93 protein-coding genes, 1 tRNA gene and 1 other annotated feature (2 of these 95 running past the window's edge) are annotated in these 115343 nt (G+C 73.0%); of the genes, 62 read left to right on the top strand and 32 right to left on the bottom strand.

Features of this window, described 5'->3' with window-relative positions:
• Together LPC08_RS02635 and LPC08_RS02630 are read left to right on the top strand one after the other, a co-directional pair.
• On the top strand, window positions 1–628 hold the 3' portion of the coding sequence (locus LPC08_RS02635) for an MlaA family lipoprotein (RefSeq protein ID WP_230451180.1). Its footprint begins 161 nt before the window's first position; the window shows 628 of its 789 coding nt (coding positions 162–789); the start codon falls outside the window, past its left edge; the stop codon is at window positions 626–628.
• 22 nt (window positions 629–650) lie between these two features.
• Window positions 651–1289, top strand: coding sequence for an MlaC/ttg2D family ABC transporter substrate-binding protein (locus LPC08_RS02630; protein WP_230451179.1), 639 nt, complete (start codon window positions 651–653; stop codon window positions 1287–1289).
• 31 nt (window positions 1290–1320) lie between these two features.
• On the opposite strand, the gene LPC08_RS02625 is transcribed toward LPC08_RS02630, so the two are convergent.
• The 4 genes from LPC08_RS02625 to LPC08_RS02610 form a co-directional block, all read right to left on the bottom strand.
• Window positions 1321–1866: a GNAT family N-acetyltransferase gene (locus LPC08_RS02625; protein ID WP_230451178.1), complete on the bottom strand. Its 546-nt coding sequence runs from the start codon at window positions 1864–1866 to the stop codon at window positions 1321–1323.
• Between the two features lie 7 nt (window positions 1867–1873).
• Complete coding sequence (ettA, locus tag LPC08_RS02620) at window positions 1874–3553, bottom strand: energy-dependent translational throttle protein EttA (protein ID WP_230451177.1); 1680 nt, start codon at window positions 3551–3553, stop codon at window positions 1874–1876.
• A gap of 432 nt (window positions 3554–3985) precedes the next feature.
• Window positions 3986–4058, bottom strand: a tRNA-Ile gene (locus LPC08_RS02615).
• Between the two features lie 27 nt (window positions 4059–4085).
• A complete protein-coding gene (locus LPC08_RS02610; protein ID WP_230451176.1) occupies window positions 4086–5303 on the bottom strand; it encodes an E22 family MetX-like putative esterase in 1218 nt (405 codons plus the stop codon).
• A 286-nt stretch (window positions 5304–5589) separates the two neighbouring features.
• On the opposite strand from LPC08_RS02610, the gene ppa reads away from it, so the two are divergent.
• The 7 genes from ppa (at window position 5590) to LPC08_RS02575 (ending at window position 11885) form a co-directional block, all read left to right on the top strand.
• Window positions 5590–6135 carry an inorganic diphosphatase gene (gene ppa / locus LPC08_RS02605; protein WP_230451175.1) on the top strand — a complete coding sequence of 182 codons (546 nt, stop codon included), beginning with the start codon at window positions 5590–5592 and terminating at the stop codon, window positions 6133–6135.
• 178 nt (window positions 6136–6313) lie between these two features.
• Entirely contained in the window at window positions 6314–8443 is a 2130-nt protein-coding gene (locus tag LPC08_RS02600) for a sodium-translocating pyrophosphatase (protein WP_441295825.1), read from the top strand.
• 99 nt (window positions 8444–8542) lie between these two features.
• Window positions 8543–8842, top strand: a complete 300-nt coding sequence (locus tag LPC08_RS02595) for a ribbon-helix-helix domain-containing protein (protein WP_230451174.1) — start codon at window positions 8543–8545, stop codon at window positions 8840–8842.
• A 42-nt stretch (window positions 8843–8884) separates the two neighbouring features.
• Window positions 8885–9298: a c-type cytochrome gene (locus LPC08_RS02590; RefSeq protein ID WP_230451173.1), complete on the top strand. Its 414-nt coding sequence runs from the start codon at window positions 8885–8887 to the stop codon at window positions 9296–9298.
• Entirely contained in the window at window positions 9298–9693 is a 396-nt protein-coding gene (locus tag LPC08_RS02585) for a VOC family protein (RefSeq protein WP_230451172.1), read from the top strand. Before LPC08_RS02590 ends, LPC08_RS02585 begins: the two co-directional genes overlap by 1 nt.
• 58 nt (window positions 9694–9751) lie before the next feature.
• A complete protein-coding gene (locus LPC08_RS02580) occupies window positions 9752–10300 on the top strand; it encodes a gluconate 2-dehydrogenase subunit 3 family protein (RefSeq protein WP_230451171.1) in 549 nt (182 codons plus the stop codon).
• 16 nt (window positions 10301–10316) lie between these two features.
• Window positions 10317–11885: a GMC family oxidoreductase gene (locus LPC08_RS02575; RefSeq protein WP_230451170.1), complete on the top strand. Its 1569-nt coding sequence runs from the start codon at window positions 10317–10319 to the stop codon at window positions 11883–11885.
• A gap of 76 nt (window positions 11886–11961) precedes the next feature.
• On the opposite strand, the gene LPC08_RS02570 is transcribed toward LPC08_RS02575, so the two are convergent.
• From LPC08_RS02570 to dnaG, 3 genes are all read right to left on the bottom strand, one after another.
• Window positions 11962–12474, bottom strand: coding sequence for a GNAT family N-acetyltransferase (locus LPC08_RS02570; RefSeq protein WP_230452961.1), 513 nt, complete (start codon window positions 12472–12474; stop codon window positions 11962–11964).
• 64 nt (window positions 12475–12538) lie between these two features.
• Window positions 12539–14467, bottom strand: a complete 1929-nt coding sequence (gene rpoD, locus LPC08_RS02565; RefSeq protein WP_230451169.1) for an RNA polymerase sigma factor RpoD — start codon at window positions 14465–14467, stop codon at window positions 12539–12541.
• A 115-nt stretch (window positions 14468–14582) separates the two neighbouring features.
• Entirely contained in the window at window positions 14583–16445 is a 1863-nt protein-coding gene (gene dnaG, locus LPC08_RS02560) for a DNA primase (protein ID WP_230451168.1), read from the bottom strand.
• A 201-nt stretch (window positions 16446–16646) separates the two neighbouring features.
• Between dnaG and LPC08_RS02555 the strand changes: the two genes are divergently transcribed.
• The gene (locus LPC08_RS02555; RefSeq protein WP_230451167.1) at window positions 16647–17042 is read left to right on the top strand and encodes a host attachment family protein; all 396 of its coding nucleotides are present in this window, start codon (window positions 16647–16649) and stop codon (window positions 17040–17042) included.
• A gap of 83 nt (window positions 17043–17125) precedes the next feature.
• Here the strand turns inward: LPC08_RS02555 and LPC08_RS02550 are convergent, their stop codons facing one another.
• Entirely contained in the window at window positions 17126–17584 is a 459-nt protein-coding gene (locus tag LPC08_RS02550; protein ID WP_230451166.1) for a GatB/YqeY domain-containing protein, read from the bottom strand.
• Between the two features lie 95 nt (window positions 17585–17679).
• Here LPC08_RS02550 and carA point away from each other — a divergent pair, with 95 nt between their 5' ends.
• From carA to LPC08_RS02510, 8 genes are all read left to right on the top strand, one after another.
• Complete coding sequence (gene carA / locus LPC08_RS02545; protein ID WP_230452960.1) at window positions 17680–19122, top strand: glutamine-hydrolyzing carbamoyl-phosphate synthase small subunit; 1443 nt, start codon at window positions 17680–17682, stop codon at window positions 19120–19122.
• Window positions 19119–19877 carry an SDR family NAD(P)-dependent oxidoreductase gene (locus tag LPC08_RS02540; protein ID WP_230451165.1) on the top strand — a complete coding sequence of 253 codons (759 nt, stop codon included), beginning with the start codon at window positions 19119–19121 and terminating at the stop codon, window positions 19875–19877. Before carA ends, LPC08_RS02540 begins: the two co-directional genes overlap by 4 nt.
• A gap of 104 nt (window positions 19878–19981) precedes the next feature.
• Window positions 19982–20353, top strand: a complete 372-nt coding sequence (locus LPC08_RS02535) for a hypothetical protein (protein WP_230451164.1) — start codon at window positions 19982–19984, stop codon at window positions 20351–20353.
• Window positions 20353–20982: a LysE family translocator gene (locus LPC08_RS02530; protein WP_230451163.1), complete on the top strand. Its 630-nt coding sequence runs from the start codon at window positions 20353–20355 to the stop codon at window positions 20980–20982. The genes LPC08_RS02535 and LPC08_RS02530 overlap by 1 nt, the downstream gene beginning before the upstream one ends.
• Entirely contained in the window at window positions 20979–21221 is a 243-nt protein-coding gene (locus tag LPC08_RS02525; RefSeq protein WP_230451162.1) for a hypothetical protein, read from the top strand. The genes LPC08_RS02530 and LPC08_RS02525 overlap by 4 nt, the downstream gene beginning before the upstream one ends.
• A gap of 3 nt (window positions 21222–21224) precedes the next feature.
• Window positions 21225–24470, top strand: coding sequence for a carbamoyl-phosphate synthase large subunit (gene carB, locus LPC08_RS02520; RefSeq protein ID WP_230451161.1), 3246 nt, complete (start codon window positions 21225–21227; stop codon window positions 24468–24470).
• A gap of 168 nt (window positions 24471–24638) precedes the next feature.
• A complete protein-coding gene (greA, locus tag LPC08_RS02515) occupies window positions 24639–25112 on the top strand; it encodes a transcription elongation factor GreA (RefSeq protein WP_230451160.1) in 474 nt (157 codons plus the stop codon).
• An 8-nt stretch (window positions 25113–25120) separates the two neighbouring features.
• The gene (locus tag LPC08_RS02510) at window positions 25121–26347 is read left to right on the top strand and encodes a threonine ammonia-lyase (protein WP_230451159.1); all 1227 of its coding nucleotides are present in this window, start codon (window positions 25121–25123) and stop codon (window positions 26345–26347) included.
• A 343-nt stretch (window positions 26348–26690) separates the two neighbouring features.
• On the opposite strand, the gene LPC08_RS02505 is transcribed toward LPC08_RS02510, so the two are convergent.
• Window positions 26691–27674, bottom strand: a complete 984-nt coding sequence (locus tag LPC08_RS02505) for a Bug family tripartite tricarboxylate transporter substrate binding protein (RefSeq protein WP_230451158.1) — start codon at window positions 27672–27674, stop codon at window positions 26691–26693.
• Between the two features lie 84 nt (window positions 27675–27758).
• On the bottom strand, window positions 27759–28250 hold the full coding sequence (locus tag LPC08_RS02500; protein ID WP_230451157.1) for an Lrp/AsnC family transcriptional regulator: 492 nt from the start codon (window positions 28248–28250) through the stop codon (window positions 27759–27761).
• A 145-nt stretch (window positions 28251–28395) separates the two neighbouring features.
• On the opposite strand from LPC08_RS02500, the gene trxB reads away from it, so the two are divergent.
• On the top strand, window positions 28396–29400 hold the full coding sequence (trxB, locus tag LPC08_RS02495) for a thioredoxin-disulfide reductase (RefSeq protein WP_230451156.1): 1005 nt from the start codon (window positions 28396–28398) through the stop codon (window positions 29398–29400).
• Window positions 29401–29416: 16 nt separating this feature from the next.
• On the top strand, window positions 29417–30310 hold the full coding sequence (locus LPC08_RS02490; RefSeq protein WP_230451155.1) for a LysR family transcriptional regulator: 894 nt from the start codon (window positions 29417–29419) through the stop codon (window positions 30308–30310).
• 234 nt (window positions 30311–30544) lie between these two features.
• On the opposite strand, the gene LPC08_RS02485 is transcribed toward LPC08_RS02490, so the two are convergent.
• Complete coding sequence (locus tag LPC08_RS02485) at window positions 30545–31474, bottom strand: LysR family transcriptional regulator (RefSeq protein ID WP_230451154.1); 930 nt, start codon at window positions 31472–31474, stop codon at window positions 30545–30547.
• A gap of 136 nt (window positions 31475–31610) precedes the next feature.
• On the opposite strand from LPC08_RS02485, the gene LPC08_RS02480 reads away from it, so the two are divergent.
• From LPC08_RS02480 to LPC08_RS02460, 5 genes are all read left to right on the top strand, one after another.
• Entirely contained in the window at window positions 31611–33056 is a 1446-nt protein-coding gene (locus LPC08_RS02480; protein WP_230451153.1) for an FAD-binding oxidoreductase, read from the top strand.
• The gene (locus LPC08_RS02475) at window positions 33056–34048 is read left to right on the top strand and encodes an ABC transporter substrate-binding protein (protein ID WP_230451152.1); all 993 of its coding nucleotides are present in this window, start codon (window positions 33056–33058) and stop codon (window positions 34046–34048) included. The genes LPC08_RS02480 and LPC08_RS02475 overlap by 1 nt, the downstream gene beginning before the upstream one ends.
• Entirely contained in the window at window positions 34045–35370 is a 1326-nt protein-coding gene (locus LPC08_RS02470; protein WP_230451151.1) for a cytosine deaminase, read from the top strand. Before LPC08_RS02475 ends, LPC08_RS02470 begins: the two co-directional genes overlap by 4 nt.
• A 508-nt stretch (window positions 35371–35878) precedes the next feature.
• Complete coding sequence (locus tag LPC08_RS02465; RefSeq protein ID WP_230451150.1) at window positions 35879–36781, top strand: alpha/beta fold hydrolase; 903 nt, start codon at window positions 35879–35881, stop codon at window positions 36779–36781.
• Complete coding sequence (locus LPC08_RS02460; RefSeq protein ID WP_230451149.1) at window positions 36778–37818, top strand: Lnb N-terminal periplasmic domain-containing protein; 1041 nt, start codon at window positions 36778–36780, stop codon at window positions 37816–37818. Before LPC08_RS02465 ends, LPC08_RS02460 begins: the two co-directional genes overlap by 4 nt.
• A gap of 11 nt (window positions 37819–37829) precedes the next feature.
• Here LPC08_RS02460 and LPC08_RS02455 read toward each other — a convergent pair whose 3' ends face one another.
• From LPC08_RS02455 to LPC08_RS02445, 3 genes are all read right to left on the bottom strand, one after another.
• A complete protein-coding gene (locus LPC08_RS02455) occupies window positions 37830–38345 on the bottom strand; it encodes a DinB family protein (protein WP_230451148.1) in 516 nt (171 codons plus the stop codon).
• A 148-nt stretch (window positions 38346–38493) separates the two neighbouring features.
• A complete protein-coding gene (locus LPC08_RS02450) occupies window positions 38494–39528 on the bottom strand; it encodes a GNAT family N-acetyltransferase (RefSeq protein ID WP_230451147.1) in 1035 nt (344 codons plus the stop codon).
• Entirely contained in the window at window positions 39525–40727 is a 1203-nt protein-coding gene (locus LPC08_RS02445) for a pyridoxal phosphate-dependent aminotransferase (protein ID WP_230451146.1), read from the bottom strand. The genes LPC08_RS02450 and LPC08_RS02445 overlap by 4 nt, the downstream gene beginning before the upstream one ends.
• A gap of 273 nt (window positions 40728–41000) precedes the next feature.
• Here LPC08_RS02445 and LPC08_RS02440 point away from each other — a divergent pair, with 273 nt between their 5' ends.
• Both LPC08_RS02440 and LPC08_RS02435 read left to right on the top strand, forming a co-directional pair.
• Window positions 41001–41825, top strand: a complete 825-nt coding sequence (locus tag LPC08_RS02440) for an alpha/beta fold hydrolase (RefSeq protein ID WP_230451145.1) — start codon at window positions 41001–41003, stop codon at window positions 41823–41825.
• 93 nt (window positions 41826–41918) lie between these two features.
• The gene (locus LPC08_RS02435) at window positions 41919–43235 is read left to right on the top strand and encodes an alpha/beta hydrolase family protein (RefSeq protein ID WP_230451144.1); all 1317 of its coding nucleotides are present in this window, start codon (window positions 41919–41921) and stop codon (window positions 43233–43235) included.
• A gap of 199 nt (window positions 43236–43434) precedes the next feature.
• Here the strand turns inward: LPC08_RS02435 and LPC08_RS02430 are convergent, their stop codons facing one another.
• Window positions 43435–44637 carry a pyridoxal phosphate-dependent aminotransferase gene (locus tag LPC08_RS02430; protein WP_230451143.1) on the bottom strand — a complete coding sequence of 401 codons (1203 nt, stop codon included), beginning with the start codon at window positions 44635–44637 and terminating at the stop codon, window positions 43435–43437.
• 260 nt (window positions 44638–44897) lie between these two features.
• Here LPC08_RS02430 and LPC08_RS02425 point away from each other — a divergent pair, with 260 nt between their 5' ends.
• Both LPC08_RS02425 and LPC08_RS02420 read left to right on the top strand, forming a co-directional pair.
• Complete coding sequence (locus LPC08_RS02425; protein WP_230451142.1) at window positions 44898–46424, top strand: ATPase domain-containing protein; 1527 nt, start codon at window positions 44898–44900, stop codon at window positions 46422–46424.
• Entirely contained in the window at window positions 46417–48129 is a 1713-nt protein-coding gene (locus tag LPC08_RS02420; protein ID WP_230451141.1) for an ATP-binding protein, read from the top strand. The genes LPC08_RS02425 and LPC08_RS02420 overlap by 8 nt, the downstream gene beginning before the upstream one ends.
• A 60-nt stretch (window positions 48130–48189) precedes the next feature.
• Here the strand turns inward: LPC08_RS02420 and LPC08_RS02415 are convergent, their stop codons facing one another.
• The 4 genes from LPC08_RS02415 to LPC08_RS02400 are packed head-to-tail and all read right to left on the bottom strand — an operon-like array spanning window position 48190 to window position 51951.
• Window positions 48190–48990, bottom strand: a complete 801-nt coding sequence (locus tag LPC08_RS02415) for an ABC transporter permease subunit (RefSeq protein ID WP_230451140.1) — start codon at window positions 48988–48990, stop codon at window positions 48190–48192.
• On the bottom strand, window positions 48987–49820 hold the full coding sequence (locus LPC08_RS02410) for an ABC transporter permease (RefSeq protein WP_230451139.1): 834 nt from the start codon (window positions 49818–49820) through the stop codon (window positions 48987–48989). Before LPC08_RS02410 ends, LPC08_RS02415 begins: the two co-directional genes overlap by 4 nt.
• Entirely contained in the window at window positions 49820–50857 is a 1038-nt protein-coding gene (locus LPC08_RS02405) for an ABC transporter ATP-binding protein (RefSeq protein WP_230451138.1), read from the bottom strand. The genes LPC08_RS02410 and LPC08_RS02405 overlap by 1 nt, the downstream gene beginning before the upstream one ends.
• Complete coding sequence (locus tag LPC08_RS02400; protein ID WP_230451137.1) at window positions 50854–51951, bottom strand: extracellular solute-binding protein; 1098 nt, start codon at window positions 51949–51951, stop codon at window positions 50854–50856. The genes LPC08_RS02405 and LPC08_RS02400 overlap by 4 nt, the downstream gene beginning before the upstream one ends.
• Before the next feature lie 247 nt (window positions 51952–52198).
• Between LPC08_RS02400 and LPC08_RS02395 the strand changes: the two genes are divergently transcribed.
• The 6 genes from LPC08_RS02395 to LPC08_RS02370 all read left to right on the top strand — a co-directional run bounded on the left by LPC08_RS02395 (window position 52199) and on the right by LPC08_RS02370 (window position 61809).
• On the top strand, window positions 52199–52573 hold the full coding sequence (locus LPC08_RS02395) for a hypothetical protein (protein ID WP_230451136.1): 375 nt from the start codon (window positions 52199–52201) through the stop codon (window positions 52571–52573).
• Window positions 52574–52650: 77 nt separating this feature from the next.
• Window positions 52651–55092 (top strand): glycosyl hydrolase family 28-related protein, encoded by a 2442-nt coding sequence (locus LPC08_RS02390; protein WP_230451135.1) that lies wholly within the window; start codon window positions 52651–52653, stop codon window positions 55090–55092.
• A complete protein-coding gene (locus tag LPC08_RS02385) occupies window positions 55092–56465 on the top strand; it encodes an SGNH/GDSL hydrolase family protein (RefSeq protein WP_230451134.1) in 1374 nt (457 codons plus the stop codon). Before LPC08_RS02390 ends, LPC08_RS02385 begins: the two co-directional genes overlap by 1 nt.
• A 46-nt stretch (window positions 56466–56511) precedes the next feature.
• Entirely contained in the window at window positions 56512–56883 is a 372-nt protein-coding gene (locus LPC08_RS02380; RefSeq protein ID WP_230451133.1) for a phage tail fiber protein, read from the top strand.
• 88 nt (window positions 56884–56971) lie between these two features.
• Complete coding sequence (locus LPC08_RS02375; protein WP_230451132.1) at window positions 56972–58717, top strand: ShlB/FhaC/HecB family hemolysin secretion/activation protein; 1746 nt, start codon at window positions 56972–56974, stop codon at window positions 58715–58717.
• 62 nt (window positions 58718–58779) lie between these two features.
• Window positions 58780–61809, top strand: coding sequence for a CHAT domain-containing protein (locus LPC08_RS02370; RefSeq protein WP_230451131.1), 3030 nt, complete (start codon window positions 58780–58782; stop codon window positions 61807–61809).
• Window positions 61810–62209: 400 nt separating this feature from the next.
• Here LPC08_RS02370 and LPC08_RS02365 read toward each other — a convergent pair whose 3' ends face one another.
• Window positions 62210–62971, bottom strand: coding sequence for a hypothetical protein (locus tag LPC08_RS02365; protein WP_230451130.1), 762 nt, complete (start codon window positions 62969–62971; stop codon window positions 62210–62212).
• A 122-nt stretch (window positions 62972–63093) separates the two neighbouring features.
• On the opposite strand from LPC08_RS02365, the gene LPC08_RS02360 reads away from it, so the two are divergent.
• A protein-coding gene (locus LPC08_RS02360) for an IS3 family transposase (protein ID WP_230449651.1) occupies window positions 63094–64328 on the top strand; the annotation gives its coding sequence in 2 pieces (ribosomal slippage) (window positions 63094–63388 and window positions 63388–64328; 1236 coding nt in all).
• Window positions 63381–63497, top strand: a sequence feature (AL1L pseudoknot). Its footprint overlaps the gene before it by 117 nt.
• Before the next feature lie 47 nt (window positions 64329–64375).
• On the opposite strand, the gene LPC08_RS02355 is transcribed toward LPC08_RS02360, so the two are convergent.
• Together LPC08_RS02355 and LPC08_RS02350 are read right to left on the bottom strand one after the other, a co-directional pair.
• Window positions 64376–65821: a mannose-1-phosphate guanylyltransferase/mannose-6-phosphate isomerase gene (locus LPC08_RS02355; RefSeq protein ID WP_230451129.1), complete on the bottom strand. Its 1446-nt coding sequence runs from the start codon at window positions 65819–65821 to the stop codon at window positions 64376–64378.
• A gap of 87 nt (window positions 65822–65908) precedes the next feature.
• Window positions 65909–67225 (bottom strand): glycosyltransferase, encoded by a 1317-nt coding sequence (locus LPC08_RS02350; protein WP_230451128.1) that lies wholly within the window; start codon window positions 67223–67225, stop codon window positions 65909–65911.
• A 373-nt stretch (window positions 67226–67598) separates the two neighbouring features.
• Between LPC08_RS02350 and LPC08_RS02345 the strand changes: the two genes are divergently transcribed.
• The gene (locus LPC08_RS02345) at window positions 67599–69818 is read left to right on the top strand and encodes a serine/threonine-protein kinase (protein ID WP_230451127.1); all 2220 of its coding nucleotides are present in this window, start codon (window positions 67599–67601) and stop codon (window positions 69816–69818) included.
• Between the two features lie 158 nt (window positions 69819–69976).
• Here the strand turns inward: LPC08_RS02345 and LPC08_RS02340 are convergent, their stop codons facing one another.
• From LPC08_RS02340 to gnd, 3 genes are all read right to left on the bottom strand, one after another.
• Window positions 69977–70201, bottom strand: coding sequence for a hypothetical protein (locus LPC08_RS02340; protein WP_230451126.1), 225 nt, complete (start codon window positions 70199–70201; stop codon window positions 69977–69979).
• 495 nt (window positions 70202–70696) lie between these two features.
• Window positions 70697–71206: a gluconokinase gene (locus tag LPC08_RS02335; protein ID WP_230451125.1), complete on the bottom strand. Its 510-nt coding sequence runs from the start codon at window positions 71204–71206 to the stop codon at window positions 70697–70699.
• An 8-nt stretch (window positions 71207–71214) separates the two neighbouring features.
• Window positions 71215–72243, bottom strand: a complete 1029-nt coding sequence (gene gnd / locus LPC08_RS02330; RefSeq protein WP_230451124.1) for a phosphogluconate dehydrogenase (NAD(+)-dependent, decarboxylating) — start codon at window positions 72241–72243, stop codon at window positions 71215–71217.
• A 343-nt stretch (window positions 72244–72586) separates the two neighbouring features.
• On the opposite strand from gnd, the gene LPC08_RS02325 reads away from it, so the two are divergent.
• The 12 genes from LPC08_RS02325 (at window position 72587) to LPC08_RS02270 (ending at window position 89427) form a co-directional block, all read left to right on the top strand.
• Window positions 72587–74113 (top strand): circularly permuted type 2 ATP-grasp protein, encoded by a 1527-nt coding sequence (locus tag LPC08_RS02325; protein ID WP_230451123.1) that lies wholly within the window; start codon window positions 72587–72589, stop codon window positions 74111–74113.
• Window positions 74113–75045 carry an alpha-E domain-containing protein gene (locus tag LPC08_RS02320; RefSeq protein ID WP_230451122.1) on the top strand — a complete coding sequence of 311 codons (933 nt, stop codon included), beginning with the start codon at window positions 74113–74115 and terminating at the stop codon, window positions 75043–75045. Before LPC08_RS02325 ends, LPC08_RS02320 begins: the two co-directional genes overlap by 1 nt.
• A 656-nt stretch (window positions 75046–75701) precedes the next feature.
• Complete coding sequence (locus LPC08_RS02315) at window positions 75702–76229, top strand: transglycosylase SLT domain-containing protein (RefSeq protein WP_230451121.1); 528 nt, start codon at window positions 75702–75704, stop codon at window positions 76227–76229.
• Between the two features lie 127 nt (window positions 76230–76356).
• Window positions 76357–77472, top strand: coding sequence for a ligase-associated DNA damage response exonuclease (locus LPC08_RS02310; RefSeq protein WP_230451120.1), 1116 nt, complete (start codon window positions 76357–76359; stop codon window positions 77470–77472).
• A 259-nt stretch (window positions 77473–77731) separates the two neighbouring features.
• Window positions 77732–79354, top strand: coding sequence for a cisplatin damage response ATP-dependent DNA ligase (locus LPC08_RS02305; RefSeq protein WP_230451119.1), 1623 nt, complete (start codon window positions 77732–77734; stop codon window positions 79352–79354).
• Between the two features lie 120 nt (window positions 79355–79474).
• The gene (locus LPC08_RS02300) at window positions 79475–80449 is read left to right on the top strand and encodes a ketopantoate reductase family protein (RefSeq protein WP_230451118.1); all 975 of its coding nucleotides are present in this window, start codon (window positions 79475–79477) and stop codon (window positions 80447–80449) included.
• On the top strand, window positions 80446–81315 hold the full coding sequence (locus LPC08_RS02295) for an aldose 1-epimerase family protein (protein ID WP_230451117.1): 870 nt from the start codon (window positions 80446–80448) through the stop codon (window positions 81313–81315). The genes LPC08_RS02300 and LPC08_RS02295 overlap by 4 nt, the downstream gene beginning before the upstream one ends.
• Before the next feature lie 241 nt (window positions 81316–81556).
• Complete coding sequence (gene ltnD / locus LPC08_RS02290; protein WP_230451116.1) at window positions 81557–82456, top strand: L-threonate dehydrogenase; 900 nt, start codon at window positions 81557–81559, stop codon at window positions 82454–82456.
• 82 nt (window positions 82457–82538) lie between these two features.
• Window positions 82539–83717 (top strand): DUF2252 family protein, encoded by a 1179-nt coding sequence (locus LPC08_RS02285; RefSeq protein ID WP_230451115.1) that lies wholly within the window; start codon window positions 82539–82541, stop codon window positions 83715–83717.
• A gap of 208 nt (window positions 83718–83925) precedes the next feature.
• Complete coding sequence (locus LPC08_RS02280; RefSeq protein ID WP_230451114.1) at window positions 83926–84966, top strand: alpha/beta fold hydrolase; 1041 nt, start codon at window positions 83926–83928, stop codon at window positions 84964–84966.
• A gap of 686 nt (window positions 84967–85652) precedes the next feature.
• On the top strand, window positions 85653–87929 hold the full coding sequence (pnp, locus tag LPC08_RS02275) for a polyribonucleotide nucleotidyltransferase (protein ID WP_230451113.1): 2277 nt from the start codon (window positions 85653–85655) through the stop codon (window positions 87927–87929).
• A 97-nt stretch (window positions 87930–88026) separates the two neighbouring features.
• A complete protein-coding gene (locus tag LPC08_RS02270; RefSeq protein ID WP_230451112.1) occupies window positions 88027–89427 on the top strand; it encodes an NAD(P)H-dependent flavin oxidoreductase in 1401 nt (466 codons plus the stop codon).
• A gap of 505 nt (window positions 89428–89932) precedes the next feature.
• On the opposite strand, the gene LPC08_RS02265 is transcribed toward LPC08_RS02270, so the two are convergent.
• Window positions 89933–90139, bottom strand: coding sequence for a hypothetical protein (locus LPC08_RS02265; RefSeq protein WP_230451111.1), 207 nt, complete (start codon window positions 90137–90139; stop codon window positions 89933–89935).
• A gap of 138 nt (window positions 90140–90277) precedes the next feature.
• The gene (locus LPC08_RS02260; protein WP_230451110.1) at window positions 90278–93034 is read right to left on the bottom strand and encodes a hybrid sensor histidine kinase/response regulator; all 2757 of its coding nucleotides are present in this window, start codon (window positions 93032–93034) and stop codon (window positions 90278–90280) included.
• A gap of 240 nt (window positions 93035–93274) precedes the next feature.
• Between LPC08_RS02260 and LPC08_RS02255 the strand changes: the two genes are divergently transcribed.
• Window positions 93275–94483 carry a CaiB/BaiF CoA transferase family protein gene (locus tag LPC08_RS02255; protein ID WP_230451109.1) on the top strand — a complete coding sequence of 403 codons (1209 nt, stop codon included), beginning with the start codon at window positions 93275–93277 and terminating at the stop codon, window positions 94481–94483.
• A 659-nt stretch (window positions 94484–95142) separates the two neighbouring features.
• Window positions 95143–96315, top strand: a complete 1173-nt coding sequence (locus LPC08_RS02250) for a helix-turn-helix transcriptional regulator (RefSeq protein ID WP_230451108.1) — start codon at window positions 95143–95145, stop codon at window positions 96313–96315.
• 33 nt (window positions 96316–96348) lie between these two features.
• Here the strand turns inward: LPC08_RS02250 and LPC08_RS02245 are convergent, their stop codons facing one another.
• Window positions 96349–97374: a zinc-binding alcohol dehydrogenase family protein gene (locus LPC08_RS02245; protein ID WP_230451107.1), complete on the bottom strand. Its 1026-nt coding sequence runs from the start codon at window positions 97372–97374 to the stop codon at window positions 96349–96351.
• Between the two features lie 182 nt (window positions 97375–97556).
• Between LPC08_RS02245 and LPC08_RS02240 the strand changes: the two genes are divergently transcribed.
• Entirely contained in the window at window positions 97557–98408 is an 852-nt protein-coding gene (locus tag LPC08_RS02240) for a potassium channel family protein (RefSeq protein WP_304622055.1), read from the top strand.
• Between the two features lie 41 nt (window positions 98409–98449).
• Here the strand turns inward: LPC08_RS02240 and LPC08_RS02235 are convergent, their stop codons facing one another.
• Window positions 98450–99322, bottom strand: a complete 873-nt coding sequence (locus LPC08_RS02235; RefSeq protein ID WP_304622054.1) for an HpcH/HpaI aldolase/citrate lyase family protein — start codon at window positions 99320–99322, stop codon at window positions 98450–98452.
• 412 nt (window positions 99323–99734) lie between these two features.
• Between LPC08_RS02235 and LPC08_RS02230 the strand changes: the two genes are divergently transcribed.
• The 7 genes from LPC08_RS02230 (at window position 99735) to LPC08_RS02200 (ending at window position 109011) form a co-directional block, all read left to right on the top strand.
• The gene (locus LPC08_RS02230) at window positions 99735–100895 is read left to right on the top strand and encodes an acyl-CoA dehydrogenase family protein (protein WP_230451106.1); all 1161 of its coding nucleotides are present in this window, start codon (window positions 99735–99737) and stop codon (window positions 100893–100895) included.
• A complete protein-coding gene (locus LPC08_RS02225) occupies window positions 100895–102061 on the top strand; it encodes a CaiB/BaiF CoA transferase family protein (protein WP_230451105.1) in 1167 nt (388 codons plus the stop codon). The genes LPC08_RS02230 and LPC08_RS02225 overlap by 1 nt, the downstream gene beginning before the upstream one ends.
• Window positions 102051–102938 (top strand): HTD2 family dehydratase, encoded by an 888-nt coding sequence (locus LPC08_RS02220; RefSeq protein ID WP_230451104.1) that lies wholly within the window; start codon window positions 102051–102053, stop codon window positions 102936–102938. The genes LPC08_RS02225 and LPC08_RS02220 overlap by 11 nt, the downstream gene beginning before the upstream one ends.
• A gap of 301 nt (window positions 102939–103239) precedes the next feature.
• Window positions 103240–104067 (top strand): enoyl-ACP reductase FabI, encoded by an 828-nt coding sequence (fabI, locus tag LPC08_RS02215; RefSeq protein ID WP_441295824.1) that lies wholly within the window; start codon window positions 103240–103242, stop codon window positions 104065–104067.
• 283 nt (window positions 104068–104350) lie between these two features.
• Window positions 104351–105766, top strand: coding sequence for a bifunctional enoyl-CoA hydratase/phosphate acetyltransferase (locus LPC08_RS02210; protein WP_230451103.1), 1416 nt, complete (start codon window positions 104351–104353; stop codon window positions 105764–105766).
• Window positions 105763–106989, top strand: coding sequence for an acetate/propionate family kinase (locus tag LPC08_RS02205; RefSeq protein WP_230451102.1), 1227 nt, complete (start codon window positions 105763–105765; stop codon window positions 106987–106989). The genes LPC08_RS02210 and LPC08_RS02205 overlap by 4 nt, the downstream gene beginning before the upstream one ends.
• A 246-nt stretch (window positions 106990–107235) precedes the next feature.
• The gene (locus LPC08_RS02200) at window positions 107236–109011 is read left to right on the top strand and encodes an acyl-CoA dehydrogenase family protein (RefSeq protein ID WP_230451101.1); all 1776 of its coding nucleotides are present in this window, start codon (window positions 107236–107238) and stop codon (window positions 109009–109011) included.
• Between the two features lie 506 nt (window positions 109012–109517).
• On the opposite strand, the gene LPC08_RS02195 is transcribed toward LPC08_RS02200, so the two are convergent.
• Window positions 109518–110513 (bottom strand): Bug family tripartite tricarboxylate transporter substrate binding protein, encoded by a 996-nt coding sequence (locus tag LPC08_RS02195; RefSeq protein ID WP_230451100.1) that lies wholly within the window; start codon window positions 110511–110513, stop codon window positions 109518–109520.
• Window positions 110514–110702: 189 nt separating this feature from the next.
• On the opposite strand from LPC08_RS02195, the gene LPC08_RS02190 reads away from it, so the two are divergent.
• Together LPC08_RS02190 and LPC08_RS02185 are read left to right on the top strand one after the other, a co-directional pair.
• Window positions 110703–111932 carry a CaiB/BaiF CoA transferase family protein gene (locus tag LPC08_RS02190; protein WP_230451099.1) on the top strand — a complete coding sequence of 410 codons (1230 nt, stop codon included), beginning with the start codon at window positions 110703–110705 and terminating at the stop codon, window positions 111930–111932.
• Between the two features lie 2 nt (window positions 111933–111934).
• The gene (locus LPC08_RS02185) at window positions 111935–113083 is read left to right on the top strand and encodes an acyl-CoA dehydrogenase family protein (protein WP_230451098.1); all 1149 of its coding nucleotides are present in this window, start codon (window positions 111935–111937) and stop codon (window positions 113081–113083) included.
• 7 nt (window positions 113084–113090) lie between these two features.
• Here LPC08_RS02185 and LPC08_RS02180 read toward each other — a convergent pair whose 3' ends face one another.
• Window positions 113091–113528, bottom strand: coding sequence for a MarR family winged helix-turn-helix transcriptional regulator (locus LPC08_RS02180; RefSeq protein WP_230451097.1), 438 nt, complete (start codon window positions 113526–113528; stop codon window positions 113091–113093).
• A gap of 140 nt (window positions 113529–113668) precedes the next feature.
• Here LPC08_RS02180 and LPC08_RS02175 point away from each other — a divergent pair, with 140 nt between their 5' ends.
• Window positions 113669–114511, top strand: a complete 843-nt coding sequence (locus tag LPC08_RS02175; protein WP_230451096.1) for a p-hydroxycinnamoyl CoA hydratase/lyase — start codon at window positions 113669–113671, stop codon at window positions 114509–114511.
• Window positions 114512–114977: 466 nt separating this feature from the next.
• Here LPC08_RS02175 and LPC08_RS02170 read toward each other — a convergent pair whose 3' ends face one another.
• A protein-coding gene (locus LPC08_RS02170; RefSeq protein ID WP_230451095.1) for an Lrp/AsnC ligand binding domain-containing protein crosses the window boundary here: on the bottom strand, window positions 114978–115343 show its 3' portion. Its footprint extends 87 nt past the window's final position; the window shows 366 of its 453 coding nt (coding positions 88–453); the start codon falls outside the window, past its right edge — the gene reads right to left on this strand; the stop codon is at window positions 114978–114980.

Here is a 115343-nt window from a genome sequence, read left to right as displayed (position 1 = left end):
CGACCAGGTGGTGCTGCGCCCGGCCGCCCAGGCCTACCGGGCGGTCGTGCCGCCACCGGTGCGGCGGGGCGTGAGCAACGTCCTGGGCAACCTGCGCAGTCCGGTGATCGCGCTGAACGACGCCCTGCAGGGGGAGACGCAGCGCTTCGGCACGACCATGGGCCGCTTCCTGCTCAACTCGACCATCGGCCTCGGCGGGATCTTCGACGTGGCGAGCGATCTGGGCCTGCCGCCGCACAACTCCGATTTCGGCCAGACCCTGGGCAAGGCCGGCCTCGGCGAAGGCCCCTTCCTGTTCATCCCCATCCTGGGCCCCTCCAACCCGCGCGACCTGCTCGGACAGGGCGTGGACACCGCCGCCAACCCCTTCACCTACCTCAACTGGGGCGACAGCAGCTGGACGGACGTCTACCGCTACGGCCGCACCGGGCTGACGGTGCTCGACACGCGCGAAAGCCTGCTCGACGCGGTCGATGCGGTGAACGAAACCAGCCTGGACCCCTATGCCACCTTCCGTTCCGCCTACCGCCAGCAGCGCCAGCGGGCGATCCAGAGCACCGGCCAGTCCGACCCCGCGGGGATCGGCACCGGGCTGGGAGTGGGAACCGGGGTCTATCCGGAACGTTGAGGCCCGGGCACACGGAACCGAGATGATGATGCGAACCAGCCGCCGCCACCTGCTTGCCGCAAGCCTCGCCACGCCCGCCCTGCTCGCCCTGGGGCGGCCAGCCCTGGCCCAGATGGATCTGAGCCGGGCCTCCGCCTTCATCCAGGCGACCGGGCAGGAGTTGGTGGCGGCGATCAACAGCCAGGCCGCGGTGGCCCAGCGGCGCCAGCAGGTCGCGGCCGTGCTGCGCCGCGCCGTGGACGTGGAGGGGGTGGGGCGCTTCGTGCTCGGCCGCTGGTGGCGCCAGGCCAGCCCGGCCGAGCAGCAGGAGTACATGCGCCTCTTCGAGGAGACCCTGATCCGCAACCTCTCCGCCCGCTTCGGCGAGTACCAGGGCGTGCGCTTCTCCCTGGGCCGCTCTCAGCAGCGCACCGAGGACGACGCGCTGGTCAACACCGTGGTGGAGCGGCCGAACAGCCCCGCCTTCAGCCTGGACTGGCGCGTGGGCGAGGTGAACGGCCAGCCGCGGGTGGTGGATGTCTATGCCGAGGGCACCTCGCTCCGCCTGACCCAGCGCAGCGAGTACTCGGCCGTGATCAGCCGCAACGGCGGGCAGGTCTCGGCGCTGCTGGACGCCATGCGCGGGCAGATCGCCCAGCTCGCGGCCCGCGAGGGGCGGTAGCCGCCCCTCCCCGCCGGGCGGGCGCCCGCCCCTACGGGCCGGCGCCCTCCGCCGGGCGCAGGCTCTCATAGACCAGCATGCGATGCCCCTTGTTCAGGAAGGTGTCGCAGTGCCGCAGGCCCAGATCCTCCAGCACCCCGCGGGAGGCCGCATTGGTCTCCCGCGCGACGGCGATGATCCGCGCCAGCCCGGCGGCATGGCCGAATTCCAGCGCCGCCCGCGCCGCCTCCCGGGCATAGCCCTTGCCGCGGCATTCCGGCCAGAGGGCGTAGCGCAGCGCCACGCCGCGCCCGTCGGGCCGTTCCATCAGGCCCGCGATGCCGAGGAAGTCGCCCGTCTCCCGCTCGAAGACGCTCCAGGTGCCGTAGCCGCGCACGAGCCAGAATTCGAGGTCGTCCTCCAGCTCCTCCCGTGACCGCTCCGGCGTGCGGACGCCGTGCAGCATCACCTCGAACACCCGCGGATCGGCCTTGAGCCGGACGATGTCGTCCAGGTGCTCCGGGCCAGGCGGGCGCAAGGAGAGCCGCGCGGTGGTGATGCCGCGCGGCGCCGAGACGAGGTTCCCCTGCCCGACCATCCAGCGCCTATCGGGTGAGCGGGCGGTACTTGATCCGGTGCGGCTGGTCCGCCGCCGCGCCCATTCGACGTCGCTTGTCCGCTTCGTAGGCCTGGTAGTTGCCCTCGAACCACTCGACGTGGCTGTCGCCCTCGAAGGCGAGGATGTGGGTGGCGAGGCGGTCGAGGAACCAGCGGTCGTGCGAGATGATGACCGCGCAGCCGGCGAAGTCCTGCAACGCCTCCTCCAGCGCGCGGAGCGTGTCCACGTCGAGGTCGTTGGTCGGCTCGTCGAGCAGCAGCACGTTGTGCGGGTTCTTGAGCATCTTGGCGAGGTGGACGCGGTTGCGCTCGCCGCCCGAGAGCACGCCGACCGGCTTCTGCTGGTCGCCACCCTTGAAGTTGAAGGCGGCGGCATAGGCGCGGCTGGGCACCTGCCGCTTGCCCATGGTGATCAGCTCCTGCCCGTCGCTGATCTCCTGCCAGACGGTCTTCTTGTCGTCGAGGCTGTCGCGGCTCTGGTCGACGTAGCCGAGCTGGACGGAATCGCCCACGCGCATCTCGCCGGAATCGGGCTTGTCCACGCCGGTGATCATCTTGAACAGCGTCGTCTTGCCCGCGCCGTTCGGGCCGATCACGCCGACGATGCCGCCCGGCGGCAGCTTGAAGGACAGGTCGTCGATCAGCAGCCGGTTGCCGAAGCCCTTGCGGATGTTCTCCGCCACGATGACCGTGTTGCCCAGGCGCGGCGCGGGCGGGATCTGGATGGAGGTCGGGTCGGGGGCCTTCTCCTGGCTCTTGGCCAGCAGCTCCTCATAGGCCTGGATGCGCGCCTTGCTCTTGGCCTGCCGCGCGGCGGGGCTGCGCCCGATCCACTCCTGCTCCTCGGCCAGCTGGCGCTGGCGCGTGCTCTCCTCCTTCTCCTCCTGGGCGAGACGCTTGCGCTTGGCCTGGAGGTAGTCGGAGTAGTTGCCCTGGTAGGGGATGCCCCGGCCGCGATCGACCTCAAGGATCCAGTTGGTCACGTTGTCGAGGAAGTAGCGATCGTGGGTGACGACCAGCACCGCGCCCTCGTACTCGCGCAGCGTCTTCTCCAGCCAGGACACGCTCTCCGCGTCCAGGTGGTTGGTCGGCTCGTCGAGCAGCAGCAGCTCCGGCTTCTCCAGCAGCAGCTTGCACAGCGCCACGCGGCGCCGCTCGCCGCCCGAGAGGTGCTTCACCTGGCTGTCCGCCGGCGGGCAGCGCAGCGCGTCGAGCGCGATCTCGACGGTGCGGTCCACCTCCCAGCCATTGGCGGCGTCGATGCGCTCCTGCAGTTCCGCCTGCTCGGCGAGGAGGGTGTTCATCTCCTCCTCGGTCATCTCCTCGGCGAACTTCGCGCTGATCGCGTTGAAGCGGTCGAGGTCGGCCTGCACCTGGGCGAAGGCCTCCATCACGTTCTCGCCCACCGTCTTGGTCGGGTCGAGCTGCGGCTCCTGGCTCAGATAGCCGACGCGCGCGCCCTCCGCCGCCCAGGCCTCGCCGCCGAACTCCTTGTCCTGCCCCGCCATGATCCGCATCAGCGTGGACTTGCCGGCGCCGTTCGGACCCAGCACGCCGATCTTGGCATCGGGCAGGAAGGAGAGGGTGATGCCTTTGAACACCTCGCGTCCGCCCGGGTAGGACTTGGTGAGGTCCTTCATCACATAGACGTACTGATAGGCGGCCATGGGCAATCTCTTCAGCGAAGCGGGGGCGTGGCGGGGGTTGTAACGGCGCGGTCCGGCCGCGCCAAGGATGGCCATGCCGCCGGGGGATGGGGAGGGATTATGCACCGCATATGGCCCCGGGGCCGGACGGTTTCCATCGGGCGCCGCGCTGCCCCCTGCCGGCGTGCCGTGGCCCGGGGGGAAGGCTCCACCTGTCCCCGCGCGATACCCCCCCATCCGCCAGGAGCAGAGCGCCTGGAGCCCGTGGGCGCTGCCGCGGGACGAACCCCGGCAGGGTCGGTCGCCGGAACCGGACTCCCGCCGGGGTCCGGGGGCCGGCTCACCCCCGGTGGAGGAGGGACCGGGGGAGGCCAGGCCCCCAACGGGCAACGGGACCCGCCTCACCGGCCAGGCGACCAGCCGGGCGGACAGGGAGAGGAGCGGGCGGCGGGATGGGCCGGGCAGGAATCGAACCCGCAACCAAGCCGTTATGAGCGGCCAGCTCTAACCGTTGAGCTACCGGCCCCACCCTGTCCTGCCGTGTAGCGCGGCCTCAGGTGCCGAGGAAGTCGCGGATCGCCGCCTCGGCCTGCATGACGTTGGCCACCCCTTCCAGATGGCCGAGCGTGCCGCGCAGCTCCACCATCCGCACCGGGCGGCCCAGCTTCTTCAGCGTCTCCGTCAGCTCCACGTTGTACTCCAGCGGGAAGACCCGGTCGCCGACGCTGGGCAGGACGAGCCAGCGCGCCTGGCTGCGCGACAGCGCCGCCTCCGTGCCCGGGTACTCGTTCAAGAAGAGCTGGTTCGCCCGGGTGAGGTAGAGGAAGGCATTGGCGTCGGAGGTCTTGGCGCGGGCCATGGCGGCCTCGTCCAGGAACTTCTCCACCGCGAAGCTGTCGCCGATGCGCTTCGCCGGGTCCTGCCCGGCCGGGACGGCGCGGTCGAACTGGGCGAGGCTGCCGCGGTCGCGGGCCTGGAGGGTGACGATCTTCAGTGCCTCGGCCAGACCGCGCAGCGGCGGCTCCCGCCCCTGGGCGTAGTAGTCGCCGTTGCGCCAGTTGGGGTCGAGGCGGATCGGCGCCTCCCAGACCTCCATCCAGGCCTGGAGGAAGGCGTCGAAACTGCCGGTGGCGACGGCGGGCATCACCCGCTCCACCATCTCGGGATAGGCGGCCGCCCATTCGATGGATTGCAGCGCGCCCATGGAGGGCCCGGCGACCAGGGCCAGCCGCTTCACGCCCAGGCTGTCGAGCAGGCGCTTCTGCACCTCGACGAAGTCGCGCATGGACAGGACGGGGAATTCGAGCGCCCAGGGCCGGCCGGTGGCGGGGTTCACGCTGGCCGGGCCGGTGGTGACGGTGCGCGGGTCACGGGCGTTGAGGTTCACCGGCGTGTCGTTGGCCACGACGAAGAAGCGGTTCGTGTCGATCGGCTTGCCCGGCCCCACCACCGCATCCCACCAGCCGGGGGCGCCGCCAGCCTCGTACTGGCCGAAGGCATGGCCGTTGCCGCTGAAGAAATGCGAGATCAGCACGGCATTGTCGCCGGCCGCGTTGAGGGCTCCGGCGGTTTCGTAGCCCACCCGCATGTTGGCGATCACGCCGCCGCCGCGGCTGCGGTACTCGCCCGCCTCGAAGGTCCGCTTCTCCACGACCAGCGGCGCCGCCGGCGCGGGCCCGCTCCCCTGCGCGCCGGCTGGCCCGGCACCGAGGATGGGCACCCCGCCCGCCAGGGCGAGGAGCAGGCCGGGAAGCTGGCGGCGCTGTGTCATGCGTTTCGAGGTCCTCTGCGGGGGTCGTTGCCCGGCCGCGCCCGGATGCTGCCGCCGCGCCCTGTGGCTGGCAATGCCGCGGAACCGGCAGGCTGGGTGGGCCGATGGGCGGCGCCGGGGCGATGCCGTGGCCATCCGGGGGCAACGCCGGGGCGACCGGTTGCGGCGATACACGCATAAGTTGATCGGCCGGGGTGAGCCGACGGGGCTTGCGTTGCCCGAAAGCCCCGTTCTCTGCTACATCCTTTATATTGCTGCGGTGCAGCACCCTTTCGGGCAGGAACGCATGACCCCCACCCTGATCCCCACCGGCAAGGCGCCGCCCCACGACATCAACGTGGTCATCGAGATCCCCCAGGGGAGCCAGGTGAAGTACGAGCTGGACAAGGACAGCGGCGCCGTGGTGGTGGACCGCTTCCTTTTCGTCGCCATGGCCTATCCGGCGGCCTATGGCTTCATCCCCGGCACGCTGGCGGCCGATGGCGACCCGACGGACGCGCTGGTGCTGACGCCGGCGCCGGTGGTGCCGGGCTGCGTGATCCGCTGCCGCCCGATCGGCGTGCTGAAGATGGAGGACGAGGCGGGCGAGGATTCCAAGCTGGTCTGCGTCCCGCACGAGAAGGTCCATCCCTTCTACGCCGAATACAAGTCCTGCGACGACCTGCCGGTGATCACCCGCAAGGCGATCGAGCACTTCTTCTCCACCTATAAGGACCTGGAGCCCGGCAAGTGGGTGAAGGTCACCGGCTGGGGCGGGCCGGAGGAGGCGGCCGCGATCATCGTCAACGACATCGCCGTCGCCGCCAAGAAGACGGCCGTCGCCGCCGCCTGACCTGTTCGGGGACCCGCCGCCCGGCGGGTCCTCCGCCTGCCCCTCCCCCGCCGGAAAAACCCGCCGCCGAACGGTCCGGGAACGTCACGGGCTCCATTTACAGCGCCCGCGTCGCCCTGCCACCCTTCCCGCACGATGACGGGCCACCAATGGCCCGCGCGGAGGGGGAGTCCAGCGTTTGATCACCGTATCCCTGTTGCTCGTCATCCTGCTGGGGGCGGCCTCCATCGCCTATGGGGTCGTCACCGCTAAGGACATCATGAGCCGCGACGCCGGCTCGGCCCGGATGCAGGAGATCGCCCAGGCGATCCAGGAAGGCGCCCAGGCCTACCTCCGGCGCCAGTACACCACCATCGGCGCCGTCGGCGTGCTGCTGTTCCTGCTGGTCGCCTGGCGGCTGGGGATCGCGGTGGCCATCGGCTTCCTGATCGGCGCGGTGCTGTCGGGCGTGGCCGGCTTCATCGGCATGAACGTCTCCGTGCGCGCCAACGTCCGCACCGCCCAGGCGGCGACCGTCTCGCTGGCGGGGGGCCTCGACGTGGCGTTCAAGTCGGGCGCCATCACCGGGCTGCTGGTGGCGGGCCTCGCCCTGCTCGGCGTCGCGGTCTACTTCTTCGTCCTCACCGTGCTCGGCGGCCTCGCCCCCAATTCCCGCACGGTGATCGACGCGCTGGTGGCGCTGGGCTTCGGCGCCTCGCTGATCTCCATCTTCGCCCGCCTCGGTGGCGGCATCTTCACCAAGGGCGCCGACGTGGGCGGCGACATGGTGGGCAAGGTCGAGGCCGGCATCCCCGAGGACGACCCCCGCAACCCCGCCACCATCGCCGACAATGTGGGCGACAATGTCGGCGACTGCGCCGGCATGGCGGCGGACCTGTTCGAGACCTACGCCGTGACCATGGTCGCGACCATGGTGCTGGCGGCCATCGCCTTCGCCGATCCGGCGCTGCGGCTCGCGGCGATGATCTATCCGCTGAGCATCGGCGCGGTCTGCGTCATCACCTCCATCGCCGGCACCTATTTCGTGAAGCTGCCGGCCAGCCAGTCGATCATGGGCGCGCTGTACCGCGGGCTGATCGCGACGGGGGTGCTGAGCCTGATCGTGCTGCTGCCGCTGACCGCCCTGGTCTTCGGCGGGCTGAACACCCCGATCACCGCCCAGGGCATCACCTTCACCCCCTGGTCGCTGTTCCTATGCGGCGTGGTGGGGCTGGTGGTGACGGGCGCCATCGTGGTGGTGACGGAATACTACACCGGCACCAACTTCCGCCCCGTCCAGGCCATCGCGGAGAGCAGCGTCACCGGCCACGGCACCAACGTGATCCGCGGCCTTGCCGTCTCGATGGAGAGCACCGCCATCCCGGCGCTGATCATCATCTTCGGCGTGCTGGCCTCCTACTCGCTCGCCGGCCTCTACGGCATCGCCATCGCGGTGACGGCGATGCTGGGCGTGGCGGGGATGATCGTGGCGCTCGACGCCTTCGGCCCGGTCACGGACAATGCCGGCGGCATCGCGGAGATGGCGGGCCTGCCCAAGGAGGTCCGCAAGTCCACCGACGCGCTGGACGCCGTGGGCAACACCACCAAGGCCGTCACCAAGGGCTATGCCATCGGCTCGGCCGGGCTGGGCGCCATCGTGCTCTTCGCCGCCTATACCCAGGACCTCGGCTACTTCACCGCCAATGCCGCCACCTACCCCTACTTCAACGGGATCGGGGCGCTGACCTTCAGCCTCTCCGACCCCTATGTCGTGGTCGGGCTGCTCTTCGGCGGGCTGCTGCCCTTCCTCTTCGGCGGCATGGCGATGACGGCGGTGGGCCGCGCCGCCATGGCCGTGGTGGAGGAGGTCCGCCGCCAGTTCCGCGAGAAGCCCGGCATCATGGCCGGCACCGACCGGCCGGACTACGCCCGCGCCGTGGACCTGCTGACGAAGGCGGCGATCCGGGAGATGATCCTGCCCTCGCTGCTGCCGGTGCTCTCCCCGCTGGTGGTCTATTTCGGCATCCTGGCCATCGCCGGGAAGGCGGCCGCCTTCTCCGCGCTGGGGGCCATGCTGCTGGGCGTGATCGTCACCGGCTTCTTCGTCGCCGTCTCCATGACCACGGGCGGCGGCGCCTGGGACAACGCCAAGAAGTACATCGAGGACGGCCACCATGGCGGCAAGGGGTCGGAGGCGCACAAGGCCTCCGTCACCGGCGACACGGTGGGCGACCCCTACAAGGACACCGCGGGTCCCGCGGTGAACCCGATGATCAAGATCACCAACATCGTCGCCCTGCTGCTGCTGGCGATGCTGGCGCATTCGTAACGTCCCGAAGGCCCCGCCCCCGGTTGCACCCGGCCGGGGGCGGGCCACATGCGTCCTGCCAAGGGCCCGAAGCGGCCCGTGCCCTCGGAGCGACCGTCCATGTGCAAGCTCTACGCCTCCCAGGCGCCCGACACCTATGCCTGCGAGACCCGGGCCGTCCGCCTCAACGGCCACTGCACCAGCATCCGGCTGGAGGCCGCCTTCTGGGACATCCTGGAGGACATCGCGGCGGCCGAGGGCAGCACCGTCGCCCGCTTCGCCTCCACCCTCTATGACGAGGTGCTGGAGCGGCGCGGCGAGGTCGGCAACTTCGCCTCCCTGCTGCGGGTGACCTGCCTGCTCTGGCTGCGGCAGGGCCGGACCGAGGGTGCCGCGATCCGGGCCCATGCTATAGCCTGATACTACCCGCCCGCCCCGGTACCTCCGTACCGTGGGCGGCCGATGAGATCCCCGCCCCCTCTCCTCCCGCTGCTGGCTAGCCTGGCTGTCGCCCTGGCCGCCCCTCCGGCCGCCGTGCGGCCCGCCCGGGCGCAGGTGCCGCCCGCCGCCGCCCCGACCGACGGCGCGACCCTGTTCCGCCGGCAATGCGCCGTCTGCCACACCGTCAAGCCGGGCGAGCCGAACCGGCAGGGGCCGAACCTGAACGGCGTCTTCGGCCGCCCCGCCGGGAAGCTGGAGGGCTTCCGCTACTCCGCGGCCCTCGCCGGCGCGAGCCTCGTCTGGGACGAGCAGACCCTCGACCGCTGGCTGGCCGACAGCGCCGGGCTCGTCCCCGGCTCCGTCATGCCCTACCGCCAGCCCAGCGCCGCCATGCGCGGCGCCATCATCCAATGGCTCAAGGACGGGGCGAACTGATGGCCAAGGCGATCCACAGCATGGTCCGCGTGCTCGACGAGGCACGCTCGGTCGATTTCTACCGCCGCGCCTTCGGGCTGGAGGTCGCGGACCGCTTCCCCTTCGACGGCTTCACCCTGGTCTACCTGCGCAACGGCGAGGCGGATTTCGAGGTGGAGCTGACGATCAACCACGGCCGCACGGAGCCCTACGCGCTCGGCGACGGCTACGGCCACCTGGCGGTCGCGGTGGCGGATCTGGACGCGGAGCATGCCCGCTTCGAGCGGGAAGGGCTCTCGCCGCTGCCGATCAAGGAATTCATGCGGGACGGCGCGCTGATGGCGCGGTTCTTCTTCGTGCAGGACCCGGACGGCTACCGGATCGAGCTCCTGCAGCGCCACGGCCGCTACCGCTGAACGGGGTTCGCGGGGACCCCTGAACAAAGGGGCTCCGATGGGTGAGGAGGAGCGTTCGATGAGGGTGGTGGACAAGCGCCTGCGCGCGTCGCGACGGGGATTCCTGCGCGGCGCGGCACTCGGGCTGCCGGCGGCGGCGCTGACCGGCGCCCTGCTGGAGGCGGATGCGGCCTGGGCGGCGGAGGCGGTGAACCTGCCGTCCCGCAGCATGGTGATGCTGGCCAAGCTCGCCCGCGACATCTTCCCGCACGACCGCGTGCCGGACCGCTTCTACGTCGCGGCCGTCTGGCCCTACGACGCCAAGGCGGGCCAGGATGCCGACCTGCGCACCCTGTTCCAGGACGGGCTCGCGCGGCTCGATGCGGCCGCGAAGGCGAAGTACGGCGGCAACGACTACCTCTCGCTGAACTGGGAGCGCGACCGCCTGCCGCTGCTGAACGAGATCAGCGACACGCCCTTCTTCCGGAAGCTGCGCGGAGACCTGGTCGTCTCGCTCTACAACCAGGAGGAGCTGTGGCCGAAATTCGGCTACGAGGGGTCCAGCGCCGAGTACGGCGGCTACCTCCATCGCGGCTTCGACGACATCGACTGGCTGCCGGCGAGCTGAGCGGGGAGGACGGAACATGGCCCAGTTCGACCTGAACGACGACAGCCTGGTCGTCATCATCGGCTCCGGCGCCGGCGGCGGCACGCTCGGCAACGAGCTGGCGCAGAAGGGCGTCAAGGTGGTGATCCTGGAGGCGGGAGGCCGCTACGAGATCCAGGACTTCATCAACAACGAATGGGAGAGCTTCGCCCAGCTCGCCTGGACGGACATGCGCACCACCTCCGGCGCCTGGCGGGTGTCGCGCGACTTCCCCAACCTGCCGGCCTGGATCGTCAAGGCGGTGGGCGGCACCACCACCCACTGGGCGGGCGCGTCGCTGCGCTTCCACGAGCACGAGTTCAAGGGGCGCACCACCTACGGCGACATCCCCGGGGCGCAGATGGCCGACTGGCCGATCACGCTGGCGGAGATGGAGCCCTTCTACGAGCGCGCCGAGGACAAGATGGGCGTCACCGGCACGCACGGCATCCCGCGCCTGCCCGGCAACAACAACTACAAGGTGCTGGCGGCCGGGGCGCGCAAGCTCGGCTATCAGGAGTTCCACACGGGGAACATGGCGATCAACAGCCAGCCCCGGGCCGGGCGCGGCTCCTGCCAGCAGATCGGCTTCTGCTTCCAGGGCTGCAAGTCCGGCGCCAAGTGGTCCACCCTCTACACGGAGATCCCGGCCGGCGAGCGCACGGGCAACCTGGAGGTCCGCCAGGACGCCATGGCGCTGCGCATCGAGCACGACGCGCGCGGCAAGGCGACGGGCGTGGTCTATGCCGACAGCCAGGGCAACCGCCACCTGCAGAAGGCGCGCGTGGTCTGCGTGGCGGGCAATTCCCTGGAAAGCCCGCGCCTGCTGCTCAACAGCGCCTCGTCCATGTTCCCGGACGGGCTGGCCAACTCCTCCGGCCAGGTCGGGCGCAACTACATGCGGCACCTGACCGCGAGCGTCTACGGCATCTTCGAGAAGCCGGTGCACATGTACCGCGGCACCACCATGGCCGGCATCATCCGCGACGAGGCGAAGTTCGACCCCTCGCGCGGCTTCGTCGGCGGCTACGAGATGGAGACGCTCTCCCTCGGCCTGCCCTTCATGGCCGCCTTCCTCGATCCCGGGGCCTGGGGCCGCAGCTTCACCTCCGCGCTCGACAGCTACGACCACATGGCGGGGATGTGGATCGTGGGCGAGGACATGCCGCAGGCGACGAACCGCATCACCCTCGACCCCCAGGCCAAGGACAGGAACGGCATGCCGGTGGCCAGCGTCCATTTCGACGACCATGCCAACGACATCGCCATGCGCGAGCACGGCTATCGCCAGGGCAGCGCCGTCTACGACGCGGTGGGGGCGACCCGGGTGATGCACACCACCGCCTACCCCTCCACCCACAACCTCGGCACCAACCGGATGAGCGCGAACGCGCGCGACGGGGTGGTGGACCGCAACGGCAAGGCGCACGACCTGCCGAACCTCTACGTCTCCGACGGCAGCCAGTTCACCACCGGCGCCGCCTGCAACCCGACCCTGACCATCGTCGCGCTGGCGATCCGCCAGGCGGAGCACCTGCGCGACCGCATGGCGCGCGGGGAGGTATAGGCGCCGCGATGGCCCGTTCCGTGGCGTTGCGCCAGCTCCCCGGGGGAGGGCTTGCCTCCCCCGGGGGCGCGATGGTTCAGCCTCGCAGCCGCTCCGGGATGCGCAGGCCCAGCCTGGTCGGCACGGGCCATTCCTCCCGCACCCGGCGCAGGATGCCGAAGCCGGCGGCCAGGTAGTTCGGCAGGGCGCGGGGGTGGTCGGCGGTGCAGGTGTTGACCGTGACCGACACCGCGCCGTCCGCCCAGCAGTCGTCGACGGCACGGCGCAGGAAGGCTGCGCCGATGCCGCGCCCGACCGCGTGCGGCAGCAGGCCGAAATAGGAGAGGTTGACCACGCGCCCCGGCCGCCGCTCCAGCTCGTAGAAGCCGGCCGGCTCGCCGCCGTCGTAGAGGACGTGGATGGAGACCTCCGGGCTGGCCAGGATCGCCGCCAGCCGATCGTCCGGCACGGTGCGGCGGAACCACCAGAGGTACTCCCCGCCCACGGCGGCGTAGAGGTAGCGGTAGAAGGGCACGGTGCAGCGGCGCAGCCGCACCACCGCCGCGCCCGGCGGCAGGGCCGGGGCGGCGGCGGCGGGCGGCCGGTCCATGCGCAGGAAGGTGACCTCCACCTGGACGGGGGTCACCTCCTGCCCGCCATGCGCGACGAACACCTCAGTTGTCGAGGAAGGAGCGCAGCTTCCGGCTGCGGCTGGGGTGCTTCAGCTTGCGCAGCGCCTTGGCCTCGATCTGCCGGATGCGCTCGCGGGTCACGTTGAACTGCTGCCCCACCTCCTCCAGCGTGTGGTCGGTGTGCATGCCGATGCCGAAGCGCATCCGCAGCACCCGCTCCTCGCGCGGGGTCAGGCTGGACAGCACCCGCGTCGTCGCATCCCGCAGGCCGGTCTGGATCGCCGCGTCCAGCGGGATGATGGCCGCCTTGTCCTCGATGAAGTCGCCGAGGTGGCTGTCCTCCTCGTCGCCGATCGGCGTCTCGAGGCTGATCGGCTCCTTGGCGATCTTGAGGACCTTGCGGACCTTCTCCAGCGGCATGCCGAGCTTCTCGGCCAGCTCCTCCGGCTGCGGCTCCCGCCCGATCTCGTGCAGCATCTGGCGCGAGGTCCGCACCAGCTTGTTGATCGTCTCGATCATGTGGACGGGGATGCGGATGGTCCGCGCCTGGTCGGCGATGGAGCGCGTGATCGCCTGCCGGATCCACCAGGTGGCATAGGTGCTGAACTTGTAGCCGCGGCGGTACTCGAACTTGTCCACCGCCTTCATCAGCCCGATGTTGCCCTCCTGGATCAGGTCCAGGAACTGCAACCCGCGGTTCGTGTACTTCTTGGCGATGGAGATCACGAGGCGCAGGTTGGCCTCGATCATCTCCTTCTTCGCCTGGGTCATGTCGCGCTCGCCGCGGCTGACCGTGGCGTAGACGCGCTTGAACTCAGCGACCGGCAGGCCGGTATCCCCGGCGGTGCGAGCGATCTGCTGACGCACCGCCTCCACGTCGTCGCGGCTCTTGGCGACGAAGGCCTTCCACGCCTTGCCCGGCAGGCGCTCCACCCGGTCGAACCAGGCGGGGTCCAGCTCCGACCCGCGCCAGTGCTGAATGAACTCGTCGCGCTTGACCTTGCTGCCCTCGGCCATGCGCAGGATCTGGCCTTCCAGGTTGGTCATGCGCCGGTTGAGGCCCTTGAGCTGGTCCACCAGCTCCTCGATGCGGTTGTTGTGCAGCCGCACCTTCTCGACCAGCGCCACCAGTTCCTGGCGCTGCTTCTCGTAGGTCTTCTCGGACTTGCCGGCCAGCTCGCCGCCGGCCGTATAGGCCTCCATGCGCTTGGCGGAGAGCTTGTCCAGCTTGCCCATCAGCCCCTCGATGGCCTCGAAATTGGCCAGGACCTCGGGCTTCAGCTTCTCCTCCAGGGCGGAGAGGGACAGGCCCATGCCCTCGCCTTCCTCGCCCTCCTCGACCTCCTCCACCTCGGCCGGCTGGCCGGGCACGCCCTCGGGCGTGTCGCCGGCGGCGGTGGCCTCCAGGTCGATCACGTCGCGCAGCAGCATGCGGCCCTCGCGGACCGCCTCGTGCCACTTCTGGATGGCCTTGAAGGTCAGCGGGCTCTCGCAGAGCCCGCCGATCATCATGTCCCGCCCCGCCTCGATGCGCTTGGCGATGGCGATCTCGCCCTCGCGGGAGAGCAGCTCCACGCTGCCCATCTCGCGCAGGTACATGCGGACGGGGTCGTCGGTGCGGCCGAGGGTTTCCTCGTTGACGTTGCCGCCCGCCTCCTCGTCCTCGGCCTTCTCCTCCTCGTCCTCGGAGCGGGCGGGCTTCTTCTCGCCCTCCTCGTCGGCGGATTCCTCGGCCTCGACCACGTTGATGCCGCCCTCGGACAGCATCGCCATCGTGTCCTCGATCAGCTCGGAGGAGACCTGGTCGGACGGGAGGGCATGGTTGAACTCGTCGATGGTGACGTAGCCCCGCTCCTTGCCGCGGGCGACCAGCTTCTTGACCATGGCCGTCATGGTGTCGAGCAGCGCGCCCTCCACCGCCTCGTCCCGGGTCTCGGTCGTCTCCGCACCGTTCGCCGTCTTGGTCGCCATCCACGCCTCCGGTCCGCGCGGGGCGCCGCCGCCGGAAGGCGCGCCGCCGCGAAAAAACTCTCTCTACCCTATGGGGCCCCCGGGGCTGCCCCGGCGGGTCCCCGTCCCGGCGGGGTCATTCCCCCAGGCCGGTCTCGCCGCGCCGCACGGCCATCAGGGCTTCGGTGATCCGGGTCAGGCGCTGCTGGGCCGCGGGATCGTTGGTCTCGGTCCAGGCCCGCACCGCGGCGCGCTGGTCCTCGACCAGGGATGCCTCGCCCCGCAGCAGCGCGAAGAAATGCCACCAGCCCTCCAGCACCTCGGCCGGCTGGGCATCGGGGCGTGCGGCCCCCGGCAGGCCGGTGGCACGCGTCGCCCAGGCGAGAAGCTCGCCCAGCCCGGTCGCGTGCAGGTGGGCGGGCAGCGGAGCCGATTCAAGCGGATCGGCCTGAGGATCAACCCCCGCGGGGCGGGGGGTGCCATGCCAGGCGAGCAGGGCGGCGCGCAGCCGGTCGCAATCCCCGGGCGGCAGGTCCAGCAGGGCGCAGCTCTCCTCCACCTCGTCCAGCACCCAGGGATGGGCGAGGGTGATGGCCAGCAGGCAGCGCGCCTGCTCCAGCCGGGTGGCGTCGGCGTCGATCGGGCGGCGCTCGATGCGGGGGGCAAGCGGGCGGCCGGGGAAGCGGCGCCCCCCCTCCCCCGGGGCGGGGCGGCGCCCCGGAAAGGGCGCGCGCCCGGCCGAGCGGGCGGCGTAGAAGCGGTCCAGCAGCACGCGGCGGACCTCGGCGGCCAGGGCCTTGTCGGGGATGCGGCCCGCCGCCTCCTCCAGCCGGTGGCGCAGGGCGGCCCATTGCTCCGCCGTGGCCGGCGCCGGGCCGGCGGCGAGCAGGTCGTAGAGCGCCTCGCTCAGCGGCTTCGCCGCCTCCAGCGCCTGGGCGAAGGGCGCGGGGCCGTGCTTCGCCAGGAACTCGTCCGGGTCCTTGGCCTCCCCGGGCAGGTGGAGCAGCCGCAGGGAGCGCTCCGTCCCCAGCAGCGGCAGGGCCAGCTCCACCGTCCGCAGCGCCGCCCGGGCGCCGGCGGCGTCGCGGTCGAAGGACAGCACCGGCTCCGGCGAGATGCGCCACAGCTCGGCCAGGTGCTCCTCGGTCAGCGCCGTGCCCAGCGGGGCGACCGCGCCGGTGAACCCCGCCTGGTGCAGGGCGATCACGTCCATGTATCCCTCGACCACCACCAGCCGGGCGCCGTCCCGGAAGACCGCCTCCCTCGCAAGGTCCAGGCCATAGAGGGTGCGCCGCTTGCTGAAGACCTCCGTCTCGGGGCCGTTCAGGTATTTCGGCTGTCCGTCGCCCAGGATGCGGCCGCCGAAGGAGACCAGCCGGCCGCGCCGGTCGCGGATCGGGAACATCACCCGGTGGAAGAAGAAGTCCGACCAGCCGCCGCGCCCGTCCTCCTTCACCAGCCCCGCCTCGGCCAGCCGCGCCGGCGGGATGTCCAGCGGCGCGAGGTCGCCGATCAGCGCCCCCCGCCCGCCCCCGGACCAGCCCAGGCCGAAGCGGGCGATGGTCTCCTCCGACAGGCCGCGGCGGCGGAGATAGGCCAGCCCCTCCGCCCCCTCCGGCGCCCGCAGGCGGCGGCGCATCGCCTCCGCGGCGGCCTCCAGCACGTCGTGCAGGTCCCTCGCCCGGGCCTCGCGCGCGGCCTGCTGCGGGGTCTCCTTCGGGACCTCCATGCCTGCCTCGGCGGCGAGTCGCTCCACGGCATCGCGGAATCCCGCCCCCTCCGTCTGCATGACGAAGCGGAAGGCGTCGCCATGCGCGCCGCAGCCGAAGCAGTGGTAGTGGTCGTCATAGACATAGAAGGACGGCGTCTTCTCGTTGTGGAACGGGCAGCACCCCTTCCACTGCCGCCCGTTCCGGGTCAGGCGGACACGGCGCCCGACCAGCGCCGGCAGCGGCGTGCGGGCGCGCAGCTCGTCCAGGAAGTTGGGCGGGAGGGCCATTCAGCCTCCTAAAAGCACGACCGGCCGCTGCCCGTCATCCGGCGCGCGGCGGCCCTGGTCCGCCCCGCCCCCCGGACCGGCCGGCGCCCGGTTCCGGCGGCGGGAAAAATCGCCCCTCCGGCGGCGCCTTTCCGCCTGCCGCGGCGTTCCTTGCCGACGACCGGGCAGAACCCGGACGCACACGGATACGGAGGCGCCGACATGGCCGAGCTCATTCCCCACAATGCCCTCATCGTCGTAGCCGATGGCGGCAAAGCCCTGTTGCTGCGCAATGCCGGCCGGGGCCTGGAGGTCACGCTGCGGGAGGAGGAGCGCCTGTCGCCCAACCCTGACGGGCAGGGCCCGTCCGGCTCCCGCCCCGACGAGCAGAGCCCGAAGGAGACGGGGGAGGCCACCTTCGCCAAGGAGATCGCCCAGTCGCTTTACGCGCTGAAGACCAGGAACGCCTTCGAGGCGCTGGTCCTGGTCGCCGACCCGCAGACGCTCGGCCAGATCCGCGACGCCCTGCACAAGACGGTCGAGGCGAGCGTGGTGCAGTCGATCCCGAAGAACCTGACCAACCACACCCTGCCTGAGATCGCCGCTGCGTTGGGCTGACCCCCGGCGGCAGCGGGCCGGGGGCCGATCGTCCCCCGGCCCTGGGCTCCCGGCCTATGGGCCTTTACCCCCGGGGCGCGCGGTCAGCCCCCCAGCTTCGCCTTCACGATCGGGCCGACCTTGGCCATGTCCAGCGTGGCCGCGTGCTTCGCCTTCAGCGCGGCCATGACCTTGCCCATCTCCTTGATCGAGGCGGCGCCCGTCTCGGCGATGGCGGCCTCCACGGCGGCGGTGGTCGCGGCCTCGTCCATCTGCTGCGGCAGGAAGGACTCGATCACCGCGATCTCCGCCTCCTCCTTCTCGGCCAGCTCGGGGCGGTTGCCTTGGCGGTACATCTCCACGCTCTCGCGCCGGCTCTTGGCCATGCCGCGCAGCATGGCGACGATCTGCTCCTCCGGCACCTTGTCCACGCCGGAGGGACGGGCGGCGATGTCCGTGTCCTTCAGCTTCGCCAGGATCATCCGCAGGGTGGAGGTGCGGGCGGCGGTGCCGGCCTTCATGGAGGTCTTGAGCTCGTCGGTGAAGCGGGTGCGCAGGTCCATGGCGGCCTCCTGGGGCGGCGGGGCGGTTGGGAAAAAATTTCCGGGGGCCCGGCCGGGTTTCGGTTGCTTTGGGAAATCACTTCCCAGATAAGGCCATCATGCGATCCGTGGAAGAGATCATCGGCCTCGCCGGCGGGGCGGAGGCGGTCGCGACCCGCTGCGGGGTCGGGCTGGAGGCGGTGCGCAAGTGGCGCCAGGCCCGGGCCGTCCCCGCCAAGCACTGGCCGGCGCTGATCGCCGCGACCGGGCTCGGCCTGTCCGACATGCCGGGCGTTGCCCTCTCCGGCGCGCCCGCCCAGCCTGCGGCATCCCGCGCCGCTCCCGCCCCGGAAACGCCCCCCGTGGAGACCTCCCCCGTGGACCAAGCCAAGCCCGACACCACCCCCGACGCGGTTCCCCCCGGCGCCACCGGCTGCATCGTCCTGGCCGACGGGTCCGTCTTCTGGGGCCGCGGCTTCGGGGCCGCCGCCACCCAGGTCGGCGAGATCTGCTTCAACACGGGGCTGACCGGCTACCAGGAGACGCTGACCGACCCCTCCTACGCCGCGCAGATCATCACCTTCACCTTCCCCCATATCGGCAATGTCGGCGCCAATGCCGAGGACATGGAGACGGTCACCCCCGCCGCGCGCGGGCTGATCGTGAAGGAGGACCCGACCGCCCCCTCCAACTACCGCGCCGCGCGCGACCTGGAGGACTGGCTGAAGTCCTACGGCATCCCCGGGGTCGCGGGGGTGGACACCCGCGCCCTGACCATCCGCATCCGCGACGGCGGGGCGCCGAACGGGGTCATCTGCCACGCCCCGGACGGCGTCTTCGACCTGCCCGCGCTGCGCGCCCGGGCGGCCGGCTGGCCGGGGCTGGAGGGGATGGACCTGGCGAAGGAGGTCTCCACCCGGCAGAGCTACCGCTGGGAGGAGGGGCTGTGGTCCTGGGGCCAGGGCTACGACAAGGCCCCCGCGAAGCGGCACAAGGTCGTGGCGGTGGATTACGGCGCCAAGCGCAACATCCTGCGCTGCCTCGCCGATGCGGGCTGCGACGTGACGGTGGTGCCGGCGACCGCGACCGCCGAGGACATCCTGCGCCACGCGCCGGACGGGGTGTTCCTGTCCAACGGCCCGGGCGACCCGGCGGCGACGGGCGAATACGCCGTGCCCGCGATCCGCGGCGTGCTGGAGAAGCGGGTGCCCGTCTTCGGCATCTGCCTCGGCCACCAGCTCCTGGCCCTCGCCCTGGGGGCGAAGACCTACAAGCTTGACCGCGGCCATCGCGGGGCGAACCAGCCGGTGAAGGACCTCGCCACCGGCAAGGTGGAGATCACCTCGCAGAACCACGGCTTCGCGGTGGACGAGAAGAGCCTGCCGGAGGGGGTGACGGTGACGCACGTCTCCCTCTTCGACGGCTCCAACGAGGGCATCGCCGCCGAGGGGAAGCTGGCCTTCTCGGTGCAGTACCATCCGGAAGCCTCGCCCGGCCCCTCCGACAGCCACCACCTGTTCCACCGCTTCACCGACCTGATCGAGAGGAACCGGGCATGAGCGCGCTGTCCGACCTGACCGGCCGCGTCGCCCTGGTGGTGGGCGGCAATGGCGGCATCGGCCTCGGACTCGCGCGCGGCCTCGCCGCGAACGGCGCCCGGGTGATCGTGGCCGGGCGCAACACGGCGAAGAACGAGGCCGCCGTGGCGGCGCTGGGCCAGGGTGCGGCCGCGCTGGTCGTGGACATGACCGACCCCGCCGGCCCGGCACGGCTGGTGGACGAGGCGGTGGCGCTGGGCGGGCGGCTCGACATCCTGGTCAACAATGCCGGCGGCAACATCCGCAAGCGGCCGGAGGAGATCACGGACGAGGAGTGGGCGACCGTCCTCGACACCAACCTCACCGGGCTGATGCGCACCTGCCGCGCCGCCCATCCGGCGCTGAAGGCCTCCGGGCACGGGCGGGTGATCAACACCGGCTCCATGCTCTCGCTGTTCGGGCTGCCCTTCTCCCCCGCCTACGGCGCCGCCAAGGGCGCGGTGGTGCAGTACACGAAGTCCCTCGCCTCCGCCTGGAGCAAGGACGGCATCACCTGCAACGCCATCCTGCCCGGCTGGATCGACACGGACCTGACGCGCGGCGCCCGTCAGCACGTCCCCACCCTGGAGGCGAGCGTCACCGCCCGCACCCCGGCCGGGCGCTGGGGCACGCCGGATGACTTCCTGGGCATCGGCGCCTTCCTGGCGAGCGATGCCGCCGCCTTCATCACCGGCACGGCCATCCCGGTGGATGGCGGCTTCTCGGCCCAGGGCTGAGGAGACCGGCCCTGCTGTTCCGTCCCGCGCGACCGCGTCCCGTCCTGGGACTGCCCCGCTGGCAGCGCTGGCTGCGCAACCTGTTCGCGCTGGGCTTCGTCGTGGTGCTGCTCTGGCCCCCGGCACGTCTGGACTGCGCGGCGCCGGCCGCGGTGGAGCAGGCCCCGGATGGCGACGGCATGCTGGTCGCCTGCCCGCGCCCGCCCCGCTTCGGCAAGGAGCCGGAGGGCAGCCTCATGCCGGGCTGGCTCTCCCTGCGCGACGGGCAGGGCTTCGTCGCCGGGGTGGTGGAGCTCGCCCGGATCGAGGCGCTGACCGGCACGCCGCGCTGGGACGCCGATCGGGTGATCTGGCCCGGCTTCGCCGAGTTCGCCCGGCCGGCCGAAGCGTCCTGGCCCATGGCCTGGCTGCGCGACCGGCTGTGGAAGTGGCGCGCCATCCTGGGCTTCATCGCCCCCGACGCGGCCTTCCGCTGATGCCGTCGCTGACCGCCATCCTCGCCGTCGCCGCGCTGTCCGTGGGCCTTGCGCTCACGCCGGGGCCGAACCTGCTCTACCTCGTCTCGCGCTCGCTGGCGCAGGGCACGCGGGCGGGGATGGTCTCGCTGGCGGGCTGCGTCGCGGGGACCGTCGCGATCATGCTCGCGGCCGCGCTGGGCGTGGCGGCGGCGCTGCTGGCCCTGCCCTACGGCTTCGACGTGCTGCGCCTGGGGGGCGCCGCCTACCTCGGCTGGATGGCGTGGCAATGCCTGAAGCCGGGCGCCGCGCCGATCTTCGCCCCCCGCCCCCTGCCCCGGGAATCGGATGCGAAGCTGTTCTCGGTCGGCCTCGCCACCGCCGCGCTGAACCCGAAGGTGGCACTGTTCTACGTGGCCGTGCTGCCCGCCTTCCTCGACCCGTCGCGCGGGGGCGCCCTGTCGCAGATCGCCGTGCTGGGCCTCGTGCAGATCGGCATCAACGCGGCGTTCGACGCGCTCTTCGTCCTGGGCGCCGCGCGCGTCTCCGCCTTCCTCGGCTCCCGCCCCGCCTGGGTGGCGGCGCAGCGCTGGGTGCTGGGCGGGGCGCTGGGCCTGCTCGCCGTGAAGCTCGCGACCACCGAGCGATGATGCGCTGGCTCCTCATCGCCCTGCTGGGCGTGGTCTATGCCTGGGGCATCGGCACCATCCTGCGCCGCCGGCTGCGCCCGGGGCCCGTGGACCTGCTGGGCCTGATGGCCGTGTCCGCCACCGCCCATACCCTCGTCACCATCGCCGCCGATGCGGGGGAGCCCGCCTCCCTCGCCCTCTTCTGGTTCCTCACCCACCTTGCCGCGCTGCCCCTCGTGCGGCGCTCCGCCGGAGCCTGACCCATGCCGAAGCGCACCGACCTCCACTCCATCATGATCATCGGCGCCGGTCCCATCGTGATCGGCCAGGCCTGCGAGTTCGACTATTCCGGCGCCCAGGCCTGCAAGGCGCTGCGCGCCGAGGGCTACCGGGTGATCCTGGTGAACTCCAACCCCGCCACGATCATGACCGATCCCGGGCTGGCGGACGCCACCTACATCGAGCCGATCACCGTCGAGGTGGTGGAGAAGATCATCGCCAAGGAGCGGCCGGACGCGATCCTGCCGACCATGGGCGGGCAGACCGCGCTGAACACGGCGCTGAAGCTGGCCGAGGCGGGGGTGCTGGCGAAGTACGGCTGCGAGCTGATCGGCGCCAAGGCGGAGGTGATCGACAAGGCGGAGGACCGGCTGAAGTTCCGCGACGCCATGACCAAGATCGGCATCGAGAGCCCGCGCTCGGCCATCGCGCACACGATGGAGGAGGCGCGCGCCGGGCTGGAGCTGGTCAAGCTGCCCTGCGTCATCCGGCCGAGCTTCACGCTCGGCGGCACGGGCGGCGGCATCGCCTACAATCGCGAGGAGTTCGAGCAGATCGTCTCCGCCGGCCTCGCCGCCTCGATGACGACGGAGGTGCTGATCGAGGAGAGCGTGCTCGGCTGGAAGGAGTACGAGATGGAGGTGGTCCGCGATTCCGCGGACAACTGCATCATCGTCTGCTCCATCGAGAACCTCGACCCGATGGGCGTGCACACCGGCGATTCCGTGACCGTCGCGCCCGCGCTGACGCTGACGGACAAGGAGTACCAGCGCATGCGCGATGCCTCCATCGCCTGCCTGCGCGAGATCGGCGTCGACACCGGCGGCTCCAACGTGCAGTTCGGCGTGAACCCGGCCGACGGGCGCATGGTGGTGATCGAGATGAACCCGCGCGTCAGCCGCTCCTCGGCGCTGGCCTCCAAGGCCACCGGCTTCCCGATCGCCAAGATCGCCGCCAAGCTTGCCGTCGGCTACACGCTGGACGAGCTGACCAACGACATCACCCGCACGACGCCGGCCGCCTTCGAGCCGACCATCGACTACGTGGTGGTGAAGATCCCCCGCTTCACCTTCGAGAAGTTCCCCGGCACCCCGGCGACGCTGACCACGTCCATGAAGTCGGTGGGCGAGGCCATGGCGATCGGCCGCTCCTTCGCCGAAGCCCTGCAGAAGGGGCTGCGCAGCCTGGAGACGGGGCTGAGCGGGCTGGACGAGATCGCCCCCCCCGGTGACGGCTCGCGCGAGGCCTACATCGCGGCCCTCGCCACGCCCACGCCGGATCGCAGCCTGACGGTGGCGCAGGCGCTGCGCGCGGGCCTGTCGGTGGAGGAGATCCACGCGGCCTGCAAGTTCGACCCGTGGTTCATCCGCCAGATCGAGGGCATCGTCCGCGCCGAGGCGGAGGTGACGGCGAAGGGCCTGCCCGCCGACGCCACGGGGCTGCGCCGCCTGAAGGCCATGGGCTTCTCGGACAAGCGCCTGGCGCAGCTCGCCGGGGTGGACGAGCCCGCCGTGGCCGCGGCGCGCGAGGCGCTGGCGGTGAAGCCCGTCTACAAGCGCATCGACACCTGCGCCGCCGAGTTCGCCTCCGGCACGGCCTACATGTACTCGACCTACGAGGGCGGCTTCGGCACGCCGCATTGCGAGGCGGACGTCTCCGACCGCAGGAAGGTCCTCATCCTCGGCGGCGGGCCCAACCGCATCGGCCAGGGCATCGAGTTCGACTACTGCTGCGTCCATGCCGCCTATGCGCTGCGCGAGGCGGGGTTCGAGACCATCATGGTCAACTGCAACCCCGAGACCGTCTCCACCGACTACGACACCTCCGACCGCCTCTACTTCGAGCCGCTGACGGCGGAGGACGTGATCGCCCTGGTCCGCAAGGAGCAGGAGAGGGGCGAGGTGCTGGGCTGCATCGTGCAGTATGGCGGCCAGACCCCGCTGAAGCTCTCCCAGGCGCTGAGCAAGGCGGGCATCCCCATCCTGGGCACCAGCGCCGAGGCGATCGACATCGCCGAGGACCGCGAGCGCTTCCAGCAGCTCCTGCACGGGCTCGGCCTCAAGCAGCCGAAGAACGGCACGGTGCGCGGCATCGAGGAGGCGGTGGCCGAGGCCGCCCGCATCGGCTACCCGGTGGTGGTGCGCCCCTCCTACGTGCTGGGCGGCCGCGCCATGGAGATCGCCCATGACGAGGCGCAGCTCCGCCGCTTCGGCGCGGAGGCGGTCAAGGTCTCGGGCGAGAACCCGATCCTGATCGACCAGTACCTCTCCGACGCCATCGAGGTGGACGTGGACTGCATCGCCGATGCGGACGGCGCCGTCTACGTCGCGGGGGTGATGGAGCACATCGAGGAGGCGGGCATCCATTCCGGGGATTCCGCCTGCTCCCTGCCGCCCTATTCCCTGCCGCCCGCCATCGTGACGGAGCTGAAGGCGGAGACGGAGGCGATGGCGCGCGCCCTGAAGGTCAAGGGCCTGATGAACGTGCAGTATGCGGTCAAGGGCAGCGAGATCTACGTGCTGGAGGTGAACCCCCGCGCCTCGCGCACCGTGCCCTTCGTTGCCAAGGCGACGGGCGTGCCGGTGGCCAAGATCGGCGCGCGCGTCATGGCGGGCGCGAAGCTCTCCGAGTTCCGCCTGGACGACGATGCGGTGGCGCCGCACGTCGCGGTGAAGGAGGCGGTCTTCCCCTTCAACCGCTTCCCCGGCGTGGACGTGCTGCTGGGCCCGGAGATGAAGTCCACGGGCGAGGTGATGGGCCTCGACCATTCCTTCGAGCGCGCCTTCCTCAAGTCCCAGATGGGCGCCGGGGTGAAGCTGCCGGAGGCGGGCGCCGCGTTCCTCTCCGTGCGCGACAGCGACAAGGCCGCCGCCGTCTCCCTGGCCCGGCGCCTCTCCGAGATGGGCTTCTCCCTGCTGGCCACCGGCGGCACCGCCGCCCGGCTGCGCGAGGCGGGGCTGGAGGTCCGCGAGGTCAAGAAGGTGCTGGAGGGCCGGCCGAACTGCGTGGACGCCATCAAGTCCGGCGAGATCCAGCTGGTGATCAACACCGCCCGGGGCGGGCAGTCCGTCTCGGACAGCTTCGACATCCGCCGGACCGCCCTGACCAACGGCATCCCGCACTACACCACCATCGCGGGCGCCCGGGCGGCCGTGCACGCCATCGCGGCGCTGCGGGCCGGAACGCTTGATGTGGCGCCGTTGCAGTCCTACTTTGCCCCCTCATTCTGATCGTTTCCCGGGAGAGCCACTGTCGGGGATCGTGAATTCGTGACGTTGGGGCGGGTCCGGCCGATGCCGGCACCCGCCCCCTCCGTCTCGGCCTGCGTGCCGCGGCGGCCCCCGCCAGACCGTGCCGGGGCGGCCGCGGTCGCGATGCGTTGAGGGAAGGTTGACGCCGTGCAGAAGTTCCCGATGACCGCCGAGGGACTGTCCCGGCTTGAGGACGAGCTGCGAGTGCTCCGCGCCGAGGAACGGCCCGCGGTGATCCGCGCCATCGCGGAGGCCCGCGCCCATGGCGACCTGTCCGAGAACGCCGAGTACCACGCGGCGCGCGAGAAGCAGTCCTTCATCGAGGGGCGCATCGCCGAGCTGGAATCGATCATCCCCTCGGTCGAGGTGATCGACGTCTCCAAGCTGTCCGGGGACCAGGTGCGCTTCGGCGCCAGGGTCACGATCATCGACGAGGAGACGGAGGACGAGAAGACCTACCGCATCGTCGGTGCCTACGAGGCGGACATGAAGAACGGGTCGATCTCCATCTCCTCCCCGCTCGCCAAGGCGCTGCTGGGCAAGAAGACCGGCGACAGCGTGGAGGTGCCCGCCCCCGGCGGCGCCCGCTCCGTCGAGATCACCGCCGTCGCCTTCGCCTGAGGCCCGCCATGCCGGATGGGGTGACCCCGCCGCGCCATGTGGCGCTGTCCGACGTGCGGGCGGCGGCCGGGCGCATCGCCGGCTCCGTGCTGCGCACGCCGCTGGTGGCGCCTCTGGCGGTGTCGCGCGCGGCCGGCGCCACGGTGCTGCTGAAGCTGGAGAACCTCCAGGCCACCGGCGCCTTCAAGGAGCGCGGCGCCGCCAACCGCCTCGCCCTGCTCTCCCCGCGCGAGCGGGAGGCCGGGGTGATCGCGATGAGCGCGGGCAACCATGCCCAGGCCGTGGCGCGGCACGCCCACCTTCTGGGCATCCGCGCCACCATCGTGATGCCGCGCTTCACCCCCTCCACCAAGGTGGTGCGGACGGAGAGCTGGGGCGCCCGCGTCGTGCTGCATGGCGACACCCTGGCCGAGGCGGCGGCGCATGCCCATGCGCTGCGGCAGGCCGAGGGGCTCGTCTTCGTCCACCCCTACGACGATCCCGGCGTGATCGCCGGCCAGGGCACCATGGCGCTGGAGATCCTGGAGGACGTGCCGGGAATCGACGCGCTGGTGATCCCGGTGGGCGGTGGCGGGCTGGTCGCCGGCTGTGCCGCCGTGGCCGCCGAGCTGCGCCCGGGGATGCCCGTCTACGGCGTGGAGGTGGAGGGCTACCCGGCCATGGCCCAGCGCCTGGCCGGCCGTCCCGTCGCGGTCGGCGGCCCGACCATCGCCGAGGGCATCGCCGTGCGCGACGTGGGCGAGTTGCCGACCGCCATGCTGCGCCACCTGGCCACGGAGGTGCTGGTGGTGCCGGAGCGCGCGGTGGAGACCGCCATCGCCCTGCTGGCCGAGGGCGCCAAGGTGGTGGCGGAAGGGGCGGGCGCCGCCGGCCTCGCCGCCATCCTGACCTTCCCGGAGCGCTTCGCCGGCCGCACCGTCGCCACCACCGTCTGCGGCGGCAACATCGACCCGCGCATCCTGGCCAACGTCCTGCTGCGCGAGATGCTGCGCGACGGCCGCATCCTGCGCCTGCACCTCGACATCCCCGACCGGCCGGGCGTGCTGGCCGACATCGCCACCCGCGTCGCCGGGGCGGGGGGAAACGTGATCGAGGTCAGCCACCAGCGCCTCTTCGCCGCGCCATCAGTGCAGTCGGCGGAGCTGGAGCTGATGATCGAGGTGCGGGACGCCGCCCAGGGCGAGGCCATCGTCGCCGCCCTGGAGGCGGGGGACTACGTCGTCCGGCGGGCCTGACGCCGGCGCCTGCCCCCGGGTGGAGGCTCCGCCTCCCCCCGTAGCCCCCTCCGCCGGAGGCGAGCCGGCCCCCGGACCCCGGCGTGAGCCTGGCTCCGCGTGGCAGGGCTTTGGCCTGCGGGCTGAACCCGGGGAACGGGCAGTCCGGCAAGGCTCGTAAGAAGCAGACATCCGTCAGCGAGCGCGGCGGCCTATCCCGCCGGAGGTCATGGACCTCCGGCGACGCGACCCTATCGCAGCCTGTCCCGCGGCAGCCCCAAGGGGGTCCAGGGGCTCTGCTTCTGGCGGATGGGGGGTACGGGGGGCAAGGCGGAGCCTTCCCCCCGAGGGCACCGGCGCTGCCCTACTCCGCCGTGATCTTCCCGCGCTGGATCACCGCGGTCCAGCGCGCGATCTCCTCGCGGATGAAGGCTTCGAACTGCTCCGGCGTGTCGCCGACCGGCTCCGCGCCCTGCTCGGCGAGCTTCGCGCGCAGCTCCGGCTCGCGCAGCGCCGCCTGCAACTCGGTCGCTACCCGCTCGATCGCCGGGCGCGGCATCCGTGCCGGGGCCTGCAACCCGAACCAGGCGGAGGCCGTCACCGAGGGGAAGCCCGCCTCCGCCACGGTGGGGACATCCGGCAGGGCGGCGACGCGCTGCGTGCCCGTCACGGCCAGCCCGCGCACCCGCCCGTCCCGCGCATGCGGCAGGGAGGAGGGCAGGTTGTCCACGGCGATGTCCACCCGCCCCGCGATCACCTCCGCCAGCATCGGCCCGGCGCCGCGGAAGGGAACGTGGATCAGCTCCACCCCGGCCGCCTCCTTCAGCAGCTCGCCGACCAGGTGGTTGCTGGTGCCGCTGCCGGGGCTGCCGATGGTCAGCCCGCCCTTGCCCTTCGCCAGGGCCATCGCCTCGGCCAGGGTCTTCGCCGGCAGGGACGGCGCGGCGATGATGATGTTGGGCACCCGCGCCACCTGGGTGACGGCGACCAGGTCCTCCGGCTTGAAGGTGATGCTGCCCTTGTAGAGGGCATAGTTCATCGAGGCGGTGCCGATCGCCGCCATCAGCAGGGTGTGGTTGTCGGTCGCCTTGACCACCGCATCCGCGCCGATGGTGCCGCCGGCCCCGCCGCGGTTCTCCACCACCACCGGCTGGCCCAGCCGCGCGCCGAGCGGGCCGCTGACGAGCCGCGCCAGGATGTCGGTGGAGCCGCCGGCGGCGAAGGGGACGACCAGGCGCACGGGCCGGTTGGGCCAGGCCTCCTGCGCGCGGGCCCGGCCCGCCAGCGGCGCGGCGGCGAGGGTCAGGGCGGCACCCAGCAGCGGGCGGCGCGGGACGGGGTGGGGCATGGCAATTCTCCTTGTCAGAACGTGATTCGCGTCCCTGTCAGGCGGGCGGAAGGTGGATGTCCGGGCAGGGCGGGGCCAGGGCCTTCAACGCCCACCTGCGGGCAGGGCGGCCGGCACGCCGGGCTCCTCCTTGGCGGTGCGGATGACCTGGAGGGTCTGCACCCGCAGGACGTGGCTCGCCCCGGTCAGCCGCGCCGTCAGCGCGTTCTCGTGCGCCGTGTCGCGGGCCACCAGGCGGAGCAGGAAGTCCCCCCCGCCCCGGATCATGTGGCACTCGCGCACCTCCGGCCATTCCGTCACCATCGCCTCGAAGGCCTCCAGGATGGAGAGCTTCTGGGTCTCCAGCCCGACCAGGGCGAAGACGGTGATCTCCCAGCCCAGCGCGACGGGCTCCACCTCGGCGTGGTAGCCGCGCACCACGCCGGCCTGCTCCAGCCGCCGCACGCGGCGCAGACAGGGCGGCGCGGAGAGTCCCACCCGGCGGGCCAGCTCCACATTGGTGATCCGCCCGTCCCGCTGCAATTCCGAAATGATCAGCAGATCGGTGGGATCGAGATCGACAGACTCGAATGACATTTGTTTCGTTGCCCGTGACGGCGATGCTACGCAATATCCTTGCATGTCCCGTGCCGTCCAGACCTGCCCCCTCAAGCGGCGGGTTGCAGCGGACGCAGGGCTGCCCGATATGCTGTGCAAGCCCCGCGACTCGCAGGAAGGTTTCGTGTCAGACTCCCCCTCCCATTCCAGCCGCCCGATACGGCGAACCCGGCTTCTGGTCCTGGGCGCCGGACCCGCGGGCTACACCGCGGCGATCTATGCCGCCCGGGCCGGGCTGGAGCCGATGGTCGTCGCCGGGCTGCAGCCGGGCGGGCAACTCACCATCACCACCGATGTCGAGAACTACCCGGGCTTCGCCAGCACCATCCAGGGCCCCTGGCTGATGGACCAGATGGCGGCCCAGGCGGAGCATGTCGGCGCCCGGATCGTCCACGACACCATCACGCGCGTGGATCTCTCGCGCCGGCCCTTCCTCTGCGAGGGCGACTCCGGTGACCACTACCTCGCGGATTCCCTCGTCATCGCCACCGGCGCCCAGGCGAAGTGGCTGGGCATCCCGGGCGAGCGGGAGCTGTCCGGCTTCGGCGTCTCGGCCTGCGCCACCTGCGACGGCTTCTTCTTCCGTGGCAAGGAGGTCGCGGTGGTCGGCGGCGGCAATACCGCGGTGGAGGAGGCGCTCTACCTCTCCGGCCTCGCGGCCAAGGTCACGCTGATCCACCGCCGCGACAGCCTGCGTGCGGAGAAGATCCTGCAGGACCGGCTGATGGCGAAGCCCAATATCCACCCCCTCTGGGACACGGCGGTCGAGGCCGTGCTGGCCGATGCGACCGGCCGCGTCCCCGTGGCCCGCGCCCTCGCCCTGCGCCACGTCCGCACGGGGGAGCGGAGCGAGCTGCCGGTGCAGGGCGTCTTCGTCGCCATCGGCCACGCCCCCGCGACCGCGCTGTTCCACGGGCAACTGCACATGGACGAGGCGGGCTACATCCTGACCAGCCCGGGCAGCACGAAGACCTCGGTGGAGGGCGTCTTCGCCGCCGGCGACGTGCAGGACCGGATCTATCGCCAGGCGATCACCGCCGCGGGCAGCGGCTGCATGGCCGCGCTGGACGCGGAGAAGTGGCTGGCCGGCCTGCCGGAGGCCGCCCCGGCCCCGGCCGCCTACACCTGACCAGAGAGGGACACGAATGCCGCTCGACTGGGACAAGCTGCGGGTCTTCCACGCGGTGGCCGAGGCGGGGTCCTTCACCCATGCCGGCGAATCCCTGAACCTCAGCCAGTCCGCCGTCTCGCGCCAGATCCAGGCGCTGGAGGAGGCGCTGGCGGTGCCGCTGTTCCACCGCCATGCGCGCGGCCTGATCCTGACGGAGCAGGGCGAGACGCTGAACAAGACGGTGCGCGAGGTCTTCGCCAAGCTGGCGATGACGGAGACGCTGCTGACCGAGAGCAGGGAGCGCGCCGCCGGCCGCCTCAAGGTGACGACCACCACGGGCTTCGGCGCGCTGTGGCTGGCGCCCCGGCTGAACCGCTTCATCGACAAGCACCCGGACGTCACCGTCACCCTGCTGCTGGACGACACGGAGCTGGACCTGGCCATGCGCGAGGCGGATGTGGCCGTGCGCCTGCACCCGCCGCACCAGCCGGACCTGATCCAGCGCCACGTCGCGACCTTCGGCTGGAAGGTCGTCGGCTCCCGCGAGTACCTGGAGCAGGCGGGCACGCCGCAGCGGCCGGAGGATCTGGATGACCACCGGCTGATCATCTACGGCGAGTACCGGCCGCCGGTGGAGGACATCAACTGGCTGACCGAGGCCGGCCGCCGCCCCGGCAGCCCGCGCCGCGCCGCCGTGGAGGTGAACAGCCTGCCCGCCATGCTCCAGGCGGTGCGTTCGGGCCTCGGCCTCGCCGCCCTGCCCGATTACATGGAGGACGACATGGGCGACCTCGTCACCGTGCTCCCCGACCTGCGGGCGCCGCGGATCGAGGCATTCTTCGTCTATCCGCAGGAGATGCGGCACTCCAAGCGCGTGGCGGTGTTCCGCGACTTCCTGGTGAGCGAGCTGGCCCGGATGCAACACTGAGCCGGGCGCCTCGCCCGGCGACATCATGCGCCCCCGCATACCATGCAACCAGCGCATGGCGGATCGCCGCAATCGGCATCCGTGCGGTGCGGCGCAAAAGGTCTAGCCTTGCGGGTATCCGGTGCCCGTCACCGGGTGGGGCCCGGGTCCGGGTCCCGCGTCTCCCGACGTGAAGCCTCCCAAACCCACTTGCCCGCTGGCCCCGGTCGGCGGGTTTTCTTTTACCCGCCCGCGTCACGACGGCTCCAGCGCCTGGGCGGACAGGGCCGCCTCCAGCGTGCCCTGCAAGGTCTCGGCGAAGAGCGAGGCCAGAACGGAGGGCACGCCGCGGTCGGCGCGGAACAGGCGCAGGTTCGGCACCCGCAGCGAGCGGTCGAGGATCGGCAGGAAGACCAGCTCGCCCTGGCGCCGCTCCAGCTCGATGTTCAGCCGGTTCAGCAGCGCCACCCCCTGCCCCAGCACCACCAGGCGCTTGATCACCTCTACCTCGTTCGCCTCCACCACCGGCTGCGGCGCCAACCCGTCCCGCTTTAGCGCGCTCTCCAGCAGCTCGCGCAGCGACATGCTGGCCGCGGGCAGGATCAGGCGGTGCGGCACCAGATCGGCCAGCCGCACGGCGCTGCGCTCCGCCAGGGGATGGCGCGGCGCGACCACCGCGCCGAGCGGGCAAGGCAGCGAGAAGACGGTGCGCAACCCGCGCTCCTCCTCCGTGCCGAAGGACAGGCCGAGATCGGTCTCCCCCTCGCGCACGGAGGAGAGGATCGCCGGCAGCGCCAGGCGGTGGAAGATCAGCTTCACCCGCGGCCGGCGCTCGGCGAAGGCGATGGCGGCCTCGGCCAGCAGCTCGGCGCCCAGCCCACCCATCATGGCGACCGAGACCTCGCCGCGTCGCAGACCGCGCAGATCCTCGATCTGCGCCTGGGTGCGGTCGAAGTCGTGCAGGGTGCGGCGGACATGGGCGATCAACGCCTCCCCTGCCGCGGTCAGGCGCATCGTGCGCGGCAGTCGCTCGAAGAGCGGCGTGCCCGCCTCCTCCTCCAGCGCCAGGATCTGCCGGTTGATGGAGGAGGCGGCGACGTTCAGCCGCTCCGCCGCCTTCCGGATGGAGCCGGCGCGCGCCACCTCGTCCAGGTAGCGCAGCATCCGCCCATGCAGCGACCGCATGCCATGCCCTCCGCCATGATCGTTTCCGCCACCGCTGCCTGAAAGGCAACGGAGCGCGCGCAAACATGTGCTTCCGGGATAGCAGGCCGGGCGCTGCAATGCAGCACCGCCTTGGTCCCTTTCCGGAGCCCCGCCCGTGCCCGAGCCCGCCCAGCCCGACATCCCCGGCTTCCTGAACGCCGTCGGCGACGTCCCCGCGGAGACCGACCCGGTCCTGGTCCGGCAGAGGTCGCGCGACATGAGCGCCGCCTTCAGCCCCGTGCTGAAGCGCGAGGCCAAGGACCGCAGCGTGGACGTGATCCTGCGGCCGCGCTCGCGCGACGACGTGCTGCGCATCGCCGCCAGTGCCGCGCGCCACCGCATGCCGCTGATCGCGCGCGGCGGCGGGACGGCGAATTTCGGCCAGGGCATCCCGCTGCGCGGCGGCGCGCTGATCGACATGACGGCGCTGGACAAGGTGCTCTGGGTGCGTGGCCCGGTGGTGCGGGCGGAAGCCGGCGTGCGGATGGTGGATGTGGACGCCGCCACCCGCCCGACCGGCTGGGAGCTGCGCATGCACCCCTCGACCAAGCGCGCGGGCACGCTGGGCGGCTATCTCGGCGGCGGGCATGCGGGGGTGGGGAGCTGCGCCTACGGCATCCTGCGCGACCGCGGCAACATCCTCGGCCTGCAGGTCGTCAGCGTGGAGGAGGAGCCGCGCGTGGTGGAGCTGCGCGGCACGGAGGTGAACCTCGTCCACCACGCCTATGGCGCGAACGGGCTGATCCTGGAGGCGGAGATGCCGCTGGCCCCGGCCTGGGAATGGATGGAGGCGGTGGTCTGCTTCAAGGACTTCATGACCGCCACGCGCTTCAGCCACGCCGTCAGCGTCTCCGACGGCATCGTGAAGAAGCTCGTCTCGCTGCACCAGTGGCCGCTGCCGAAGCTGATGACGCCGCTCTCCGGCGTGCTGCGGGAGGGCGAGGACATGGTCCTGTGCATGATCGCGGCCCCCTTCTTCGAGAGCTTCGAGACCCTGGTCGAGGATTTCGGCGGCACCATCACGGCCCGCGCGAAGGAGGGCGAGGGTCCCTACGGCATCCCGATCTACGAGTTCGCCTGGGGCCACACGCGCTTCCACGTCAACAAGGTGGACCGCTCGCTGGTGGGCTGCGTCGGCCTCTACCGCGATCCGGACCTGGTGGAGAAGATCGAGCGCTCCTACCGCCGCTTCGCGAAGCTGGGGCCGATGCACTTCGAGGCGAAGCGCTTCGACGGCGGGCTTTCCTTCCAGGGCTCGCCGCTCTTTCCCTATGTGGACGACGCCCAGCTCGCCGCCGTGACCGCGGCGATGCAGGAGGACGGCGCGATCGCCGCCAACAACCACACCTTCCTCGTGCGCGAGAACGGCATGAAGCCGGTGGACGACATCGAGATCGCCTTCAAGCGCGGCATGGACCCCTACGACCTGCTCAACCCGGGCAAGCTGGCGATCGACGCCGCCTCGGTCGCCGCCAGCGCGGGCGCGAAGTTCGGGGCCAAGGGCTGGACCTATGCCGGCACGCCGCGCAGCACGGCCGCCATCGCCGGGGAGGCCGCGTGATGGCCGCCCCCCTGCTGTCCCGACGCGCCGCGCTCGGCGCGCTCGCCATCGGCGTGATGGGCTCCACCCGCGCCGCCCGCGGGCAGGTGCTGGACAAGGTCACCCTGCAGACCGCCTGGCGCGCCCAGGCGGAGCATGGCGGCTACTACCAGGGCGTGGCCGAGGGGATCTACCGCAAGGCGGGCATCGACATGGAGGTCCGCATGGGCGGGCCGCAGATCGACAGCAACGCCCTGCTCTTCGCCGGACGGGTGGACATCGCAACCGGGTCCGGGATGATCGGCCTGCGCTACGTACAGGAGAAGCTGCCCTTCGTGGTCATCGCGACCACCTTCCAGAAGGACACGCGCGTCCTGCTCTCCCACCCCGGCGTCGGCAACGACACGCTGCCGGCGCTGAAGGGCAAGCCGATCCTCGTCGCCGCCTCCAGCCGCGCTGGCTACTGGCCCTGGCTGGTCAAGCGCTTCGGCTTCGAGGACGAGCAGATCCGGCCCTATACCTTCAACATCGGCCCCTTCCTGCAGAACAAGCAGCTCTCCATGCAGGGCCTCGCCACCAGCGAGCCGATGGACGCCCGGCGCCAGGGGATCGACCCGGTGGTGCACCTGCTGGCCGATTACGGCTGGGCCGATTATTCCCAGACGCTGAACACCTCGCAGAAGCTGCTGGCGGAGAAGCCGGACCTGCTGCAGCGCGTGGTGAAGGCCACCGCCGAGGGCTGGCAGAGCTATCTGCACGGCGATCCGGCGCCGGGCAACCGGCTGATCCAGAAAGATAACCCGGACATGGACGCCGAAAAGATCGCCTTCGCGATCAAGACCATGAACGAGTCCGGCCTGATCGAATCCGGCGATGCCGGCAAGCTGGGAATCGGCGCCATGACCGATGCGCGCTGGGAGGCCTTCTACACCTCCATGGTCGAGGCGGGCGTGCTGCCCGCGGGGCTGGACTACAGGCAGGCCTACACGCTGCGCTTCTTCGGCGGGGCATGAGCGGCTTCCCGCCGCTGCCCGCGGACGGCACGGTGCTCCTGCACCGCGCCGCCGTGCCCGCCTGCCTGCTGGCCGATGTGGCCCTTGCCCGCGGTGCGGATGCCGAGGGGCTGGTCCTGCTCGACATCGGCATCGCCGGCGGGCGGATCGAATCCCTCGCCCCCGCCGCGGCCACCGCGCCGGAGGGCGCCGCGGACCTCGATGCCGGGCAGGTCTGGCCCTGCTTCGTCGAGGCGCACGCGCATCTGGACAAGGGCCACATCACCCCGCGCGCCATCAATGCCGACGGCACGGGGCTGAGCGCCGCCGCCGCCGTCCGCGCCGACCGTGAGGCGAACTGGTCCGCCGCCGACGTGCGCGCCCGCTTCGCCTTCGGCCTGCGCTGCGCCTATGCCCAGGGCACGGCGGCGATCCGCACGCACCTGGACAGCCAGGGCCCGCAGGCCGGCATCTCCTGGCCCGTCTTCGCCGAGCTGCGCGCGGAATGGGCCGGGCGGATCGATCTCCAGGCGGTGGGGATGGTGCCGGTGGACACCTATGCCACACCGGAGGGCGAGGCGCTGGCGCGCCGCATCGCCTCCGCCGGCGGGCTGCTGGGCGGCGCCACCCGCCTGCCCGGCGCCACGCCCGCGCAGCTCGACGCGGCGCTGGACGCGCTGTTCGACCTCGCCACCCAGCACGGGCTGGAGATCGACCTGCATGTGGACGAGAGCGGCGATCCCGGTGCCGCCACGCTCGGCCCGGTGGCGCGGGCGGCGCTCCGCCACCGTTTCCCCTATCGCGTCACCTGCGGCCACTGCTGCAGCCTGGCGGTACAGGAGCCCGCCTTCGCGTCGGAGGTGATGGACCTCGTCGCCCAGGCGGGGATCACCATCGTCTCCCTTCCCCCCGTGAACCTCCACCTCCAGGGCCGCAGCCCCGGCGGCACCCCGCGCTGGCGCGGCGTGACCCTGCTGCACGAGTTGAAGGCGCGCGGCGTCAACCTGCTGATCGGCGGCGACAACTGCCGCGACCCCTTCTACCGCTGGGGCGACCACGACATGCTGGAGACCTTCACCGACGCGGTGCGGATCGGCCACCTGGACCTGCCGGTGGGCGACTGGCCGGCGGCGGTGACGGCGCGCCCGGCGGACTGGCTGCGCCTGCCGGAACACGGGCGGATCGCGGTGGGCGGCGTCGCGGATCTGGTGCTGTTCCGCGGCCGGCGGATGGACGAGCTGCTCTCCCGCCGGCGCGGCGAGCGGGTGGTGCTGCGCGCCGGCAGGCCGATCGACACCACCCTGCCGGATCACCGGGAGCTGGACCGCCTCTTCGCCGCCTGACGCCACCGCGCCGGAACCCCGGGACGGCGTGGCGCCCGTGGCCCGGGGGCAAGGCTCCGCCTCGCCCCCGATACCCCCACTCTGCCAGGACCCTGCGGGCCCTGGACCCGATCAGCGCTGCCGCGGGACAGCCTGATACGGGGTCACGGCGCCGAGGAGCATAGCTCCTCGGCAGGTACGGCCTCAGCACTCGCTGACGCCTTCAAAGCTATTCTGGAGTCCCGCCGATCCGCGCTGTCAGGGATCAGCCCGCAGGCTGACGGCAACCGCACAGCACCAGACTCCCAGCGGGGACCGGGGCCCGCTTGTGGCCCCGGCAGGGGAGGGTCCGGGACGGGGATCAACGCACGGCGTCGATGCCGCAGGCCGGCGTCCCCTCCCAGTGCTGCCGCGGGGTCACACGGCACGACGGCTCCGAAGAAACCCGCGCTCCACATCGCACAGCAGCGGCGGTTCCCTCCCCGGCCCGGCGGGCGCAGCATGCGCGTCGACCGGAACGGGAGGGCGCATGTTCTTCGAGGGCTTCACGCTGGAGCACCGCGCGGCCAACGGCCAGACGCTGCGCCTGCGCCGGGGCGGCGAGGGGCCGCCGCTGCTCCTTCTGCACGGCAACCCGCAGACCCATGCCATGTGGCACCGGGTCGCCCCCGTGCTGGCGCGGCGCTTCACCGTGGTCTGCCCCGACCTGCGTGGCTACGGCTTCAGCAGCAAGCCGCCGGCCGCGCCGGGCAGCGCCGCCTATGCCAAGCGCGAAATGGCCGCCGACCTGGTGGCGCTGATGCGCGGCTTCGGCTTCGCGCGCTTCGGCGTCGTCTCGCACGACCGCGGCGCGCGGGTGGCGCACCGGCTGGCGCTCGATCATCCGGACGCGGTGCAACGGCTCTGCACCATGGACATCATCCCGACGCTTTCGCATTTCGAGCGCACGGACATGTCCTTCGCCCTCGGCTACTATCACTGGTTCTTCCTGGCGCAGCCGCACGACAAGCCGGAGCGCATGATCCTGCGCGACACGGACGACTGGTTCAGCCTGCACACCTCGCGCGAGCCGAAGGAGCCCGGCTTCTTCCACCCAGAGGCGGAGGCGGACTACCGCGCCGCACTGCGCGAGCCCGGCACGGTCACCGCCATCTGCGAGGACTACCGCGCCGCCACCGGCATCGACCTGGAGCACGACCGCGCCTCGCGCGCGGCCGGCGAGCGGCTGACGATGCCGCTGCTGGCGCTGTGGGGGGCCAAGGGGATGGTCGGCCGCTGGTACGACCCCCTCGCCACCTGGCGCGGCTACAGCCGCGCGGAGGTGACGGGCGGCCCCGTGGATGCGGGCCACTACCTGGCCGAGGAGGCGCCGGAGGAGGTGCTGGCCGCGCTGGAGCCTTTCCTCGCGCCGCTCGAATCCGGCGCGGCGTGACGGTCCCGGCGGAGCGGCCGGCGCCGGGCGGACGCCGCCGGCTCTGGCGTGCCCTGGGCTGGCTCGCGCTGCTGCTGGCCACGCTCTGGTGCGCCCTGGCCATCCGCTATGCCGGGCCGGGCACGGAGGCGATGCGGATCGGCTTCGCCCTTGCCTTTCCCGCCGGCATCCTGCTGCCGCGTCTCCTGCTGCCCCGGCCCGCCGCGCTGGCGGTGCCGGCCGCCCTGTTCTTCGGCGTCGGCCTGTGGTGGGGCGGGATGGAGCCCTCCGACACCCGCGACTGGGAGCCCGAATACGCGCGCCGCGTCAGCGGGTCGCTGGCGGGCGACCAGCTCACGTTGCACGACGTGCGCAACTTCCGCTGGACCAGCGAGACGGAGGCGGAGCCGCGCTGGGAGGAGCGCAGCATCGACATCGCGTCGGTGACCTCGGTCGACCTCGTCGCCTCCTACTGGGCGGGCGACGCCATCGCGCACATCTTCCTGACCTTCGGCTTCGGCGACGGGCAGCATCTCGCCATCTCCGTCGAAACCCGGCGGGAGCGGGGCGAGCCCTATGGCGTCCTGGCCGGCTTCTTCCGGCGCTACGAGCTGATCTTCGTCGTCGCGGACGAGCGCGACCTGATCGGCGTGCGGACGGACATGCGGCGCGAGCGCGTCCATCTCTACCGGCTGCAACTGCCGCCGGAGCAGCGCCGCGCCCTGTTCCTCGCCTATCTCCGCCGCATCCTGGCGCTGTCGCAGCAGCCGGAATTCTACAACACGCTGACCAACAACTGCACGACCAACGTGGTGGCGGCGGGCAACGCGGCCGCACCCGGAATCGCCCCGCGCATCGCGCGCGACTGGCGCATCCTCGCCAGCGGCCACCTGCCGGAGCTGGCCTATCGCCTCGGCCTGCTCGACACGAGCCTGCCGTTCGAGGAACTGCGGCCGCGGAGCCTGGTCCGGCGCGCGCCGGACGCGACGATCGGCCCGGACTTCTCCCGTACCATCCGGGAGGGGCTGCCGGGGATGGGCCCGGCCGCGGGGCCCTGAGCCGGCCGGGGTCAGCCCGGCTCCATCCCCTCCACCACCAGGAACAGGTCCGTGTCGCCGCTGGCGGTGCCGGCGGCCGTCAGCATGGCATGGACCTGTCCGCGGTGATGGGTCTGGTGGTTGAACATATGCGCCACCACCATCGCCACCGGCCGGGTCAGGTTCCGCTCGATCGCCCCGCTGTACCAGGACAGGTCGCCCTCCAGCACCTCCTGTCCCACGCGCCCGGCCCATTCGGTCAGGCGCAGGTCGGCCGTCCTGCGCGCCTCGCGCAGAAGGGCGAAGTCCTCGATCAGCCCGCCCGAGCCGCGCAGGTTGACCGGCGGCCTGTCCCAGCCATCCAGCCGGCTCATCCACATGGTGTCCGCCCAGAGCAGGTGGTTGAGCGTGCCGTGGATCGAGCCCCAGAAGGCGCCCCGGTCCAGGCGCCGCGCCTGATCCTCCAGCCCCGCCGCGGCGGCGTAGAAGCGGCGGTTCATCTCGGCGTTGTAGGCCGCCATCATGCGGCACCAGGCGGGGGTGATCACGGCGGCGATGCCCTCCGGCGGCCGGCCCGGGGCGGTGGCGCCCCGTCGCGCGGACGGCGCGCCGGGCCACCGCGCGGGCGGCACGCCAGGGTGGCGCGCCGACCCGGATCGTGGCGCGAAACGGGTCGCCGCCGCAACGCCCGCCGGATCAGCCGCGCGGCGTGGGCGGCGGGTCCAGCCGGCGGTAGAAGAACACCGTCTCCTGCGGCACGCCCTGCGCGTCGAGCGCGTAGCCGGGGATGCGCCCGGCCTCCTGCCAGCCCAGCTCGCGGTATAGCGCCTCCCCCGCATCGCCCGCGCGGGTGTCGAGGGTGAGGAGGCGCCGCCCGAGCCCATGCGCCGCCTGCTCCGCCTTGCGCAGCAGGGCGCGGCCGATGCCCCGGCGGCGGTGGGCGGGATCGACCAGCAGCTTGGCGAGCTCCGCCCGGTGCGGCTGGTTCGGGGGCGTGGCGAGGTCGAGCTGCACGGTGCCGGCGAGCCGACCCTCGTCCCAGGCGGCCAGGAGGAGCTTCCGGCCCATCGCGACGTCCGAGGAGACGCCGCGCCAGAAGCCCCGCGCGACCTCCGGCGCCAGGGGCGGCCGGTAGGAGACGGAGGCGCCCGCATCCACGCAGGCGGTCAGGATGGCGGAGAGGCGGCGCTCGGCGCTGGCGGCCGCGGCGGCGTCCAGCGCCTCCACGACGAGGCCCCGCGCCGGCTTGGCATAGCGGAACTCCAGCGACTTCGAGACGTCGTCGAGGATGCGGATCGAGCCGGCGCGGACATAGCCCCGCTTCTCGTAGAAGGCATGCGCCGCGTCGAAGCGCGTGTCCGTCCACAGCACGAAGCGCTGCGCCCCGGCCTCCCGCGCGCGCCGCTCGCCCAGGTCCAGCAGCCGGTGGGCGAGGCCGGTGCCGCGCTGGTCGCGACGGACGTAGACGCGGCAGATCTCCCAGGCCTCGTCCGAGCCGAGCGGGCGGACGGCGACCATGCCGACCACCTCTCCCCCTGCCTCCGCCGTCCAGACCGCGCCGCCGACCTTGTCGAAATGGGTGACGAGGGCCCGCAGCTCCGGGTTCTCCCCGTCCACGTCGAGGATGCAGTTGGGGTACTCGGCCCAGGCGTCGCCGATCAGGCGGATGAAGCCCTCGGCATCGCCATCCGCGCCCGGGCGGATCGCCACGGGCGCGGCGGCGGCGCTCACGCAAGCCCCCGGCAGAAGCGCTCGATGCGGTCGCAGGCCTCGACCAGCTTCTCCATGCCCGTGGCGTAGGAGAGGCGCAGGTAGGGGCTCATCATGTAGGCCGCGCCGGTGACGGTCGCGACATGCGCCTCCTCCAGCAGGGCCAGGGCGAAGTCCGTGTCCGTGTCGATCCGCCGCCCGCCGGCCGTCGTCCGGCCCAGGCAGCCGGCGATGTTGGGGAAGAGGTAGAAGGCGCCCTCCGGCTTATGACAGACGATGCCGGGGATGGCGTTCAGCCGCTCCACCAGGTAGTCGCGGCGGCGGCGGTAGTCGGCCGCACGCTCCGCCACCAGCTCCTGCGGCCCGTCCAGCGCGGCGGCGGCGGCCGCCTGGCCCACGGTGGAGACGCCGGCGGTCAGGTTGCCCTGCATCGTCACCATCGCCTTGATCAGCGGCGCGGGGCCGGCGCCGTAGCCGACGCGCCAGCCGGTCATCGCATAGGTCTTGGAGACGCCGTTGAGCGTCAGCACCCGGTCCTTCAGCCGCGGCTCGACCTCGGCGATGGTGCAGAACTCGAAGCCGTCATAGACGAGGTGCTCGTACATGTCGTCGGACATGATCCAGACCTGCGGGTGGCGCAGCAGCACCTCCGCCAGCGCCTGCATCTCCGCGCGGGAGCAGGCGGCGCCGGTCGGGTTGTTCGGGAAGTTCAGCACCAGCCACTTGGTCCGGGGCGTGATCGCCGCCTCCAGATCCTCCGGGCGCAGCTTGAAGCCGTTGTTCTGCGGGCAGTTCACGAAGGTGGCGGTGGCGCCGGCCAGCCGCGCCTGGATGGCGTAGCTGATCCAGCAGGGCGCGGGGATCAGCACCTCGTCCCCCGCGTCGCAGGTGGCGAGGAAGGCGTCGGTGATGACCTGCTTGCCGCCATTGCCGACCACGATCTCGTTCAGCGCGTAGTCCAGGCCGTTCTCGCGCTTCAGCTTGCGCTGGATCGCCTCCTTCAGCGCCTTCGTGCCGTCCTGCGGCGGGTACTTGGTCTGGCCCTCCAGCGCGGCGCGGTGCGCGGCCTCGATGGCATGCGGCGGGGTGGCGAAGTCGGGCTCGCCGACGGTCAGGCTGATGACCCGATGGCCCTGCGCCGCCATCTCCCGCGCCTTGATCGACATGGCGACGGACGGGGCGAGGGGGACGTCCTTCAGGCGAGAGGCGAGGGCGGGCATGGTCACTCCGGTCGGGTCGAAGGGTTGATAACGCCGGGAGGCGCCGCGGCCTAGAGAGGGCGGCAACCCCGCCCGGCGGCGAAAGCCGGGCCAGGCGACGCGCCTGGCGGGAACCAGCCGCCCTTCGCGGGCCGCCCCGGAGGCGGCGTCGCCGGGAGTGGCGGGCGGTCCCACCGGGCGCTTGCCGGAGGCCGGCGGACGCTGATCCTATGTCGCCTGCCGCGAGCCGGGGATTCGATCATGCTTGTCCGAGTCAATGGCGTCAGGCTCTTCGTGGATGTCGCGAATGCCGGGCTCGTTCCCGATGGCAACCAGATGCGGGAAAAGCCCACGCTCCTCATGCTGCATGGTGGGCCGGGCTTCGACCACACCGCCTTCAAGGAGGCGTTCTCGTCGCTGAGCGACGTGGCGCAGGTCGTCTTCTACGATCATCGGGGCAACGGCCGCAGCGAGGGTGACGACCCGGCCGCCTGGAACCTCGCGCAATGGGCCGACGACACCAAGGGGCTCTGCGATGCGCTCGGCATTGTCCGCCCCATCGTCTGCGGCCTGTCCTTCGGCGGCTTCGTGGCTCAGGCCTACGCCACGCGCCACCCTGACCATCCGGGCAAGCTTATCCTGCTCAGCACGGCGGGGCGCATCGACTTCCCCGCCATCTTCGCTGCCTTCGCTCGCATCGGCGGGCCGGAGGCCAGCGCCATCGCGGAGAGCTACTGGATGAATCCGACCGCGGCGGGGCGAGCGCGCTACTTCAAGCGGTGCGTGCCCTTCTACCGACACAGGCGGAGCCGGCCGCCCGCGGACTTCTCCCGGGTCGTCATGCGGACGGAGGTGGCCCTGCACTTCAATGGCCCCCGCAACGAGCACGGGCGGTTCAACCTCCTGCCGGATCTCGCACGGCTGCGGTGCCCCGTGCTGATGATGGCAGGCGAGCACGACCCGATCGTACCGCTCGAACTGGCGGAAGCGACGGCCAGAGCGATTCCGGCCGGCCTCCTGCACTTCGAACGGCTGGACGGGTGCGGCCACGACATCCACGGGGACGATCCGGAGCGCGTCTTCGGCACGATCCGCTCCTTCCTTTCCGTATCCGCATAGGAGCGGCCGAGGATCGGGGAGGGCGCCAAGTCCCCTTGGAGGCCGGGCCGAGCGGAGCCAAGCTGACCGCCGGACACAACCGGGAGGACCGCCATGGCCGCCTCACGCCGCCGGCCAGGGAACCATACCCTGGGCATGCTCGCCCTGCTCCTCCCCCTGGCCGGGCCCGCGCTGGCCGAGGGGCCCGCCCCCGCGCCCTGCCCCTCCGGCCTGCCGGAGGGCACCTCCTGCCACAAGGGACAGGACGCCAACGGTTCCTTCTACTGGATCGCCATCCCGCGGAGCTGGAACGGCACGCTGGTGGTCCATGCCCATGGCGGGCCGCGGCTGGAGGCGCCGGAGGCCGATGCCAGCGTCGAGGACCTGCAACGCTTCGCCGTCACCGTCGCGGAGGGCTATGCCTGGGCCGGCACCAGCTATCGCCGCGGCGGCTACGGCGTGCGGATGGCGGCCGAGGACAGCGAGACGACGCGGCAGGTCTTCGTCGACCGCTTCGGCCCGCCCCGGCGCACCTTCCTGCACGGCCAGTCCTGGGGCGGGAACGTCGCGGCCAAGGCGATCGAGCTGTATCCCGGCCGCTACGACGCAGCCCTGCTGACCAGCGGCGTGCTGGCCGGCGGGACGCGGGGCTACGACTACCGGACCGATCTGCGCGCCGTGTACCAGGCGACCTGCCACAACCATCCGCGCCCGGAGGAGCCGGACTACCCCCTGTGGATGGGCCTGCCGGCGGACTCGCGGATGACGTCGCGGGAGCTGGCCGCGCGGGTGAACGAATGCACCGGCGCCGGCCGCCCGCCAGGGGAGCGCAGCGCGGAGCAGCAGCGCCGGCTGGACGACATCACGCGCGTGACCACCATCCCCGCGAGCGCGCTGATCGGGCACCTGTCCTGGGCGACCTTCCTCTACCGCGACCTGGTGCAGAAGCGGCTGGACGGGCGGAACCCCTTCGGCAATGCCCGCGTGCGCTATGCCGGCGCCTCGGACGACGCGGCGCTGAACGCCGCCGTGCCGCGCTACGTCCCCGATCCGGAGGCGGTGGCCGCCCTGGCGGAGGACAGCGACATGACGGGGCGGACGACGCTGCCGACGCTGACGGTGCATGCCATCGACGACCCCACCGCCTTCGTCGAGCATGAGAGCCACTACCGCGCGGTGCGCGAGGCCGCCGGCACGGCCAGGACGCTGGTGCAGACCTTCACGCGCGAGAACGTCCACAGCAAGCTGGCCACGCCGCAATACGCCGCCCTGCTGGCGGCCCTGTCGGACTGGGTGGAGACGGGGGCGAAGCCGACGCCGGAGGCGATCGCGGCGCGTTGCGAAGGGTTCCGGGCGGCCTATCCGGAGCCCTGCCGCTTCGACCCTGCCTACCGGCCGCGCGGCTATGACGAGCGGGTGCCGCCGCGATAGGCGCCGCGTCTCGGGGGTTCGAGGCGCTGCCTCGAAGCGAGCCCGAATCCCCCTCCTTCTTTCACGAGTCCACGCCTTGCGGGACTTGCGCCCTACCCGCGGGCGGAGCCTGCGTGGCAAAGGCGCGCACCTTCGTCCCTGGCGGACTCCTGGAAAAGGGAGGGGGTCCGGGGGAGGTCACTCCCCCGGGCCTGCCTTTCTACTTCAGCCCCTCGCAGAACCGCTTGATGCGCGCGCAGGCCTCCTCCAGCACCGCGTCGGAGGTCGCGTAGGAGACGCGGAAGTGGCCCGGGAACATGAAGGCCGAGCCGTGCACGGCGGCGACGCCCTCGTCTTCCAGCAGGGCGGTCACGAAATCCTCGTCGGTGTTGATGAGCTTGCCCGAGGCGGTGGTCTTGCCGATGCAGCCGGCGAGGCTGGGGAAGACGTAGAAGGCGCCGTCCGGCGTGGCGCAGCGCAGGCCGGGGGCCTCGTTCAGCAGCCGCACGACGAGGTCGCGGCGGCGCTCGAAGGCCTGGCGCATGGTCTCCACGCTCTCCTGCGGGCCGTTCAGCGCCTCGACGGCGGCGGCCTGGGAGATGGAGGAGGTGTTGGAGGTGCTCTGCCCCTGGAGCTTGTCCATCGCCTTGATCAGCGCGAGCGGGGCGCCGGCGAAGCCGATGCGCCAGCCGGTCATGGCATAGCCCTTGGAGCAGCCGTTCATGGTGACGGTGCGGTCCTTCAGGCGCGGCTCCACCTGGGCGATGGTGGTGAAGCGGAAGTCGCCGTAGACCAGCTTCTCGTAGATGTCGTCGTTGAAGACCCAGACCTGCGGGTGGCGCAGCAGCACCTCGGCCAGACCCTTCAGCTCCGCCTCCGTATAGGCGGCGCCGGTCGGGTTGGAGGGGTTGTTCAGGATCAGCCACTTGGTCTTCGGCGTGATCGCGGCTTCCAGCTGCTCCGGCGTGATCTTGAAGCCCTGGTTCTGCCCGGCCGGGACGATCACCGGCTTGCCGCCCGCGAGCGCGATGATGTCGGGATAGCTGACCCAGCAGGGGGCGGGGACGATGGCCTCGTCGCCCTCGTCGATGGTGGCCAGGATGGCGTTGAAGATCACCTGCTTGCCGCCGGTGGAGACGACGATCTCCTCGGGCTTGTAGGTCAGGCCGTTGTCCCGCTCGAACTTCGCCGCCACGGCCTTGCGCAGGGCCATGGTGCCGGAGACGTCGGTGTAGCGGGTGTCGCCCTCCTGGATCGCCTTGATCGCGGCGTCCTTGATGTTCTGCGGGGTCTCGAAATCCGGCTCGCCGACGCTGAGGCTGATCACGTCACGCCCGGCCGCCTTCAGCGCGCGGGCCTTCTGCGTGATGACGATCGTCTGGGAGGGGGAGATGCGGTCGAGCCGCTCGGCGGTGAGGGTCATCGGACGTCCGGACGTTGGGTCGGAAAGAGCGGGCCGGACCCTAGGCGCGAGGGGGGAGGCGGGCAAGCCGTCGCCAGCCAACGCTCGCCGGACCGCCGATCGGGCAGGGGGGTGGGGGTCGATCCGGGCCCCCCGACGCACCGCACCGGGCCCATTGCCGCCACCGGCGGGCCCTGCCGGATGTCCGGGCACCCCGTAACGATGCCTTGCGCCGGGCGTTGGGATGCCGATCTCCTGCCAGCCCATCCACGGATACCGGCATGCCCGCTGACCGCTCCCCGCCCGGCCCGCCGGCCCGGATTTCCACAGGCGTCGCCGGCCTGGACGACGTGCTCCGGGGCGGGCTGGCCCCGGACCGGCTGTACCTGGTGGAGGGGATGCCCGGCTCCGGCAAGACGACCCTGGCGCTCCAGTTCCTCGGCGAAGGCGCCAGGATCGGGGACCGTTGCCTCTACATCACCCTCTCGGAGACCGAGGACGAGCTGAAGGGCGTCGTCGCCTCGCACGGGCTGAGCCTGGAGGGCATCGAGGTCTTCGAGCTGAACTCGGTCGAGACGGCCTTCAGCGCCGGCCACGAGATGACGCTGCTCCATCCGTGGGAGCTGGAGCTGGGCGAGACGCTGAAGGTCATCACCGACGAGATCGAGCGCCTCGATCCCCAGCGCGTCGTCTTCGACAGCCTGTCCGAGATGCGGCTGCTCGCCCAGGACGCGCTGCGCTACCGGCGGCAGATCCTCAGCCTCAAGCAGTTCTTCGCCTCGCGCCGGACCACCGTGCTGCTGCTGGACGACCTGACCGGGGGCGGGGGGCAGCAGGACCTGCAACTGCACAGCATCTGCCACGGGGTGGTCACGCTGGAGCGCCTGACGCTGGAGTTCGGCGCCTCCCGTCGGCGGCTCCAGGTCCAGAAGCTGGGCGGCTCCGACTTCCGTGCCGGCTACCACGACCTGGCCATCCGGCGCGGCGGGCTGGAGGTCTTCCCCCGCCTCGTCGCCGCCGAGCACCATGCCGACTTCGTGGGCGAGCCGGTGGAGAGCGGGGTGCCGGAGCTGGACGCGCTCCTGGGCGGCGGCCCGCTGCGCGGCACCTGCACCCTGATCACCGGCCCGGCGGGCTCCGGCAAGACGACGCTGGCGCTGCAGTACCTCGTCGCCGCCTGCGCCCGGGGAGAGCGCAGCGTCCTCTACCAGTTCGACGAGCGGGTCGGCACGCTGGTGGTGCGCGCGGCCAAGCAGGGGCTGGATCTCCAGGGCTTCATGGACAGCGGCCTGCTCCTGGTGCGCCAGATCGACCCGGCGGAGATCTCGCCCGGCGAGTTCTCGGCGATGATCCGGCGCGAGGTGGAGCGGGAGCAGGTCCGCCTCGTCGTCATCGACTCGCTGAGCGGCTACGAGGCGGCCATGCCGCAGGAGAAGCAGCTCGTCCTGCAGATGCACGAGCTGCTGTCCTACCTGAACCAGCAGGGCGTCGCGACGTTGCTGCTCAACGTCCAGCAGGGGCTGGTGGGCAACATGATCTCGCACCTGAACATCAGCTACATCTCCGATGTCGTGCTGCTGCTGCGCTTCTTCGAGACGGAGGGGCGGGTGCGCAAGGCCATCGCCGTGCTGAAGAACCGGGGCGGCGAGCACGAGGACACCATCCGCGAGCTGCGCATCGACCATGGCGGCGTCCGCATCGGCATGCCGCTGACCGCCTTCCACGGCGTGCTGACGGGCACGCCCTCCTATACGGGCCGGGTCGGCACGGACGGCCCGCTGCTCCAGGGACGCGAACCGGGTGCCTGACCGGCTGCGGGCGCCTCCCGCCGGGCCGGTCCTGATCCTGGCGCCGACCGGCCGGGACGCGGAGGGCGCGTCCCGGCTGCTGGAGCAGGACGGCATCGGGACCGTCATCCACCGCAGCCTCGCCGCCCTGCAGGAGGCGGTGTCGGAGGAGGCGGGCGCGGTCCTGCTCGCCGACGAGGCCCTGTTCCGCGCCGACCTGTCGCCCCTGGCGGAGCGGCTCGCCGCCCAGCCGCCCTGGTCCGACCTGCCCTTCGTGGTGCTGACCCAGGCCGGCATCGCCGCGCGCCGGATGATGGCGGAGATGAACCTGCCGGCCCGGCTGGGCAACGTGCTGTTCCTGGAGCGGCCGCTGAATGCCCTCGCGCTGCGCAGCGCGGTCCGCTCCTCCCTGCGCGCGCGCCAGCGGCAGCGGCAGGTCCGCGACCACCTGCTCGGTCAGGCCGAGGCCGCGGCGCGCGCCAATGCCGAGCTGGAGCTGCGCGTGCGGGAGCGGACCGAGGCCCTGGAGGCGGCGGAGGCGGAGCGCCGCCGCATCGCCGCCGCCCTGGCCCAGTCGCAGAAGATGGAGGCGGTGGGCCAGCTGACCGGCGGGCTGGCGCACGACTTCAACAACATGCTGACCGGCATTACCGGCAGCCTGGACCTGCTCCAGCGCCGCCTCTCGCAGGGCCGGATCGAGGAGATGGGCCGCTACATCGGCATGGCGCAGCTCGGTGCGCAGCGCGCGGCGGCGCTGACCCATCGCCTCCTCGCCTTCTCCCGACGGCAGACGCTGGATGCGCGCCCGTCGCGGATGGACGCGATGGTGGAGGGCATGCAGGAGCTGATCCGCAGCACGATCGGCCCGGCGATCCCGATCACGGTCGAGCGCCCGGGCGCCCTGTGGCTGACGCTGTGCGACCCGCACCAGATCGAGAACGCGCTGCTCAACCTGTGCATCAACGCGCGCGACGCCATGCCCGACGGTGGCCGCCTGACCATCCGCACCGCCAACGCCACGTTGGACGAGGCGGCGGCGCGGCGGATGAACGAGGCCAGGGCCGGCGAGTACGTGATGCTGAGCGTCGCCGACACGGGCTGCGGCATGCCGGCGGAGGTGCTGGGACGGGCCTTCGACCCCTTCTTCACCACCAAGCCGCTGGGACAGGGGACGGGGCTGGGCCTGTCCATGATCTACGGCTTCGCGCAGCAGTCCGGCGGCCATGTGCAGATCGACAGCCGGGTCGGCCAGGGCACCACGGTCCGCCTCTACCTGCCGCGCTACGACGGGCCGGCGGAACCGGCGGACGGCGCGGCGGCGCCGGGCCGGGCCGACGGCGCCAGGCGGCCGGGCACGGTGCTGATCGTGGACGACGAGGCCACGGTGCGCCTGCTGGCCGGCGAGGTGCTGGCGGAACTGGGCTGCACCCCGCTGGCGGCCGCGGACGGCCCGGAGGCGCTGCGCCTGCTGCGCGCCACCGCGCAGGTGGATCTGCTGATCACGGATGTCGGGATGCCCGGCGGGATGAACGGCCGGCAACTGGCGGATGCGGCCCGGACCCAGCGCCCCGGGCTGAAAGTCCTTTTCATCACGGGTTATGCGGAGGCGGCGCTGTTCAAGGACGGGGTCCTGCCGCCGGGGATGCAGATCCTGGTCAAGCCCTTCGCGATGGAGGAGCTGGCGAACCGCATCCGCGAGATGCTGGAGGCGGCGGTGCCCGCCTGACCCCCACCTGATCCCCTTGGGCGGAGCACCGCCATCGACCCCCTGGCACGCCGCGGCGGATCAGCCGGCCCGCCCGCGCCGCGCGGCGGCCACCCCCCACGCCACCGCCAGCCCCAGCGCCACCACCCCCAGCAGCACCACCGCCAGCGCGTTCACCTTCGGTGTCATGCCCAGGCGCAGCATGGAGAACAGCGCCACCGGCAGGGTGGTCGCCGAGGGGCCGGAGACGAAGCTCGCCAGCACCACGTCGTCCAACGCCAGGGTGAAGGCCAGCAGCCAGCCCGCCGCCAGCGCCGGCGCCATGGCGGGCAGGGTCACGGTGGCGAAGACCGTGGCCGGCCGCGCGCCCAGATCGGCCGCCGCCTCCTCCAGCTCCCGCCCCGTGCTGGCCAGCCGCGCCTGCACCACCACGGCGGCATAGGCCGCGCCCAGGCTCGCCTGCGCCAGCAGCACCGTGCCGGCGCCACGCCCCGCCGGCCAGCCGATGGCGGTCTCCAGCGCGACGAAGAGCAGCAGCAGCGACAGCCCGGTCACCACCTCCGGCAGCACCAGCGGCGCCCCGGACAGCGCCCCCAGCAGCGCGCGGCCGCGGAAGGGCCCGGCACGGGCCAGTAGCCAGCCGGTGGCACCCCCCAGCAGCGTGGCCAGCGTCGCCGCCCCGGCGGCGATGCGGAGGGAGCGCCAGGCGGCCTCCACCAGTGGCTCATCCGCCGCCAGCGCGGCGAACCAGCGCAGCGAGAAGCCGCCCCAGCGGAAGGGCACCGGATCGGCGCTGAAGGCATAGGCCAGCAGCAGCAGCACCGGCAGCCACAGGAATCCCAGCCCCAGCCACAGCCCCCAACCGGCCCAGCGCGGGGTCACCGCCGCGCCTCCAGCCGCTGGAACAGCAGGATCGGGCCGAGCAGCAGCGCCAGCAGGGCGCAGGCCAGCGCGGCCGCCACGGGCCAGTCGCGGTTCTGGAAGAACTCCTGGAACAGCGCCCGCCCGACTGGCAGCGCCTCCGGCGGGCCGAGCAGCTCCGGCACCACGTATTCCCCTGCCGCCGGGATGAAGACCAGCAGGAAGGCCGCCGCCGCCCCGGGCGCCACCGCCGGCAGGGTGACGGTGAGAAAGGCGCGGGTGGGCGTGGCGCCGAGATCGGCCGCCGCCTCCTCCAGCGCCGGGTCCATCCGGGCGAAGGCGGCATAGAGCGGCAGCACGGCGAAGGGCAGGTAGGCGTGGACCATGCCCAGGTAGAGCGCCAGCGGCGAGTAGAGCAGCGCCAGCGGCTGCTCGATCCAGCCGAGCCCGCGCAGGATTCCGTTGATCCAGCCCTCGTCGCGCAGCAGCCCGATCCAGGCGCCGACGCGCAGTAGGAAGCCTGTCCAGAGCGGCAGCAGCACCAGCCCCAGCAGGAGCTGCGCGCGCGGCGAGCGGGCGATGGCCAGCGCCATGGGCAGGGCCAGCAGCAGGCACAGCGCCGCCGTCACCCCGGCCAGGACCAGCGACTGCCCGAAGGCGTCGCGGTAGTAGGGGTCGCCCAGCACCAGGGCGAGGTTATCGGGGTTCACGCCCCCCTCCCCCCAGGGCGGGGCGAAGGGCGGCACCCCCTCCGCCTGCCAGGACAGCGCCAGCACCCCCACCACCGCCAGCGGCGCCGCCACCAGCAGGGCGAGCCAGAGGACGACCGGCGGCAGCAGCCAGCGCCGCATCAGCCGCGCAGCGGCACCACCGACGCCGCCTCCCAGCCCAGGCGCAGCACCGCCCCCCGCTCCGGCGGCACCCCCGGCAGGGCGGCGCGCAGCGTGACGCCACCCGGCAGGCGCAGCAGCACGAGGCTGTCGCCGCCGCGGAAGGCCACCTCCTCCACCACGCCCTCGGCCGTGTTCTCCCCCGGCATCGGCACCGCGCGCAGACTCTCCGGGCGCAGGGCGCAGGCGCTCACCCCCTCGGGCAGCGGCGCCGCCGCGCGCAGGGTGAGGCCCGGGGCCGCCAGCGCGCCGTCGGGCGTGCGCCGGCCCTCGACCACGTTCGCCCCGCCCAGGAAGCCCGCGACGGTGCGCGTGGCGGGGCGGGCATAGACCTCGCGCGGCGGGCCGACCTGCGCGATCCGCCCTTCCGCCAGTACGGCGACGCGGTCGGCGAGCGACAGCGCCTCCGCCTGGTCGTGCGTCACCATGACGAAGGCGGCGCCCGTCTCGCGTTGCAGGGCGCGCAGCTCGAAGCCCGTGCGCTCGCGCAGCCCTGCATCCAGCGCCCCCAGCGGCTCGTCCAGCAGCAGCAGGCGCGGGCGCTTCACCAGGGCGCGGGCCAGGGCGACGCGCTGCTTCTGCCCGCCGGAGAGCGCGTGCGGCTTCCGCCGCTCCAGCCCGGACAACCCGGTCAGCGCCAGCGCCTCGCCGACGCGCGCGGCGATCTCGGCGCGCGGCCGCCCGTCGCGGCGCAGGCCATAGGCGATGTTGTCGAAGACGGAGAGGTGCGGGAACAGCGCGTAGGACTGGAACATCATGTTCAGCGGCCGGGCGTGCGGCGGCAGCGGCGTCAGGTCCCGCCCCTCCCACAGCACCTGCCCCGCATCCGGCGCCTCGAACCCCGCCACCACGCGCAGCAGCGTGGACTTGCCGGAGCCGGAGCCGCCCAGCAGCGCCAGGAATTCCCCTGGCGCCACGTCGAGGTCCAGCCCGTCCAGCGCCACCACGCCGCCGAAGCTCTTGCGCACGCCCGCGAGGCGCAACAGCGCCCCGCTCAACGCCCGGCCTTGAAGCGCGACCAGAGCCGGGCGCGGGCGCGTTCCGCCGCCGGCGGCGGGGCGGCGACGGTGAAGGTACGGGCGATCATCTCCGGCGTGGGATAGACGTTCGGGTCGCGCGCCACCTCCTCGCTCAGATGCGGGCGGGAGGCGGGGACGGCGTTGGGGTAGCGCACCTGGTTGGTCACGCCCGCGATGACATCCGGGCGCAGCAGGAAGTCGATGAAGCGCTGCGCGTCCTCCGGGTTCGGCGCGTCCGCCGGGATCGCCAGCATGTCGAACCAGAGCTGCGCCCCCTCCCGCGGCTGCACATAGGCCAGGTCGTCGCCCCGCCCCGCCGCGCGGGCGCGCACCTGGGCCTGCACGATGTCGCCGGAATAGCTGAAGGCGAGGCAGTACTCGCCCGTCGCCAGCGCGTCGGTGATGGCGGCCGAGGAGATGATGGCGCGCACCTGCGGCCGGATGGCCAGCAGCGCCTGCTCCGCCGCGCGCAGGTCCTCGGCCCCGCTTCCGTTCGGGTCGCGCCCCAGCCAGCGCAGCACGGAGGGGATCACGTCGATGCCGCTGTCCATCACCGCGACCCCGCAGCGGGCGAAGCGGCGGATCTGCTCGGGCTTCAGCAGCAGGTCGAGGCTGTCCAGGGGCGCGTCGGGCGCCAGGGCGCGGATGCGGCCCGGGCGGATGCCCATGCCGATCGTGCCCCACAGGTAGATCGCGCCATGCGCGTTGCCGGGGTCGCTGGACGCCACCCGTTCCAGCAGCGCCGGGTCCTGGCCGGCGAAGTTCGGGATCGCCGCGCGGTCGAGCCGGCGCAGCGCCCCCGCCCGCACCAGCCGGGCGAAGGTCGGCTCGGAGGTCGGCACGACGATGTCGTAGCCGGAGCGGCCGGCGGAGAGCTTGGCCTCCAGCGTCTCCAGGCTGTCGAAGACGTCGTAGCGCACGCGGATGCCCGTCTCGCGCTGGAAGCGCTCGACCGCGTAGGGATCGATGTAGTCCGTCCAGTTGTAGACGTGGATCACCCGCTCCTGCGCGTGGCCCGGCAGCGGTGCCAGCAGCGCAGCGAGCAGGAACAGCAGGACGTGAATCGGACGCATGCGGCAGGCGCCTCCAGGCCGGCGGAACGCAGGGGACTAGAGCAGGGCGGCGCCGATGAGGGAACCGCCGCCACCCGGCACGATATAGGTATTATTTCCTTGACCATAGGCTGACGGTCCTCTACAGCGGCGGGGCCAACGGGCGAGTTGCGCCCGGCAGCCCCCTCCATCCCCGCCCGCCGCCGCCCCGCCCGCCCCCGCTGGCGGGGCGCGTCGCCATGCCCGCGCCGAGGAGCCACCGCCGCCCATGCCCTTCGAGTCCCAGGGCCTCACGCCACTGCTGGCGTCGGGCTCCTTCGTCCTGTGGCGCTATGCGACCTCGGACCCGCGCGCCGCCGTGCTGGCCAGCGGCTACTTCGCACCGGTCGCCGCGCGGCTCGGCGCCGGCCACCTGGTCGTGCTGCAGGCCGCCGATGCCAGCGCCCTGCTGCCGATCCGCGATGGCGGCGTCCCCGGCCCCGGCCTGCTGCTCGACACCAACACGGTGCCGCTGCGCCTCGCCGGCTCCAGCCAGGTGACGTTCGGCCTGCTCGCCCGCCGCCAGGCGGTACAGGCCGCCGCCCTGCTGACCGAGGCCGGCGATGCGCTGCTGACCGAGGCCCGCGCCCGCCTCCTCGCCTGACGGTACCCCCCCCCGGCCTGCCGCCTCCCCGCCCCTCGCCTTCCCCCCTCCTCTCCGAGACAGGATTCCCCCGCCCCATGCCAGACGTGACGATCAGCAGCCTTCCCGCCGCCGGGGCCTTCGCCGAGGCCGACCTGCTTCCCGTCGTGCAGGCCACCGCGGCCGGCAGCGCCACGCGGCGCGCCAGCCTGACCCAGTTGCGCGGTGCGCTGCTGCCGGACCGGCCGCTGCACGTGCGCGACTACGGCGCCCGCGGCGACGGCGTCACCGACGATGCCGCCGCCATCCAGGCGGCGATCGACGCGGCGGCGGAGCAGGGCGGCGGCACCGTGCAGCTGGGTCCGAAGCGCTACCTGGTCGCGGGGGCGGAACTGGACATCCGGCCGAACGTCACCCTCGCCGGCGGCATCTCGCCCGGCGCGCAGCGGGCGGAGGGCGACTACCGCGCGGTGCCCTACACGCTGCTGCTCGATCCGGCGCGCACCATCCGCCTGCGCCGCAATGCCGGCCTGGTGGGCGTCGCGGTGATCCGCCGTGGCCTGGCGCCGCCGGCGACGCTGCGCGAGGCGCTGACGATGGTCGCGGGCTTCGCCGGCACGGCCGTCACCATCGGCGACGGGACCAACCACAACGGCTCCGACGCCCGGGCGGAGAGCCTGCTGATCCTGGGCTTCGACCAGGCGGTGCGCAGCGTCTACAACGCCCGCGTCCAGCTCCGCGACATCGCGGGCGACAACCGCAACGGCATCCGGCTGGAGCAGTCCTACGACATCTCCCGGCTGCGCGGCATCCACTTCTGGCCGTTCCTGACGGGCAACCTCAGCAACCTCTCCCTGGTCTCGCGCAGCGTGTCGGGCCTCGCCAACAACGGCGCCGGCCTGATCCGCGTCACGACGGCCGAAGCGCACGGCCTGGCCACCGGGGATGTGGTGAACCTCGCCGGCTGCCAGGGCCTCGCCGCGGCGAACGGGCGCTTCACCGTCACCGTCGTCTCCGCCACCACGGTGGACCTGCAGGGCTCGACCCATGCCGCGGGCTACGTCTCCGGCGGCATGCTGCACATCTGGGCCAACCGGCGCACCGGCACCGCCTTCCACGTCGAGAACGCGGACGTGGCGGAGCTGGTGGACTGCTTCGCCTACGGCTACGACGTGGGCTTCCGGCTGGGCAGCGGCGCGGCGGCGGTCCAGTGCGTGAACTGCTCGGCCGACAACCACCCCGGCATCGCCGATCCCGCGACGGTCGGGCTGCACCTCACCGGCAACGCCTTCCGCACGAAGTGGATCGGCGGCTTCCTCTCCTCGCAGGGGCGGACCGTGCTGCTCGACACCAGCTCGTCCGAGCAGAACCAGATCGTCGGCGCGGTGGTGAACGGCGGCGTGCTGCGCACGCTGGACGTCCAGTCCGGCGCGCTGACCCTGGAGGCCTGCGACCTGACGCCGGGCCCGAGCCTGGACGGCGCCACCTATCCGAACCTGGTCTATATGGGCGCCGGCGCCGTCGCCCTGACCCTGGTGGGCACGGAGCTGCGGACGGCCACCTTCGCCGGCGCCTCCGACGCGGCGCTGCGCCGGATCGCCATGCTGGGCAACCGCGGCGCCACCGTCGCGGCGCAGGTCACCGGCGGCACGGTGGAGCTGGCGACCATCCCCTCGGCGGCGGAGGGCCCCACCAGGCGGCTGGAGATCGCGGCGGACGGCACCGTCACCCTGCGCCGCCGCTCCGCCAGCCTCGGCGCGCGGCTGAACCTGGCCAATGCGGGCGACCAGGGCGCCTATGTCCTCTCGGTCGGACCGGGCGCGGCCAACCTCGGCATCGGCGGCGACCCGACGCTGAACCCGAACGGGGGCATCGACCTCGGCGCCTCGAACAACGCCACGGCGCCGACGCGGGTGAACATCCGCCGCATCTCCACCACCCCCGCGGCGGGCGACCGGCTGGGGCAGATCAGCTTCAACGGCATGAACGCCGCCGGCGCCGAGACGGTGTTCGGCACCCTCGCCGTCCTCGCCGACGCGGTGGCGGGCGGCGCGGAATCCGGCTCGCTGGTGCTGGAGCTGCGCCAGGGCGGCACCAGCGCGCAGCGCCTGCGCATCGCGCCCGACGGCACCGTGACGCTCGCCGGGCCGCTGGTCCTGGCCGCCGATCCGGCCGCGGCGATGCAGGCCGCCACCCGGCAGTATGTCGACGGCCAGTTCACCGAGCGGCGCATGGCCAGGCTGGTCCTGGCCGCCGCCACGGCGCTGACCCAGGCGTCCCACAACGCCCGCATGCTGATCGCCAACCCCGGGACCAGCCTGTCGCTGGACTGGGCGGCGACGGGCGACGGCTTCTCCTGCCTCGTGGTCAACCGCTCCGGCGCGGACCTGCCGGTGACGCTCGCCAACTTCAGCGGCGCCATCGTGAACTCCGAGGGCCACACGAAGATCAAGGCCAACGGCGTGGCCAGCCTGCTGGTCTATTCCCCGGATGGCGGCACGACCCGCCTGTGCCACCTGACCGGCGCGGGCGTGGCCTGATGCTCGGCATCTCTCCCGTCCTGCACGGGCTCGGGACGGCCGCAGCCTCGGCCGTGCCCGCCCTCCTGCCCGCCGGCACGCGGGTCGCCTTCCTGGGCGACAGCATCGACCAGAACGGCGATACCGGCTCCGCCACCGGGCTGCCGCTGAACTCCTCCGCCTCGGGCCCCTACTCCTGGGCCCGGGTGCTGTTCCCGGCGGCGCGGATGGATGTGTGGAAATCCTCCGACGCCCGGCCCAGCACGGCGCCGCGCTACTTCAGCGGCTCCAACCACGGCATCCGCGGCGACACCACCTCGCCGCTCGGCGGCCAGCCGGGCATGACGACCCGGCTGCCGGAGGTGCTGGCGATGAACGCGCCGGTCGTGGTGATCGACGGCGGGGTGAACGACATCCTGAACGGCGCCCCGGCGGAGGGCATCGTCGCCAACAAGCAGCAGATGGCGCAGCAGGTGCTGGCGGCCGGGCGCAGGCCCGTCGTCACCACCATCCGGCCCTTCTACGCGGCGCTGGGCGGGGTGGACAACACGGCGCGCGCGGCCCGGCGCCGGCAGGTGAACGACGCCCTGCGCGCCTGGGCCGCGGCCGCGCCGGGCGTGGTGCTGATGGACATCGCCACCGCCTACGAGGACCCGGCGCAGGGCAACGACTACTGCCTGCCCGGCCTGCTGGTGGACAACCTCCACCCCGGCCCGTCCGGCGCCTATCGCGAGGCGCTGGTGATCCGCGACACGCTGGCCACGCTGATCGCGCCGGGCGACTGGCACGCGGCCGCCTTCACCGGCGCCAACCTGGTGCTCAACCCCGGCATGACCAACGCCACGGGCGGGGTGGCCGGCAGCGTGTCCGGCGCCGGCACGACCGGGTCGCCGCCGCGCGACGTCACCGTGTCCGGCCCCGCCTCGGCCGGATCCTCCTGCGCGGTCTCCACCATCGAGCGCAACGGCGGCCGGGCGCTGCGCCTGCTCTTCACCCCGGGCGGCACGGCGGCCACCGAGTCCTGGACCGTCAACCTCTCCACCATCACCGCCGGCGTGCCGGCGCTGGGCACCGGCCCGTGCGTTGCCATGGTGGACGTGGCGGTGACCAACGGCGCGCCGATCGGCGGCGTGTCGCTCACGGTGGCGAAGGTGCCGGGCTACGTCCCGCAGGCGATCGCCCTGAACTTCGGCGTCACCGACCTGCCGATCCAGGCCGGCGGCTTCGCCGGGCGGATCGCCACCCACCCCTTCGAGATGGCGGGCGACCAGGCCTCGCTGAAGCTGTGGGCGGCCGTGATGCTGCGGCCGGCGCTCTCCCCCGCGGGCTCCACCGTCGAGGTGATCCTGCAAAACTTCCGGCTCGGCGCCGTCGCCGATCCGCGCGGCGCCTGACCCGCCGGCCCCTTCCCCCAGCACCACCCCAGCCAGGGAGACCGACATGAGCGACCTGACGGACTATTCCCGCGACCTGCTCGCCCGCACCCTCTGCGGCCGCCTGCCCGTCCCGCCCGGCGCGGTCTACGCCGCGCTGGGCACGGGCGGCAGCGCCCTGGGGCTGACGGGAGAGCCCGCCGGCACCGGCTATGCGCGCCAGCGGGTGACCTTCAACGGCACGGGCGAGCAGCGCAACGCCACCGCGCTGACCTTCACCTTCACGACGGCGCCCGGGATCCTGACCCATCTCGGCCTGTTCGACGCGCCCAGCGGCGGCAATGCGCTGACCATCTCGCCGCTGTCGGCGCCGGCCCTCATGATGGGGCCGGGAAGCCTGACCATCGCGGCGGCGGAGCTGACGGTCAGCCCCGGCTGACCGGCGCCGGCGGGGCGCGCGGGCATGGACCCGGGCCACGGAAGCCCATAACGTCTCCGTGACGGTCTCCGGGGGTTACGGTTCCACGATGCTGCCAGTCCGGTCGGCGCTGCTCGCCTGCCTCGCCATGCCCGTCGGTGCCCTCGCCCAGACGGTGCCGCCGCGCGTGGCGCCGCCGGCCTTGCAGGAGAATCCGGTGGACCGGACGGCCCAGCCGGAGCTGCCGCGCCTCTCCCCCTCCATCCAGCCGCCCCCGGTGGTGCCGCAGACCGGGCCCGGCGCCGCCGCGCAGGTGCGGATCGGCCGGATCTCGGTACAGGGCAGCACCGCCGTGCCCGCGGCCACGCTGCGCGCCGCCGTGCCGCTGCAGGAGGGGCAGGCGGCCAGCCTGGCGGAGATCGAGGATGCCCGCCTTGCCGTGCTGCGCGCCTACCGTGCGGCCGACTACCCCTTCGCCTCCGTCGCCGCCGGCCTGACCCCGCGGCCCGACGGCACCGCCGACCTCGCCTTCGCGGTGACGGAAGGCTACGTCGAGGAGGTGAAGCTGGAGGGCGACATCGGCCCGGCCGGCACCCAGGTCCTGCGCTTCCTCAACCGGCTGGTCGATCAGCGTCCCGCCTCCGGGGCCGCGATCGAGCGGGCGCTGCTCCTGGCCTCCGACATCCCCGGCGTGACGGTGCGCGGCGTGCTGCGGCCCCTGCCCTCCTCGCCCGGCGCGCTCCAGCTCGTCGCCCAGGTCGAGCGCAAGTGGTATTCGGGCTACTTCAACATCGACAACCGCGGCTACCGCCTGACCGGCCCCTGGGAGGGGCTGCTGGTCGCCGGGCTGAACTCCTTCACGGAATTCGGCGAGCGCACGGAGCTGGCGCTGTTCGGCGGCGAGGCGAACAACCAGAGCTTCGTCCAGGGCTCGGTCGAGGCCTTCGTCGGCGGCTCCGGCCTGCGCGTGCGGCTCTATGCCGGCGGCGGCCGGGCGCGGCCGGGCTCCCCGCTCGCCGCCCTGGGCTACGAGGGCGACACGGCGGTGGGCGGCCTCGCCGTCTCCTACCCGATCATCCGCAGCCGCCCGATGAACCTCTACGCCGTCGGCCAGTTCGACGTCTTCGACAGCACGGTGGACACCGGCGTCGGCGCCAGCAGCGCGCGGCTGTCGCGCGACGGCATCCGCACGCTGCGCGCCGGGCTGGACGGGCAGGCGCTGGACAGCCTGATCTCCTTCCTGCCGCCCGCCACCACGCTGGGGGGCTTCCGCGTCTCGCAGGGGCTGGACATCCTGGGCGCCACCGGCAACGACAACGACAAGGCGTCGCGGGCCGGCAGCCAGTTCGACTTCCTGAAGATCTCCGCCGAGGTGCAGCGCACCCAGCCGCTCTTCTCGCCGTTCGAGAACTCGATGGTCAGCGTCCAGGCGCTGCTGCAGGGTCAGTACAGCGACGACGTGCTGCCGACGGCCGAGAAGTTCTACCTCGGCGGCGCCCGGCTGGGGCGCGGCTTCTATTCGGGCCAGATCACCGGCGACAAGGCCTTCGGCGTGGCCATGGAGCTGCAGTTCGACCTGGCGATGCAGCCCGTGGAGCTGCCCGGCCTGGGCTGGACGCTGCAGCCGACCCCCCAGTTCTACGCCTTCCGCGACATCGGCCGGACCTGGGAGAACCAGGAGGTCGACCGCGACCGCCGCCTCTCCTCCTGGGGCATCGGGCTGCGCCTGCCGCTGAACCAGGCGTTGCAGGTCGACGTGGAGGGGGTGGAGCGGACCACCCGCCAGCCGGATGGCGCCGGCACGGAGCGGCTGAAGGAATACGCGCTCTTCTTCCGCACCCTGGTCCGCTTCTGATGCGCGCCATCCGGGGAGCGTCCCGAGGGGCGACCCGATCCGGGCCAGGAGGGCCCAGGGCCATGCCGCGACTGACCGCCTCCCTCCTCCTCGCCCCGCTGCTGGCGCTCGGCGCCTGCAACGCCCCGCCGCCCGGGGCCTATGTCGCCCCGGGCGAGGCCACCTCCGCCCGGCGGGCGGAGGGCGAGCCGGCCGGGCAGGATGCCCGCGGCGGCGCCTGCCTCGCCCAGCCTGCCGCCGCCCCTCCCGCCGACCTGCCGGTGCTGCGCGCCCGCGAGGCCTTCTGCGGCGGCTGGACCCAGCCCGCCGCCCGGGTGGTGGAGCTCCAGGGCGGCAGCGACGCCGCCTCCCTCGACGCGCTGGCGCGCGGGGGGCTCTGGCGCACCCAGCTCGACCAGCGCGTGACCTGTGGCGCGCCGGAGGCGACCACCCTCTCCGGCGGCGCCCCCGCCCGGCTGCTGAGCTGCACCCGGCGGGTCGGCGGCTGGCCGCACGTCGCCCTGGTCACCGCCGGCCCGCGCGGCCCGGTGGTGGCGGACGGGCTGGTCACCGCCCTGCCGGTGATGGAGCGGCTGGCGCTCGGCCAGGGCACGGGCGGCGGCGTCTCCGCCGGCCGTTCCGCCTCGGCGGCGCTGGCGGTGCGCCAGCTCAGCGCCAGCGCCTTCAGCGCCGACGATGTCGGCCGCTACGAGCAGCTGATGGAGCTGGGCACCCAGCTCAACCAGGCGGAGAACTACGCCTCGGCCGAGGAGGCCTACCGCTCCGCCCTGGCGGTGCAGGAGCGGGCGCTGGGCCGGGACAACCCCAACACCGTCCAGGCGCTGATGAGCCTGGCGCTGAACCTGTCCAACCAGCAGCGCCTGCGCGACGCGGAGCAGCTCTTCGCCCGGGCGGACAGCCTCGCGCCCCGCGCCGCCGACACCGTGGCCCCGGCCCGGCTGCTGCACTACCGCGGCCTGCACGCGCTGAACGCCGGGGAGCCGGCCGAGGCCGAGGCGCTGCTGCGCCGGGCGGAGACGGCCTACGCCGCCCAGGTGCCGGACAGCCTCGAGGGCTCGGCGCCGCTGGGCGACGTGACCATCGCCGGCACCCCCTCCGCGCGCGCCGCGCTGATCGGGCTGGCCGAGGCACGGCGCGCCCGCGCCATCGCCGTCGCCCGCGCCGGCCGGCCCGAGGAGGCGCCCGCCCTCGCGGCGGAGAGCCAGCGGTTGCTGCAACGGGCGCGGCTCGACAGCTCCGGCATGCTGCAGGGACGCGGCCTGCGCACCCTGGGCAGCATGGACAGCCGCCTGGGCCGCGACGAGCGCGCCACCTCGCAGCTGGAGGCGGCGGCGCGCCGCTTCAACGCTGCCGCCCCCGGCGAGCGGCCCGAGGCGGTGACGCTGTTCCTCGCCGGCTCCCGGCTGCTGAACGAGGGGCGGCGCGATTCCGCGCTGCTCGCCTTCCGCAACGGCGCCACCGTGCTGCGGGCGCGCCAGATCGCCCTGCCGGCGGAGACGGTGCTGCCCTATCTCGATGCCCTGGCGGCGGAGGCGGCGGCGAAGCCGGCCGAGGCAGCCGCGCTGCGGCGGGAGATGTTCGTCGCCGCGCAGCTCGCCCAGCGCGGCGCCACGGTGCGCTTCGTGCAGCAGGCCAGCGCACGCCTCGCCGCCGCCGGCGGCAACGAGGCCGTGGGGACCGCGGTGCGGCGGCTCCAGGACGCCGACCAGGCGCTGCGCGAGCTCTACGCCCAGCGTGACACGCTGCCGCCGCCCGGCCCGGGCGCGCGCAACCCCACCGCCGCGATCGACGAGCGGATCGCCGAGGCGCAGCGCCTGCGCGCCGAGGCGGAGAGCGAGGTCGCCGCCGCCGCCCCCGGCTACCGCCAGTTGCTGCTGACGGTAACGGAGGCGGCCGACGCCGCGGCGGCGCTGAGCCCCGGCGAGGTGCTGGTGACCATGCTGCTGGGGCGCGACCACGGCCACGTCCTCGCGCTGCGCTCCGGCGAGGTCACGACGGCGCGGACGACGCTGAACGAGGGCGAGGCGCAGCGGCTGGCCCAGGCGCTGCGCCAGGGGGCCGCCGGCCCCGACGGCGCCGCCCCTGGCCGCTTCGACGGCGCCCCGGCGCATGCGCTCTACCAAGCGCTGCTGGCCCCGCTGGCCCCCGCGATGGAGGGGGCGCAGACGCTGATCGTCGTGCCGGACGGGCCGCTGCTGGCGATCCCCTTCGGCATGCTGCTGACCGGGCCGCTCGACCCGTCGCAACCCCTGGCCGCGGCCCCCTGGCTGGTCCGACGCTTCGCCGTGGCGCACTCGCCCTCGCCGCAGACCCTGGTCACCCTCCGCCGGGCGGGCAGCGGCTCCGCCGCGCCGCTGCCCTATCTCGGCTTCGGTGACTTCGTGCCGCCCACCGCGGCGCAGCTCGTCCGCACCTTCCCCTCCGACCGCTGCGCCAACGACGCGCGGCTGGCGCAGGGGCTTGGGCGGCTGCCCGGGACACGGGTGGAGGTGCAGCTGGCGCAGGAGACTCTGGGCGCGCGGCCCGGCTCCGTCACGCTGGGGGCGGCCTTCACCGCGCAGGCGCTGCGCCGCGCCGATCTGGGGCAGACGCGCATCCTGCACCTCGCCACCCATGCGCTGCTGCCGGGGGAGCTGTCCTGCCTCCAGGAGCCGTCGATCGTCGTCTCGCCGCCGCCCGGCGCGGCGGATGCATCGAAGGCCTTCGTGCCCGCCAGCAAGATGCTGGCGCTGAAGATGGATGCGGACCTCGTCATCCTCTCCGCCTGCAACACCGGCGGGCCAGGCGGGGCAGGCGGCGGCGAGGCGCTGTCTGGGCTGGCGCGCGCCTTCTTCTACGCAGGAGCCCGCGGGCTGCTGGCGACGCACTGGTCCGTGGACGACGCAGCCTCGGCGCTGACCGTGGCCGACCTGCTGCGCCGGCAGAAGGAGGGCGATTCCACGGCGGCGGCGCTGCGCGGCGCACAATTGCTGATCCTCGACGAGGCGGGGAAACGCCTGCCCGAAAGCTTTGGCCACCCCTTCTACTGGGCGCCCTTCGCACTGATCGGCGACGGGCGGCAGGGCGCGCCCGGATGGACGGCGCGGCTGTAGCGGAAGCGGGGTGACGCGCGGGCGTGGCACCGGTCCCCCGGGGGCAAGGCTCTGCCTCGCCCCCGTACCCCCACTCCGCCAGGACCCTGCGGGCCCTGGACCCGATCAGTGCTGCCGCGGGACGCCTGATACGGGGTCACAGCGCCGAGGAGCATGGCTCCTCGGCGGGTACGGTGGCCGCACTCACTGACGCGCTCTGAGCCTTTTTCGGAGTCCCGCCTGTCTGCGTTCCGTCAGGGTTCAGCCCGCAGGCTGACGCTCACCGGAAGCACCAGCCTCCCAGCGGGGTCCGGGGCCGGCTTGTGGCCCCGGCAGGGGAGGGTCCGTGGAGAGGACGGCCTCTCCTCCCGGTCCCACGCCGGAACACCGCAGCGCAACGGACCACACCCCGCCGTCCGGATCAGTCCTTCGGAGAGATGCTCAGCACGCCGAAGATGCCGAGGCCGCCGAGCTGGTCGCGGCCGCCGCCGATCTTGATGTTCCAGACCTTCCCGCCATCCAGCGGCTTCTGGATGTTCACGCCGCCGCCGCCGAACAGCCAGGCCGGCTTGTCGGGGTAGGCATCCTTGTCGATGAAGATCAGAAGGCTGACATCGGTGTCGCTGACGAAACGGAAGCGCTTGCCCAGGCCCAGCGCGCCGCTGCCCAGCCCGATGGCGGAGAGCATGCGGGTGTCGAGCCCGGTGCCGGCGACGGTCGAGCCGTCCACGCCGTCCGGCACCGCCATCCCGGAGGCATCCCATTTGCCGATGCTGGCGGGCTCGCCGGTGACCATGTTGCGCGTGCCCCGCACCAGCAGATCCTTCCAGAAGGCGCTCTTGGCCTGCTCGCCCACGAAGTCGCGGATCTTGTCCCAGGGCAGGCCGCCATTGGCCTGGATGTTCCGGGCGAAGTTCTGGGATGGGTTGGCCTGGCCCGGCCCGGCCATGTCGCGGGCGAAGCCGCTCAATGCCGGCAGGATCGACCAGTCGAAGCCGTTGGGCAGCAGCGAGCCCAGCCGCGCCCCCTTCCCGTCCGAGGGTTGCAGCCACCAGCCGTTGATCGGGACCAGCAGCGTCGGGTCGAGGTGCAGGGAGAAGTCGCCCAGCAGATTCGCCGGCGGCCGGTAGCCGAAGCCACCCGGCTCCACCCCCGGGCCGCGTCCCGATCCCCATCCGGACATGCTCTCGCCTCCACCATATGAAACGATACCGAAACTAATACTCCTGCCCCGAAAGGCAAAGGAAAGAAGCCGTGAACCGCGCCGGGTTTGGCGGAGGCTCCAACCGTTGAGAGGATGGAGCGATGACGGCGAAGAAGACGGCGGCGAGCTACTCGCCTGAGGTTCGGGAGCGGTCGGTGCGGCTGGTGCTGGACGGCGCCGGGGAGCATGGCTCGCAATGGGCGGCGATCGGCTCGATCGCGGCGAAGATCGGCTGCACGGCGGAGACGCTGCGTCGCTGGGTCCGGCAGGCCGAGCGTGACCGCGGCAAGCGTGCCGGGCCCACGAGCGAGGATCGGGATCGCATCAAGGCGCTGGAGCGGGAGAACCGCGAGCTGCGCCAGGCGAACGAGATCCTGCGCAAGGCATCAGCGTATTTTGCCCTGGCGGAGCTCGACCGCCGGTCGAAGCCATGATCGCCTTCATCGACGATCATCGGGGCGTGTACGGGGTCGAGTCGATCTGCCGGGTTCTGCCGATCGCCCCGTCCACCTACCACGCCCATGCCGCGCGCCGCGCCGATCCCACTCTGGGCTCGGCCAGGTCGCAGCGGGACAGCATGCTGCGGGCGGAGGTGCGGCGGGTCCACGCCGAGAACTTCGGCGTCTACGGCGTGCGGAAGGTCTGGCGCCAGCTCGGCCGCGAGGGGACGTCGGTCGCCCGCTGCACGGTGGCGCGGCTGATGCGCCAGATGGGCCTGCGCGGCGTGGTGCGTGGCAAGGAGACCAGGACGACGGTGCCCGACAAGGGCGCGCCATGCCCGGCCGACCGGGTAAACCGGCAGTTCCTGGCGCCGCGGCCGAACCTGCTCTGGGTGTCGGACTTCACCTACGTCGCGACCTGGCAGGGCTTCGTCTACGTCGCCTTCGTCATCGACACCTTCGCGCGGCGGATCGTCGGCTGGCGGGTGTCGCGCACCTCCCATGCTGGCTTCGTCCTGGATGCCCTGGAGCAGGCGCTGCATGACCGGCGGCCTGTCCAGGGCATGGGGCTGATCCATCACAGCGATCGCGGGGTCCAATACGTGTCTATCCGCTACACCGAGCGCCTGGCGGAAGCGGGCATCGAGCCGTCGGTCGGCAGCGTCGGCGACAGCTACGACAACGCGCTGGCCGAGAGCGTCATCGGCCTGTTCAAGACCGAGGTCATTCGGCGCCGCGGCCCGTGGCGCAGCCTGGAGGGCGTCGAGTTCGCCACCCTCGAATGGGTGGACTGGTTCAACAACCGCCGCCTCCTCGAGCCGATCGGAAACATCCCGCCCGCCGAGGCGGAGGCGCGCTACTATGCCGCCCAGGAGGCCATAGCCCTGGCGGCCTGACTCACGCCAAACAGCCTCCGCCAAACCCGGCGCGGTTCACCGCGATCTCAGACGCGGCCGTAGGTATCCTCGATGCGGACGATGTCGTCCTCGCCGAGGTAGGAGCCGGACTGGACCTCGATGAGGGTGAGGGGGATCATGCCGGGGTTTTCCATGCGATGGACGCAGCCCAGCGGGAGGTAGATGCTCTCGTTCTCGCGCAGGAGCACGCGCTCGCCGTCGCGCTCGACGATGGCGGTGCCGTTGACCACCACCCAGTGCTCGGCGCGGTGGTGGTGCTTCTGCAGGGAGAGCTTGGCGCCGGGGCGGACGGAGATCTTCTTCACCTGGAAGCGGCTGCCCAGGATCAGCCCCTCGTAGTGGCCCCAGGGGCGGTAGACGCGGCGGTGCTCGGTGGCCTGCGGCACGCCGCGGGCCTTGAGCCGCTCCACCAGCTTCTTGACGTCCTGCGCCCGCGCCCGCGGCATCGCCAGCACCGCGTCCTCGGTCACCACCACCACCGCGTCGGTCAGCCCGATCACCCCGGTCAGGATGCCCTCCGAGCGCACGAAGCAGCCCTGGGCGTCCAGCAGCTCCACCGGACCCGTCGTCGCGTTGCCCGCCGCGTCCTTGGGCGAGACCGCCCACAGCGAGTCCCACGAGCCCACGTCCGACCATTCCAGCGACAGCGGCACCACCGCCGCATGCGGCGTCTTCTCCATCACCGCATAGTCGATCGAGACCGACGGCGCCGCCCGGAACGCCTCCGCCCCCAGCCGCACGAAGTCCAGGTCGCGCACCGCCTGCCCCATCGCCGCCCGCACCGCCGCCAGCAGCTCCGGCTCCAGCCGCTCCAGCTCCGCCAGCCAGGTCGCCGCGCTGGCCACGAACATGCCCGAGTTCCACAGGTAGCGCCCGCTCTCCAGGAAGCCGCGCGCCGTCGCCGCGTCGGGCTTCTCCACGAAGCGCGCCACCCGCTGCACCCCCGCCACCCCCTCCAGCGGCGCCCCCGCCTCGATGTAGCCATAGCCCGTCTCCGGCGCCGTCGGCCGCATCCCGAAGGCCACGATTGCCCCCGCCCGCGCCGCCTGCGCCGCACGCTCCACCGCCGCGTGCAGCGCCGCGAGGTCCTCCATCACGTGGTCGGCCGCCATCACCCACAGCACCGCATGCGGGTCCTCCTCCGCCGCCAGCAGCGCCGCCGCCGCAATCGCCGGCGCCGAGTTGCGCCCCTCCGGCTCCAGCAGGATCCGCGCCCCCGACACCCCCGCCTCGCGCAACTGCTCCGCCACCAGGAAGCGGTGCGGCTCCGACGCCACCACGATCGGCGCCGCAAACCCGGGCCCCGCGCCCCGCGCCGCCGTCGCCTGCAGCATCGTCGCCTCGCCCCCCAGCGGCCAGAACTGCTTCGGATACCCCTCCCGCGACAGCGGCCACAGCCGCGTCCCCGTCCCCCCGCTCAAAATCACAGGCACAAGCTTCGGCTCGGCGGGGGTCGGCGCGGGATGGCTCATGGTCGGCAATTCCTCACGGGCGGGGTTCGTCGGCCCGGGCATGGGCCCGGCGCGGGAAGGAAGGGGCAGGAAAACAGGGGGTGGCGGTCAGGAGGCGGCCACGACGCCCAGCGGCCGATCGTCGGAACGGGCCGCCGGGGCGGCCTCCAGGGACCGGCGGTAGAACTCCACCAGGTCACGGTAGCAGGCGGCCGCCGAGAAGCGCCCGGCGGCGATGGCCAGGGCACGCGCGGCATAGTCCCGGCGCAGGGCCGGATCGTCGAGGAAGGCCAGGACGGCGCGGGCGAAGTCCTCGGGCGCATCGGCCACCACCAGCCCGCCCCGCACCTCGTCCTCGACACCCTGGACGGTCACCGTGGTGCCGACGACCGGCTTGCCGTGGCCCATCGCCTCGATCAGCTTGATCTTCAGGCCGGAGCCGATGTGCAGCGGCGAGATCACCACCGGCGCCTCGCGGTAGAGCGGGTCGAGGTCGTCCACCAGGCCGAGGAAGCGCACCCGCGGCGCCCCTTCCGGGAAGGCCTGGGCGATGGTGCCGGCGACGGCCAGCTCCGCCTCCGGCCGGGCCGCCAGGATCAGCGGCCAGACGGAGTCGAGGAACCACCGCATCCCCAGCACGTTCGGCGCGGCGGCGCTGCCCACGAACAGCAGGCGCTGTCCCTCGCCCGGCTGCGGCGCCGCCACGGTGCGCACCGCCATCGGGGCAAGGATCACCTGCCGGTCGGGCGGCAGCGCGGCGCGGATCGTCTCCGCCTCCGTCGCCTGGATCGCGACGACGGCGTCGGCCTGCGCCAGCAGCGCGATCTCCTGCGCGAAGGTCAGGTCCGACAGCGCCTCCCGCGTGCCGGCCGCGGCGAACTGGCTTTCGCGGCTGGAGAAGAGGTCGTGCATGACGATGGCGCTGGGCGCGTGGCCATCGCCGCAATGGGCCGCGCCCTCGGCCAGGAAGACGTAATCCGCCAGCACCCCGTCGCAGCGGCCCTGCGACTGCGCGGCGACATAGGAGAAGTCCTCCGCCTGCCAGGGCACGCCGATGGCGTAGGGGGCGGGCTTCACCGGCGGGCCGAGGCGCAGGCCGGCCTTGGCCGCCAGGCGCTGCAGCACGGTCAGCCCGGCGCGCCAGGCGATGCGCGGGTCGCGGGCGACGATGCGCCGCCCCACCCGGAACGAGCCACGGATGCTGACGGAGCGGAAGATGTCCATCTCCGGCTTCAGGGTCAGGACGGGCATGCGGCCGAACACCGCCGGCGAGGGGCAGAGGTAGTGCACGTCGAACCCCGCCTCGGTCAGCGCCTCGACGATGCTGAGGAGATAGGTCGAGCTGCCGTTGGTGCGCCCGACCACGCGCTGGCGGGACAGCAGGCAGATCGACGGGCGGCGCCTGTCCGCTGCGGCGGCGCTCATCCCGCCGCCCCGCCCCGGGCGACCGCCCCCGGATGGGAGGGCCAGTCCTGTCCCTGGATCGTCATTGGTATCGCCAGCCTGCGCATCCCGAATTCTTGCTGCATCGCAGCAATGCCTCTTTGCCGCTTTCGCCGGACGGCGCAAGCCCTTTCCGCCTTACCCGCCAGGGTAGCATGGCCCGGGCCGGGCGACGCCCCCGGCGGGCGCGGCATATCATTGCTGTTGGGTACCGACATCATGCTCCCGCCGTCTGCCCACTTGGCTCTCGCGGGAATTTTCGGAAAGCATTTCATGGTGATGACACCCTGGCCGCGCGGCGAAGGGTGCCGATCGGCTCTGGACGGCAACGGCCGGGCGACGCACCCTGCGGCGCATGGAGAACGCCGTCCCCAGCGAGATCGCCGCCAAGTACGAGATTCGCGGCACGCTGGGGGCCGGGGCCATGGGCACCGTGCTGGATGCCTTCGACCGGCTGATCGAACGACGGGTCGCCATCAAGCTGGTGCGCCTGCCCCCGGGCGGCGACACGGAGGGCGACGAGTCCCGCGCCCGCTTCCGGCGCGAGGCCCAGGCGGCGGGGCGCCTGTCCCATCCGGCCATCGTCGCCGTCTACGACTACGGCGAGAATGCCGACACCGCCTGGATCGTGATGGAACTGGTCGAGGGCGGCTCGCTGAAGGACCGGATCGACCGCAAGGAGCGGCTGCCGCTGCCCGAGGTCGTGCGGATCATGGAGCAGGCGCTGGGCGCCCTGGCCTATTCGCATGGGCGCGGCGTGGTGCATCGCGACATCAAGCCCGCCAACATCATGCTGTCCGGCGACGGGGCGGTGAAGATCGCCGATTTCGGCATCGCGCGGCTCGAGAACTCCTCGATGACGCAGGTCGGCACGGTGATGGGGACGCCCAGCTACATGTCGCCCGAGCAGTTGCGCGGCGAGCCGGCGGACCTGCGTACCGACATCTGGGCGGCGGGCGTCGTCCTGTACCAGCTGCTGACCGGGGAGAAGCCGTTTCCGGGCGGCCTCTCCTCGGTGATGCACCGGGCGCTGAACACCGAGCCGGACCCGCCCTCGATCCATTCCGTGACGCTGCCCCGCGCCCTCGACGCGGTGGTCGCGAAGGCCCTCGCGAAGCGCCCGTCCGACCGCTACGCCAGCGCGCTGGAGATGGCCCAGGCCATCCGCGTCGCGGCGGAGACGCCCGATGCCCCGGCCGGCCCCTTCGCCGGGGCGGGGCCGCTGCCCGGGCTGGACGACGCGACGATGGTGGCGACCGTGCCGCCCCGGCCCGGCGGCGCCCCGCCCCCCGGCCCGGCGCCCGCGCCGCCCGCGTCGCCTTCCGGGACGAAGCCGGCCTCCGGCGGGCGCGGCGCGCTGCTGGCAGGCGTGGCGGCGGCGGTGCTGCTGGCCGGCGGCGGCGCGGCCTGGTGGTTCACGCGCGGCGGCGATGATGTGCCGCCATCGGTGCCGTCCCTGCCCGCGCCGACACCCGCCCCCGCTCCGGTGCCGCAGCCGGCGCCCACGCCTGCTCCAGCGCCCAGCCCTGCGCCGACGCCCGCGCCAACGCCGACCCCCGCCCCGTCTCCGACCCCCACGCCGACGCCGACCCCCGCGCCGATGCCGGCACCAGCGCCCGCTCCCGCCCCGGCCCCGATACCCCTGCCCGTTCCGACCCCTGCCCCGGCGCCGCGCCCCACACCGGCACCCGCACCCACACCGGCACCCGCACCCACGCCGGCTCCTGCCCCTGCGCCCACTCCCGCGCCAACGCCGACGCCCACCCCGGCGCCGCGCCCCGCACCGGTCCCCGCTCCCACGCCGGCCCCTGCCCCCGTCCCGTCACCCGTCCCAACGCCCGCGCCGGTGCCCACTCCCGCGCCGACGCCGGCACCCGCCCCGACCCCCATGCCGCCCCCCGCCGCGCCACGCGCCACCCGCGCCGACTTCGCCACCGCCGCGCAGGCGGCGATCGCCGCGACGCCCTGCGCCCTGCTCTCCTTCACCGCGGAAGATTCCGGCGCCACCATCGCCGGCGTGCTGGCACGAGGCGGCGAGACGGCGCTGCGCGAGTCCCTGGCCCGTAGCGGCGTGCCGGTGGACGCCATCCGGCTGCGGCTGCAAGGCTTCCAGGGCCCCTACTGCCCCGTGCTCGACGCGTTGCGCCCCGTGCTGGCGGCACCCGACGCGCGGCCCTTCGTCAGCCTGGTCGGCCAGCCGCCGCTGGCGCGGGGAGAGCTGCTGCGGCTCGACATCGCCATGCCGGAGACGCCCTCGCAGCTCCAGCTCAGCTACCTCACCAGCAGCGGCGACGTCGCGCAGCTCGTTCCCGGCGAGGCGCAGCCGGCCGGGGCACGCATCCGCAAGGGCGAACCGAGCCAGGGCTTCCCGGGCTGGGAGGTGGACGAACCCTTCGGCAGCGACCTGCTGCTGGTGCTGACCTCCGACCGCCCGCTCTTTCCCCAGGCGCGGCCGCAGGTCGAGCCGCTCGCCGACTGGCTGCCCGCGCTGGATTCGGCGCTGCGCCGGATTCGGCAGGAGGGCGGGCGGGTCGCGATCCGCCCGGTGGTGGTGGAGACGGTGGCGCGGCGCTGAGCCGCGAGGACCGACCCGAGGCGCCAGGCACCGGCATCCGTCCCGGCCCGCCCCCTCCGGCGGCGCGCATCGCGGTCACGCGGCGCAGCACCGCCGCACCCCGGCAGGCCGCGGCCCCCTCGGGCCCGGCAGCCTGGGCGGCGCTCATCGCGGCCGGGTCAGAGGGCGTCGAGCAGCAACGCCAGTTCCGTCAGCAGGAGAGAGGTGGACAGGCCAAGGACGCCGGCCAGGAGGATCTCGCGCAACACGCGCCGGGCCGGGCGGCGGTGGGGGGAGGACAGGCAGGCCGGGAGGGGCAGGCTCATCATGCCCATAAGCAAACATGAACAAATCAAGAACACAAGACTCATCGCAAGGCCGTCAGGGTGCATGGTCTCGATCATGGCCGCAGCATGGGAGCCGCCAGGTGAAGGAAGCGTCTACGGCGCCGGCCGGACAGGCCGCCCCCGTCCGGAACGCTCGCCCCTCTCATACGGACGGCAGGATGCATTGATCCGTGCCAGCGGGGTGCCGGTTCCCCGGGGGCAAGGCGCTGCCTCGCCCCCGTACCCCCACTCCGCCAGGACCCTGCGGGCCCTGGACCCAAAGGGCGCTGCCGCGGGACAGCCTGACACGGGGTCGAGGCGCCGAGGAGCCATGCTCCTCGGCGGGTACGGTGTCCGTTCTCGCTGACGCGCTCTGAACCTTTTTCGGAGTCCCGCCTGTCCGAGCTCCGTCAGGGTGCAGCCCGCAGGCTGACGCCTACCGGAAGCACCAGACTCCCAGCGGGGACCGGGGCCCGCTTGTGGCCCCGGCAGGGGAGGGTCTGGGAGGGGACGGCGTCCCCTCCCGGTCCGACGCCCGAGCACGCAGAACAGCGGGTCATTCCACCGGCCGGATCAGGTCCCGGCCGACCGGCGCGACAGTTCGGCCACCGCGATCTCCACCAGTGCCTCCGGCGCCAGCGAGACGTCGAGCGGGATCACCCCCTCCTCCGGGTCGGGGATCTCCAGCGTGGCGAACTGGCTCGCGATCAGGGAGGCCGGCATGAAATGCCCCTTCCGCGCTGCCTGCCGCGCGGCGATCAGGGCCTGCGGGCCGGTCAGGTGCAGGAACGCGACGCCCGGGCAGGCGGCGCGCAGGCGGTCGCGATAGGCCCGCTTCAGCGCCGAGCAGGTCGCCACCCCACCCGATTCGCTGGCAAGCCAAGCCCCGATCGCCGCCAGCCAGGGGGCGCGGTCGTCGTCGTTCAGCGGCTGGCCGGCCGCCTGCTTGGCGATGTTGGCGGGCGGGTGGAAGTCGTCCGCATCGCCGAAGGGCAGGCCCAGCCGGTCGGCGAGCCCCTTGCCCACCGTGCTCTTGCCGGCGCCGGAGACGCCCATCACCACCACGCGCAGCCGGGGAGGCATGCCGCCGCTCACCGGCTGGCGGGGGGCTGCGGTGCGGCCGGATGCCCGCCCGACGCGCTGGGGGGCACGGTCCCGGCCGTCGCCGGGGGCTCGACGTGACCGCCGAAGGCGTGGCGCATCGCCGAGAGCGCCCGGTCGGCGAAGGAGGCCTCCTGGCGCGAGCGGAAGCGGGCATAGAGGGCGGCGGTCAGCACGGGGGCCGGGGTGCCCGTCTCCACCGCCTCCTGCACGGTCCAGCGGCCCTCGCCGGAATCGCCGACGCGGCCGGCATAGGCCGCCAGCGCCGGGTCGCCCGCCAGCGCCTGCGCCGTCAGGTCGAGCAGCCAGGAGGCGACGACGGAGCCGCGGCGCCAGGCCTCGGCCACGTCCGGCAGCGGGATGTCCAGGCCGTGCGTCTCGTTGGCCGCGCGCAGCAGGTCGAAGCCTTCGGCGAAGGCCTGCATCATGCCGTACTCGATGCCGTTGTGGATCATCTTGGCGTAGTGCCCGGCGCCGTTCGGCCCGGCATGGACGTAGCCGCGCGGCGGACGGGGGTCGCCCGTGCGCCCCGGCGTCGGGGCGGCGCTTCCCTCGCCCGGGGCGAGCGCGGCGAAGACGGGGTCGAGGCGCTGCACCGTGCCGGCCGGGCCGCCGATCATCAGACAATAGCCGCGCTCCAGCCCCCAGACCCCGCCCGAGGTGCCGATGTCGAGGTAGTCCACGCCCTTCTCCGCCACCTCGGCGGCGCGACGGCGGGAATCCTTCCAGTTGGAGTTGCCGCCCTCGATGATGCAGTCGCCGGCCGAGAGCAGCCCGGCCAGCTCGGCCACCGCCCCCTCCGTCGCCGCGCCCGCCGGCAGCATCACCCAGACCGTGCGCGGCGCCTCCAGCTGCGCCACCAGCCCGGCCAGCCCGTCCGCGCCGCGCGCGCCCTCCCCCGCCAGGGCGGCGACGGCGGCCGCGTCGCGGTCCCACACCACCGCCTCGTGCCCCGCGCGCAGCAGGCGGCGGGCCAGGTTCGCCCCCATCCGCCCCAGCCCGACCATCCCGATACGCATCCCGAAGCTCTCCTGCCCGGACCTCGGCCAGTCCGGGGACCGGGGCCGGGGACCGGGGACCCGTCGGCCGCCGGCGACGGGCCGGCGGCTGGACGGGTCCCGCGCGCGGGACGCTTGGCACGGCCGCCCCGGCCCCCGCAAGGCAGGCCCGGCCGCCCGGCCCTCCCGGGGCGGGCGGTCCCGTGGCCGGGCGGGGCGTCCGCGCGTGGCGGGACACCGCCGGCCGGGGCCGCGGGCCCCGCCTTCCCATGGTCGCCGACCGTATCAAAGGCCAGCCTGGGTATCTTCCCCGGCACGAGGCTTGCTGTACCTTCGATCCATGGTCGCAAGAGCCTTTGACGAGATGAACGACGACGGAGAGGTCCGCGCGCCCTACGCGGCCTTCGCCCGTTACCTCGACGCCCATGGCAGCGAGGGACTTGAGGTCAAGCGGCGGGAGGCGGAGGCGCTGTTCCGGCGCATCGGCGTCACCTTCGCCGTCTACACGGAAGGGGGGGACCCGGAGCGGCTGATCCCCTTCGACGTGGTCCCCCGCATCCTGTCGAAGGCGGAGTGGGACAGCCTCGCCACCGGCCTGGAGCAGCGGGTGCGGGCGCTGAACGCCTTCCTGCAGGACGTCTACAACGAGGGGCGCATCCTGAAGGAGGGGATCATCCCCGCGGCCCTGGTCCTGGAGAACGAGGGCTACCGCAAGGAGATGGTGGGCTTCACCCCGCCGGGCGGGGTCTGGACGCCGATCTCGGGCATCGACCTGGTCCGCACCGGGCCGGACGCCTTCCACGTGCTGGAGGACAACTGCCGCACCCCGTCGGGCGTGTCCTACATGCTGGAGAACCGGGAGGCGATGCTGCGCCTCCTGCCCAACCTCTGCGCCGCCCACCGCATCGCGCCGGTCAGCCAGTACCCGCAGGAACTGCTGGAGACGCTGAAGTCCCTGGCGCCGCCCACCTGCTCCGACGGCGGGCCCACCGTGGTCGTCCTCACGCCCGGCCCCTACAACAGCGCCTACTACGAGCACTCCTTCCTCGCCGACGAGATGGGGGTGGAGCTGGTGGAGGGCGCGGACCTGCTGGTGCGCGACGACACGGTGTACATGCGCACCACCGCCGGCCCGAAGAAGGTCGACGTCATCTACCGCCGCATCGACGACGAGTTCCTCGACCCCGAGGCCTTCCGCCCGGACAGCGCGCTGGGCGTCCCCGGGCTGATGCGCGCCTACCGCGCCGGCCGGGTGGCGCTGGCCAACGCGCCGGGCGCCGGCGTGGCCGACGACAAGGCCGTCTACCCCTACGTCCCCGCCATGGTGCGCTTCTACCTGGGCGAGGAACCGATCCTGCAGAACGTGCTGACCTACATGTGCTCGCGCGACGAGGACCGGGACTACGTGCTGTCGAACCTCGACAAGCTGGTGGTCAAGCTGGCGCGCGGCTCCGGCGGCTACGGCATGCTGGTCGGGCCGCACGCCACCCAGCCGGAGCGCGACAAGTTCGCGACCCTGATCCGGGAGAATCCGGACGACTACATCGCCCAGCCGACGCTGGCGCTCTCCACCGTGCCGACGCTGGCGGACGGCAAGCTCGCGCCGCGCCACGTGGATCTGCGCCCCTTCGTCCTGTTCGGGCGGGAGGTGCGGATCGTCCCCGGCGGGCTGACCCGCGTGGCCCTGCGCGACGGCAGCCTGGTGGTCAACTCCTCCCAGGGCGGCGGCACCAAGGACACCTGGGTGCTGCAGGAGGGGCCGAGGCAGTCCATGGGACCGGACGGCATGACGCAGAGCATGGGCGGGATGACCCAGGCGATGAAGCCCATGGCCCCGATGGCCCCGCCGCCACCCGGCGGGCCGGCCCCGGGTGGGGAGGCTTCCGCCTGATGCTCGCCCGCACCGCCGACAGCCTGTTCTGGCTGGGCCGCTACTCCGAGCGCGCGGGGAACATCGCCCGCGGCCTGCATGCCAGCGTCCGCATGTCCTCCATCAGCCCCGGCGAGGGGGAGACGGCCGAATGGGCGGCGCTGCTGCTCGCCTCCGGCACCGACCCCGACTTTCGCGCCCGCCAGCCGGAGGCCTCCGGCCGCGCGGTGGTGGAGTGGCTGACGCTGGACCACGAGAACCCCTCCTCCATCGCCTCCTGCCTCGAGGCGGCGCGGCGCAACGCCCGTGCCGTGCGCACCGCCCTGACGGTGGACATGTGGGAGGCGGTGAACGACACCTGGATCGAGCTGCGCCGGATGGGCGGCGAGGCTGTGCAGGACGACCGGCTGCCGGGCTTCCTGGACTGGGTGAAGGCGCGCAGCCTGGCCTTCAACGGCGCCGCGGCGGACACCATGCTGCGCGATGATTCCTGGCGCTTCACCCATCTCGGCACGATGCTGGAGCGGGCGGACAACACCGCCCGGCTGCTCGATGCCCGCCATGCCTCCTTCTCCGCCCCCGAGATCGAGGGGCAGGTGCAGTGGCAGGCGGTGCTGCGCTCCGTCGCCTCGCTCCGCGCCTACCAGTACCTCTACCGCAGCCGGCTGGAGCCGGGGCGGGTGGCGGAGCTGCTGCTGCTGCGCCGGGAGATGCCGCGCTCGCTGCGCTTCTGCTACGGCCGGGTCGACCGGACGCTGGCGGAGATCGCCGCGGCCGATGCCAACCTGTGCGGCGACTGCCGGGAGCTGTCGCAGGCCCTGCTGGCCCGCTGCGACGACAACGTCCGGGTCGAGGAGGTCATGCGGCGCGGGCTGCACGAGTTCCTGACCTCGGTGGTGAACGACAACATCCGCCTGGGCGCCGAAATCGGCCGCTGCTTCCTGATCGGCTAGGCGGCCCCCAGGGAGGCGCCGCCCGCGAGGGGCCGCGCCGCGGGTCCCGCCGCGGCCACGGCGCTGTCCCCGGCAGGAAATTCCGCATCCATAACAAAACAGGAAACCTGCCCGCTCCCGGGGCGGCATCGGGACGGGCGGCTTGCACCGGGGCCCGGCTCCGCCTGCCGGGCCGGCCACTGGCCCCGGCCAGACCGCCAAGGTCGCTGGCAGGCTGGAATCACGGCTTTTTCCGCACACCCAGCCGCCGCCACCCGCCGTCGGCCGTCGGCCGGTCGCGACAAGGTGAGGTCCTGCCGGAGCGAACTTTTCCCCGCGCGGACGTTCTTCCTGCAAACCGAGGCTGGGTCGTTCCTACGGCCTTTTCGGTCTTTTAGGAATACGTTCTTGTTTCCACAGGCCACCATGGGCTGCTAGGCCCATGGGCCATGACGCCCGCGAGCAGCCTGTCGGTGCCCCCGCACCGGCGACGAGACGCGGCGTTCCCGTGCGAGACGCCGAGGAGCGCCCTCCATTCCAGACCCGCCACAGGGCGGGGCCGCCTCAGATCGACAACCCGCCCGCTGGAAAAGCGGGCCGTCACCGGCTGCGTCCTCGGCGCCGCCACCCTCGCCGCCGGCCTGCTGGCCTCCCAGGGCGCCCGGGCGCAGGACGCGATGGCCAGCCCCCGCGCCGCCTGCCTGGACGCCGCGCGGCAGGCCGAGATCAACCACGGCCTGCCCCGCGGCATCATGGTCGGCATCGCCCTGGCCGAGTCCGGCCTGCATGCCTATGCCCTCAGCATCGGTGGCCGGGCCCACTTCCCGTCCAACATCGACGACGCCCGGCGCCTCTACCGCAACGCGGGCGGCCGCTCCGTGATGGCCGGCTGCATGCAGATCAACGCCCGCGCCCATGCCCGCAACAGCGACTGGCCGCTCGACCCGGTGCGGGCCGCCGACTGGGCGGCGAACCACCTGCGGGTGATGTACGACCGCACGGGCGACTGGGGTGACGCCATCCGCCGCTGGAACGGCGGCTCCCCGCGCGTGGCCAACCGGCTGGTCTGCAAGGTCCAGGCGAAGATCCAGGCGGAGAACCCCGGGACCCGTGTCCTGGCCGACGAGCGCTGCGGCGCCTCCTACGCCCGCGACCGCCGCAACGGCGAGGCCCTGCTGGAGATCGCCGAGGCGTCCGAGCGCTGAGCCGGGTGGGCGGCGGCGGCCGCCCACGGGTTCCCCAAGGGTCGTCGCCGGCCCTGCGGCCACGGTGGCCTCCCCAGGGTTGCCCCCATGGTTGCCCCCCGGGCGCACGCCCCCATCTCCGATGGGCATGGCTCCCCACCCCCAGGACTGGATCCGCGTCACCCCCCTCGGCCTCTGGTGCGAGCCGGGGGATTTCTACGTGGACCCGGCCCGCCCCGTTGCCCGGGCCGTCATCAGCCACGGCCATGCGGACCACGCCCGACCGGGGCATGACAGCGTCCTCGCCACCCCCGCCACCCTCGCCATCATGGCCGCCCGCATGGGCGATCGGGCCGGGCGGGAGCGCCTGGCGCTGGAATACGGCCGCTCCCTGACCCATCGCGGCGTGCGGATCACCCTGGTCCCCGCCGGCCACGTCCTCGGCTCCGCCCAGGTCGTGCTGGAGTGGCAGGGCAGCCGCATCGTCGTCTCCGGCGACTACAAGCGCGCCCCCGACCCCACCTGCGCCCCCTTCGAGCCGGTGGCCTGCGACGTCTTCGTCACCGAGGCCACCTTCGCCCTGCCGGTCTTCCGCCACCCGCCGGCCGCGCACGAGATCGCCCGCCTCCTCGCCAGCCAGCGCCTCTTCCCGGAGCGCGCCCACATCGTCGGTGCCTATGCCCTGGGCAAGACGCAGCGGGTGATCGCCCTGCTCCGCCAGGCCGGCTACGACCGCCCCATCCACCTGCACGGCGCGCTGCGCACCCTTTGCGACCTGTACGAGCGCCTGGGCACCCCCCTCGGCCCGCTGGAGCCCGTCCCCACCGGCCTGAAGCGCGGTCACCCGCCCATCCTAGCCGGCGAGATCGTCCTCGCCCCGCCTTCGGCCGAGGCCACCCCCTGGGCCCGCCGCCTCGCCGACCCCGTCACCTGCGCCGCCTCCGGCTGGATGACCGTGCGTCAGCGCGCGAAGCTGCGCGGCGTCGAGCTGCCCCTGGTCATCAGCGACCACGCCGACTGGGACGAGCTGCTGGCCACCTGCGTCGAGGTCCAGGCCCCGGAAGTCTGGGTCACCCACGGCCGCGACGACGCCCTGGTCCACGCCCTCGCCAGCCGCGGCATCCGCGGCCGCGCCCTCCACCTCGTCGGTCGCGACGAGGACGACGACACCCCCGAGCCCCCCGGCGTCGGCGGCCATGCCAGCACGCCCGGCGAGGACGCCGCACCGGTCGGCAGCGGCTTCGCCGAGGCGGTGGCGGCATGACGGCGGACGTGGGCGCCCGTGACTCGCAGGGAGGGCTCCGCCCCCCTGCACCCCCCGCCAGGAGCAGAGCCCCTGGACCCCTATTCGTAAAAGAGCGGCGCTGCCGGAGAGGAGGTCTCCTCGACGCGGCTACGCCGTCGAGGAGACCTCCTCTCCGGCAGCGCAATTATGAAAGGGGGTCCAGGGGCTCTGCTCCTGGCGGGATGGGTGTGGGAAGGGCAGCGCCCTTCCCACGGGCCACGCGCGCCCACGCCCGCCCATGAGCCTCCCTGCCTTCGCCGACCTGCTGGAACGGCTGGTCTTCACGCCCGGGCGGCTGGCGAAGCTGGCGCTGCTGCGGCGCTGGTTCGCCGAGCAGCCGGACCCCGACCGGGGGGTGGGGCTGGCGGCGCTGACGGGGGAGCTGGTCTTCACCGCGGCCAAGCCGATGGTGATCCGGGACCTGGTGGCGCAGCGGGTGGACCCGGTGCTGCTGGCGCTGTCGCACGATTATGTGGGGGATTTCGCCGAGACGGTGGCGCTGATCTGGCCGGAGAGGCCGGGACGGAACGCGCCGCCGCCCTCGTTGAGCGAGGTGGTGGAGGGGCTGGAGCTGGCCTCGCGCGCCGAGGTGCCGGGGCTGGTGGAAGGGTGGCTCGACAGCCTGGATGCGGGCGGGCGGCTGGCGCTGATCAAGCTGGTGACGGGCGGGCTGCGCGTGGGCGTCAGCGCCCGGCTGGCCAAGACGGCGCTGGCGGAATGGGCCGGGCAGCCGGTGGAGGAGATCGAGGAGGTCTGGCATGGCGTCGCCCCGCCCTACCTGCCGCTGTTCCGCTGGCTGGAGGGGCGCGGCGAGCGGCCGGACCCCAAGGACGCGCCGGTGTTCCGGCCGCTGATGCTGGCCCATCCGCTGGAGGCGGCCGACCGGCCGGCGGTGGAGGCGGAGCCGGAGCGCTGGCGGGCGGAGTGGAAGTGGGACGGCATCCGCGTGCAGCTCTCCGCCACACCCGCCGGGCGGCGGCTGTGGTCGCGCACCGGCGAGGACGTGTCCAACGCCTTCCCCGAGATCGTGGAGGCGATGGAGTTCCGCGGCGTGCTGGATGGCGAGCTGCTGGTGGTGCGCGACGGGGCGGTGGCGCCCTTCTCGGACTTGCAGCAGCGGCTGAACCGCAAGGTCATCACCCCGAAGCTGCAGGCCGACTTCCCGGTCGGCGTGCGGCTCTACGACCTGCTCCTGGACGGCGAGGAGGATCTGCGCCCCCTGCCCTTCGATGCGCGGCGGGAGCGGCTGGAGGCGTGGTTCGCGCGGGTGGGGCCGGCGCGGATGGACCTGTCGCCGCAGATCGCCTTCTCCTCCGTCCATCACCTGGAACGACTGCGCGAGGGGGCACGCGCCGCCTCGATCGAGGGGCTGATGCTCAAGCGCGCCGACAGCCCCTATGTCGCCGGGCGGGTGAAGGGGCTGTGGTGGAAGTGGAAGCGCGCCCCGCTCTCCGTCGATGCCGTGCTGATGTACGCCCAGCGCGGGCACGGGAAGCGCTCCTCCTATTATTCCGACTACACCTTCGGCCTGTGGCGCACCGATGCCGACGGGGTGCGGGAGCTGGTGCCGGTAGGCAAGGCCTATTCCGGCTATACCGACCAGGAGCTGGTCTGGCTCGACCGCTGGGTGCGGGAGCACACCACCGGCCGCTTCGGCCCGGTGCGGGAGGTGGAGAAGGCCCTCGTGCTGGAGGTGATCTTCGACGCCGCCCAGCTCTCCAACCGCCACCGCTCCGGCGTCGCCATGCGCTTCCCCCGCATCGCCCGGCTGCGCCGCGACAAGCCGGCGGCGGAGGCGGACGTGCTGGAGACGCTGATGGCCATGGTCGAGGGGCGCGAGGAGGAGATGGCGGCCGGATGAAGGGCTCCGGGACCGGCGGCGTGCCGCGGCGCCCGGGCATGGGTACGGGCATGGGCCGGCCCCCTTGCCCGGGCGGCCTGGCCGGATAGGGTCTCCCCCCGATCGGGAGGGACCATCGGGATGCGCATTCTCGTCCTCGGCGCCGGGGCGCTGGGCGGCTATTTCGGCGCGCGGCTCACCCAGGCGGGCGGCGACGTCACCTTCCTCCTCCGCCCCGCCCGCGCGGCGCAGGTCGCCCGCGACGGGCTGGCGGTGGAGAGCCCGCTCGGCGATGCGCGCCTCACCGTGCCGGTGGTGACGGAGGCGGGGCCGGGCTTCGACCTCGTGCTACTGACCTGCAAGGCCTACGACCTCGACGCCGCCATCGAGGCCATCCGCCCGGCCGTGGCGGCGGGGGCCGCGGTGCTGCCGGTGCTGAACGGGCTGTCGCATCTCGACCGGCTGCGCGGCGCCTTCGGGGCGGAGGCGGTGCTGGGCGGCCTCGCCAAGATCCAGGCGGTGCTGGCGCCGGACGGCACCATCCGCCACCTCGCGCCCTGGTCGAGCCTGACCTACGGCGAGCCGGACGGCCGCCCCTCCGCCCGGACGGAGGCGCTGCACGCCCTCGCCACCCGCGCCCCCGGCCTGACGGCGGAGCTGGCGCCCGACATCCTGGCGCGGATGTGGGAGAAGCTGGTGCATCTGGGCACCGTGGCGGCGGGCACGGTGCTGTTCCGCGCCAGCATCGGCGAGATCGCCCGCGCGCCCGGCGGCACGGCGCTGATGCAACGGCTGCTCCGGCGCAACATCGCCATCGCGGCGGCCGAGGGCTTCCCGGTTCGCGAGGGCTTCCTGGCCGAGTACGATGCGCTGATGGCCGACACCACCAGCGCCTACACCGCCTCGATGCTCCGCGACCTGGAGGCGGGCGGCCGCACCGAGGCGGAGCACGTCCTGGGCTTCCTGCTCGACGCCGCGCGCCGCGCCGGGATTGCCGACGAGCTGCACGAGGCGGCGCTGGTGCATGCGCGCGCCTACGAGCAGCGGCGGGAGGTGGGGCGGCTGCCCCAGGGGAGCCAATCTGGGGGGAGCCAAGCCGGGGGGCGCCAGGCGTGACCGAGAGCCACACCCTCACGGACGGCACCCTGACCGCGACGGTCGCGGCCCAGGGGGCGGAGCTGCACTCCCTGCGCGACGCGGCGGGCGCGGAATGGCTGTGGCAGGCCGGGCCGGAATGGCCGCGCCATGCGCCGATCCTCTTTCCGGTGGTCGGGCGGCTCTCCGGCGACGTGCTGCGGCACGAGGGGGTGGACTACCCCATGGGGCAGCACGGCTTCGCCCGCGACCGGCGCTTCGAATGGCTCTCGCGCGGGCCATCCGCCTGCGCCCTGCGGCTGACGGACGACACCGCGACGCGCGCCGTCTACCCCTTCGCCTTCCTGCTGGACGTCGCCTATGCCATCGAGGGCGGGGCGCTGTCCTGCACCGTCACCGTGCGCAACCCGGCCGAGACGCCGCTCCTCTTCTCGGTCGGCGGGCATCCGGGCTTCGCCTGGCCGCTGCCGGGGGGCGGGGAGAAGACGGCGCATTCGCTGACCTTCGGCACGCCGGAACCCGGCCCCGCCCAGGGCGTGCGCGAGGGGCTCCTGCACGGGACGCATCCGCTGCCGGGGGACGGGAAGACCCTGCGGCTGGACGAGTCCCTCTTCGCCACGGACGCCATCGTGCTGCTCGGCGCCCGCTCGCGGTCGATCCGCTACGCCGCCGATTCCGGCCCGACGCTGGAGATGCGCTGGGACGACTACCGCGACCTCGGCCTCTGGTCGAAGCCGGGCGGGGCGCCGTTCCTCTGCCTGGAGCCCTGGCGCGGCCATGCCAGCCCCTTCGGCTGGCAGGGGGAGTTCGCCGACAAGCCGGGCGTCGTCACCCTCCCGCCCGGCGAGGCGCTGCGCCTGCGCTGGTCCGTGCGGCTGTTCCCCTGATGCCGCCCATCTCGACCCTGTCGCGGATCGCGCTGATCCTGGTGGTGATCGCCCTGCTGCTGCGGATGGCGATGCAGTACATGGGCTGAGGCTCCGGACCATGATCCCCGCTCACGGTGGCGGGGACCATGGTCTGGCCCTCTGTTCTGTCGCGCGATTCATGCCTCCGGTGATTCCACCTGCGGCGATCGCGCTCTGGGGGCCGGCGACCCGGCACGGGCGTCGGGGGGGAGGAAGGCGGATGCGCGTCGGGGTGATCGGTCTGGGCAGCATGGGCATGGGCGCCGCCCTGTCCTGCCTGCGGGCGGGGCTGGAGACGGTGGGGTGCGACCCGCGCCCGGAGGCACGCGACGCCTTCGCCGCGGCCGGCGGCGCGGTGGCCGACAGCGGCGGCGCCCTGCCGGAAGGGCTCACTGCCCTGGTCGTGCTGGTGGTGAACGCCGCCCAGACGGAGGCGGCGCTGTTCGGGCCGGAGGGCGCCGCGCCGCGCCTCGCCCCCGGGGCGGTGGTCGTCTCCTCCGCCACCATGTCGCCGGACGAGGCCCGGCGGCTGGCGGGCATGGCGGAGGCGGCGGGGCTGCTCTGGCTGGACGCGCCCGTCTCCGGCGGCGCGGCGAAGGCGGCGGAAGGGGCGATGACCGTCATGGCCTCTGGCAGCGCGGCCGCCTTCGACGCGGCGGCGCCGGTGCTGGAGGCGGTGGCCGCCAAGGTCTGGCGGCTGGGCGAGGCGCCCGGCCTGGGCGCCACGGTGAAGGTGGTGCACCAGCTCCTCGCCGGGGTGCACATCGCCGTGGCCGCCGAGGCCATGGCGCTGGGCATCAAGGCCGGGGCCGACCCGCGCACGCTCTACGAGGTGGTGACCAGCGCCGCGGGCAATTCCTGGATGTTCGAGAACCGCATGGCCCGCGTGCTGGAGGGCGACGACGCCCCGCGTTCGGCCGTCGACATCTTCGTGAAGGACCTGAACCTGGTCGTGGACATGGCGCGCGGCCTGCGCTTCCCGGCCTTCCTGGCGAGCGAGGCGCTGCAGCTCTTCACCGCCGCCTCCGCCATGGGCGAGGGGCGGGCCGATGACGGCTTCGTCATCCGGGTCTGGGAGAGGCTGGCGGGGATCGAGCTGCCGGGGCGGAAGGAAGGGTAGCGCCCGACCCTTTTTGTTGCGATATCGTTCTTTCGCCGTGGCCCCCATCCCGGGGTTCCCGCGCCGGATGGGGAGTCCCGCCATGCCCGGCCCCTCTGACGCCGCGGCCGAGATCGCGGTGCTGACCCTGCGGCACGAGGCATGGCAAGGCCGGTACTTCACGGCCCGGGCGGAAGGGCTGCTGCAGAAGCGCGGGGAGATGGAGGAAAGCCCCTTCGCCTTCCTGCGCGGGTCCTTTCACCTCTGGCCACAGGTCTGGACGCTGTTGCCGCCCGAGGTGGCGCAGGCGGGGCCGATGCTGCTCGGCATCGGCGACACCCATCTGGAGAATTTCGGAACCTGGCGCGATCCGGAGGGGCGCGTCGCCTGGGGGGTGAACGACCTCGACGAGGCGGCCGTCCTGCCTTTCGCCAGCGATCTCGTCCGCCTCGCCGCCAGCTTCCTGCTGGAGAAGGAACGGTCGGGGGAGAAGATCCTCGTGGACCGCAGGCAGGGAACGGCCGCCTTGCTGGAGGGCTACCGGCAGGGGCTCGCCGGGCCGGCGCAGCCCTTCATCCTGGAGAACCGGCATCAGGAACTGCGCGACCTCGCGATGGTACGGGGCAAGGCCGCCGTGTCCTGGTGGGACAAGTTGCAGCGAAAGATCGTCCCGGCCGCCATTCCGGACGAGTTGCGCGACCTGCTGCTGACCCACCTGCCGCCGGGTGCCTCCGTGGTCCGGCTGGGGCTGCGCGAGGCAGGGCTGGGCAGCCGCGAGCGGCCGCGCTTCGCGGTCATCGCGGAATGGGAGGGCGGCTTCGTGGCGCGGGAGGCCAAGGCGGCGGCGCCCTCGGCCGCCCTGTCGGGGCAGCCGGTCGCCGATCCGCTGGCCGAGCATGCCCGGCTGCACCTGCTGGCGCGCCGCACGCGCGACCCTTTCCTGCGCCTTCTGCCCGGCAGCCGGCCCGGCACGGGCTGGGTGGTCCGACGCCTCTCCCCGGAATCCGACAAGATCGAGGTCGACGCGATCGAGGCCGAGGGAAAGGCGGAGAAGGCCGCCCGGCGCCAGTCCCTGCTGCTGCGCGCGATGGGGCAGGAGGTGGCGAACATCCACCTCGGCGCCGCCAGCGAGGCCGTCGCCTTGCGCCAGGCCCTGGCAACGCTGGATGCCAGGGCGGGCTGGCTGCTCGACGCCGCCTGCCTCGCCGCCGAGGCCGTGACCGCGGGCCACGCGGCCTATCGCGCGGCACGTGGCCGGGGGTTGCTGCCGCCCCACCCCTGACGGGCTTCCGGTGCCCCGGCGTCGCCGGCGCCTGCTGCCGCCATCCCTGGTCGGAACGCCGGAACGTGGCGTCGGGCTCTGGGGAAGACCCTGCGCATCCGGCCGAGGGGCGCCGCGCCGGGCAACCCTGGCCCCGCGCCGGATGTTGCACTGCGGAATCCCCGCGGCAACGGCCGACCGGGGGCAGCACCGGGATCATCACCGCCCCATGAGCCTTCTCGCCCAGCTCGCCGCCCGCGCGCGGCCTGCCTTGTCCTCTCCTGTCCGTTCCGCGCCGCTGGCCTCCTCCGCCGGGCCATGGCTGATCGGCGGCGCCGTGGCGCTGGCGGCGACGGCCCTGGCCAACCACGCGTTGGCGCGGCGGGCCGAGCGGCGTTGCCCCCCGGTCGGCCGCTTCGTCGAGGTGGACGGCGTCCGGCTGCACTACACCGACCGTGGCGAGGGGCCGCCGGTGCTGCTGCTGCACGGCAACGGCACCATGGTGGAGGACTGGCTCATCAGCGGCCTGCCGGCGCGGCTGGCGCGCCGCCACCGCGTGATCGTTCTCGACCGCCCGGGCTTCGGCCACAGCGAGCGGCCGCGCGACCGCCTCTGGACGCCGCAGGCCCAGGCCGCGCTGGTGGCCGGGGCGCTACGGCGGATCGGGGTGGAGCGGCCCGTGGTGGTCGGCCATTCCTGGGGCACGATGGTTGCCCTGGCCCTGGCGCAGGAGCATCCGGAGGCGGCGTCGGGGCTGGTGCTGGCCTCCGGCTACTACGTCCCGACCTTCCGCAAGGACGTGCTGCTGATGTCGCCGCCCGCCATCCCCATCCTCGGCGACGTCCTGCGCTACACTCTCTCGCCGCTGCTGGGGCGGCTGATGCTGCCCGCCATGATCCGCAAGCTCTTCGCCCCCGCCCCGGTCACGCCCGGCTTCCGGGACGGCTTCCCGCGCGAGATGGCCCTGCGCCCGTCGCAGCTCCGCGCCGCGGCGGAGGATACGGCGCTGATGGTGCCGGGCGCCGCCTCGCTGCGCCGCCGCTACGGGGAGATGCGCCTGCCGGTGGCGATCCTGGCCGGCGACGGCGACAAGGTGGTGGAGCTGCGGCAGGCCCGGGCGCTGCACGCCGCCCTGCCGGACGCCACGCTGGAGGTGGTGCCCGGCACCGGCCACATGCTGCACCACCTGGCCACCGAACGGGTGGCGGAGGCGGTGCTGCGGCTGGCCGGGCAGGCGGAGGTGCCGCGCCGCCTCGCCGCGGCGGCCTAGCCCCGGCCACCCGGCGTGGGGTGCGTCCGTTCCCCGGGGGCAAGGCGCTGCCTCGCCCCCGATACCCCCACTCCGCCAGGACCCTGCGGGCCCTGGACCCGATTGGCGCTGCCGCGGGACAGCCTGCGACGGGGTCGCGGCGCCGAGGAGCCATGCTCCTCGGCGGGCACGGCCGTCGCCCTTGTGGACGACCATGACGCTTCTTCGGAGTTCCGCCCTTTCGTGCTCCGCCAGGGTTCAGCCCGCAGGCTGACACCCACCGCGCAGCACCCCCCTCCGCCGGGGTCCGGGGCCCGGCCTCGGGCCCCGGCGGAGGGGGGCTCGGGGGAGGCAGCGCCTCCTCCCGATCCGGCGCGGGAACAACGCGCCGTGCGTCTCCCGCACAATCCCCTGGCAATGCGGGGCGCGGGGGGGCATATAGCGCCGCGCAGGGTGCGGCCGGACCGGTCGCGCCCGCCTTCCGCGTATGCGGCGGGCTGACGGATGGAGCCGCGCTGCGGCGTTTCCGGCCACATGGTTCCTTGCCGCGACTGGACGCCGCGGCCTTCCATGCCGCCCGAGACGCCGGGCACCCGTACCCCCGGGGAGACCGGGGGGCGGGCCGACGGCGAACCCCCCGCAGCCTCCGTGTCCGCACCACCGCCCCGCCCGGATCGCCGGGGTGCCGGGGCCGACAGGACGCACGCATGTTCGACCACTACTACCGCAAGGATATCGCCTGGGGCGGCAAGACCCTGACGCTGGAGACGGGCAAGGTCGCCCGCCAGGCGGACGGGGCGGTGCTGGCCCGCCTGGGCGACACCATCGTGCTGTGCACGGCGGTCGGTAGCCGCTCGGTGAAGCCGGGCCAGGACTTCTTCCCCCTGACCGTGAACTACCAGGAGAAGGCCTTCGCCGCGGGCAAGATCCCCGGCGGCTTCTTCAAGCGCGAGGGCCGGCCGTCGGAGAGCGAGACGCTGATCTCGCGCCTGATCGACCGCCCGATCCGCCCCCTGTTCCCGGACGGCTTCCGCAACGAGGTCCAGGTGATCGCGACGGTGCTGTCGCACGACCTGGAGAACGACCCCGACATCGTCGCCATGGTCGGCTGCTCCGCCGCCCTGACGCTCTCGGGCATCCCCTTCTTCGGCCCGGTGGCCGCCGCCCGCGTCGGCTACATCGACGGCCAGTACGTGCTGAACCCGACCGCCGAGCAGCGCAAGCGCTCGGTGCTCGACCTCGTCCTCGCCGGCACGTCCGAGGGCGTGCTGATGGTCGAGTCCGAGGCGCAGGAGCTGACCGAGGAGGTGATGCTGGGCGCGGTGGAGTTCGGCCATGCCGGCTTCCAGCCCGTCATCCAGGGCATCATCGAGCTGGCCGAGCACGCCGCCAAGGAGCCCTGGGCGCTGCCCGAGCCCTCCGAGGCCGAGCTGCTGCTGAAGAACCGCATCACCGAGCTGGGCCGCGCCGACATGGCCGTGGCCTATACGGAGACGCAGAAGCTCGTCCGCCAGAACAAGGTGGGCGCGGTGAAGGCGAAGGTGCTGGAGGCGCTGGCCGCCGAGGGCCTCGACACCGCCGCCGCCAAGGGCCTGCTCAAGGAGCTGGAGGCGGACGTCGTCCGCAACAACATCCTCGACACCGGGCTGCGCATCGACGGCCGCGACACCAGGACCGTGCGCCCGATCGTGGCCGAGGTCGGCGTGCTGCCCCGCGCCCACGGCTCCGCGCTGTTCACCCGCGGCGAGACCCAGGCCTTCTGCGTGGCGACGCTGGGCACGGGCCAGGACGAGCAGATCATCGACGCGCTCGCGGGCGAGTACCGCGAGAACTTCATGCTGCACTACAACTTCCCGCCCTACTCCGTGAACGAGACGGGCCGCATGGGCTCGCCGGGCCGGCGCGAGGTCGGGCACGGCAAGCTGGCGTGGCGCGCCATCCACCCGCTGCTGCCGGAGAAGGACAAGTTCCCCTACACCCTGCGCGTGGTGTCGGAGATCACGGAAAGCAACGGCTCCTCCTCGATGGCCACCGTCTGCGGCACCTCGCTGTCGCTGATGGATGCGGGCGTGCCGCTGAAGCGCCCCTGCGCCGGCATCGCCATGGGCCTGATCAAGGAGGATCGCGGCTTCGCGGTGCTCTCGGACATCCTGGGCGACGAGGACCACCTCGGCGACATGGACTTCAAGGTGGCCGGGACGGAGCAGGGCATCACCTCGCTCCAGATGGACATCAAGATCACGTCCATCACCTTCGACATCATGAAGACCGCGCTCGCCCAGGCGAAGGACGGGCGCATCCACATCCTGGGCGAGATGGCCAAGGGCCTGACCGGGGCGCGCACCGATGTCGCCGCCAACGCGCCCAAGATCACGGTCATCAACGTGCCGAAGGAGAAGATCCGCGAGGTCATCGGCACCGGCGGCAAGGTGATCCGCGAGATCGTCGAGCAGACCGGCACCAAGATCGACATCGAGGATGACGGCACGATCAAGATCGCGTCCAGCAGCCCCGAGGCGACCCAGGCCGCGATCGACCGCATCAAGGGCATCACCGCCGAGGCGGAGATCGGCACGATCTACAACGGTACCGTGGTGAAGACCGCCGATTTCGGCGCCTTCGTGAACTTCCTCGGCGCCAAGGACGGCCTCGTCCACATCTCCGAGCTGGCCAACGACCGCGTCAACCGCACCACCGACATCGTCAACGTGGGCGACAAGGTGAAGGTGAAGGTCATCGGCTTCGATGACCGCGGCAAGGTGAAGCTGTCCATGCGGGTGGTCGACCAGGCCACCGGCGCGGACATCACCGAGCAGGTCGGCACCCGCCGTCCCCGCCCCGAGGGCGAGGGTGGCGAGGGTGGCGAGGGCCGCCGGGACCGTGGCGACCGCGGTGACCGGGGGGGTCCCCGCCGCGACCGCGGCGACTTCCGCGAGGGCGATCGCGGCCCGCGCCGCGACCGCGGCGACTTCGCGGCCGAGTAACACGCAAAAGTGAGCATGCCGGCCGGGCGCCCCCTGACAGGGACGCCCGGCCGGACCATATCCGCACACCTTGGTTGCAGGACGGGACCGGGCTGCCGTGAAGGCCATCAACGCGATACGCATGGGGGGGGTGGACGTGCTTCCCCTGGTCGAGGGCGGCAAGGGCGTCAGCGCCTCCAACGGCGCCTCCTGTGGCGGCTGGGCCTCGGCCGGCGGCGTCGGCACCTTCTCGGCCGTCAACGCCGACAGCTACGACGCCGAGGGGCGGGTGATCCCCCAGCTCTACCACGGCAAGACCCGGCGCGAGCGGCACGAGGAGCTGGTGGCCTACGGCATCGCCGGCGGCATCGCCCAGGCCAAGGAGGCCTATGAGCGGTCCAACGGCCAGGGCCGCATCCACGCCAACATCCTGTGGGAGATGGGCGGCGCGGAGCGCGTCATGCGCGGCGTGCTGGAGGGGGCCAAGGGCCTGATCCACGGCGTCACCTGCGGCGCCGGCATGCCCTACAAGCTCGCGGAGATCGCGCGCGAGTACCAGGTCCACTACTACCCCATCGTCTCCTCCGGCCGTGCCTTCAACGCGCTGTGGAAGCGCGCCTACCACAAGGCGAAGGACTGGCTGGGCGGCGTGGTCTACGAGGACCCCTGGCTGGCGGGCGGGCATAACGGCCTGTCCAACAGCGAGGACCCGCGCCGGCCCGAGGACCCCTACCCCCGCGTGCTGAACCTGCGGAAGGTGATGCGCGAGGCGGGCATGGGCGACACCCCCATCATCATGGCGGGCGGCGTCTGGTGGCTGGAGGAATGGCAGGACTGGATCGACAACCCGGAGCTGGGGCCCATCGCCTTCCAGTTCGGCACCCGCCCGCTGGTGACGCGCGAAAGCCCGATCCCCGACGCCTGGAAGCAGCGCCTGCTGACGCTCAAGCCCGGCGACGTGTCGCTCCAGGCCTTCTCGCCCACAGGCTTCTACAGCAGCGCGGTGCGCAACGACTTCCTGCGCGAGCTGGAGGGGCGCAGCGAGCGGCAGGTGGCCTATACCTCCGAGCCGATCGGCGAGCATTCCGCCCGCTACGGCGTCGGCCCGCGCAAGCGGCCGGTCTTCCTGGTCCCCGGCGACCTCGACCGCGTGCAGGGTTGGGAGGCGAGCGGCTTCACCGAGGCGCTGCGGACCCCCGACGACACGCTGATCTTCGTCACCCCCGAGGAATCGCGCGAGATCCTGGCTGATCAGGTCGCCTGCATGGGCTGCCTGTCGCAGTGCCGCTTCTCCAACTGGTCGCAGCACTCCGAGGACTACTCGAACGGCAAGAAGGCGGACCCGCGCAGCTTCTGCATCCAGAAGACGCTGCAGGACATCGCCCATGGCGGCGACACGGAGAACAACCTGATGTTCGCCGGCCACAACGCCTATCGCTTCGGGCAGGACCCGTTCTACTCGAACGGCTTTATCCCGACGGTGAAGCAACTGGTCGAGCGGGTGCTGACGGGCCGCTGACCTGCCCCCACCTGCGAGAAGGGCCGCCTCCCGATCCCGGGGGCGGCCCTTTTTCGTTTACGGGACTGCGGTGGTGAGAACCCGGGCCGGCCATGCGGGCGGCGGGATGTCGTGGCCTGTCGCGCCTGATGCCCCGGCGTCGGCACCGGGAGGGGACGCCGTCCCCTCCCAGACCCTCCCCTGCCGGGGCCACAAGCGGGCCCCGGACCCCGCTGGGAGTTGGTGCTACGTGACTGCCGTCAGCCTGCGGGCTGATCCCTGACGGCACGCGGACAGGCGGGACTCCAGAAAGTCTTTGAAGGCGTCAGCGAGCGCGAACACCGGTCCCGCCGAGGAGCCAAGCTCCTCGGCGCCTCGACCCCGACGCAGGCTGTCCCGCGGCAGCGCCCCTCGGGTCCAGGGCCCGCAGGGTCCTGGCGGAGTGGGGGTACGGGGGCGAGGCGGAGCCTTGCCCTCGGGCCACGGGCGCCACGCCAGCAACGGTCGGCGCATCGCGCCGCGCGTATCAGTCCTCCCGCCGGAGTGGCGCGTCGGCCTCGTCCCGCAGGCTCGGGGTCAGTTCCCGGCGCAGCCCGTCCACCATCTTCTGGGCCGCGGGCAGTTGGCGGCCGGCCGGCGCGTAATGCGGCCGGTCCAGGGCCGCGGCCACGTGCTGGGCCCGGGCCTCGACGGCCTTGCCATGGAGCATGCGGAGGTTGTCACGGGAGTTCATGGCGGTTTCCTCTTCTGCCGTGCGTCCAGGGCCAGTTGGGCATGGCACGCGTCGGGGTGAAGACCCGGGCGGATGGATGTTGCCGCTTGCTCCGCGCGTCAGAGTCGCCGCCCCGGCATTCCCGGCGGACGGGTGCTCTCAGGCCGCATGCGATTCCTGTGCGACGGCCCGGCGCAGGGCCTGCAACAGTCCCTCGCGCTTCACGGGCTTGGGGAGATAGGCGTTCATGCCGGCCTCGTAGCACTGCCGCTCGAATTCCGGGCCGACCGCCGCGGTCAGGCCGAGGATGGGCGCGTGCTGGTTCGGCCCCGGCGTCGCCCGGATGCGGCGCGTGGCCTCCAGCCCGTCCATGATCGGCATCTGCACGTCCATCAGGATCGCGTCGTAGGCCGACTCCGCCGCCAGCGCGACCGCCACCAGCCCGTCCTCCGCCACGTCCACGCGGCAGCCGAAGCGGTCCAGCAGCGCCTGGACCAGTAGGCGGTTGGTCGCGTTGTCCTCCACCAGCAGCAGGCGCCGCGGCATCCCCGCCTCGGCGGCGGCCATGGGCCCGGCCGGCTCCAGGGCCGGCGGGGCGGGGGCTGGAGGGGGAAGCGGCGCGGGCTGCGGCGCCCACGGCGCCACGGCGCCACGGCGCGCCGCGAGCGCCTGGATCACCGACCCGGCGAGGAGCGCCGGCAGGGGCGGCTTCAGCAGGATCGCATCGGCGGCCGCCCGGCCCTCCGCCGTCGGACCCGGGTTCGCGGAGCGGCCGGTGCAGAGCACCAGGGCCGGGCGTCCCAAGGCCGGATCGTGCTGAAGCTGGGCCAGCAACTCCGGCCCGGCGGCGCGCTCGTCCAGCAGCAGGGCGGCGAAGGGCGTGCCCCGGCGGGTGGCGACGCGCAGCAGGGCCAGCGCCTCCGTCTCGCTGCCGGCGGCGAGGCAGGCCGCCCCCAGCCCGCCGAGCTGGCCCACCAGGATATCCCGGCGCCGCGGCAGCTCGTCCAGCACCAGCAGGCGCAGCCCCGCCAGGGCGCCCCGCCCGGCCGTGTCCTGCCGCCCCGCCCCGGGCTCCGTGCCGCCGGACGCAGCCTTCCCCAGATCCAGGGTGAAGGTGAAGACGCTGCCGCCGCCGGCGCGCGGCGCGGCGGCGATGCCGCCCCCCATCTGCTCCACCAGCTTGCGGCAGATCGCGAGGCCCAGCCCGGTGCCGCCATAGCGCCGGGTGATGGAGGCATCGGCCTGGGTGAAGCGCTCGAACAGGTAGGGCACGCGCCGGGGGTCGATGCCGATCCCCGTATCGGTGACGTTGCAGGTCAGGCGCCAGCCCTGCCCCGTCCGGACCAGGCCGAGGCTGATCTCGATCCACCCCGTCTCGGTGAACTTGATGGCGTTGCCGACCAGGTTGAACAGGATCTGCCGCAGCCGGCCGGGATCGCCCACCACCTTCGGCGGCAGGCCCGGCGGCAGGCTGACCAGCAGGGCCACGCCCTTCGCCTCCGCCCGACCGGCAAAGAGCTCGACGATGGTGGAGAGCTCGTGCTCGATGCCGAAGGGGATGCGCTCGTAGCGGATCGCTCCGGCCTGCAGCTTCGAGAAGTCCAGGATGTCGTTCAGCACCAGCAGCAGGTGATCGGCGCTGGCCTGGATGGCGTCGGCGTAGCGCCGCTGCACGCCATCCAGCGGCGTGTCCAGCAGCAGCCCGGTCATGCCGATCACGCCGTTCATCGGCGTGCGGATCTCGTGGCTCATGGCCGCCAGGAACTCGTCCTTGGCCTCGGTCGCGGCGCGGGCGTCGCGCTCGCGGGCCGCCAGCTCCTGCCCCTGCCGCCGCAGCGCCTCCGCCTGGCGGGACATCAGCGTCAGCGCCACCAGGATCAGCAGCGCGAGGGCGGCCACGCCCACCGTCAGCGAGGCGCTCAGCCCCCGCATGCTCTCATAGGCGTCCTCGCCGCGCTGCGCGACCTCGACCACCAGCAGGCCGCCCATCCGGCTGCGGACATAGGCGGCGAAGACGTCCTCGCCATCCTGGTCCAGCCCCGCCCAGCGGCCGCTCTCCTGCCCCAGCTCCTCCGGGCGGAACGGCCAGGCGGCGGGATTCGCCTCGCCCACCCCCGTCAGGCTGCCATCGGAGCGCGCCAGCAGGATGCCGGAGCCGGAGTGGATGCGGACGATGACGCCGAAGGCGGCGGCGGAACGCCGGCTCAGGGCCACCAGATGGGCCGGGTCGATAAGGGCGACGGCCGCGCCGTAGAACTCCCCGCGGGAGCCGCGGATGGCCCTGGCCAGCGGGATCAGCCAGGGCGCGGGACGCCCGTCCGCCGGCGGCCCGATCCCCTGCGGCTTGCTCAGCTCCCTGGCGGAGGCTCCGGAGCGCAGCCGCCGGAACCAGTCCCGCTCGCCCAGGGACTGCGAGCGCAGGTTTGCATCGGTCGCCATGGTGACGATGCCGTTCTGGTCCAGGAGCAGCACGCCCTCCAGCTGCGGCATGTCCCGGGTGCGGTCCGCCAGCCCGTGGCCGGCATTCACCGGGTCCACCACCGCCCGCTCCGCCAGGTCCGTCAGCACGAGGTCGACCGCCTGCAAGGCGCGGCTGAGCTGATCGGCCAGCGTCGCCGCCACGCCCTCGGTCAGGCGCTCCGCCGTGACGGCGGCCTCGTGGCGGCTGCGCTCGATCAGGACGACGTAGATCGCGGCCAGGCAGAACCCGAGCAGCACGGCCGTGGTCGCGAAGAGCCGCCAGGGATGCGCGTCCACGGCGCGGGCGGCGCCCCGCCGGGAGCGGCCCTCCCTGCGACCGGCCTCGGGCGCCAGGACGGCATGGCCGTCCACCATGGCCGGGTGGCGGCTGTCGGTTCGGCGTGTCGGCCCGACCGTGACGGTGCCGCCGCCAGCGGCGTTGTCTGCGGCCAGCACGGTGCCAGTATCGCATGAAAGCCTCGCCGGGCGAGACACAAACGGCCAGGAATACGAGCATGATGTGAAAATTCTCCATAAAGTAGGAAAATTCTCGCTGAATTCCATTCGAGGTTGTGGATTTGGCGCCCGTGGCCTGCCGCTTGACCGTCAGCCCCCCTCGCCGCAGCGTCGCCCACCGTCCGCCCTGGGCGCTGCGCAGGGGCCCATGGGCGCCACCATCCACGAATGCCGGAAGCCATGACCTCCTCCACCAGCACCGACGCACCCGCCGCCTCCGGGGCCCTGGCCGGCCTCACCGTGCTCGACCTGACGCGGGTGCGGGCGGGCCCGACCTGCGTCCGGCAACTCGCGGACTGGGGCGCGCGCGTCATCAAGATCGAGACGCCGCCGGGGCTGGAGGGGGGCGACCCGATGGGCGGCCCGCGCGCCGGCTCGGACTTCCAGAACCTGCACCGCAACAAGCGCGGGCTGACCCTGAACCTGAAGGCGCCGGAGGGGGTGGCGGTGCTGAAGCGCCTGGCCGCCACGGCCGACGTGGTGGTGGAGAACTTCCGCCCCGACGTGAAGCACCGGCTGGGCATCGACCACGCGGCGCTGTCGGCGGTGAACCCGCGCCTGATCTATGCCTCGATCTCCGGCTTCGGACAGGACGGCCCTTATGCGAAGCGGCCGGGCTTCGACCAGATCGCCCAGGGCATGGGCGGGCTGATGTCGATCACCGGCCAGCCGGGCCAGGGGCCGATGCGGGTGGGCATCCCCGTGGCCGACCTCTGCGCCGGGATCTTCGCCGCCCAGGGCATCCTGACCGCCCTGCTGGAGCGCGAGCGCTCGGGCCGCGGGCAATGGGTGCAGACCTCGCTGCTGCAGGCCCAGATCTTCATGCTCGACTTCCAGGCCAGCCGCTGGCTGATGGAGGGCCAGGTGGCGAAGCAGGCGGGCAACGACCACCCGACCGCCATCCCCACCGGCGTCTTCCCCACGGCCGACGGGCACATCAACATCGCCACCACCGGCAACGCCATCTGGCGCCGTCTCTGCGAGGCGCTGGAGGCGCCGGAATGGGCGGAGGATGCGCGCTTCGCCGACGGCCCCGCCCGTTCCGCCAACCGTGCCACGCTGAACGCCCTGATCGCGGAGCGCACCCGGCAGCGGAGCGGCGCCGATTGGGTGGAGCGGCTGAACGCCGCCGGGGTGCCCTGCGGCCCGATCAACAGCATCGACCAGGTCTTCGCCGATCCCCAGGTGCAGCACCTGGGCATGGCGCAGAACCTCGACGCGGACGGCCGCGAGGTCGCCTACGTGGCACAGCCCTTCACCCTCTCCCGCACGCCCAGCCAACTCACCCGCCATCCGCCGGCCGCCGGCGAACACACGGCGGAGGTGCTGGCCGAGGCCGGCTACAGCGAGGAGGAGATCGCGGCGCTGCGGACGGCCCGGGTGGTCTGATCCGCGCGGCGTGATGCGTTGATCCGTGCCGGCGTGGTACCCGTGGCCCGGGGGCAAGGCTCCGCCTCGCCCCCGATACCCCCACTCCGCCAGGACCCTGCGGGCCCTGGACCCATTTGGCGCTGCCGCGGGACAGCCTGCGACGGGGTCGCGGCGCCGAGGAGCCATGCTCCTCGGCGGGACCGGCCGCCGCCCTCGCTGACGCCTGTGATGCTTTTTCAGAGTCCCGCCTGACCACGTTCCGTCAGGGTTCAGCCCGCAGGCTGACGACAGCCACGAAGCGCCAGACTCCCAGCGGGGTCCGGGGCCCGCTTGTGGCCCCGGCAGGGGAGGGTCTGGGAGGGGACGGCGTCCCCTCCCGGTCCGCCGCCGGAACACCACAGCGCGACCGGTCAGGTCATCCCGCCGCCGGTATGACAGGGCTCGCCGCATCGGGGGCGTTGCCCGGCAGCCGGCGGCCCGGCGCTCCCCGGCCCCATGGCCTCAGCCCGGCCCCGGATGCGGCGGGCAGCCCGGCGGCTCCCGTTTCACCCCGGGGGTTACGTCAGAGATTCGGTTCGGCTGACGAAACGGGGCTGGCATCCTCCTTTCGGATGATCTCAACCTGTCTGGCCTCGGCTAGACTGACGCCGTCCCGTCCCCCACCGCGCAGGAAGACCTTGTCAGCGCCCTTACGGTCCGAGACAGACCCGGCCTTACCCGAAGCGCTGGCGCTCGACCTCTACGCGGCGCTGGCCGAGGACGCCGACCTGGGAGTCCCCCTCGCTGCCCTGGCTCGCAGCCTGGGCGCCGATACCTCCGTCACCTTCGCCCTGATGCTCGACGGGCCGCAGGTCCTGCGGGGGGAGAGGCTGGCGATGATGAACATCGACCAGGCCGCCGCCCCTGAGTACCAGGCCCACTGGATCCACCGCGACCCGCGCATGGAGGTGATCGCCGCGCTGCCGCCGGGCGTGGCGAATCTGGAGCGCATCCTGCCGGGCGAGGCCTATGCCCGCACCCCCGTCTGGAACGAGTTCACCAGCCGCCGCATCGGCTCCTTCCACTGCATGGCGGCGACGCTGGAGCAGCAGGGGGAGATGCGAGCCTGCTTCGGCGCGTACCGGACGCGTCAGCGCGAGCCGTTCGGCCCGCGCGAGGAAAGCCTGCTGAACGCGGTCTATCCGCATCTGCGGCGTGTCATCACGGCGCGCAGCCGCCTCACCCTGCCGGATTCGTCCCTGCGCATGGCGATCGACACCCTGCCGCACGGGGTGGCGATCCTCTCGCAGGATGGCCGGCTGCTGCACGCCAATGCCCAACTGCAGCGGATGTCGGAGCTGAACGACGGCTTCACCCTCAGCCAGCGCGGCCTCTACTGCGCGGAAGCCAAGCCGCGCCGCAACCTCGCCCATGCCATCGAGGCGACGCTGGCGGCGGCCCAGGGCAAGGTCCACCTGCTGATCGATGCCGGCACGGTGGCGATCCCGCGTCCCTCCGGCGCCGCGCCCTGGCTGGTCCAGGCCGTGCCGCTGCTGCCCCGCGAGCGGCTGCCGAGCTGGCTCCAGGCCGTCGGCCCCGCGCCCTTCCGCGGCGTGATGCTCCTGGTGACGGATGCCGAGGCGCGGCTCGGCCCCTCCATGGCGCTGCTGCGCCAGATGCTGGGGCTGAGCCCGGCGGAGGCTGCCCTCGCCTCCGCCATGGTGCGCGGCATCAGCGCGAAGGACTTCGCCACGCGGCGGGGGCTCTCGCCCGGGACGCTGCGCGGCCAGCTCGCCGCGCTGCGCGCCAAGACCGGCTGCCGGCGCCAGGCTGACATGGTCAGCCTGATCAACCGCCTCATCCCGCCCTGAGCGGCTGCCGGGGAGGCTCCCTCCCCGGCGGCGTCAGAACCCTTCCAGCACCGCCTTGCCGCGCATCCGGCCGCTCTCCACGGCGGCGTGGGCACGGATCAGGTTGCCGGCGTCGATGCGGCCGAAGCGCTCCCCCAGGGTGGTGCGCAGCGCGCCGGCATCGACGAGGTGCGAGACCTCGTCCAGCAGCCGGTGCTGGGCGATCATGTCCGGCGTCTGGAAGACCGGGCGGGCGAACATGTATTCCCAGGCGAGCCGGCCGGCCTTGGGCTTCAGCTTCTGCACGTCCGCCCCGCCCAGCTCGTCGATCAGCCCGATGGTGCCCTGCGGCGCCAGGATCTCGGCCAGGGCGTTCCAGTGCCGCGGCGTCTCGGTGGTCGAGAGGATGTAGGGGAAGGCGACCCGCAGCGCCTTCGCCTGGGCCACCAGGTCGCTGGAATGGTCCAGCACGTGGTGCGCGCCCAGCTCCCGGCACCAGGCCTGGGTCTCGGGGCGGGAGGCGGTGGCGACCACGGTCAGCCCGGTCAGGCGGCGGGCGAGCTGGATGGCGATGGAGCCGACGCCGCCCGCGCCGCCGACGATCAGCAGCGCGCCGCTGTCCACCGCGCCCAGGCTGGGCGCCTTGCCGCGGGCGATGCCCATGCGGTCGAACAGCACCTCCCAGGCGGTGATGGCGGTCAGCGGCAGGGCCGCGGCCTCGGCGAAGGACAGGCTCCTGGGCTTGGGACCGACGATCCGCTCGTCCACCAGCTGCAGCTCGGCGTTGCTGCCCGCCCGGTCGATCGAGCCGGCATAGAACACCTCCTGCCCCTTGTGGAACAGCCGCACCTCGGGCCCGACCGCGCGGACCACGCCGGCCGCGTCGAAGCCCAGCACCCGCGGCTCCCCCGCCGGGTCGGCGTTGCGGCGGATCTTCGTGTCCACCGGGTTCACCGCCACCGCCCGGACCTCGATCAGCAGGTCGTGGCCGCGGGGGGCCGGGGGCTCCGGCAGGGTGATGTCCTGCAACGCCTCCGGATGGTCGATGGGGTGGCAATGCGTGTAGGCGATGGCCTTCATCCGCTGGGTCTCCTTGCCCAGTGCGAGCTTGCCCCGTCCGGGGCCGCATGGGCAGATAGCGACGTGTCCCCGGCCGCGCGAGCAGGCACCGTTCCGTCTCCCCGGGGACAGGAAGGATACCGGATGCGCCACGCAAGCTATGCCCGCCCCGGCCGCGCCGTCGAGGTGGGCCGGGGCGCTCCGTGATCCCGCCGGGCGGGACGCTGCGGGCCGAGGCGCTGGCCGCGCCGCCCCTGCCGGGGGAGGAGCCCGGCCGGCGCGGCGGCTGGGCCGCGGCGCGGCGGCGGCTGCGCGAGCTGTACTACGGCAGCTCGGAGGCGGCGCACCGCTTCCGCTATGCGCTGGTGGGGCTGGATGCGGTGACGGTGGCGTTCATCGCCACCACCTCCTTCCTGCCGCGCAACGCGGTGGTGCAGGTGGCGGACGTGCTGCTCGGCCTGGTCCTGCTGGCCGAGTTCGCCGCGCGGCTGGCGGCCGGGACGCGGCCCTGGCGCGACCTGCTGCGGCCGCTGAACCTGGCCGACCTGGTCGCCGTGGCCTGCTTCCTGATCCCGCTGGCCGGAGAGGGCGCGGCCTTCCTGCGCGCGCTGCGGCTGCTGCGGATGCTGCGGTCCTATCAGCTGGTGCGCCGGCTCCGGGGGGACGTGCCGGTGTTCCGGCGGCATGAGGAGGCGATCGTCGCCTCGGCCGACCTGCTGGTGTTCATCTTCGTCATGACCGGGCTGGTCTACGAGACGCAGCACCGGACCAACCCGGCGATCGGGAACTACGCGGACGCCCTGTACTTCACCGTCACCGCCCTGACCACGACCGGCTTCGGGGACATCACCCTGCCCGGGACGGGGGGGCGGATGCTGACGGTGGCGATCATGTTCTGCGGGGTGACGCTGTTCCTGCGGCTGGCGCAGACGATGTTCCGGCCGTCGAAGGTGCGGTTTCCCTGCCCGCGCTGCGGGTTGCAGCGGCATGAGCCGGATGCGGTGCACTGCAAGGCCTGCGGGGAGGTGCTGAGGATTCCGGACGACGGGGAGTAGGGCCGCCGCCCGGGGCCGGGCCGGCCGGATGTCGGTCGCCCTCATCCCGCCAGGGCAAGGATCTCCTCCGCCCGGCGCACCACCGGCGGGTCCACCATGCGCCCGTCGAGCTGGAACGCGCCACGCCCCTCGGCACGGGCGGCCTGGTCGCCGGCGACGACGCGCCGGGCCCAGTCCAGCTCCGCGGCCGTGGGCGCGAAGGCCGCGTTCAGCGGCTCGACCTGCGACGGATGCACGATGAGCGCGCCGCGGAAGCCCAGGCGCCGCGCCTGGCGCGCCCTCGCCGCGAAGGCGTCGATATCCGCGTAGTCGCCGATGCTGCCGACGAAGCCCAGGGGCAGGATGCCCGCCGCGCGGGCGGCGCAGAGCACGGCGTAGTTCGGCGTGAACAGGGTCTCCGCCTCGGGCACGCCGCCGAGGGCCGCGCAGTAATCCTCCGGTCCCAGCGTCATCGCGGCGACGCGCGGATGCGCGCCGGCGATCGCGGGCAGCGTGAACAACGCCGCCGGCGTCTCCACCTGCAACACCAGCCGGATGCCGCCGGGCACCAGGCGGCGCTCGGCCTCCAGTCCCGCGACGCACGCCGCCACCTCGCGCACGAAGCCCGCCTCCTCGACCTTGGGCAGCACCAGCGCGGCAAGGCCGGGCTGCACCGCCGCCTCCAGGTCACGGCCAAGATGGCGCAGGTCATGGTTGACCCGCACCATCGCCGCCGTGCCGTTGCGGGCGATGCCGGCGATGGAGGCGGCCAGCCGCTCGCGCGCCGCCGGCTTCTCCGCGGCCGGCACGGCGTCCTCCAGGTCGAGGATGACGCCGTCCGCGCCCCGCTCGTGGGCACGGGCGACGAAGCGCTCCACATGCGCCGGCACGAACAGCAGCGAGCGCCAGCGGGGGGGCATGGATGTCGTCGTCATGCGGCCTTCTCCTGTTCGATGTCCGGGCGGCCCCGGCTGGCGCCTGCCCGGCGCATCCTCCCCATCGTGGACTCTCAGCGGTCGCGCAAGCCGCTCCTCGCCCACCCCCGGGGGCGGCCGGCCCCGATGGCGGCGCGGCGCTGCGGGCAGGCGCCGGGCGGGGCGGTCGCCACCATGGCCCGGGAGGGGGTGCGGGACGGGCAGCGCCGCACGGGCATGAAAAATCCGGCATAGGTGGTCGAGAAAGATTGAAGGTTCGCACAGGGCCGGCCTGCCGCCATAAGAGCGGGAACACCCGGGCCACCGGCGGGAATGCGGTCCTCCACGACCCTCGCGTCCGACGAGGCGGCGCGCGGTCCCGTGCCGGACGCAACACGCCATCGCCCATGGAGCCGTCCGAGGAGTCCCCCCCATGCACACCCAGCCCGACGAGTACCAGGAGCTGCGCGACGCCGTCCGCGCCCTCTGCGCCGAGTTCCCGGACGAGTACCACCGCAAGATCGACGCGGAGCGCGGCTACCCGGAAGCCTTCGTGGATGCGTTGACCAAGGCCGGCTGGCTCGCCGCCCTCATCCCCGAGGAGTATGGCGGCTCCGGGCTGGGCCTGACGGAAGCCTCCATCATCATGGAGGAGATCAACCGCTCCGGCGGCAATTCCGGCGCCTGCCACGGCCAGATGTACAACATGGGCACGCTGCTGCGGCACGGCTCGGCCGAGCAGAAGGCGCGCTACCTGCCCAGGATCGCGACCGGCGAGCTGCGCCTGCAATCCATGGGCGTGACCGAGCCCACCACCGGCACGGACACGACGAAGATCAAGACCACCGCCGTCCGCCAGGGCGACCGCTACGTGGTGAACGGCCAGAAGGTCTGGATCTCGCGCATCCAGCATTCCGAGCTGATGATCCTCCTCGCCCGCACCACGCCGCTGGCCGAGGTGAAGAAGAAGTCCGAGGGGATGTCGATCTTCCTCGTCGACCTGCGCGACGCGATCGGCAAGGGCATGACGGTGCGCCCGATCGAGAACATGGTGAACCACGAGACCAACGAGCTGTTCTTCGACAACCTCGAGATCCCGGCCGAGAACCTGATCGGCGAGGAAGGCAAGGGCTTCAAGTACATCCTGGACGGGCTGAACGCGGAGCGCACGCTGATCGCGGCGGAGTGCATCGGCGACGGCTACTGGTTCGTCGACAAGGTCGTGCCCTACGTGAAGGAGCGCGTCGTCTTCGGCCGCCCCATCGGCCAGAACCAGGGCGTGCAGTTCCCGATCGCCGAGAGCTACATCGAGATCGAGGCCGCCAACCTGATGCGCTTCGAGGCCTGCCGCCTGTTCGACGCCGGGCTGCCCTGCGGCGCGCAGGCCAACATGGCCAAGTACCTGGCCGCCAAGGCGAGCTGGGAGGCGGCGAACGCCTGCCTCCAGTTCCACGGCGGCTTCGGCTTCGCCAACGAATACGACGTGGAGCGCAAGTTCCGCGAGACGCGGCTCTACCAGGTGGCGCCGATCAGCACGAACCTGATCCTCTCCTACGTCGCCGAGCACATCCTCGGCCTGCCGCGGAGCTTCTGATGCCCGGCTCCAGGCCCCTCGCCGGCCTCCTCGTCGTCGCCATGGAGCAGGCGGTAGCGGCGCCGCTCTGCTCGGCGAAGCTCGCCGATGCGGGCGCGCGCGTCATCAAGATCGAGCGCGCGGAGGGCGACTTCGCGCGCGGCTACGACGCCGCCGCCCAAGGCTCCTCCAGCTACTTCGTCTGGCTGAACCGCGGCAAGGAGAGCCTGGTCCTCGACATCAAGCAGCCGGACGACCTCGCCCTGCTGCACCGGCTGATCGCGAAGGCCGACGTCTTCCTGCAGAACCTCGCCCCCGGCGCCGCCGCGCGGGCGGGCTTCGGCAGCGAGGCGCTGCGCGCGGCCCATCCCCGCCTGATCACCGTGGACATCTCCGGCTATGGCGAGACGGGCGAGTACGCGTCGATGAAGGCCTACGACCTGTTGGTGCAGGCCGAGAGCGGGCTGGCGAGCGTGACCGGCCGCGCCGAGGGGCCGGGCCGCGTCGGCGTCTCCGTCTGCGACATCGGCTGCGGCATGACCGCCCATGCCGCCGTGCTGGAGGCGCTGATCGAGCGCGGCGTCACCGGCCGGGGCAAGGGGATCGCCGTCTCCCTCTTCGACGGCATGGCGGACTGGATGAACGTGCCGCTGCTCTACTACGAGGGCACGGGCAAGGCTCCCGCCCGCGTCGGCCTCGCCCACCCCTCCATCTGCCCCTACGGCGCCTTCGACACGGCCGATGGGGCGCAGGTCCTCATCTCCATCCAGAACGAGCGGGAGTGGAAGGATTTCTGCGCCCGCTTCCTCGGCGAGCCCGACCTGCCGCAGCGGGAGGGCTTCCGCAGCAACGTCGAGCGGGTGGCGCACCGCCCCATGGTGGACGCCCATATCGCCCGGGCCTTCGCGGCGCTGACACGGGCGGAATGCGCCGCCCGGCTGGGCGAGGCGAAGACCGCCTATGGCTTCGTCAACGACGTCGCCGCCTTCGCCCGCCACCCCGCGCTGCGCCGGGTGACGCTGGAGACGCCCGGCGGTCCCGTCCAGGCCGCCGCGCCGCCGGCCCGCTTCAGCGACGGCGAGCGCGCGCTGGGGCCCGTCCCTGCCCTCGGGCAGCATACGGCGGGGATACGGGCCGAGTTTTCCGCCGCGCCACCGGCCGGCAAGGGGGCGGACCATGGGCGCTGAGACGGCCCTCGACATCGACCACCTCCGCGGCTGGGTCGGGCGGGGCGAACGGGCCACGGACACGCTGACGCCCCGGCTGGTGCAGGGGCTGCGGGCGACGCTCGACGGGGATGCGGCCCTGCCCGCCGACGGCGAGGCCGCGCCGGCCACCGCCCATTGGTGCCTCGCCCCGCCCACGGTCGCCATGTCCGGCCTGGGGCCGGACGGCCACCCGGCGCGCGGCGGCTTCCTGCCCCCCGTGCCGCTGCCGCGCCGCATGTGGGCGGGCGGCGCGCTGGTCTTCCACCATCCGCTCCTTGTGGGCGACGTGGTCGAGCGGGAATCGCGGATCGTCGACCTGTCCGTGAAGGAGGGCCGCACCGGCCGGCTCTGCTTCGTCACCGTGGAGCACCGGATCCTCTCCCCGCGCGGCCTGGCGCTGGAGGAGCGGCACGACATCGTCTACCGGGACATGGACCGCGCCCCGGCTGCCCCCCCGGCGGCCTCCCCGGCGACCTCCCCGGCGCGCCGGGCCGCGCCGGAGGCGCGCGTGCCGCAATGGCGGCGCGTGGTCCAGGCCGACCCCGTCCTGCTGTTCCGATACTCCGCGCTGACCTTCAACGGCCACCGCATCCATTACGACCGCGCCTATTGCATCGAGGAGGAGGGCTATCCGGGCCTCGTGGTCCATGGCCCGCTCCAGGCCACCCTCCTCGTGGAGCTGGCGGCCGAGGCGAAGGGCGGCCAGCCGCCCCGGCGCTTCGAGTTCCGCGGCGTGCGCCCGCTCTTCGACGGCGCGGCGTTCAGCGTCAACGCGGCGGAGGCGGAAGGAGGGCTCGACCTCTGGACGGCGGACGCGGCGGGCCACACCACCATGACGGCGATGGCGCGCTGGTAGCGGGGCCTGCCTTATCCTGTGGGGCAAGGGTGGAGGCAGCGGGTCCGCTGCCCCTCGCGGCCCCGCAAGGAGGCCGCGGGACGGCGGCCGCCCCCGGCAGGCACGGGGGCCCGCGCGCCCGATCATGGGCCGGCGCGTCCATGGCGGAGACATGCCGGCCGGGCGCGGCCTGACGGAACCCGCGCGGGGTGGGGGCCGGACTCCCGGCGCCTCCACGGGGCGACCATGCCCTTGTCATGCCCTCGCAACGCAGGCCCACTGGGCGACAGGCAGGACTGCTCGCCATCACGGGAGTCGGGGCATGACGGAGCTTTCCGGGACGCATGATCCCCTGCCGCGCGTCTGGGACCCGGACGACCGCGTCGGCGACATGCTGAAGGGCCGCCGCGGGCTGGTGGTGGGGGTGGCGAACGCGGACTCCATCGCCTTCGGCTGCGCCGCCAAGCTCCGCGCCTTCGGCGCCGAGCTGGCCGTCACCTACCTGAACGACCGGGCGGAACGCTTCGTCCGCCCGCTGGCCGAGCAGGTCGGGGCCTCCCTGGTCCTGCCGCTGGACGTGGAGCAGCCGGGCCAGCTGGAAGCGGTGTTCGGGCGGATCGCCGCGGAATGGGGCCGGCTGGACTTCGTGATCCACTCCATCGCCTTCGCCCCGCGCGAGGACCTGCACGGCCGCGTGGTGGACGTCTCGGCCGAGGGTTTCACCCAGGCGATGCGGGTCTCCTGCTGGTCCTTCCTGCGCATGGCGAAGCTGGCCGAGCCGCTGATGACGGAGGGCGGCGTGCTGGTGACGATGAGCTACCACGGCGCCGACAGGGTGGTGGACAACTACAACATGATGGGGCCGGTGAAGGCGGCGCTGGAAGCCTCCGTCCGCTACGCCGCGAGCGAGCTGGGCGGCAAGGGCATCCGCGTCTTCGCCATGTCCCCCGGCCCGCTGAAGACGCGCGCGGCGAGCGGCATCGCGCATTTCGACGAGCTGATCGACATGGCCCGGTCCCGCGCCCCGCAGGGGCGGCTGGTGGACATCGCCGAGGTCGGCCGCGTCTGCGCCTTCCTGGTCGGCGGCGCATCCTCGGGCATGACCGGCGACACGATTTACGTCGACGGCGGCCTGCACATCATGGCCTGAGGCGGGCCTCCCATGCGCCAGGCCCTCCCCGTCGCGCATCGCCCCGCCTGCCCCCCGCGACGGCCCCCCGGACATGACGGCGCCGCGTGGCAGGCGGATGCGCGGGGGCGGCTGACGGACCGGATGGTTCCCGGCAGGATCATGCCCGGCACGGGCGGGTCGCGGGAGCCGGCCTCCGCGAACCGCAGGGCGATCGCCATGCGGCGCGCGGCGGGTCCAGGATCGTGCCGGACGAGGTGACGGCCCCGCGTTTCGCCGACCGGCCCTGATAAGGATCGAGCCCATGCAGATGCACCCGCCCCTGGTCGGACGCACCGCGGACCAGATCGCCGTCGGCGACACCGCCGCCGCGCGGCGAGTCTGCACGATCAACGACCTGGTCGTCTTCGCGCATGCCTCGGGCAACGTGAACCCGCTGCACATCCCCGGCGAGGCCGAGCAGGAGGCCGGGCAGGCCCCGGTCGCCCCGGCCATGTGGGGCGGCTCGCTCTTCTCCGGCGTGCTGGGCAACAGCCTGCCCGGCCCGGGGACGCTCTACCTCGGCCAGACGCTGCGCTTCCACGGCCGCCTGCATGTCGGCGACGAGGTGGAGAGCCGCGTCACCGTGCGGGAGAAGCGCGCGGACGGGACGGTGGCGCTGGACTGCCGCCTGACGCGGATCGGCGACGGGGCGCTGATCGCCGACGGCGTGGCCGAGGTGCTGCCGCCCGCCATCAGCATGACCACGGACGGCGTCTACCTGCCGGAGCTGGCGCTGACCAAGGGGGGCAAGCTCAACCGCCTGCTCGAGGCCTGCCGCGGCGCCCCCGCGCTGCCGACCGCGGTGGTCTGCCCGACCGACGGCAACGCCCTGGGCGGCGCCTGGGAGGCGGCGCGGCACGGATTGATCGTGCCGCTGCTGGTCGGGCCGGAGGCGGCGATCCGGGCCGAGGCCGCCGAGATCGGCTGGGACCTGGACGGCGCCACCCTCGTCGACGTCCCCGCCCACCAGGCCGCGGCGCGCGCCGTCGCCATGGTGCACGAGGGGACGGCCGGGGCGGTGATGAAGGGCAACCTCCATTCGGACGAGCTGCTGACCCATGTCACCAAGGCCGAGGGCGGGCTGCGCGCCGGGCGCCGGATCAGCCACGTCTTCGTGCTGGACGTGGCCGGGCGGGAGGAGCTGATGCTGATCTCCGACGCGGCGATCAACATCCTGCCCGACCTGAAGACCAAGACGGACATCGTGCAGAACGCCATCGACCTGGCGCATGCGATCGGCATCGCCCAGCCGCGGGTCGGCGTGCTTTCGGCGGTGGAGACGGTGAACCCCGCCATCCCCTCCAGCCTGGATGCCGCGATCCTCTCCAAGATGGCCGATCGCGGCCAGATCACCGGCGGGCTGGTGGACGGGCCGCTGGCGATGGACAACGCCGTGGACCTGGAGGCGGCCAAGACCAAGGGGCTGCACTCCTCCGTCGCGGGGCGCGCGGACGTGCTGATCGCGCCGAACCTGGAGGCCGGCAACATGCTGGCCAAGCAGCTCGTCTTCCTCTCCCATGCGGAGACGGGCGGGCTGGTGGTCGGCGCGTCGGTGCCGGTGATGCTGACCAGCCGGGCGGACGACGCCCAGGCCCGCCTCGCCTCCGCCGCGCTGGCGGTGCTCTACGCGCACTGGACCCGGACCAGGGCCTCGCTGGTGCAGGGGGGCTCGCCGTGAACGTCGAGGGCAAGGCCGTCCTGGTCCTCAACGCCGGCTCCTCCTCCATCAAGTTCGAGCTGTTCGAGGTGGTGGAGGGCGAGCCGGAGACGCGGCTGGACGGCCAGATGGAGGGGATCGGCGCCTCGCCGCACCTCTTCGCGCGGGATCGCCGGCGCGTCGTCCTGGCGGACCAGCGCTGGGCCGGGCCGGACGTCGCCGACCATGTCGCCGCGCTGGCGCGGATCATGGAGGGGATCGAGCCCGCCATCGCCAACCGCGTCATCGTCGGCATCGGCCACCGGGTGGTGCATGGCGGCACCGAATTCACCGCGCCGGTCGTGGTGGATGCGTCGGTGGCGCGGAAGCTCGACGCGCTGCGCGACCTCGCGCCGCTGCACCAGCCGCACAACCTCGCCGGCATCGAGGCGGCCCGGCGCCGCTTCCCCGGCGTGCCGCAGGTCGCCTGCTTCGACACCGCCTTCCACCGCAGCCATGCCTGGGAGGCGGACACCTTCGCCCTGCCGCCGGAGTTCTACGGGCGCGGCATCCGCCGCTACGGCTTCCACGGCCTGTCCTACGAATACATCGCCGCCTCCCTGGCCGGGGAGGACCCGGGCCGCACGGTGGTGGCGCATCTGGGCAACGGTTCCTCGCTCTGCGCCATCCGCGACGGGCGCAGCGTGGACAGCACCATGGGCTTCACCGCGCTGGACGGGGTGCCGATGGGCACGCGCTGCGGCCAGATCGACCCGGGCGTGCTGCTGCACCTGATGACGAGCGAGGGGATGAGCGTGGAGGAGGTCGGGCAGCTGCTCTACCAGCGCTCCGGCCTGCGCGGCATGTCGGGCATCAGCCAGGACGTGCGCGAGCTGGAGGCCTCCGGCGCGCCGGAGGCCGCGGCCGCGCTGCGCTACTACGCCTATCGCGTGCGGCGGGAGATCGGCGCCCTGGCCGCCGCGATGGGCGGGATCGACACGCTGGTCTTCACCGCCGGCATCGGCGAGAACGCGCGCGACCTGCGGGCGCGGATCTGCGAGGGGCTGGAGTTCCTCGGCATCCGCCTCGATCCCGCGCGCAACGCCGCCAACGGGCCGGAGATCGCCGCCGAGGGCGCGACGGTGCGCGTCCTCGTCCGCCCGACGGACGAGGAAGGTATGATCGCCCGCCACGTCATCCACCTCCTGCAGGGGAGGATGGACCAGCCCTCCTCCGGCCCCGGTCGAGAGGGCGGCCCGGCCTGAGGGGGAACGGGGCGGGGCGTCGGCCGCCCTCCTCCGCTGCGACGGCGGCGTGGCCCGCCCGTTGCCCGTTGCCTCGGGCCTTGCCGCGTCCTCGGCAGGGCCCCATGACCACGCGATGGTGGCAGCACGGCCGATGATCCGCGCGGGCGGGGAGAGCGATGCGTCCAGGCCCGCGCCGGCGCTTGCGTGGCTGGAGCGCGTCGACAAGCTGGTCGGGACGGACCGACCCATGGGAGGATGACGGAGATGTCCGACTATCAGGCGCCCATAGCCGAGATGCGCCTCCTCCTCGACATGCTGCACGACCCCGCCCTGCCGGGCGCGGAGGAGGCGGGGCCGGAGCTGGTGGAGGCGGTGCTGACCGAGGCGGCGCGCTTCGCCGGCGAGGTCCTGGCCCCGCTCAACCCGGTGGGCGACCGCGAGGGCTCCCGGCTGGAGAACGGCGTGGTGGTAACGCCCCCCGGCTGGAAGGACGCCTACGACGCCTTCGTCGCGGGCGGCTGGAACGGGCTGACCTTCGATCCGGAATGGGGCGGCCAGGGCCTGCCCAGCCTGCTCGGCGCCGCGGTGGGCGAGATGTGGCACGCGGCCAACATGGCCTTCGGCCTCTGCCCGATGCTGACCCAGGGCGCGGCGGAGGCGATCCTGCACCACGGCTCGGAGGTGCAGAAGCAGCTCTATTTGCCCAAGCTCGTCTCGGGCGAGTGGACGGGCACCATGTGCCTGACCGAGCCGCAGGCGGGCTCCGACCTCTCCGCCGTGCGCACCCGCGCCGTGCCGGAGGGCGACCACTACCGCATCACCGGGCAGAAGATCTTCATCACCTACGGCGACCACGAGCTGGCGCCCAACATCCTCCACCTCGTCCTCGCCCGCCTGCCCGACGCGCCGCCGGGGGTGAAGGGCATCTCCCTCTTCGCCGTGCCGAAATACCTGCCCGATGCGGCGGGCGCGCCCGGGGCGCGCAACGACGTGCGCTGCGTCTCGCTGGAGCACAAGCTGGGCATCCACGGCAGCCCGACGGCGGTGCTCGCCTTCGGCGATGCCGGGGGCGCGGTCGGCACGCTGGTGGGCGAGGCGAATCGCGGCCTGAACCACATGTTCACCATGATGAACGCGGCCCGCCTCTCGGTCGGGCTGGAGGGGCTGGGCATCGCCGAGCGCGCCTGCCAGCAGGCCCTGGCCTATGCGGCGGAGCGGCGCCAGGGGCGTGCCGTGGGCGACGCCTCCCCGGCGGCGGCGCCGATCGCCCGCCACCCGGACGTGCGCCGCATGCTGCTGGGGATGCAGGCGCGGATCGGGGCGATGCGTGCCCTGGCCTATGCCTGCGCCGCGGCGGCGGACGGCGCGCACCGTCATCCCGACGCGGGCACCCGCGCCCGGCACCAGGCGCGTGTGGACCTGCTGACACCGGTGGTGAAGGGCTGGTGCACGGAGACGGGGGTGCGCATCGCCTCCACCGCGCTGCAGGTGCATGGCGGCATGGGCTACGTGGAGGAGACCGGCGCCGCCCAGCATTACCGCGACGCGCGGATCACCCCGATCTACGAGGGCACGACGGGCATCCAGGCCGCCGACCTGGTCGGGCGCAAGGTGCTGCGCGACGGGGGCGAGGCCATCGGCGCCCTGCTGGCGGAGATGCGGGACCTGCTGCCACGCCTCGCAGCACGGGAGGAAGCCCCCTTCCCCGCCCTGCGCGACAGCCTTGAGAAGGGGATCGGCGCGCTGGAGCAGGCCGTCACCTGGCTGATCGAGGCGGAGCGGCGTGACCCGCGCCTGCCGCTGGCAGCCAGCGGCCCCTTCCTGGAGCTGGCCGGGGTGGTGATCGGCGGCCATGGGCTGTTCCGCGCCGCCCTGCATGCCGCGGAGACGATGACAGGGGGCGAGGCCGGCTTCCGCGCGGAACGCCTGCGCTCCGCCCGCTTCTACGCGGGCAACATCCTGCCCGAAGCCGCGGGGTGGCTGGCCGCGGCGACGACGGGCGCCGAGGCCACCCTGGACCCGGCCGAGGCGGAGGGCTGATCCCCGCCCGCGCGTGACGCCCGCCGGAGGGTCAGGGATGGGCGGCCGCGCACGGAGGCCGCGTCGTGGCCTGGCCGGCCAGCCTGGCGCTCACACGGGTGGCGGGATGACGTGGCCCGTGGTGCCGTGATGTTCGGGCGTGGGACCGGGAGGGGACGCCGTCCCCTCCCAGACCCTCCCCTGCCGGGGCCACAAGCGGGCCCCGGACCCCGCTGGGAGTCTGGTACTTCGGGTGGGCGTCAGCCTCCGGGCTGAACCCTGACGGAGCGCGGACAGGCAGGACTCTGGATAAAGCTTCAGAAGGTGTCCCCGAGTGCTGCGGCCGTACCCGCCGAGGAGCCAAGCTCCTCGGCGCCTCGACCCCGTGTCAGGCTGTCCCGCGGCAGCGCCCACCGAGTCCAGGGCCCGCAGGGTCCTGGCGGAGTGGGGGTACGGGGGCGAGGCAGAGCCTTGCCCCCGGGGAACGGGTGCCAACTACCAGACGTCAATGCATCACGCCGTGCGGATCACTCCACCCGGATGCCGGCGGCGCGCACGACCTTGCCCCACTTCTCCGTCTCGCTGCGGATGATGGCCGCGAACTCCGCGGAGGTGGTGGGTTGTGCCGTGACGCCGATGGTGTTCAGGCGCTCCAGCACGGCCGGGTCGCGCAGCGCGCCGGTGAAGACCTCGTGCAGCCGCGCCAGGATCGGCGCGGGCGTGGCGGCGGGCGCGACCAGGCCGAGCCAGCCCAGGGATTCGAAGCCGCCCAGCCCGGCTTCGGCCACGGTGGGCACGTCCGGAAGCTGGGGCATGCGCTGTGGCGAGCTGACCGCGAGGGCGCGGATCTGCCCGTCGGCAATCAGCGGCAGGGCCGCGGGCGGGTCGAGCACCGCCAGGTCGGTGTCGCCGGAGAGCAGCGCGGTGAGGGAGGGGCCCACGCCGCGATAGGGCACGGTGATCAGGCGGATCTGCCCGGCCTGGTTCAGCAGCTCGGCGGTCAGGTGCATGGCGCTGCCCACGCCGCCATGCGCCACGGTCAGCCGGTCCGGCCGCGCGCGCGCCGCGGTGAGCAGATCGCCCAGGCCATGCAGCTCGGAGCGGGCCCGCACCGCGAGCAGGAAGGGCGTGCCGCCCAGCATGGTGACCGGGGCGAAGTCGCGCAGCGGGTCGAAGGGCAGGGCGGGGTAGAGGCTGGGGTTGACGGTCAGCGCGCCGGCCGGCCCCTGCCCCAGCGTGTAGCCGTCCGGCGCCGCCTTGGCGACGGCATCCATGCCGATGTTGCCGCCGGCGCCGGGGCGGTTCTCCACGACGATCGGCTGGCCCAGCCGCTCGCCCACGACCGGCGCCAGCACGCGCGCCAGCGCATCGCCGCTGCCGCCGGGCGGGAAGGTGACGATGTAGCGGATCGGCCGGCTGGGCCAGGATTGCGCCAGGGCCGGCTGCACCAGCGCCGGCCGGGCCAGGGCGGCGAGCGCCGCGACGCCGAGCACGCGCCGGCGCGACAGGGGATAGGTCGTCATCGCCATGCCTTGAACATGTCCCTGTCCCTTCGCGGGTCGCCATCGATGGGCGACCCGTCGCTTCTCGCTGCCGATGCCGGCGGCGCGGAGAAATGATAAGGGTCCCTGATATATCCTTCAAGCGTCGTCTCGCGTTGACCGGATGACAGGCTGCCTGATATCCAGCGGCGAACCAGGAGGAACGCCGGGATGACCGATCCGAGGCCGCAGGACGCGCCCCGCAAGGCCGATCCGCTGCACGGCATCCGCGTGCTGGAGCTGGGGCAGTTCATCGCGGCACCCTATGCGGGGCTGGCCCTGGCCGATCTCGGGGCCGAGGTGATCAAGATCGAGCGCCCCGGCGAGGGCGACCCCTTCCGCCGCTTCGGCAGCGCCGGCCAGGACGGGCGCTTCGCCGGCTACACGCACAACTTCACCGCCTTCAACCGCAACAAGCGCAGCCTGACGCTGGACCTGTCCGACCCGCGCGGCCAGGCGCTGCTGCGCACCCTGGCGCGGCAGGCCGACGTCGTGCTGGAGAACTACCGCCCCGGCGTGCTGCGCCGGCTGGGCTTCGACTACGACACGCTGCGGCAGGAGAATCCGCGGCTGGTCTACTGCTCCATCACCGGCTTCTCGGCCGACGGGCCGTACCGCGACCGCCCGGCCTACGACGCCGTGGGCCAGTCCGTCTCCGGCATGCTCGGCACGCTGCTCGACCCGGACAATCCACGCCTGCGCGGCCCGACCCTGACGGACCAGATCACCGGCATGCAGGCCGCCGCCGGCATCCTCGGCGCGCTGCTGCAGCGCGAGCGGACCGGGGAAGGGGCGCGGGTGGAGGTGACGATGCTGGATTCCAGCATCTACCACATGCCCGACAGCTTCACCGCCCTGACCCAGTCGGGCCTGGCGATGGACAGCGAGACGCGCGCCGCCTTCTCCCTGTCCTTCGCCTTCCGCTGCGCGGACGGCGCGGTGATCGGCATCCACCTCTCCTCCACCGAGAAGTTCTGGCACGCGCTGCTCGCCGCGGTGGAGCGGCCGGAGATCGGACAGGACCCGCGCTTCGCCGACCGCAACGGCCGCATCCGCCACTTCTCCGCGCTGGTGGAGACGCTGCGCCCCGTCTTCGCGGCGCGGCCCCGCGCGGAGTGGCTCGACATCCTCATCGGCCACGACGTGCCCGCCGCCCCGGTGCACGGCATCCCCGAGGTCATGGAAGACCCGGAGGTGCGGCATCTCGGCCTGTTCCACGAGGTCGAGCATCCGCGCCGCGGCCGGCTGACGATGATGCACCGCGCCATCCGCCTCGACGGGCAGCGCGAGCAGGACCCGCTGCTGCCGCCGGAGCTGGGCGAGCACACCGACGCGCTGCTCGCCTCCTTCGGCATCGCGCCGGAGGACATCGCGGCGCTGCGCGAGCAGAAGGTGATCTGACCGTGGAGTTCGGCTTCACCGAGGAGCAGGTCCTGCTGCGCGACAGCGTGCGGCGCCTGATGGAACGTCACGCCCCGCCCGAGGAGGTGCGCCGGCTGGACCGGGAGCGCGAGTACCCGGACGCGCTCTACCACCGCTGGGCGGAGGCCGGGCTGCTGGCCCTGCCCTTCGCCGAGTCGGAAGGAGGGCTGGGCGGCAGCGCGGTGGACCTGACCATCGTGGCGGAGGAGATCTCCCGCGCCAGCGCCGACCTCTTCATGGCCTATGCCGGCAGCGTCTTCTGCGGGCTGAACGTCGCCCGCAAGGGCTCGCCCGAGCAGAAGGCGCGCTGGCTGCCGCGCGTCATCTCCGGCGAGACGCGCTTCGCTATCGGCATCTCGGAGCCCGATGCGGGCTCCGATGTCGGCGCGATGCGGACGACGGCGCGACAGGAGGGCGACGCCTGGGTGATCGAGGGGCAGAAGCTCTGGACCACCGGGGCCGCGGCGCCGGGCGGCGTGCTGAACCTCTATGTCCGTACCCAGCCCGGCGACCACCGCAAGGGCCTGTCGCTGTTCCTGGTGGACCACGACGCGCCCGGCGTGCGGCTGCGCAAGCTGGACATGCTGGGCCGCCGCTCCACCGGCACCTACGAGGTCTTCCTCGATTCCGTGCGCGTCCCGCAGGACCGGCTGGTCGGCGGGCTGCACCAGGGCTGGGACTGCCTGCTCTCCGGCCTGCAGATCGAGCGCGCGGTCTCGGCGGCCGGGAATTGCGGCGCAGCGCAGGCCTGCTTCGACCTCGCCCTGTCCTATGCGAAGGAGCGGGTCCAGTTCGGCCGCCCGATCGGCACCTTCCAGGCGCTGGCCCATGAGCTCGCGAACATGCAGACGGAGATCGAGGCGGCGCGGCTGCTGACCTGGCGCGCGGCCTGGATGGTGGCGGAAGGCCGCGACGCGCTGCGGGAGATCACCATGGCCAAGCTGGCCTCCTCGGAAGCCTATGCCCGGGTCGCCAATCTCGGCATGCAGGTGATGGGCGGCTACGGCTTCAACATGGAGTTCGACATGCAGCGCCACTATCGCGATGCGCGCAGCGCGACGGTCGCCGCCGGCTCCTCCCAGATGCAGCGCGACCTGCTGGCCGGGCTGATGGGCATCCGCCCGCGCTGACGGTGCGTCAGCCGGCCGGCCCGGCCTCCCGCGCGGCGCGCAGGCGGATCAGCGCCGCGCGCAACGCCTCCAGCTCCGGCTTCGCCAGCACGGACAGGAAGCGCGTCTCCGCCTCCGTCACCGCCGCGTCGCAGCGCGCCAGCAGGCTGCGCCCGCCGCGGGTCAGGGCGATGCGCAGGATGCGCCGGTTCTCCGGCGCCTCGCGGCGCTCGATCAGGCGCTTCTGCTCCAGCGCGGTGATGACCTCGCCCATCGCCTGCGCCGTCACCCCGGCGCGCCGTGCCAGCTCGGCGGAGGAGAGGCCGGGCGCGGGCCGGTCCGACAGGCTCAGCACGGTGTACTGCGTCGGCGTCAGGCCCAGCTCGCCGAGCGCCCGCTCCAGGCAGGCATGGCTCGCAAGCTGCGCCTGGCGCAGCAGGTAGAGGGTCCGGGTCGTGCGCGACATGGGTTCCGCCGGGGCCGTCCCGCCGTTCCGGGGACGCGCCGGGTCTAGCGGCGCCGCCGCGCGGCCGCAATAAGCCCCTCGCCCATCCCGCGCCGGCACGATATAAGGCTACCTGATAATCAAGCATCGAGGAGGTTCCGATGTCCCTGGCACAGACCCAACCGGAGGAGCCGCCCGTCCTCGTGGAACGGGACGAAGGCATCGCCTGGGTCACGCTCAACCGGCCGCACAAGCGCAATGCCATGAGCCCGGCCCTGAACAGCATGATGCTGGAGGTGCTGGAGACGCTGGAGGATGACGAGGCGTGCAAGGTGGTGGTCATCACCGGCGCGGGCGATTCCTTCTCCGCCGGCATGGACCTGAAGGAGTACTTCCGCGAGACGGACGGCAAGCCGACCTCCGTCCGCTATCGCACCTACCGCGCGGCCGGCACCTGGCAGTGGCGCAAGCTGCGGCTCTATCCGAAGCCGACCATCGCCATGGTGAACGGCTGGTGCTTCGGCGGCGCCTTCACCCCGCTGGTCGCCTGCGACCTGGCCATCGCGGCGGAGGAGGCGACCTTCGGGCTGAGCGAGATCAACTGGGGCATCATCCCCGCCGGCAACGTCACCAAGGCGGTGCAGACGGTGATGAACAGCCGCGACGCGCTCTACTACATCATGACCGGCAAGACCTTCGACGGCAGCAAGGCCGCGCGCATGGGCCTGGTGAACGAGGCGGTGCCCCGCGCGGAGCTGCGGGCCCATACCCGGGCGCTGGCGCTGGATCTGGCGGCCAAGAACCCCACGGTGCTGAAGCAGGCCAAGATCGCCTTCAAGAACATCGGCGGCATGGACTGGGACCTGGCCGACGACTACCTGATGGCGAAGCAGGAGCAGGGCCGCTTCCAGGACCCCGAGCGCGGCCGCGAACAGGGCATCCGCCAGTTCCTGGACGAGAAGAGCTACAAGCCCGGGCTGGGGGCATATCGCCGCGAGGGCTGATACGGACGGCGGGATGCCCTGATCCATGCCGGCGCGGGGTGCGCCCGTGGCCCGGGGGCAAGGCGCTGCCTCGCCCCCGTACCCCCACTCCGCCAGGACCCTGCGGGCCCTGGACCCGATCAGCGCTGCCGCGGGACAGCCGGACACGGGGTCGAGGCGCCGAGGAGCCATGCTCCTCGGCGGGTACAGGGTCCGCGCTCGCGGACGCCCCTAATTGCTTCTTCGGAGTCCCATCTGTCCGCGTTCCGTCAGGGTTGAGCCCGCAGGCTGACGCCCACCGCGTAGAGCCAGACTCCCAGCGGGGACCGGGGCCCGCTTGTGGCCCCGGCAGGGGAGGGTCTGGGAGGGGACGGCGTCCCCTCCCGGTCCGCCGCCCGAACACGACAGCATGACGGGTCAACTCCATCCCACTGTCGGTATAAGGCCGGCCTGCGGGGCAGGGCCACGCCGTGGCGGTCGCGCGGGGTCAGACGATGATGTCGGCGGTGTTCTTCACCTCCTCCATGACCGTGTAGGTGTGGGTCTGCCGGATGCCCGGCAGGCCCAGAAGGGTGGTGCCGAGGAAGGTGCGGAAGGCCGCCATGTCGCGCACCCGCACCTTGACGAGGTAGTCGAAGCCGCCCGCCACCATGTGGCATTCCATGATCTCCGGCGTGCGCCGCACCGCTGCGGCGAACTGGTCGAAGATGCCGGCGCTGGTGTGGTCCAGCGTGATCTCGACGAAGATCAGCAGGGCGCGGTCCAGCTTCGCGGGGTCGAGGCGCACGGTGTAGCCCTCGATCACCCCCTCCTCCCGCAGGCGCCGGATGCGCTCGTGCGTCGCCGGCGGGCT

The organism is Roseomonas sp. OT10, from assembly GCF_020991085.1.
GTDB classification, from domain to species: domain Bacteria; phylum Pseudomonadota; class Alphaproteobacteria; order Acetobacterales; family Acetobacteraceae; genus Roseomonas; species Roseomonas cutis.
Note: the sequence above shows the minus strand (reverse complement) of the source record. Positions and strands in the feature narration are given on the sequence as shown.

What these genes read in the sequence shown, in the direction of transcription:
- LPC08_RS02630 (WP_230451179.1), top strand. Translation starts at nt 651, where the DNA reads ATGATGATGCGAACCAGCCGCCGCCACCTGCTTGCCGCAAGCCTCGCC.
- LPC08_RS02625 (WP_230451178.1), bottom strand. Translation starts at nt 1,866, where the DNA reads ATGGTCGGGCAGGGGAACCTCGTCTCGGCGCCGCGCGGCATCACCACC.
- ettA (WP_230451177.1), bottom strand. Translation starts at nt 3,553, where the DNA reads ATGGCCGCCTATCAGTACGTCTATGTGATGAAGGACCTCACCAAGTCC.
- LPC08_RS02610 (WP_230451176.1), bottom strand. Translation starts at nt 5,303, where the DNA reads ATGACACAGCGCCGCCAGCTTCCCGGCCTGCTCCTCGCCCTGGCGGGC.
- ppa (WP_230451175.1), top strand. Translation starts at nt 5,590, where the DNA reads ATGACCCCCACCCTGATCCCCACCGGCAAGGCGCCGCCCCACGACATC.
- LPC08_RS02595 (WP_230451174.1), top strand. Translation starts at nt 8,543, where the DNA reads ATGTGCAAGCTCTACGCCTCCCAGGCGCCCGACACCTATGCCTGCGAG.
- LPC08_RS02590 (WP_230451173.1), top strand. Translation starts at nt 8,885, where the DNA reads ATGAGATCCCCGCCCCCTCTCCTCCCGCTGCTGGCTAGCCTGGCTGTC.
- LPC08_RS02585 (WP_230451172.1), top strand. Translation starts at nt 9,298, where the DNA reads ATGGCCAAGGCGATCCACAGCATGGTCCGCGTGCTCGACGAGGCACGC.
- LPC08_RS02580 (WP_230451171.1), top strand. Translation starts at nt 9,752, where the DNA reads ATGAGGGTGGTGGACAAGCGCCTGCGCGCGTCGCGACGGGGATTCCTG.
- LPC08_RS02575 (WP_230451170.1), top strand. Translation starts at nt 10,317, where the DNA reads ATGGCCCAGTTCGACCTGAACGACGACAGCCTGGTCGTCATCATCGGC.
- LPC08_RS02570 (WP_230452961.1), bottom strand. Translation starts at nt 12,474, where the DNA reads ATGGACCGGCCGCCCGCCGCCGCCGCCCCGGCCCTGCCGCCGGGCGCG.
- rpoD (WP_230451169.1), bottom strand. Translation starts at nt 14,467, where the DNA reads ATGGCGACCAAGACGGCGAACGGTGCGGAGACGACCGAGACCCGGGAC.
- dnaG (WP_230451168.1), bottom strand. Translation starts at nt 16,445, where the DNA reads ATGGCCCTCCCGCCCAACTTCCTGGACGAGCTGCGCGCCCGCACGCCG.
- LPC08_RS02555 (WP_230451167.1), top strand. Translation starts at nt 16,647, where the DNA reads ATGGCCGAGCTCATTCCCCACAATGCCCTCATCGTCGTAGCCGATGGC.
- LPC08_RS02550 (WP_230451166.1), bottom strand. Translation starts at nt 17,584, where the DNA reads ATGGACCTGCGCACCCGCTTCACCGACGAGCTCAAGACCTCCATGAAG.
- LPC08_RS02540 (WP_230451165.1), top strand. Translation starts at nt 19,119, where the DNA reads ATGAGCGCGCTGTCCGACCTGACCGGCCGCGTCGCCCTGGTGGTGGGC.
- LPC08_RS02530 (WP_230451163.1), top strand. Translation starts at nt 20,353, where the DNA reads ATGCCGTCGCTGACCGCCATCCTCGCCGTCGCCGCGCTGTCCGTGGGC.
- LPC08_RS02525 (WP_230451162.1), top strand. Translation starts at nt 20,979, where the DNA reads ATGATGCGCTGGCTCCTCATCGCCCTGCTGGGCGTGGTCTATGCCTGG.
- carB (WP_230451161.1), top strand. Translation starts at nt 21,225, where the DNA reads ATGCCGAAGCGCACCGACCTCCACTCCATCATGATCATCGGCGCCGGT.
- LPC08_RS02510 (WP_230451159.1), top strand. Translation starts at nt 25,121, where the DNA reads ATGCCGGATGGGGTGACCCCGCCGCGCCATGTGGCGCTGTCCGACGTG.
- LPC08_RS02505 (WP_230451158.1), bottom strand. Translation starts at nt 27,674, where the DNA reads ATGCCCCACCCCGTCCCGCGCCGCCCGCTGCTGGGTGCCGCCCTGACC.
- LPC08_RS02500 (WP_230451157.1), bottom strand. Translation starts at nt 28,250, where the DNA reads ATGTCATTCGAGTCTGTCGATCTCGATCCCACCGATCTGCTGATCATT.
- LPC08_RS02490 (WP_230451155.1), top strand. Translation starts at nt 29,417, where the DNA reads ATGCCGCTCGACTGGGACAAGCTGCGGGTCTTCCACGCGGTGGCCGAG.
- LPC08_RS02485 (WP_230451154.1), bottom strand. Translation starts at nt 31,474, where the DNA reads ATGCGGTCGCTGCATGGGCGGATGCTGCGCTACCTGGACGAGGTGGCG.
- LPC08_RS02475 (WP_230451152.1), top strand. Translation starts at nt 33,056, where the DNA reads ATGGCCGCCCCCCTGCTGTCCCGACGCGCCGCGCTCGGCGCGCTCGCC.
- LPC08_RS02470 (WP_230451151.1), top strand. Translation starts at nt 34,045, where the DNA reads ATGAGCGGCTTCCCGCCGCTGCCCGCGGACGGCACGGTGCTCCTGCAC.
- LPC08_RS02465 (WP_230451150.1), top strand. Translation starts at nt 35,879, where the DNA reads ATGTTCTTCGAGGGCTTCACGCTGGAGCACCGCGCGGCCAACGGCCAG.
- LPC08_RS02445 (WP_230451146.1), bottom strand. Translation starts at nt 40,727, where the DNA reads ATGCCCGCCCTCGCCTCTCGCCTGAAGGACGTCCCCCTCGCCCCGTCC.
- LPC08_RS02435 (WP_230451144.1), top strand. Translation starts at nt 41,919, where the DNA reads ATGGCCGCCTCACGCCGCCGGCCAGGGAACCATACCCTGGGCATGCTC.
- LPC08_RS02430 (WP_230451143.1), bottom strand. Translation starts at nt 44,637, where the DNA reads ATGACCCTCACCGCCGAGCGGCTCGACCGCATCTCCCCCTCCCAGACG.
- LPC08_RS02425 (WP_230451142.1), top strand. Translation starts at nt 44,898, where the DNA reads ATGCCCGCTGACCGCTCCCCGCCCGGCCCGCCGGCCCGGATTTCCACA.
- LPC08_RS02410 (WP_230451139.1), bottom strand. Translation starts at nt 49,820, where the DNA reads ATGCGGCGCTGGCTGCTGCCGCCGGTCGTCCTCTGGCTCGCCCTGCTG.
- LPC08_RS02400 (WP_230451137.1), bottom strand. Translation starts at nt 51,951, where the DNA reads ATGCGTCCGATTCACGTCCTGCTGTTCCTGCTCGCTGCGCTGCTGGCA.
- LPC08_RS02395 (WP_230451136.1), top strand. Translation starts at nt 52,199, where the DNA reads ATGCCCTTCGAGTCCCAGGGCCTCACGCCACTGCTGGCGTCGGGCTCC.
- LPC08_RS02390 (WP_230451135.1), top strand. Translation starts at nt 52,651, where the DNA reads ATGCCAGACGTGACGATCAGCAGCCTTCCCGCCGCCGGGGCCTTCGCC.
- LPC08_RS02385 (WP_230451134.1), top strand. Translation starts at nt 55,092, where the DNA reads ATGCTCGGCATCTCTCCCGTCCTGCACGGGCTCGGGACGGCCGCAGCC.
- LPC08_RS02380 (WP_230451133.1), top strand. Translation starts at nt 56,512, where the DNA reads ATGAGCGACCTGACGGACTATTCCCGCGACCTGCTCGCCCGCACCCTC.
- LPC08_RS02375 (WP_230451132.1), top strand. Translation starts at nt 56,972, where the DNA reads ATGCTGCCAGTCCGGTCGGCGCTGCTCGCCTGCCTCGCCATGCCCGTC.
- LPC08_RS02370 (WP_230451131.1), top strand. Translation starts at nt 58,780, where the DNA reads ATGCCGCGACTGACCGCCTCCCTCCTCCTCGCCCCGCTGCTGGCGCTC.
- LPC08_RS02365 (WP_230451130.1), bottom strand. Translation starts at nt 62,971, where the DNA reads ATGTCCGGATGGGGATCGGGACGCGGCCCGGGGGTGGAGCCGGGTGGC.
- LPC08_RS02355 (WP_230451129.1), bottom strand. Translation starts at nt 65,821, where the DNA reads ATGAGCCATCCCGCGCCGACCCCCGCCGAGCCGAAGCTTGTGCCTGTG.
- LPC08_RS02350 (WP_230451128.1), bottom strand. Translation starts at nt 67,225, where the DNA reads ATGAGCGCCGCCGCAGCGGACAGGCGCCGCCCGTCGATCTGCCTGCTG.
- LPC08_RS02345 (WP_230451127.1), top strand. Translation starts at nt 67,599, where the DNA reads ATGGAGAACGCCGTCCCCAGCGAGATCGCCGCCAAGTACGAGATTCGC.
- LPC08_RS02340 (WP_230451126.1), bottom strand. Translation starts at nt 70,201, where the DNA reads ATGATCGAGACCATGCACCCTGACGGCCTTGCGATGAGTCTTGTGTTC.
- LPC08_RS02335 (WP_230451125.1), bottom strand. Translation starts at nt 71,206, where the DNA reads ATGCCTCCCCGGCTGCGCGTGGTGGTGATGGGCGTCTCCGGCGCCGGC.
- gnd (WP_230451124.1), bottom strand. Translation starts at nt 72,243, where the DNA reads ATGCGTATCGGGATGGTCGGGCTGGGGCGGATGGGGGCGAACCTGGCC.
- LPC08_RS02325 (WP_230451123.1), top strand. Translation starts at nt 72,587, where the DNA reads ATGAACGACGACGGAGAGGTCCGCGCGCCCTACGCGGCCTTCGCCCGT.
- LPC08_RS02320 (WP_230451122.1), top strand. Translation starts at nt 74,113, where the DNA reads ATGCTCGCCCGCACCGCCGACAGCCTGTTCTGGCTGGGCCGCTACTCC.
- LPC08_RS02315 (WP_230451121.1), top strand. Translation starts at nt 75,702, where the DNA reads ATGGCCAGCCCCCGCGCCGCCTGCCTGGACGCCGCGCGGCAGGCCGAG.
- LPC08_RS02310 (WP_230451120.1), top strand. Translation starts at nt 76,357, where the DNA reads ATGGCTCCCCACCCCCAGGACTGGATCCGCGTCACCCCCCTCGGCCTC.
- LPC08_RS02305 (WP_230451119.1), top strand. Translation starts at nt 77,732, where the DNA reads ATGAGCCTCCCTGCCTTCGCCGACCTGCTGGAACGGCTGGTCTTCACG.
- LPC08_RS02300 (WP_230451118.1), top strand. Translation starts at nt 79,475, where the DNA reads ATGCGCATTCTCGTCCTCGGCGCCGGGGCGCTGGGCGGCTATTTCGGC.
- ltnD (WP_230451116.1), top strand. Translation starts at nt 81,557, where the DNA reads ATGCGCGTCGGGGTGATCGGTCTGGGCAGCATGGGCATGGGCGCCGCC.
- LPC08_RS02285 (WP_230451115.1), top strand. Translation starts at nt 82,539, where the DNA reads ATGCCCGGCCCCTCTGACGCCGCGGCCGAGATCGCGGTGCTGACCCTG.
- LPC08_RS02280 (WP_230451114.1), top strand. Translation starts at nt 83,926, where the DNA reads ATGAGCCTTCTCGCCCAGCTCGCCGCCCGCGCGCGGCCTGCCTTGTCC.
- pnp (WP_230451113.1), top strand. Translation starts at nt 85,653, where the DNA reads ATGTTCGACCACTACTACCGCAAGGATATCGCCTGGGGCGGCAAGACC.
- LPC08_RS02265 (WP_230451111.1), bottom strand. Translation starts at nt 90,139, where the DNA reads ATGAACTCCCGTGACAACCTCCGCATGCTCCATGGCAAGGCCGTCGAG.
- LPC08_RS02255 (WP_230451109.1), top strand. Translation starts at nt 93,275, where the DNA reads ATGACCTCCTCCACCAGCACCGACGCACCCGCCGCCTCCGGGGCCCTG.
- LPC08_RS02245 (WP_230451107.1), bottom strand. Translation starts at nt 97,374, where the DNA reads ATGAAGGCCATCGCCTACACGCATTGCCACCCCATCGACCATCCGGAG.
- LPC08_RS02235 (WP_304622054.1), bottom strand. Translation starts at nt 99,322, where the DNA reads ATGACGACGACATCCATGCCCCCCCGCTGGCGCTCGCTGCTGTTCGTG.
- LPC08_RS02230 (WP_230451106.1), top strand. Translation starts at nt 99,735, where the DNA reads ATGCACACCCAGCCCGACGAGTACCAGGAGCTGCGCGACGCCGTCCGC.
- LPC08_RS02225 (WP_230451105.1), top strand. Translation starts at nt 100,895, where the DNA reads ATGCCCGGCTCCAGGCCCCTCGCCGGCCTCCTCGTCGTCGCCATGGAG.
- LPC08_RS02220 (WP_230451104.1), top strand. Translation starts at nt 102,051, where the DNA reads ATGGGCGCTGAGACGGCCCTCGACATCGACCACCTCCGCGGCTGGGTC.
- fabI (WP_441295824.1), top strand. Translation starts at nt 103,240, where the DNA reads ATGACGGAGCTTTCCGGGACGCATGATCCCCTGCCGCGCGTCTGGGAC.
- LPC08_RS02210 (WP_230451103.1), top strand. Translation starts at nt 104,351, where the DNA reads ATGCAGATGCACCCGCCCCTGGTCGGACGCACCGCGGACCAGATCGCC.
- LPC08_RS02200 (WP_230451101.1), top strand. Translation starts at nt 107,236, where the DNA reads ATGTCCGACTATCAGGCGCCCATAGCCGAGATGCGCCTCCTCCTCGAC.
- LPC08_RS02195 (WP_230451100.1), bottom strand. Translation starts at nt 110,513, where the DNA reads ATGACGACCTATCCCCTGTCGCGCCGGCGCGTGCTCGGCGTCGCGGCG.
- LPC08_RS02190 (WP_230451099.1), top strand. Translation starts at nt 110,703, where the DNA reads ATGACCGATCCGAGGCCGCAGGACGCGCCCCGCAAGGCCGATCCGCTG.
- LPC08_RS02180 (WP_230451097.1), bottom strand. Translation starts at nt 113,528, where the DNA reads ATGTCGCGCACGACCCGGACCCTCTACCTGCTGCGCCAGGCGCAGCTT.
- LPC08_RS02175 (WP_230451096.1), top strand. Translation starts at nt 113,669, where the DNA reads ATGTCCCTGGCACAGACCCAACCGGAGGAGCCGCCCGTCCTCGTGGAA.